Origin of the sequence: Merdimmobilis hominis (genome assembly GCF_016901855.1) — a bacterium.
GTDB lineage: Bacteria > Bacillota > Clostridia > Oscillospirales > Ruminococcaceae > Paludihabitans.
This window is the reverse complement of sequence record NZ_JACJKY010000008.1, coordinates 1-115343: the sequence shown is the minus strand read 5'-3', so window position 1 is coordinate 115343 and position 115343 is coordinate 1. Positions and strand designations below refer to the sequence as shown.

The 115343-nt window shown below is 46.0% G+C and carries 108 protein-coding genes, 1 tRNA gene, 3 pseudogenes and 1 other annotated feature (1 of these 113 running past the window's edge); of the genes and pseudogenes, 85 read left to right on the top strand and 27 right to left on the bottom strand.

The annotated features are described in order from the left end of the window. The 48 genes from H6A12_RS06835 to H6A12_RS06605 all read left to right on the top strand — a co-directional run. On the top strand, positions 1–386 hold the 3' portion of the coding sequence (locus H6A12_RS06835; protein ID WP_204446224.1) for an EscD/YscD/HrpQ family type III secretion system periplasmic domain-containing protein. It extends 109 nt beyond the left edge of the window; the window shows 386 of its 495 coding nt (coding positions 110–495); its start codon lies off the left edge, out of view; it ends in the stop codon at positions 384–386. 11 nt (positions 387–397) lie between these two features. Next, the gene (locus tag H6A12_RS06830; RefSeq protein ID WP_204446221.1) at positions 398–724 is read left to right on the top strand and encodes a DUF3848 domain-containing protein; all 327 of its coding nucleotides are present in this window, start codon (positions 398–400) and stop codon (positions 722–724) included. Position 725: 1 nt separating this feature from the next. Beyond that, on the top strand, positions 726–1664 hold the full coding sequence (locus H6A12_RS06825) for a DUF3991 domain-containing protein (protein ID WP_204446219.1): 939 nt from the start codon (positions 726–728) through the stop codon (positions 1662–1664). Next, positions 1664–2698, top strand: a complete 1035-nt coding sequence (locus H6A12_RS06820) for a DUF3846 domain-containing protein (RefSeq protein ID WP_243415342.1) — start codon at positions 1664–1666, stop codon at positions 2696–2698. Before H6A12_RS06825 ends, H6A12_RS06820 begins: the two co-directional genes overlap by 1 nt. A 121-nt stretch (positions 2699–2819) precedes the next feature. Further along, the gene (locus tag H6A12_RS06815) at positions 2820–3131 is read left to right on the top strand and encodes a plasmid mobilization protein (RefSeq protein WP_204446217.1); all 312 of its coding nucleotides are present in this window, start codon (positions 2820–2822) and stop codon (positions 3129–3131) included. Beyond that, positions 3131–3610: a relaxase/mobilization nuclease domain-containing protein gene (locus H6A12_RS06810; RefSeq protein WP_204446214.1), complete on the top strand. Its 480-nt coding sequence runs from the start codon at positions 3131–3133 to the stop codon at positions 3608–3610. The genes H6A12_RS06815 and H6A12_RS06810 overlap by 1 nt, the downstream gene beginning before the upstream one ends. Before the next feature lie 502 nt (positions 3611–4112). Next, complete coding sequence (gene ltrA / locus H6A12_RS06805; RefSeq protein WP_204446212.1) at positions 4113–5930, top strand: group II intron reverse transcriptase/maturase; 1818 nt, start codon at positions 4113–4115, stop codon at positions 5928–5930. Between the two features lie 405 nt (positions 5931–6335). Continuing rightward, a complete protein-coding gene (locus tag H6A12_RS06800) occupies positions 6336–7031 on the top strand; it encodes a hypothetical protein (protein WP_243415340.1) in 696 nt (231 codons plus the stop codon). Next, a complete protein-coding gene (locus H6A12_RS06795) occupies positions 6973–7770 on the top strand; it encodes a PcfB family protein (RefSeq protein ID WP_204446191.1) in 798 nt (265 codons plus the stop codon). The genes H6A12_RS06800 and H6A12_RS06795 overlap by 59 nt, the downstream gene beginning before the upstream one ends. Further along, complete coding sequence (locus tag H6A12_RS06790) at positions 7770–7961, top strand: hypothetical protein (RefSeq protein WP_204446189.1); 192 nt, start codon at positions 7770–7772, stop codon at positions 7959–7961. The genes H6A12_RS06795 and H6A12_RS06790 overlap by 1 nt, the downstream gene beginning before the upstream one ends. Then, the gene (locus tag H6A12_RS06785; protein WP_204446187.1) at positions 7948–9783 is read left to right on the top strand and encodes a VirD4-like conjugal transfer protein, CD1115 family; all 1836 of its coding nucleotides are present in this window, start codon (positions 7948–7950) and stop codon (positions 9781–9783) included. Before H6A12_RS06790 ends, H6A12_RS06785 begins: the two co-directional genes overlap by 14 nt. Further along, positions 9758–10102 (top strand): glutamyl-tRNA amidotransferase, encoded by a 345-nt coding sequence (locus H6A12_RS06780; RefSeq protein WP_204446185.1) that lies wholly within the window; start codon positions 9758–9760, stop codon positions 10100–10102. Before H6A12_RS06785 ends, H6A12_RS06780 begins: the two co-directional genes overlap by 26 nt. Before the next feature lie 62 nt (positions 10103–10164). Beyond that, on the top strand, positions 10165–11001 hold the full coding sequence (locus H6A12_RS06775) for a hypothetical protein (protein ID WP_204446183.1): 837 nt from the start codon (positions 10165–10167) through the stop codon (positions 10999–11001). Between the two features lie 8 nt (positions 11002–11009). Continuing rightward, entirely contained in the window at positions 11010–11210 is a 201-nt protein-coding gene (locus H6A12_RS06770) for a hypothetical protein (RefSeq protein ID WP_204446181.1), read from the top strand. Next, positions 11179–11556 carry a PrgI family protein gene (locus H6A12_RS06765; RefSeq protein WP_204446179.1) on the top strand — a complete coding sequence of 126 codons (378 nt, stop codon included), beginning with the start codon at positions 11179–11181 and terminating at the stop codon, positions 11554–11556. Before H6A12_RS06770 ends, H6A12_RS06765 begins: the two co-directional genes overlap by 32 nt. Continuing rightward, complete coding sequence (locus tag H6A12_RS06760) at positions 11540–13882, top strand: VirB4-like conjugal transfer ATPase, CD1110 family (RefSeq protein WP_204446176.1); 2343 nt, start codon at positions 11540–11542, stop codon at positions 13880–13882. The genes H6A12_RS06765 and H6A12_RS06760 overlap by 17 nt, the downstream gene beginning before the upstream one ends. A 23-nt stretch (positions 13883–13905) precedes the next feature. After that, the gene (gene srtB, locus H6A12_RS06755) at positions 13906–14700 is read left to right on the top strand and encodes a class B sortase (protein ID WP_204446174.1); all 795 of its coding nucleotides are present in this window, start codon (positions 13906–13908) and stop codon (positions 14698–14700) included. A 21-nt stretch (positions 14701–14721) separates the two neighbouring features. After that, positions 14722–16479 (top strand): CHAP domain-containing protein, encoded by a 1758-nt coding sequence (locus H6A12_RS06750; RefSeq protein ID WP_204446172.1) that lies wholly within the window; start codon positions 14722–14724, stop codon positions 16477–16479. A 222-nt stretch (positions 16480–16701) separates the two neighbouring features. Next, on the top strand, positions 16702–17640 hold the full coding sequence (locus H6A12_RS06745) for a 3'-5' exonuclease (RefSeq protein WP_204446170.1): 939 nt from the start codon (positions 16702–16704) through the stop codon (positions 17638–17640). A gap of 14 nt (positions 17641–17654) precedes the next feature. Further along, a complete protein-coding gene (locus H6A12_RS13600) occupies positions 17655–17777 on the top strand; it encodes a hypothetical protein (RefSeq protein ID WP_275955293.1) in 123 nt (40 codons plus the stop codon). A gap of 113 nt (positions 17778–17890) precedes the next feature. Further along, entirely contained in the window at positions 17891–18706 is an 816-nt protein-coding gene (locus tag H6A12_RS06740) for an SWIM zinc finger family protein (RefSeq protein ID WP_204446168.1), read from the top strand. Between the two features lie 13 nt (positions 18707–18719). After that, a complete protein-coding gene (locus tag H6A12_RS06735) occupies positions 18720–19358 on the top strand; it encodes a CpXC domain-containing protein (protein ID WP_204446166.1) in 639 nt (212 codons plus the stop codon). 209 nt (positions 19359–19567) lie between these two features. Beyond that, positions 19568–19774, top strand: a complete 207-nt coding sequence (locus H6A12_RS06730) for a helix-turn-helix domain-containing protein (RefSeq protein WP_204446164.1) — start codon at positions 19568–19570, stop codon at positions 19772–19774. 20 nt (positions 19775–19794) lie between these two features. Continuing rightward, complete coding sequence (locus tag H6A12_RS06725; RefSeq protein ID WP_204446162.1) at positions 19795–22230, top strand: N-6 DNA methylase; 2436 nt, start codon at positions 19795–19797, stop codon at positions 22228–22230. After that, positions 22223–23707 carry a type I restriction-modification system subunit M gene (locus tag H6A12_RS06720; RefSeq protein ID WP_204446160.1) on the top strand — a complete coding sequence of 495 codons (1485 nt, stop codon included), beginning with the start codon at positions 22223–22225 and terminating at the stop codon, positions 23705–23707. The genes H6A12_RS06725 and H6A12_RS06720 overlap by 8 nt, the downstream gene beginning before the upstream one ends. 1 nt (position 23708) lies before the next feature. Continuing rightward, positions 23709–24836 carry a restriction endonuclease subunit S gene (locus H6A12_RS06715; RefSeq protein WP_204446158.1) on the top strand — a complete coding sequence of 376 codons (1128 nt, stop codon included), beginning with the start codon at positions 23709–23711 and terminating at the stop codon, positions 24834–24836. 43 nt (positions 24837–24879) lie between these two features. Then, positions 24880–25851 (top strand): site-specific tyrosine recombinase/integron integrase, encoded by a 972-nt coding sequence (gene xerA, locus H6A12_RS06710; protein ID WP_204446156.1) that lies wholly within the window; start codon positions 24880–24882, stop codon positions 25849–25851. Between the two features lie 62 nt (positions 25852–25913). After that, entirely contained in the window at positions 25914–26444 is a 531-nt protein-coding gene (locus H6A12_RS06705; RefSeq protein WP_204446154.1) for a hypothetical protein, read from the top strand. 24 nt (positions 26445–26468) lie between these two features. Next, positions 26469–27542, top strand: coding sequence for a restriction endonuclease subunit S (locus H6A12_RS06700; protein ID WP_204446152.1), 1074 nt, complete (start codon positions 26469–26471; stop codon positions 27540–27542). Next, positions 27515–30433 (top strand): type I restriction endonuclease subunit R, encoded by a 2919-nt coding sequence (locus tag H6A12_RS06695; protein ID WP_243415338.1) that lies wholly within the window; start codon positions 27515–27517, stop codon positions 30431–30433. Before H6A12_RS06700 ends, H6A12_RS06695 begins: the two co-directional genes overlap by 28 nt. 29 nt (positions 30434–30462) lie before the next feature. After that, a complete protein-coding gene (locus tag H6A12_RS06690) occupies positions 30463–31443 on the top strand; it encodes a helix-turn-helix transcriptional regulator (RefSeq protein WP_204446147.1) in 981 nt (326 codons plus the stop codon). 12 nt (positions 31444–31455) lie between these two features. After that, positions 31456–32583 carry an SseB family protein gene (locus H6A12_RS06685; protein ID WP_204446144.1) on the top strand — a complete coding sequence of 376 codons (1128 nt, stop codon included), beginning with the start codon at positions 31456–31458 and terminating at the stop codon, positions 32581–32583. 25 nt (positions 32584–32608) lie between these two features. Beyond that, positions 32609–32785: a hypothetical protein gene (locus tag H6A12_RS06680; RefSeq protein ID WP_204446142.1), complete on the top strand. Its 177-nt coding sequence runs from the start codon at positions 32609–32611 to the stop codon at positions 32783–32785. Between the two features lie 28 nt (positions 32786–32813). After that, the gene (locus H6A12_RS06675; protein ID WP_204446140.1) at positions 32814–34016 is read left to right on the top strand and encodes a DUF6361 family protein; all 1203 of its coding nucleotides are present in this window, start codon (positions 32814–32816) and stop codon (positions 34014–34016) included. After that, positions 34009–35844, top strand: coding sequence for a phospholipase D family protein (locus tag H6A12_RS06670; protein WP_204446137.1), 1836 nt, complete (start codon positions 34009–34011; stop codon positions 35842–35844). Before H6A12_RS06675 ends, H6A12_RS06670 begins: the two co-directional genes overlap by 8 nt. Positions 35845–35855: 11 nt before the next feature. Next, positions 35856–39110, top strand: a complete 3255-nt coding sequence (locus H6A12_RS06665; protein ID WP_204446135.1) for a C-terminal helicase domain-containing protein — start codon at positions 35856–35858, stop codon at positions 39108–39110. Between the two features lie 24 nt (positions 39111–39134). Continuing rightward, the gene (locus H6A12_RS06660) at positions 39135–39707 is read left to right on the top strand and encodes a hypothetical protein (protein WP_204446132.1); all 573 of its coding nucleotides are present in this window, start codon (positions 39135–39137) and stop codon (positions 39705–39707) included. A 2-nt stretch (positions 39708–39709) separates the two neighbouring features. Continuing rightward, entirely contained in the window at positions 39710–41212 is a 1503-nt protein-coding gene (locus H6A12_RS06655) for a DUF2779 domain-containing protein (RefSeq protein WP_207753195.1), read from the top strand. Between the two features lie 34 nt (positions 41213–41246). Next, positions 41247–42182, top strand: coding sequence for a hypothetical protein (locus H6A12_RS06650; protein WP_204446129.1), 936 nt, complete (start codon positions 41247–41249; stop codon positions 42180–42182). A 38-nt stretch (positions 42183–42220) separates the two neighbouring features. Beyond that, positions 42221–44329, top strand: a complete 2109-nt coding sequence (locus H6A12_RS06645; RefSeq protein WP_204446127.1) for a hypothetical protein — start codon at positions 42221–42223, stop codon at positions 44327–44329. Between the two features lie 78 nt (positions 44330–44407). After that, complete coding sequence (locus H6A12_RS06640) at positions 44408–45646, top strand: WYL domain-containing protein (RefSeq protein WP_204446125.1); 1239 nt, start codon at positions 44408–44410, stop codon at positions 45644–45646. Then, positions 45643–46551: a WYL domain-containing protein gene (locus H6A12_RS06635; protein ID WP_204446123.1), complete on the top strand. Its 909-nt coding sequence runs from the start codon at positions 45643–45645 to the stop codon at positions 46549–46551. The genes H6A12_RS06640 and H6A12_RS06635 overlap by 4 nt, the downstream gene beginning before the upstream one ends. Positions 46552–47151: 600 nt before the next feature. After that, entirely contained in the window at positions 47152–48360 is a 1209-nt protein-coding gene (locus H6A12_RS06630; protein ID WP_204446121.1) for an RtcB family protein, read from the top strand. Positions 48361–48396: 36 nt separating this feature from the next. Further along, a complete protein-coding gene (locus H6A12_RS06625; protein ID WP_204446119.1) occupies positions 48397–49866 on the top strand; it encodes a DUF2828 family protein in 1470 nt (489 codons plus the stop codon). 223 nt (positions 49867–50089) lie between these two features. Next, complete coding sequence (locus H6A12_RS06620) at positions 50090–50620, top strand: LexA family protein (protein ID WP_430623630.1); 531 nt, start codon at positions 50090–50092, stop codon at positions 50618–50620. Between the two features lie 628 nt (positions 50621–51248). Further along, complete coding sequence (locus H6A12_RS06615) at positions 51249–51773, top strand: hypothetical protein (protein ID WP_204446114.1); 525 nt, start codon at positions 51249–51251, stop codon at positions 51771–51773. 74 nt (positions 51774–51847) lie between these two features. Continuing rightward, positions 51848–52384, top strand: a complete 537-nt coding sequence (locus tag H6A12_RS06610) for a type II toxin-antitoxin system PemK/MazF family toxin (RefSeq protein WP_204446112.1) — start codon at positions 51848–51850, stop codon at positions 52382–52384. A gap of 724 nt (positions 52385–53108) precedes the next feature. Then, a complete protein-coding gene (locus tag H6A12_RS06605; RefSeq protein WP_204446109.1) occupies positions 53109–53288 on the top strand; it encodes a hypothetical protein in 180 nt (59 codons plus the stop codon). A gap of 55 nt (positions 53289–53343) precedes the next feature. Here the strand turns inward: H6A12_RS06605 and H6A12_RS06600 are convergent, their stop codons facing one another. Together H6A12_RS06600 and H6A12_RS06595 are read right to left on the bottom strand one after the other, a co-directional pair. Then, positions 53344–53817 carry a DUF3021 domain-containing protein gene (locus H6A12_RS06600; RefSeq protein WP_204446107.1) on the bottom strand — a complete coding sequence of 158 codons (474 nt, stop codon included), beginning with the start codon at positions 53815–53817 and terminating at the stop codon, positions 53344–53346. Positions 53818–53827: 10 nt separating this feature from the next. Beyond that, on the bottom strand, positions 53828–54268 hold the full coding sequence (locus tag H6A12_RS06595) for a LytTR family DNA-binding domain-containing protein (protein ID WP_204446105.1): 441 nt from the start codon (positions 54266–54268) through the stop codon (positions 53828–53830). 636 nt (positions 54269–54904) lie between these two features. Here H6A12_RS06595 and H6A12_RS06590 point away from each other — a divergent pair. The 6 genes and pseudogenes from H6A12_RS06590 to H6A12_RS06565 all read left to right on the top strand — a co-directional run bounded on the left by H6A12_RS06590 (position 54905) and on the right by H6A12_RS06565 (position 60460). Next, on the top strand, positions 54905–55735 hold the full coding sequence (locus tag H6A12_RS06590; protein WP_204446102.1) for a ParA family protein: 831 nt from the start codon (positions 54905–54907) through the stop codon (positions 55733–55735). Then, complete coding sequence (locus H6A12_RS06585) at positions 55686–56639, top strand: ParB/RepB/Spo0J family partition protein (protein ID WP_015517958.1); 954 nt, start codon at positions 55686–55688, stop codon at positions 56637–56639. The genes H6A12_RS06590 and H6A12_RS06585 overlap by 50 nt, the downstream gene beginning before the upstream one ends. Positions 56640–56702: 63 nt before the next feature. Then, positions 56703–56933, top strand: a pseudogene (locus H6A12_RS13785) (tyrosine-type recombinase/integrase); the annotation flags it as partial. A gap of 4 nt (positions 56934–56937) precedes the next feature. Beyond that, positions 56938–57267: a plasmid mobilization protein gene (locus H6A12_RS06575; RefSeq protein ID WP_204446099.1), complete on the top strand. Its 330-nt coding sequence runs from the start codon at positions 56938–56940 to the stop codon at positions 57265–57267. Positions 57268–57788: 521 nt separating this feature from the next. Beyond that, positions 57789–59471 (top strand): putative bifunctional diguanylate cyclase/phosphodiesterase, encoded by a 1683-nt coding sequence (locus H6A12_RS06570; RefSeq protein WP_204446097.1) that lies wholly within the window; start codon positions 57789–57791, stop codon positions 59469–59471. A 176-nt stretch (positions 59472–59647) separates the two neighbouring features. Further along, on the top strand, positions 59648–60460 hold the full coding sequence (locus tag H6A12_RS06565) for a hypothetical protein (protein WP_204446095.1): 813 nt from the start codon (positions 59648–59650) through the stop codon (positions 60458–60460). A gap of 48 nt (positions 60461–60508) precedes the next feature. Here the strand turns inward: H6A12_RS06565 and gltA are convergent, their stop codons facing one another. The 3 genes from gltA to H6A12_RS06550 form a co-directional block, all read right to left on the bottom strand. Then, positions 60509–61900 carry an NADPH-dependent glutamate synthase gene (gene gltA / locus H6A12_RS06560; RefSeq protein ID WP_204446092.1) on the bottom strand — a complete coding sequence of 464 codons (1392 nt, stop codon included), beginning with the start codon at positions 61898–61900 and terminating at the stop codon, positions 60509–60511. Positions 61901–61902: 2 nt separating this feature from the next. Further along, entirely contained in the window at positions 61903–62742 is an 840-nt protein-coding gene (locus H6A12_RS06555) for a sulfide/dihydroorotate dehydrogenase-like FAD/NAD-binding protein (RefSeq protein ID WP_204446090.1), read from the bottom strand. A gap of 145 nt (positions 62743–62887) precedes the next feature. Further along, on the bottom strand, positions 62888–64078 hold the full coding sequence (locus H6A12_RS06550) for an iron-containing alcohol dehydrogenase (RefSeq protein ID WP_204446088.1): 1191 nt from the start codon (positions 64076–64078) through the stop codon (positions 62888–62890). Between the two features lie 158 nt (positions 64079–64236). On the opposite strand from H6A12_RS06550, the gene H6A12_RS06545 reads away from it, so the two are divergent. From H6A12_RS06545 to H6A12_RS06520, 6 genes are all read left to right on the top strand, one after another. Continuing rightward, positions 64237–65166: a LysR family transcriptional regulator gene (locus H6A12_RS06545; RefSeq protein ID WP_204446085.1), complete on the top strand. Its 930-nt coding sequence runs from the start codon at positions 64237–64239 to the stop codon at positions 65164–65166. A gap of 18 nt (positions 65167–65184) precedes the next feature. Beyond that, positions 65185–65961: a pyrroline-5-carboxylate reductase gene (proC, locus tag H6A12_RS06540; RefSeq protein ID WP_204446083.1), complete on the top strand. Its 777-nt coding sequence runs from the start codon at positions 65185–65187 to the stop codon at positions 65959–65961. A gap of 225 nt (positions 65962–66186) precedes the next feature. Continuing rightward, the gene (gene rplM, locus H6A12_RS06535; RefSeq protein WP_207753194.1) at positions 66187–66612 is read left to right on the top strand and encodes a 50S ribosomal protein L13; all 426 of its coding nucleotides are present in this window, start codon (positions 66187–66189) and stop codon (positions 66610–66612) included. Between the two features lie 38 nt (positions 66613–66650). Further along, complete coding sequence (gene rpsI, locus H6A12_RS06530; protein WP_204446081.1) at positions 66651–67049, top strand: 30S ribosomal protein S9; 399 nt, start codon at positions 66651–66653, stop codon at positions 67047–67049. Between the two features lie 87 nt (positions 67050–67136). Then, a complete protein-coding gene (locus H6A12_RS06525) occupies positions 67137–67991 on the top strand; it encodes a DUF368 domain-containing protein (RefSeq protein ID WP_204446079.1) in 855 nt (284 codons plus the stop codon). A gap of 18 nt (positions 67992–68009) precedes the next feature. After that, positions 68010–68777, top strand: a complete 768-nt coding sequence (locus H6A12_RS06520) for a hypothetical protein (RefSeq protein WP_204446077.1) — start codon at positions 68010–68012, stop codon at positions 68775–68777. Positions 68778–68808: 31 nt separating this feature from the next. Here H6A12_RS06520 and spoVAE read toward each other — a convergent pair whose 3' ends face one another. From spoVAE to spoVAC, 3 genes are read right to left on the bottom strand one after another with little or no spacing between them, the layout of a single operon-like run. Further along, positions 68809–69177, bottom strand: a complete 369-nt coding sequence (spoVAE, locus tag H6A12_RS06515) for a stage V sporulation protein AE (RefSeq protein WP_207753193.1) — start codon at positions 69175–69177, stop codon at positions 68809–68811. Then, positions 69165–70196, bottom strand: a complete 1032-nt coding sequence (gene spoVAD, locus H6A12_RS06510; protein ID WP_204446074.1) for a stage V sporulation protein AD — start codon at positions 70194–70196, stop codon at positions 69165–69167. The genes spoVAE and spoVAD overlap by 13 nt, the downstream gene beginning before the upstream one ends. Before the next feature lie 18 nt (positions 70197–70214). Further along, the gene (gene spoVAC / locus H6A12_RS06505) at positions 70215–70661 is read right to left on the bottom strand and encodes a stage V sporulation protein AC (protein WP_204446072.1); all 447 of its coding nucleotides are present in this window, start codon (positions 70659–70661) and stop codon (positions 70215–70217) included. Between the two features lie 120 nt (positions 70662–70781). On the opposite strand from spoVAC, the gene H6A12_RS06500 reads away from it, so the two are divergent. Beyond that, the gene (locus H6A12_RS06500) at positions 70782–71483 is read left to right on the top strand and encodes a hypothetical protein (protein WP_204446070.1); all 702 of its coding nucleotides are present in this window, start codon (positions 70782–70784) and stop codon (positions 71481–71483) included. Positions 71484–71540: 57 nt separating this feature from the next. Beyond that, on the top strand, positions 71541–72266 hold the full coding sequence (ymfI, locus tag H6A12_RS06495; protein ID WP_204446067.1) for an elongation factor P 5-aminopentanone reductase: 726 nt from the start codon (positions 71541–71543) through the stop codon (positions 72264–72266). A gap of 38 nt (positions 72267–72304) precedes the next feature. On the opposite strand, the gene H6A12_RS06490 is transcribed toward ymfI, so the two are convergent. The 4 genes and pseudogenes from H6A12_RS06490 to pflA all read right to left on the bottom strand — a co-directional run bounded on the left by H6A12_RS06490 (position 72305) and on the right by pflA (position 74242). After that, positions 72305–72760: a GNAT family N-acetyltransferase gene (locus H6A12_RS06490; protein WP_204446065.1), complete on the bottom strand. Its 456-nt coding sequence runs from the start codon at positions 72758–72760 to the stop codon at positions 72305–72307. Between the two features lie 67 nt (positions 72761–72827). Further along, positions 72828–72924 (bottom strand): annotated as a pseudogene (locus H6A12_RS13780) (D-alanyl-D-alanine carboxypeptidase family protein); the annotation flags it as partial. Then, positions 72898–73221: pseudogene (locus H6A12_RS13775) on the bottom strand (M15 family metallopeptidase); the annotation flags it as partial. The pseudogenes H6A12_RS13780 and H6A12_RS13775, both read right to left, overlap by 27 nt. A gap of 295 nt (positions 73222–73516) precedes the next feature. Next, positions 73517–74242, bottom strand: a complete 726-nt coding sequence (gene pflA / locus H6A12_RS06480; protein ID WP_204446059.1) for a pyruvate formate-lyase-activating protein — start codon at positions 74240–74242, stop codon at positions 73517–73519. A 244-nt stretch (positions 74243–74486) separates the two neighbouring features. On the opposite strand from pflA, the gene H6A12_RS06475 reads away from it, so the two are divergent. Continuing rightward, positions 74487–76208: a LysM peptidoglycan-binding domain-containing M23 family metallopeptidase gene (locus tag H6A12_RS06475; protein ID WP_204446057.1), complete on the top strand. Its 1722-nt coding sequence runs from the start codon at positions 74487–74489 to the stop codon at positions 76206–76208. A gap of 74 nt (positions 76209–76282) precedes the next feature. Here the strand turns inward: H6A12_RS06475 and H6A12_RS06470 are convergent, their stop codons facing one another. After that, complete coding sequence (locus H6A12_RS06470) at positions 76283–77140, bottom strand: LCP family protein (RefSeq protein WP_204446055.1); 858 nt, start codon at positions 77138–77140, stop codon at positions 76283–76285. Between the two features lie 136 nt (positions 77141–77276). Between H6A12_RS06470 and H6A12_RS06465 the strand changes: the two genes are divergently transcribed. Beyond that, positions 77277–77939: an HAD hydrolase-like protein gene (locus tag H6A12_RS06465; protein ID WP_204446052.1), complete on the top strand. Its 663-nt coding sequence runs from the start codon at positions 77277–77279 to the stop codon at positions 77937–77939. 87 nt (positions 77940–78026) lie between these two features. Here the strand turns inward: H6A12_RS06465 and H6A12_RS06460 are convergent, their stop codons facing one another. From H6A12_RS06460 to H6A12_RS06445, 4 genes are all read right to left on the bottom strand, one after another. After that, complete coding sequence (locus H6A12_RS06460; RefSeq protein ID WP_204446050.1) at positions 78027–78833, bottom strand: tRNA 2-thiocytidine biosynthesis TtcA family protein; 807 nt, start codon at positions 78831–78833, stop codon at positions 78027–78029. Further along, entirely contained in the window at positions 78782–79282 is a 501-nt protein-coding gene (locus H6A12_RS06455) for a VanZ family protein (protein WP_204446048.1), read from the bottom strand. The genes H6A12_RS06460 and H6A12_RS06455 overlap by 52 nt, the downstream gene beginning before the upstream one ends. Positions 79283–79284: 2 nt before the next feature. Continuing rightward, a complete protein-coding gene (locus H6A12_RS06450; RefSeq protein ID WP_204446046.1) occupies positions 79285–80139 on the bottom strand; it encodes an AraC family transcriptional regulator in 855 nt (284 codons plus the stop codon). Between the two features lie 133 nt (positions 80140–80272). Further along, positions 80273–81814: a Na+/H+ antiporter NhaC family protein gene (locus tag H6A12_RS06445; RefSeq protein ID WP_204446044.1), complete on the bottom strand. Its 1542-nt coding sequence runs from the start codon at positions 81812–81814 to the stop codon at positions 80273–80275. Between the two features lie 203 nt (positions 81815–82017). On the opposite strand from H6A12_RS06445, the gene H6A12_RS06440 reads away from it, so the two are divergent. Continuing rightward, entirely contained in the window at positions 82018–83013 is a 996-nt protein-coding gene (locus H6A12_RS06440; RefSeq protein ID WP_204446042.1) for an ROK family protein, read from the top strand. An 80-nt stretch (positions 83014–83093) separates the two neighbouring features. On the opposite strand, the gene H6A12_RS06435 is transcribed toward H6A12_RS06440, so the two are convergent. The 5 genes from H6A12_RS06435 to H6A12_RS06415 all read right to left on the bottom strand — a co-directional run bounded on the left by H6A12_RS06435 (position 83094) and on the right by H6A12_RS06415 (position 91020). Then, complete coding sequence (locus H6A12_RS06435; protein ID WP_204446040.1) at positions 83094–84608, bottom strand: recombinase family protein; 1515 nt, start codon at positions 84606–84608, stop codon at positions 83094–83096. Positions 84609–84628: 20 nt separating this feature from the next. Beyond that, positions 84629–85216, bottom strand: a complete 588-nt coding sequence (locus H6A12_RS06430) for a recombinase family protein (protein WP_204446038.1) — start codon at positions 85214–85216, stop codon at positions 84629–84631. A gap of 209 nt (positions 85217–85425) precedes the next feature. Further along, the gene (locus H6A12_RS06425; protein WP_204446036.1) at positions 85426–86793 is read right to left on the bottom strand and encodes a cohesin domain-containing protein; all 1368 of its coding nucleotides are present in this window, start codon (positions 86791–86793) and stop codon (positions 85426–85428) included. Positions 86794–86878: 85 nt separating this feature from the next. Continuing rightward, a complete protein-coding gene (locus tag H6A12_RS06420) occupies positions 86879–90067 on the bottom strand; it encodes a leucine-rich repeat protein (RefSeq protein ID WP_204446034.1) in 3189 nt (1062 codons plus the stop codon). Positions 90068–90165: 98 nt separating this feature from the next. Next, positions 90166–91020: a hypothetical protein gene (locus H6A12_RS06415; RefSeq protein WP_204446032.1), complete on the bottom strand. Its 855-nt coding sequence runs from the start codon at positions 91018–91020 to the stop codon at positions 90166–90168. Between the two features lie 131 nt (positions 91021–91151). Between H6A12_RS06415 and H6A12_RS06410 the strand changes: the two genes are divergently transcribed. Both H6A12_RS06410 and H6A12_RS06405 read left to right on the top strand, forming a co-directional pair. Continuing rightward, complete coding sequence (locus H6A12_RS06410; protein ID WP_204446030.1) at positions 91152–91493, top strand: helix-turn-helix domain-containing protein; 342 nt, start codon at positions 91152–91154, stop codon at positions 91491–91493. A 269-nt stretch (positions 91494–91762) separates the two neighbouring features. Beyond that, positions 91763–91975: a hypothetical protein gene (locus tag H6A12_RS06405; RefSeq protein WP_003532585.1), complete on the top strand. Its 213-nt coding sequence runs from the start codon at positions 91763–91765 to the stop codon at positions 91973–91975. A 188-nt stretch (positions 91976–92163) separates the two neighbouring features. On the opposite strand, the gene H6A12_RS06400 is transcribed toward H6A12_RS06405, so the two are convergent. Together H6A12_RS06400 and H6A12_RS06395 are read right to left on the bottom strand one after the other, a co-directional pair. Next, positions 92164–94311: a VapE domain-containing protein gene (locus H6A12_RS06400; protein WP_204446029.1), complete on the bottom strand. Its 2148-nt coding sequence runs from the start codon at positions 94309–94311 to the stop codon at positions 92164–92166. Between the two features lie 24 nt (positions 94312–94335). Then, positions 94336–94479, bottom strand: coding sequence for a hypothetical protein (locus H6A12_RS06395; RefSeq protein ID WP_204446028.1), 144 nt, complete (start codon positions 94477–94479; stop codon positions 94336–94338). 210 nt (positions 94480–94689) lie between these two features. Between H6A12_RS06395 and H6A12_RS06390 the strand changes: the two genes are divergently transcribed. After that, entirely contained in the window at positions 94690–95442 is a 753-nt protein-coding gene (locus H6A12_RS06390) for a helix-turn-helix domain-containing protein (protein ID WP_204446027.1), read from the top strand. A 117-nt stretch (positions 95443–95559) separates the two neighbouring features. Here H6A12_RS06390 and H6A12_RS06385 read toward each other — a convergent pair. Further along, a tRNA-Lys gene (locus H6A12_RS06385) sits at positions 95560–95635 on the bottom strand. A gap of 248 nt (positions 95636–95883) precedes the next feature. Here H6A12_RS06385 and lepA point away from each other — a divergent pair. The 8 genes from lepA to ftsH all read left to right on the top strand — a co-directional run bounded on the left by lepA (position 95884) and on the right by ftsH (position 107793). Then, positions 95884–97692: a translation elongation factor 4 gene (lepA, locus tag H6A12_RS06380; protein WP_204446025.1), complete on the top strand. Its 1809-nt coding sequence runs from the start codon at positions 95884–95886 to the stop codon at positions 97690–97692. Positions 97693–98088: 396 nt separating this feature from the next. Then, positions 98089–100035, top strand: a complete 1947-nt coding sequence (locus H6A12_RS06375) for a ribonuclease J (protein WP_243415337.1) — start codon at positions 98089–98091, stop codon at positions 100033–100035. Between the two features lie 24 nt (positions 100036–100059). Beyond that, positions 100060–102054, top strand: coding sequence for a DHH family phosphoesterase (locus H6A12_RS06370; protein ID WP_204446023.1), 1995 nt, complete (start codon positions 100060–100062; stop codon positions 102052–102054). After that, positions 102055–102504 (top strand): 50S ribosomal protein L9, encoded by a 450-nt coding sequence (rplI, locus tag H6A12_RS06365; RefSeq protein ID WP_204446020.1) that lies wholly within the window; start codon positions 102055–102057, stop codon positions 102502–102504. Positions 102505–102579: 75 nt separating this feature from the next. After that, the gene (dnaB, locus tag H6A12_RS06360; RefSeq protein ID WP_204446018.1) at positions 102580–103947 is read left to right on the top strand and encodes a replicative DNA helicase; all 1368 of its coding nucleotides are present in this window, start codon (positions 102580–102582) and stop codon (positions 103945–103947) included. Next, positions 103931–105274: a tRNA lysidine(34) synthetase TilS gene (gene tilS / locus H6A12_RS06355; RefSeq protein ID WP_204446016.1), complete on the top strand. Its 1344-nt coding sequence runs from the start codon at positions 103931–103933 to the stop codon at positions 105272–105274. Before dnaB ends, tilS begins: the two co-directional genes overlap by 17 nt. 3 nt (positions 105275–105277) lie before the next feature. Then, positions 105278–105817: a hypoxanthine phosphoribosyltransferase gene (hpt, locus tag H6A12_RS06350; RefSeq protein WP_204446012.1), complete on the top strand. Its 540-nt coding sequence runs from the start codon at positions 105278–105280 to the stop codon at positions 105815–105817. A gap of 23 nt (positions 105818–105840) precedes the next feature. Further along, the gene (ftsH, locus tag H6A12_RS06345) at positions 105841–107793 is read left to right on the top strand and encodes an ATP-dependent zinc metalloprotease FtsH (protein WP_275955292.1); all 1953 of its coding nucleotides are present in this window, start codon (positions 105841–105843) and stop codon (positions 107791–107793) included. Positions 107794–108115: 322 nt separating this feature from the next. Here ftsH and rny read toward each other — a convergent pair whose 3' ends face one another. Next, positions 108116–109681, bottom strand: coding sequence for a ribonuclease Y (gene rny / locus H6A12_RS06340; RefSeq protein WP_204446010.1), 1566 nt, complete (start codon positions 109679–109681; stop codon positions 108116–108118). 401 nt (positions 109682–110082) lie between these two features. Here rny and rpmG point away from each other — a divergent pair, with 401 nt between their 5' ends. The 7 genes from rpmG to rplL all read left to right on the top strand — a co-directional run bounded on the left by rpmG (position 110083) and on the right by rplL (position 113502). Then, on the top strand, positions 110083–110232 hold the full coding sequence (gene rpmG / locus H6A12_RS06335) for a 50S ribosomal protein L33 (protein ID WP_204446008.1): 150 nt from the start codon (positions 110083–110085) through the stop codon (positions 110230–110232). Positions 110233–110250: 18 nt separating this feature from the next. Beyond that, complete coding sequence (gene secE / locus H6A12_RS06330) at positions 110251–110502, top strand: preprotein translocase subunit SecE (RefSeq protein ID WP_204446005.1); 252 nt, start codon at positions 110251–110253, stop codon at positions 110500–110502. Between the two features lie 25 nt (positions 110503–110527). Further along, positions 110528–111049, top strand: a complete 522-nt coding sequence (gene nusG, locus H6A12_RS06325) for a transcription termination/antitermination protein NusG (protein ID WP_204446003.1) — start codon at positions 110528–110530, stop codon at positions 111047–111049. Positions 111050–111185: 136 nt separating this feature from the next. Continuing rightward, entirely contained in the window at positions 111186–111611 is a 426-nt protein-coding gene (rplK, locus tag H6A12_RS06320) for a 50S ribosomal protein L11 (RefSeq protein ID WP_204446001.1), read from the top strand. 59 nt (positions 111612–111670) lie between these two features. Then, a complete protein-coding gene (gene rplA, locus H6A12_RS06315; RefSeq protein WP_204445998.1) occupies positions 111671–112366 on the top strand; it encodes a 50S ribosomal protein L1 in 696 nt (231 codons plus the stop codon). A 32-nt stretch (positions 112367–112398) separates the two neighbouring features. Next, positions 112399–112553 (top strand) — a sequence feature (ribosomal protein L10 leader region). 40 nt (positions 112554–112593) lie between these two features. After that, a complete protein-coding gene (rplJ, locus tag H6A12_RS06310; RefSeq protein WP_204445996.1) occupies positions 112594–113097 on the top strand; it encodes a 50S ribosomal protein L10 in 504 nt (167 codons plus the stop codon). 30 nt (positions 113098–113127) lie between these two features. Continuing rightward, positions 113128–113502 (top strand): 50S ribosomal protein L7/L12, encoded by a 375-nt coding sequence (gene rplL / locus H6A12_RS06305; RefSeq protein WP_204445994.1) that lies wholly within the window; start codon positions 113128–113130, stop codon positions 113500–113502. Positions 113503–113623: 121 nt separating this feature from the next. Here rplL and H6A12_RS06300 read toward each other — a convergent pair whose 3' ends face one another. Further along, complete coding sequence (locus tag H6A12_RS06300; RefSeq protein ID WP_204445991.1) at positions 113624–113872, bottom strand: AbrB/MazE/SpoVT family DNA-binding domain-containing protein; 249 nt, start codon at positions 113870–113872, stop codon at positions 113624–113626. Between the two features lie 203 nt (positions 113873–114075). On the opposite strand from H6A12_RS06300, the gene H6A12_RS06295 reads away from it, so the two are divergent. Both H6A12_RS06295 and H6A12_RS06290 read left to right on the top strand, forming a co-directional pair. Next, positions 114076–114678 carry a nucleoside recognition domain-containing protein gene (locus H6A12_RS06295; protein ID WP_204445989.1) on the top strand — a complete coding sequence of 201 codons (603 nt, stop codon included), beginning with the start codon at positions 114076–114078 and terminating at the stop codon, positions 114676–114678. Continuing rightward, the gene (locus H6A12_RS06290; RefSeq protein WP_204445987.1) at positions 114675–115187 is read left to right on the top strand and encodes a spore maturation protein; all 513 of its coding nucleotides are present in this window, start codon (positions 114675–114677) and stop codon (positions 115185–115187) included. Before H6A12_RS06295 ends, H6A12_RS06290 begins: the two co-directional genes overlap by 4 nt. Positions 115188–115343 lie beyond the last annotated feature (156 nt).

Sequence of the window (115343 nt, the reverse complement as noted above, 5' to 3'; positions counted from 1 at the left end):
GTATTTGTCTGGCTGTCTCCAACTATATTTATCTGCTGATTACAAAGGATGTTGTTTCCTCAGATAGCAACCTTGCTATGATTGTGGTCTCCGTTGCCAGTGGTGTTGGATGCTGCTTGGCAGTGGCAGTGAGCAACAAATTCTCCAAGGAAAGAACTTATGTCAATGTAATCATGTCGGATAACCGAGAGGCTATGCAGGAGTTCAGAGACTTCCTGGCAGAGCGCCACATTACCAATGTGACCACTGACAGTTATACGCTGGATTGGGAAACGAAAACAATCACCATAACTGCCTACGCTGAAACCAAAGAACAGCACCGGCTTATCGGACAGTATATCGAAGAGAGTCCGCTGAAGTTCAAACGGGTTATTCAGAAGGCATAGAAAGGAGTCCTATGACTGCAGAAGAAATCTATTCCCAACTGTATGAGAGAATGTTGGCTGAGCAGGAAAAATACCGAGAATGGCTGTTGACGCAGTCTCCCGAAGAGGTTCTGAACCATTGCTATGAGTACGCTATGCGTGAAGATATTCTCATGGTATTTGAGAGCTCAGAAATCGATGAAAAACATGCCAGGGTGCTTCTTGAGAAAGGCGTAACGCTGGCAGACATTTATGACGACTTCATTGATCTTGAGACGGATCATATGCAGGATATCCGAGATACAATCGGAGATCGCGCCGACAAGATCATTCGTGAAGCCGAGAAAGGAGGCAGATAAAATGCCTTATATTAACGCAGAAGATATCTTGGCCGCAAGGCAGATCGACCTTCTGTCTTATTTGCAAACCCATGAACCCGGTGAGCTCGTAAAGCTTCCCGGCAATAACTACTGTACCCGTGAACATGACAGTCTGAAAATCAGCAACGGTAAATGGCACTGGTTCTCCCGTGGTATCGGCGGCAGAACGGCGCTGGACTACCTCGTGAAGGTCAAAGAAATGTCTTTCCCTGACGCGGTAAGACTTCTGACCGGAGCACCGATTCAGACCTATGTGCCGCCCAAGGAGCATAGCGCTCCGAAGGAAAGGAATCTGCTTCTCCCCGAAGTAGATACCAACTGTGACGAGGTTAAGAAGTATCTTCAGGGGCGCGGGATTCACCCCATTATCATTGACTACTGTATCGAGAACAAGCTTCTTTTTCAGACGGTCAATTACAAAAATGCCTTGTTTGTCGGGTACGACAATACCGGAAAGCCGAGGTACGGCGCTCTGAGAAGCACCTTCAGCTCTTACAAATCCGAGGCCACCGGCAGCGACAAACGCTATTCCTTTTCGATTGCAGCTAACCCAACGGCGGATACCGTGCATGTTTTTGAGTCAGCAATCGATTTGTTAAGCTTTGCAACGCTGCAGCTTTACGAAGGTGGCGATTGGAAGAGCATGTCGATGCTCTCCCTCGCAGGAGTCTTTGCTCCTAAAAGACAGGGTGTTGTCCCAGTGGCGCTGAGCAGGTTCCTTAGTGAGAATCCGCAGATTAAAACACTGCGTCTTCACCTGGACAACGATGAAGTTGGCCGCGCCGCTGCAGCCGGAATCGTAGAAGGTCTCAAAGATTACACCGTAATTGATGAGCCGCCCGACAGCGGCAAGGATGTAAATGAACAGCTACAACTCAAGGTTGGGCTGATGAAACGAAAGGAGGACCGTGACCGATAATGGAAGTCAAGCTATACCAAATTGATTTGGATCGTGACGCTGAAGGACGCGCCTTCATGTCTCAAGAAGCTCTTGCCCGAATGGGCGCAGATCCTACGGTGATCGACAGTTCCATCTATGACTGCGTCTTTGATGGCGAGATAGACGGCGATAGTTTGGAAGACGCTTTTGCTGCTTTCAACTTCGACCATCCTGATGGTTTCCGTGGACGCTCTATGTCGGTATCTGATGTGCTCGTCACAGAACTTGAAGACGGCAAGGTTGCCGCATATTTCTGCGACAGTGTTGGCTTCGCCAATGTTGAGTTTGATATGGATGCCGCAAAAGAACTCCGTAAGGAAATAACCGTTGTGGTGTTGGAGCCGGGAAAGATGGCTCGAACGGCGACTATTGATTCTTCCCTTGAAGGAATGCAAAAGATTGTAGGAGGTCTCATTGAGCCGTTCTATCCCTTCGAAGAGCAGGTATGTATCATCTGCAATGAAGAAGGCAAGATGAATGGGATGCCTCTGAATCGCGCGATATACGCTGAGCCAGAAGAAGTTGAAATGTCTTATACGGAGATGCGCAACCTTTTTCATCGCGCAGAAGACGAAGGAAAGCACATCACCGGTTATGTCGTTTTCAGCCAGGAGAGCTTCACCGAACCTTATTCAGAACTCTCCCGAACTTACGCTATTTCCAGTGACAACAAAGCGTTCCAGTCCCGCATGGGAGGCTATTCCATCTATGGCTACTGCATGGATGGTTCTGATCCTTGCGTTCGACTTGAGCAGTATATGGCCGTTGAGCACGGCGGTAAAGACGGCTGGAAGATCGAACGCTGTTATATGAAATCGGATACCCGGCAGATGATTGACATCATTGCCGGTCCTTGTTTTATCTGTGACTGCAGTGGCGAAGACTTCGGAAGTCTTACCGATGAACAGATCCAGAGGTATATGGAACAGTTCAAATATCCCGAACACTTTTTCAAAGTGGGCGATGAAATCAAGGCTGTGCCTTACCCTCCGGAGAAAAATCAGGAGCGATAAGTCGCGGGGCTACCTCAAGGAAAATGCCAACGGCATTTTCTTAGCAAGCATCGTGCTTTGGGCACATTTACGCTTGTTGGGGTAGCCCCAAACCCTTATACCAGCTGAAAGGAGGCATACTGTGAAGCGTAACCGCGAGGTAAGAGTCCGCCTGTCAGAAGACGAGCTTGCGGTTCTGAACCGAGACACAGAAAAGTCCGGATGGTCGAGAGAAAAGTATATGCGAGCTCTTATCGCGCACAGCCCAATAAAATCGAAGCCATCAATGGACCTTGTTTCTGTGCTCAGAAACCTACAGCAAATCAACAATAATATGAACCAGATTGCGATGAAGGCGAACACGCTTAACTTCGTGGACACTGCAGCTTACTGGGAAAATGTTGACGGGCTGAAGAAAACCATTCAAGAACTTTTGGAGGTGATGTACGGTTAATGGCAGTCACATCTCTGTGGCGCGTCAAGGGATATATCGGCAAGGTCCTCCTCTATGCCGAGAACCCGGACAAGACCACCAACCCAGAGACGATCCCTGTTGCTGAAGAACTCAACCGGGATACTCTGGAAGATGTTATCTCATATGCAGGTCGTGAGGAGGCGACCAACCAAAGACAGCATGTTTGGGGCGTCAACTGCACAGCAGAAAATGCCCGAAGAGAAATGATAGCCGTGAAGAAGCAGTTTGGGAAGGAAGACGGAACGATTGCTTATCACGGCTATCAGTCTTTTAAGGAAGGCGAAGTCACGCCGGAGCTGGCACACCGAATTGGAATAGAGCTTGCAACTCAGTTATGGGGAGACCGTTATCAGGTGCTTGTGGCAACTCACCTGGATAAGGATTCACACATTCACAACCACTTTGTTAGTGCGCCCATAAGGAGCAGAGTAAATCCGCTTAGCAAGCGGCTGGCGTGAGGTTTCATGCCTGTGGTCAACGGCTAACCTGGATGGGGAAACCCAAAGGGGACAATAGCACGACCGTGAAGCTGCGAGTTGGCAAGTTGTCATGCCACGACTGAGCAGCAAGACCAAAGTTCATATGAGGATAAAGCCTACACTGGTTGAACGGCAGTCCGAGGGACATTTGTGGTGGTCGCAGCGGAAGACAGCTATATCCGCTGCGCTGTACATCTCCGTCAGAAAAGATGACTGGCTGGAGCGAAACCAATGTGCAGCCCATATGTATCAGCATAAAAGGACGAAAACCGTATCCGACAATGAACACTGCTTTTTACTCTGTTACTAAATGGGGATTGCCTAAGTTGGAATGCTCACAAGAGCTATGGGCGTAGGCCCTGAATATCCAATATGGCAACGGAGCCGTCGTAGTAGTCCGAGCGTGTTAATGGCACGTACATGGCGAAGGGCGGCAGTTCATTCAATTCAATACAAAAGAAAGGAAGGTGCGTGAGGCACTATGAGAGATCCAGAAAATGTATTGAACAGTCTGCAAGAGCATTCAGCTCAATCCGGCTATGTCTATGACAGGCTGTACCGAAACCTGTTCAACCGGGACTTTTTCCTACAGGCATATCAGAATATCTATGCCAGTCAGGGTAACATGACCGCAGGCACAGACGGAAAAACCATCGACGCAATGAGCCTTGAAAGAATCGATAGGCTTATTGCAGCCCTGAGAGACGAATCCTACCAGCCCATACCGTCCAGACGGACATATATCCCTAAAAAGAACGGAAAACTCCGTCCTCTGGGTATACCGTCCATTGACGACAAGTTGGTGCAGGAAGTTGTCCGTATGTTGCTGGAATCTATCTACGAAAACAGCTTCGAGGACACATCCCATGGATTCCGGCCTGACAGAAGTTGTCACACAGCTTTGAGGATGATTCAAAATCGCTTCACCAGATGTAAGTGGTTTGTTGAGGGAGATATTAAAGGCTTCTTCGACAATATCGACCATAATGTCATGATTGGCATTCTTCGCAAGAGAATTAAGGATGAGCGTTTTCTGCGCCTCATCCGTAAATTTCTCAACGCAGGATATATGGAAGATAACCAACTGCATCAGAGTTACAGCGGCACTCCGCAGGGCGGCATTATCAGCCCCATTCTTGCCAATATCTACCTCGACCAGTTCGACAAGTATATGGCTGAATACAAGAAACGGTTTGACCGTGGGGACAAGCGGGCTGTGAACGTGGAATACCGCAAACTGAGCGATAAGAGAATCCGACTCAAGAGAAAGCTGGCAAAGACGCAGTCCGAGGAAGAAAAGCAATCCCTTTTGGAAAGCATCCGGGAACTGGATAAGGTACACAAATCCATTCCTTGTAAAAATCCAATGGACGCAAATTTCCGCAGACTGCAATATGTCCGCTACGCTGACGACTTCCTTATCGGTATCATCGGAGCCAAAGAGGATGCACAGGCTGTTAAACAGGAAATCGGCGCATATATTGCCGAACAGTTGAAATTGGAACTGTCGGACGAAAAGACGCTGGTAACCAAGGCAACAGACCGGGCAAAATTTTTAGGATTTGAAATCAGGGTCACACCGCAGAGTAATCACACCAAGAAAACAAAAAGCGGTTCTACAGCCAGAAATTACAGCGGCCATGTAATGCTGGAAGTCCCAACTTCCGCCATTCAGAAAAAGCTGCTGGAACTGGAAGCCATGAGAATCGATGTTCGCAATGGAACAGAGATTTGGCAACCCACGCACCGTGGAAAACTTGTAGGGCGAACAGACCTGAGTATTCTTGACCAGTACAACGGCGAGATACGAGGATTCTGTAATTATTATGCGATTGCAAATAATCGCTCTAAGCTCCACAAGTTCCGCTATATCATGGAGTACAGTTTTTATAAAACTCTGGCATGTAAATACCGTACAACAAAACGCAGAATCGTTGCTCAATATCGTATCGGCAAAGACATCGGTGTAAGATTCATGGACAAACATGGCAATGAGCGTATTCGCCTACTGTGGAAAGGCAGTCTCGCCAGAGACCCCTACCCACTGGGAAAAGAAGCGGACACTATCCATAAGCCGAAAGGTATCCTGAAAAAGCCCAGTCTTGGCGCTCGATTGAAAGCAAATCGGTGTGAATGGTGCGGAAAAGATACTTCAGTGTTGGTGATGCACCAAGTAAGAACGCTGAAAGAGCTGGATGAAAGTCAACCGTGGGCAGCTTTTATGAAGAAGATTAACCGAAAAACATTGGTGGTCTGCGAAAGCTGTCACACGAAAATTCACAGTGCAGACTGTGAATGAATAGAGAGCCGGATACAGCGAGAGTTGTAAGTCCGGTTCGGGGGCGAGTGCTCGGAAACCTACCGCAGCAATACGGCAAGGCGCTGGGTACTTAGCCTACTTAACACGGTTTCCTTCGTGGATGGGATTAAGTTCTACCGTTCCAACAGTGACTATCAACAGATGCGCGATTTATCGGATAGGCTCTGCAGAGAGCATGGTCTTTCCGTAGTGCGCCACCCGGAGGGAAAGCGCAAGAACTACAGTGAATGGTCTGCAGAACAAAACGGCAAGCCAACGCATAGTGGCTTGATCCGTGCTGATATCGACCGCGCTATTGCAGTGTCCGTTACGGAACGAGACTTCTATGATCTTATGGAATCCTGGGGATACGAGTTCAAGTTCTATGGGAAGAACGGTCAGCCATTGGAGCGACCGTCACTGCGGCCTAAAGGCGCTGACAGGTTCCGTCGATTTGACCGCCTTGGAGACGACTACTCCGTAGATGAGATTTGTAATCGAATTTTGGAGAATTATGTCGAAAAGGAACCCTTCCCCGAAGAGGAAGAGCACCGATATCATCGGTACCGCAGCGAGAATCCTCCACGCACTAAAGCAAAAGGCATTGCCGCACTGTATTACTATTACTGCTATGAGTTGCACATTATTGTGCGCTTCCCGGCATCGGTTAAGAAGGTGTCTGCCGCAGTACGAGAGGATCTTCGAAAGCTGGACCGCTTGGATGAGCAGACAAGGTTCCTTGCCGCAAACGGCATTGAGAATCATGAGGATCTCGACCGATATCGCAGTAATGCTACCGATGAACTTGCGGCGCTGACAAGCGAAAGAGATGCCCTGAGAAACAAGCTGAAACGAGTGATTCGTACCGGTGATGAGGCCGCTATTCTGGAAGTGAAGAAACAGATTGCAGCCGTTTCGGATCGTATGAAGAAACTCAAAACCACATTCAAAATATGTGACAGCGTGGAAGAACGAGCGCTCCGTATCCAGGAGCAGCTTGAAACGCTGTACAACGAACAGCCTGAGAGAAAGGAGAATTCTGATGAACTATTCAGGAGACGCGGCGGAACAAGTCGTAAGGATGTCCCTAAACGGCGTTGAAGTCGCTGCTAAAATCAGCGGTAAGGCAGCTGAGCGATTGGCTGTCCTACTTTATGCAGTCCTCCGAGATCAGAAGAAGACACGCGGCAAGACGCGACTCACCAATATGCTGAGAAGCGGCAAGGAGCTGAAGGTCTTCGCTGTTAAGGATTCCGAGCTGCAAAAATTCTGTGAGGAAGCAAAGAAATACGGTGTTCTGTATTGCGTTCTTAAAGACCGCAATGCGCAGGATGGACTCACGGACATTATGGTCCGCGCTGAAGACGCCAGTAAAATCAACCGTATCTTCGAACGCTTTAACCTTGCTACCATCGATATGGGTTCTGTTAAAACAGAAATTGAGAGAGGCCGCGCTGCAGAGCAGACTGGCGGCGATATCCCGGTGCCCGAACGCACAGGTCCCGTTGAAGATAAGGTAGACGCCTTCCTTAGCGGTGTGGTTCATGAGCAGCCGAACCCCACTGCAGAAAGGGGTCAAAACGAAAACCCCACCACGGGCCGGACGACGAAGTCCCGTCGGTCCGAGCCTTCATCCGTGCGCAGAGACGCACCCGGCGAGGGCGCCCCTGAGCGCACACCTCAGAGAGTCCGACCTTCTGTAAGGCGTGAACTTGAAGAGATCCGTGCTGAACAGAGGAGAAAACCGGATACCGGCAGAGGCGACCGTCCCCGTACCGGTGAGACGCGCCACAAAGCGCCTCAGCCTCCGAAACGAAAACCTGCTAAGGAGGTGCGCTGATGAGTGGAGAAAAGGTTGTCGTGACGCTGGACGACTTTGAACAGCGTCTTATGGTCAGCGGACTTGCTGACTTTCGCAATGACCTGATAAGAGACGCTAAGCCCACAGAAGATGTGGATGAGCTTATTTTGAAGGTTATTGACGCCCCGACTAAAAAGGAAAAACGAAAGGCCGACCGTGAGGCAAGATAAGTTTTCCAAACAGAATATCATTCTGTATGTCTGCGGCGCGGTACTTGTTGCCTGGCTTGCCCTTCTGATTGCTCCCTGTATGAGCGATGGCATTATGGGCTTAATCAATAATTTCGGGACTGTGATGAACAATCCGTTCCGAATCCAGCTATGTGAGGACAGCTTAAAAACTGTCCTCATTTTAGTTGGTGCCTACGGACTTGCCATCGGAATATATCTCTCCACGGCGCGTAATTACCGAAGGCGCGAGGAGCACGGTTCGGCAAAATGGGGCATGCCGACCCTGGTCAACAAGAAGTACGCAGATAAAAACCCCACGCAGAACAAACTGCTCACACAGAATGTAGCCATTGGTTTGGACGGAAGAAAACACCGCAGAAATCTTAATATCCTAACCTGCGGCGGATCTGGTTCCGGCAAAACCCGCTTTTTCGCGAAGCCCAACATCATGAACGCTAACACATCGTTTGTGTGCCTCGATCCGAAAGGCGAACTTCTGCGTGATACGGGCAACCTGCTGAAGGCAAAAGGCTACGACATCCGTGTGGTGGACCTTATCAATATGTCCAAGAGCCACTGCTACAACCCGTTTGTATATCTGCGTGACGACAATGATATTCAGCGACTCGTTACAAACCTCTTTAAGAATACAACGCCGAAGGGCTCACAAAGCCAGGACCCATTTTGGGATCAAGCGGCCACGATGCTTCTCTTAGCGTTGGTTTTTTACCTGCACTATGAAGCTCCTCCGGAGGAACAGAACTTCCCGATGGTCATGGAGATGATTCGCGCCGGTGAGGTTAAGGAGGATAACGAGAATTATCGTTCCACCCTTGATATCCTGTTTGAACGGCTGGAGTCCCGCAATCCGGAACACATTGCTTTGAAGTATTACCGAAGCTACCATTCCGGTTCCGGCAAGACTCTGAAGTCGATTCAGATCACCCTGATTTCCCGCCTTGAGAAATTCAATCTGGAATCTCTGGCAAGCATTACACAGACTGATGAATTGGAGCTGAGTCAGTTGGGAGAGCGCAAGATGGCGATCTTTGCGGTTATTCCCGACAACGACAGCTCCTTTAACTTTATCGTCGGTATGCTTTATACGCAGATGTTTCAGCAGCTTTATTATCAGGCGGATATCGTACACGACGGAAGACTTCCGGTGCATGTGCATTTCGTGATGGATGAATTTGCGAATGTCGCCTTGCCCGATGAGTTCGATAAGCTGCTTGCTACAATGCGAAGCCGTGAAATTTCCGTCTCCATTATCATCCAGAACTTAGCCCAGTTGAAAGCACTGTTCGAAAAACAGTGGGAGTCCATCATTGGTAACTGTGATGAGTTCCTCTACCTCGGCGGCAATGAGCAATCGACTCACGAATATGTGTCCAAGCTTCTCGGTAAAGAGACCATTGACACAAACACCTATGGCCGTTCACGAGGTATGCATGGCAACTACTCAACCAACTGGCAGATCAGTGGGCGTGAGCTTCTGGATTCTGCTGAGGTGCGTATGTTGGATAACCAGTACGCCCTTTTATTCATTCGTGGTGAACGCCCGATTGAGGACTTTAAGTATGACATCTTGAAGCATCCCAATGTGAAGCTGACTACGGATGGCGGAGCCGCGCCGTATCGACACGGTGAGGATCTGATAAGTATAGCTTCGCTGTCTCTGGATGATGACCTGCTGAAGAAGGCTACAGCGGAGCCCGTCGATGAAGATGAGTACCTCTTCTTGTGCGAGGAGGAACTCGAAGAACTTATTAAACACAAATTGGAGGTAATGCGCAATGAGCGAAAACAAGAAGAACAATAAGCTGCCTATGCCCGGCAAGGTTAAAAAGGGCTTCCGTTTCTATGTGGTAACAATCCTGGCACTGACTCTGGTTATGGGTATGAGTATGACGGCCTTTGCTGCCGGTGACGACCCTCTTACTGTGGTCAACAACCTCAGTGATTTCATCTTCGGTCTGATCCGTGCGGTTGGTCTCATTCTCCTGGGCTGGGGTATCGTCCAGGTGGGTCTCTCCCTTCAGAGCCACGATCCTTCCCAGCGTTCTAACGGTTTCCTGACTCTTGCAGGTGGTATTGTTATCACCTTCGCAAAGGAAATCCTGACTCTTATCACCGGCTAAGTTATTCGTAAACATTCAGGGCGGGTCCAGCTAAATGGGCCCGCCCGAAAGGAGGTGCATGAATGTCGGATAACTGGGTTGTGCAAAACTTAGAGAACGCACTGGAAGTTTGGAACGAAAAGCTGGCCGAGATATGGTCCCTGATTACGCAGTCGCCCGAGACTTTTAAGGGCGGTGCGATCTGGTCAGTTATAACGGATATTCACGGAGCACTACAGGCTATCGGTTATGCACTGTTGGTGCTCTTTTTTGTTATCGGTGTCATGAAAACCTGCGGTTCCTTCGCAGAAGTGAAAAAGCCGGAGCATGCGTTGAAGTTATTTATTCGCTTCATCTTGGCTAAGAGTGTTATCACTTATGGCCTTGAACTCATGCTGGCATTCCTTAGCATCATACAAGGTGTTATCAGCACCATTATGAATGCTGCGGGATTTGGCTCATCTGCAACGACGGTACTACCTACGGAAATCGTGACAGCAATCGAGGATTGCGGATTCTTTGAATCGATCCCTCTATGGGCAGTAACGCTGATCGGCGGTCTGTTCGTGTGGATCTTGTCATTCATTATGATCCTGAGCGTGTACGGGCGTTTCTTTAAGCTCTATATGTACACGGCAATCTCTCCGATTCCTCTTTCCTGCTTTGCAGGTGAGCCTACACAAAATGTCGGCAAAAGCTTCCTGAAAAGCTATGCCGGTGTTTGTTTGGAAGGAGCTATTATTGTCCTCGCATGTATCATCTTTTCTGTCTTTGCCTCTTCGCCACCCGATGTGGATACCACAGCAGCAGCGGCGTCGATGGTGTGGAGCTATATTGGTGAGCTGATTTTCAATATGCTGATCCTGGTAGGATCTGTGAAGATGGCTGACCGTATTGTCAGAGAAATGATGGGTCTGTGAGGTGTGTAATGGCAAAGAGAATCTTAAATCGCTGGAAGGGCTATAGCGTAGCCGACTGCGATTGCAAATACTGTTTATATTACGGCGGCAAGCGTCATGGCGAAGTGAAATGCCTTGCAGACGAATGCGTTTGCAAGGAAGAGCTAAAGGCTGCAGCCCGTCGGGAAAGGATGAACAATGGAAGTAAAGATAAATCGAGAAATCCGTAACTATACGGAATCTATGTTTTTTGGACTGTCGCTGAGACAGTTCATTTTTTCTGTCCTGGCAATGGGCGTTGCGGTGCTTTTGTACTTTCTCCTGAAGCCCTATGTCGGAACAGAGACCGTGAGCTGGATGTGCATCCTCGGCGCGGCTCCGTTTGCCGCAATGGGCTTCATCACTTATCACGGTATGACCGCAGAGCAGTTTGTTTGGGCGTGGCTCAGATCTGAACTCATTGAGCCTCGTTTCCTGCGCTCAGAACCGGTCAACAACATCTACTACGAAGCTGTAAAGGGCGTCGTGGAATCTCATGAAAAGGAGGCGTACAAAGCCCATGTTGAAAACGATTAAAACAATCCTGACTCAGGACAAGGAACGCTACACCGTTCCTCGCAGAGTTCAGGACATTATCCCTATTACCTGTATCTGGCCTGACGGCATTTTCAAGGTCGGCGGCAAATTTGCAAAGTCCTTCAAATTCACGGATATCAACTATATGGTTGCCTCCCGTGAAGATAAGGAAAACATGTTCCTGACCTATTCTGAATTGCTCAACAGTCTGGATAGCGGCGCTACCACAAAGATCACTATTTACAATCACCGTATGAATGAGGCTGATTTCGAAGATACCAGCCTGATGCCTATGCAAGGTGATTGGCGCGACGAGTACCGCGAGGAGTATAACCGTATGCTCCTGGACAAGGCGGTAAATGCGGAAGGTGTTATGCAGGAAAAGTTCATTACCATTTCCATTGCCAAAAAGACGGTGGAAGAAGCAAGAGCTTACTTCACCCGTATTGCGGCGGATCTCCAGGCGCACTTTGCTGCACTGGGGTCGAAATGTGTCGAACTTTCTGCAACGGAGAGACTTCGTGTGCTCCATGATTTCTACCGCGCCGGTGAGGAGAATTTCTTCACCTTCAATGCAAAGGACATGATGAAGAAAGGTCACGACTTCCGTGACTATATCTGTCCTGACAGCGTTGAGAAGTATGCTGATTATCTCAAGATCGGTGAGCGATTTGCTCGTGTAATCTACCTCAAGGACTATGCTTCCTATATCAAGGACAGCATGGTGTCTGAGCTTACTGAGCTGAACAGAAACATGATGCTCTCTATCGACATCATTCCGATTCCTACGGATGAGGCTGTTCGTGAGGTAGAAAACCGCTTGCTTGGTGTTGAAACCAATATCACCAACTGGCAGCGTCGTCAGAACAGCAACAATAACTTCTCTGCGGTAGTTCCGTATGATATGGAGCAGCAGAGAAAGGAATCCAAGGAGTTCCTGGATGACCTGACTACCCGTGACCAGCGCATGATGTTTGCGGTCATTACGATGGTCCACACGGCAGATACCAAGGAGCAGCTGGACAGTGATACTGAAGCAATTCTGGCGACGGCGCGTAAGCATATGTGTCAGATGGCAACGCTGAAGTATCAGCAGTTTGATGGTCTTAATACCGTGCTCCCGGTGGGCGTTCGTAAGATCAATGCTTTCCGAACCCTCACCACTGAGAGTCTTGCGGTATTTATGCCGTTCAAGGTCCAGGAGATCATGGATAAGGGCGGTGTCTACTACGGCCAGAACGCCATCTCCAACAATCTGATCCTCTGCAACAAGGCAAATCTGCTCAACCAGTCTGCCTGGCTGCTTGGTGTTCCCGGTTCCGGTAAGTCCTTCTGCGCGAAGGGTATCATGGTGCCTACCATTCTCAACAGTGACGATGAGATCCTGATCTGTGACCCTGAAGGCGAATATGCACCTATGGTGGAAGCTCTTATGGGCGACGAGTGCGCCGTCATTCGAGTTGCTGCTGGTGGTAAGGACCGCTTGAACGCTATGTATATGGTTGATGGCTACGGCGAGAATGACCCCATTATCGTCAAATCTCAGTTCATCATGTCTTTGATTGAACAGATCGACAGTAAGGGCGTTGGTCCTCAGCAGAAATCTATCATTGACCGTTGTACGAGAGCCGTCTACCGCGAAGCTGAACAAAGCGGTATCGTGCCTACGCTCAGCACTTTGAGAGACAAGCTCATGCAGCAGCCTGAGCCCGAAGCGAAGCAGATCGCGCTGTCTATGGAACTCTTCACTACCGGTTCTTTGGATATCTTCGGACAGCACAGCACCGTGGATCTTGATAAGAGAGTAATCGTCTTTGATATTCATGGGCTTGGCGCGCAGCTGAAGCCTACCGGACTCCTGGTTATCACGGATACCATTTTGAACCGTGTTACCCTTAACTGGAAACGCGGTAAGAGAACGCATGTCTTTATTGACGAGTTCCATGTGGTATTCGAGAACGAGTTCTCCGCGTCCTTCTTTAACTCTGCATGGCGTCAGTTCCGTAAGCGTAATGCTTATCCTACTGCAATCACGCAGAATGTGGAATACCTGCTTGACTCTGTTCAGGCCAGCACCATGCTCTCTAACTCTGAGTTTGTTGTTATGTTGAACCAGGCTGCTTCTGACCGTGAGAAGCTTGCCAAGCTCCTGAACATTTCCAATGAGCAGCTCAGTTATATTACCAACGCCGATGCAGGTTGCGGTTTGATTAAGTACGGTTCTGCTTTGGTTCCGTTCGTCAATCGCTTCCCGAAGGACACCAAGCTCTATAGCTTGATGACCACCCGTCCCGGTGAGGGTAAGTTCTCCGGACAGGCCACATAAGGCCTGTCCTACAGGAGGACGCTATGACAAGAAAAATCATTGGTGTAATTATCATGGTCGCGCTCCTTGTGTTCGGATGCTTTGCCGGAACTATGTTCTACAGGCAGTACGCTGACGCAAAGAGCAGCGCTTCAACATTTGAGGAGCTGCAGGAGCAGATCAAAAACACGGAAGAACTTCCGAGTTCTGAAACGGAAGGAACATCTGCTACGGGTGAAACTGAGAGTACACCGGCTGAAACGGAAACGACAGTTTTCGACAAATATCGACCACTGCAGGAGCAGAACGGCGATATGGTCGGATGGATCTTTATCGAAGGAACCGAAGTCAATTACCCGGTTATGCAGACTCCGGATAATCCCGATTATTATCTCAAGCATAGCTTCGATAAAACATGGAGCGATTACGGTGTGCCTTATGTGGATGAGTCCTGCACAGTCGGCGCCAGCAACAACCTGGTAATCTACGGGCACAACATGAAAAACGGATCTATGTTCAGCGGCCTTGTGCAGTATAAGAGCAAGGAGTTCTTTGAGAGCCACCCGGTTATCTGCTTCGATACCGTTGATGAACCTGGGCAGTATCAGGTGATTGCGGCATTCCGCTACAACACCAATAACGAGACTTTCAAATACAACAAGCATTCGGATATGGACGAGTTTGAGTTTGCAGAGTATGTGGAAAATTGCAAATTGCGCAGTCTTTATGACACCGGCATTACTGCCGAATACGGCGATATGCTGATTACGCTGTCTACCTGTGAGTACACCTACACCAACGGAAGGTTTGTTGTAGTCGCAAAGAAAATTGTCGAATAATGTCGAGAAAGGAGGTGCTTTATGCCTGACATTAAAACTCGTGAGATCGTGAAGGATGTCAAGGTCATAGACAAAGCTGCAGTTGCCGGAGAGCGAATGCGCAGTGCGTTTGTCAGGACCAAAGACCAGGCCGAGAATCTGATGGATGACGGTCAGGCATCACCGAGCGAATATGCTGAGGATAAGATTCGATACGCGGTAGAAGACACAACTCGTGAAGTTGGGCACGAAGCGAAAAATGCCGCAAAGAAAACTGTCGAAAAAGGTCGAGAAGCTCACCGACGCTATAAGGAAACTAAGCGTACTGCAGATCAGGCTAAGGACGGAGTCAAACAGACTTCTGATACTATCAAGCAAGCAGAGCGCGGTTCCACTCGCGTGAGAAAAGCGCAGAGCAGAACCATCAAATCTACCAATCGTTCCGCTAAGACGATTAAGCAGACGGCTAAATCTACCGGACAGGCCACAGCAAAGACTGCCAAAGGTACGATTAAGACAGCGGAGAAAGGCGTCAAGACGGCCCAGCAGACATCTAAGGCGGCGATTAAAACTGCGGAGGCCACGGCTAAGGCTTCAAAAGCAGCGGCTCAGGCAACAGCTAAAGCGGCCAAAGCGGCGGCGCATGCTGCCAAGGTTGCCGCAAAAGCCATTGTTGCGGCGGCAAAGGTCGCAGCCAAGGCGATTGCAGCTGCGGCGAAAGCAATTGCAGCGGCAATTAAAGCACTGGTGGCAGCTATTGCTGCAGGTGGATGGGTTGCCGTCGTTATTATTGTGGTTATCTGTCTGATTGCGGCTATTGTCGCGTGCTTTGGTATCTTCTTCTCAAGTGAGGATACCGGCAGTGAGAGAACAATGCAGATGGTCGTTCAGGAAATCAACCAGGAATACCAAACCGAACTGGATAACATCAAATCCTCTGTGACCTACGACACATTGGAGATGTCCGGTTCTATGGCGGTGTGGCCTGAAGTTCTTTCAGTCTATTCTGTTAAGGTCACTTCAGATCCCGATAACCCGCAGGAGGTTGCTACGATTACAGACGAGAAGGAGCAGATCCTACGAGATATCTTTTGGGAAATGAACACGATAACGCATTCGACCACCACTGAGGAAGTTACGGTTATCATAGAAACAGATGATGGTAACGGTAATATTCTGGAGGAGGAAGTCACTGAAACCAGGACCACACTACACATCACTGTAACGCATAAATCTGCAGATGATATGGCTTCACAGTACAACTTCAATGACGATCAGAACGAGCACTTAGATGCCTTGCTGGAAGAAGGAACAGCGAGTATGTGGGCGGCGGTTCTGTATGGCGTTTACGGTGAAGACGATCAGATTGTAGCTGTTGCGCTATCGCAGATAGGTAATGTCGGTGGTATGCCGTACTGGAGTTGGTATGGTTTCGGTTCCCGTGTTGAGTGGTGCGCTTGCTTCGTAAGCTGGTGTGCTAACGAATGCGGTTATATCGACATCGGTGTAATTCCGAAATTTGCGGGGTGTGTCAATGGTGTACAGTGGTTCAAGGATCGTGGCCAGTGGGCTGACGGAAGCTTTGAACCGGCTCCTGGTATGATTATCTTCTTTGACTGGGATTCACCTGACGGGGCCTCCGGTCCGCAGGACGGACTTTCTGACCATGTTGGTATTGTTCAGAAGGTTGAAGACGGTCGTGTTTATACCGTTGAGGGCAACTCTGGTGATAGTTGCCGTCAAAAGAGTTATCCTCTTGGTTACTACGAAATCCTGGGATATGGTATCCCGGCATATTAAACGCAAGCACCTCACACTGGGCTTCACTGCCTGGTGTGGGGTGCTTTTTGTCGTTTAGGTGATGAATAGAAGCATCACCTATTGGTCGAGAAGCAAAAATCATGTCGAAAACTCACGATTTGGTGCTATAATATACTTGTAGAGTCCGTTTTATGGGACATATGATAATGTAAGGGCAGAAAAGAAAAAGAGGTGCTAAAAACACCGAAAAAGGAGTAGCGTATGAATTACATAGTATTGGATATGGAATGGAATCAGCCCTTTAATATGAAAAGTATGGTCAAAAAGCCATTGATGCTTCACGGTGAAATCGTGCAGATTGGTGCGGTGAAGCTGGATGAGAATTATCACATTTTGGATACATTCAAAATCATGGTTTCTCCTAAATATTATACCAAGATGCACAAGAAGGTATCTAAGCTAACAAAGATTACTACTGAGGAACTCCAATACGGCTTTCCGTTTCCGGTAGCATTTAAGCATTTCAAAAAATGGTGCGGCGAGGAATTTGCATTCCTCACTTGGGGCCCGGATGACATTGATATTCTTCGCGATAATATGGTTCTGCATAATTTGAACACGGAATGGATTCCGAGTACATACAACATTCAGGTTATCTTTGATGACCAAATTGCCAAAGAAAAGAGACAGGTTTCTCTTTCTTATGCAATGGAGAGAATTGGCGAACCGGCGCTGGAAGCTCACGATGCTTTGAATGATGCAAGAAATACGGTATGTATCTGCTTGCATTTAGATATGGTGAAAGGCTTGGCGGAATATGCTACTCTGCAGAAGCAGATGAAATGTTACGGAAGCCATGCAAAAGAAAGAAGTCAGTCTACAAGAACATATTCGACACGAGAAGCTGCGCTCAATGATCCTGAACTTATCAACTTCTTTTGTCCTACCTGTGGATCCAATGTTGAGTGCGTGGATTTTGTTCGTCAGAATTCTGACAAGTTCATTTGTATTGGAAAATGCGAAAACGGTGATGAGCTGTTTGTACGCTTTAAGTTTACTAAGTGGCCGGATGGAAAGTTTAGCGTTGCGAGAATCCTCTACGAAATGGACGAGGATAACAAAGGCTACTATTTAAGCAAAAAACAACAGGCTGAAGAAGCAGAAGCAGCATACCTGCAAAGCTTAGCTATCGCTGGATGATTGGAGGAGTTATCGTGAAATATTTAAGCATTGCCCTTGATGTTATTTCTATCTTTTTGAATATCGCTATCATCATTTGTTTGGTATCCTCATTTAAGAAGAAAAGCGAGGAAACGGAAAATGTCGAAAATGGCTAAGGAGTTTGTCAACAGACTAAAATTGTGGCTGTCACAAGGTAAGAACTGCCGCCATTGCTGTGTCTGTTGTGAGTATTACAATATGTGTAAAGAAGAAGGATAAGGTGATTAGTATGGCATTTAAGATTGGTTTTGCAGCAGAGCATCCTGCAGAAAAGCAGAACGAAGCCGCATATATTACTCAAAAGGTTCAAACAGTTCCGCGCAAATCTGTTGTTCAGGTCAGGTTCCCTGGACGCGGAATGGCGTTGGCGTATTATAACGACATGTTTGATTTGAAGTGTGGGGATATGGTTTATGTGGACGGCAAGCTGGAAGGCATGCTTGGTCGCGTAACTGAAGTCAATTATAATTTCAAAATCAAGATTTCTGACTACAAGCGTGTTATCGCGGTGGTAGACACTACCGTTCATGGTCAGTTTTTTATGGCTGGTAGCCACTTTGTAACATTTGATCGTGAAGCACTGCCTAATAGCAAGGTGGTAAGATGGTTCAAAGCACCGGCAAAGGAAGATGATGAATTCGTCAGCGGCAGCGACGATACCACATTCCGTCTGGATGACCTCAAGGGTATGAATGTCAGCGCAGCGATCGCAGAGCGTGGTCACGAATACTACCTTGAGAACAAGGTTAGATATATTAGCATCGACGGCTCTAAGGGATATGCTATCGTGGAAGGTAGCGAAAGCTATGAGGTTGAATTCGAATATCGCAATGGCGAGATTGGACAGCTAATCTGCTCTTGCTTCTGCAGTTATAACTGCAAGCATGAGTTTGCCGCGATGCTTCAGCTGAAGGAAACGCTTGAACTTATCGAGAAAAATTACGCTTACGAATATGAGCGTACTGGTTACTTCGCAGCAATAAACAAAGGAACGCTGTTCGCCTTCGCCATCGACGGCAAAGACACTGGCAACTTCATACTGTAAGGAGGAATTAACAATGTCAATGGAACGCAAAGAAACAGTTACATGCCCCGAATGCGGACAAGAACAGGACTTCATCGTCTGGCATTCCCTTAATGGTGATTTAGATCCAGAAGCAAAGCAACAGCTGTTGGCCGGAACACTGTTCCACTTCGAATGCAATAACTGCGGTCATAGAAGTAATGTGAACTACGGTATGCTTTATCATGATATGACAAACCAAGTGATGGTTTATTATGTGGATGAGGATTCCGTAGAAGAAACATTGGCAACTATGAACGACGCAGAAAACAAGATCGGTATTCCAATGCCTGAATACCGCAAACGCATCGTCACTGATCAGAATGCACTGCGCGAGAAGGCCATCATCTTCGACCAAAAACTTGATGACCGTGTAATCGAGATTATTAAGCTGATTTATTACTCTAACGCCAGCAAGCAGGTACCGGACGCAAACATCAATGCCGTGTACTTCTTGGTAGCAGACGGTAAATACATTCTGCAGTTCATCGGAGATAAACCATTGAGCGCAGAAGTGCCTGTAGAGATGTATGAGGAAATCAAGCGAGACTTCGCAGAACAGTTGGCTGCCGTAGGCGACAAAGATGCGCTGGTCGATCTCCACTGGGCATCGGATTTTTTGAAGCGTGAATGATTTTGAAATGACATCTCAAATTTGGGTTGACCAATCCAAGTGTGGGGTGCTTTTTTGCTTTAGGTGATGAACAAAATCGACACCATTTTGGATTATTCGTGGGAATTCACCGAAACCCGTTGAAAAATGCGAGAAAAAGTGTTATACTGTATTATGACTTTTTGTATCTTCACGAAGATGCACACAGAATCATAATTAGGAGGTATGACATGACTGTTAGATACGATAAACTTTGGGCAGTAATGAAGGATAACAAAATGAAAAAAAGCGACCTTGCCAAGGCCGCAGAACTGTCGCAATACACAATGACTAAACTCAATCAGGATAGAGTCGTTTCGATGGAAGTCATGCTCCGGCTCTGCAAGATTTTTCACTGTGATATCGGTGATTTAATGGAAGTAATCGAAAACGACTAAATACGAGAGGAAGAACAGATATGTTAGGTGCAATAATTGGTGATATCGTCGGCTCTCGTTTTGAGTGGGATAATATCAAAACAAAAGAGTTTGACTTTCTTACATACAAGTGTTCCGTAACTGACGATAGCATTATGTCTTTGGCAGTTGCCAAGGCAATCGTTCAGTGTAATGGAGATTATTCCGCGCTGAGTAAAAACTCTGTGAAATACATGCAGAAGATCGGAAGACCCTATCCGTTCTGCGGATATGGCGGAATGTTTCGTCAGTGGATGTATTCTGATGATCCCAAGCCTTACGGCAGTTACGGCAACGGTGCAGCTATGCGTGTTAGCGCATGTGGTTTTGCGGCAACTTCTATGGACGAGGCTATTGAGCTGAGCAGAAAAGTAACCGAAGTAACGCATAATCATCCTGAAGGAATCAAAGGTGCTGAAGCAACCGCAGTCGCTATTTATATGGCAAGAACCGGAAGTAGCATATTAGAGATCAGAGATTACATTAACAACAACTACTATCCTATGAATTTCACTCTGGATGGTATTCGAGATAGCTATTCCTTTAATGAAACTTGTCAGGATACGGTGCCTCAAGCAATAATGGCCTTCTTGGAGTCTGAAAACTTTGAAGATGCCATTCGTAATGCTATTTCCATCGGAGGAGATAGCGATACCCTGGCTGCTATTACTGGCGGCATTGCTGAGGCATATTATGGAATCCCGGCTGAAATAAGAAAACACGCTTTGACTTTCTTGGATGAGCTGCAGCTCAGTGTCCTAAATGAGTTTGAAGCTAAGTTTGGTTTCACCTCTAACAAGAAAACCGAAAACGGTAGCCGTGTTGTGAAATATGTTCCTATAAGCGTTAATGAGACACGCAGAGTAGAAACAACTGTTTCGGAGCGTGAACAAAGCATGTTGGATGCTGTCAACAGCGCTGATAGTGCAGATACTTCAGATGTGGAATGGAAGAAAACGACCAGCACAATGCTATTCAATCACCTGTTTGAGGCTTGCAATATTCTTAGAGGTCCTATCAACCAGGATGAGTTTAAGACATATGTAATTCCTCTTCTTTTCTTTAAGAGAGTATCAGATACATATGATGAAGAAACGCAAATTGCATATGAAGAATACGGCGAGGATGTTGCCGATTTCGACGAGGACGAGATTCATAAGTTTATTATTCCCGAAGGATGTCATTGGGTGGATGTAAGAACCCAAAGTGAGAATGTCGGTGCTGCTATTGTAAATGCGATGATTGGCATTGAACGAGCCAATCCCGACACCCTCAGCGGACTATTCTCCAGTTTCGATGATGCCAACTGGACAGATAAAAACAAGCTGTCTGATGAACGCCTGAAAGATTTGATCGAGCATATGTCCAGATTAAAGGTGGGCAACAAGAATTATTCTGCAGATGTTATGGGCGATGCGTATGAGTTCTTGCTGAAGAAATTCGCTGACCTTTCAAAAAAGAATGCCGGTGAGTTCTATACTCCGAGATCCGTTGTAAAACTCCTTGTAAAGATACTGGCACCTAAAGCAGGTGAAACCGTGTACGATCCTGCTTGCGGTACGGGCGGTATGTTAATCGAGGCTATTCGTCAGATGAACGACGAAAAAGCGGCTTACGGCAGAATCTATGGTCAAGAAAAGAACCTGGCTACTTCTGCTATTGCGCGAATGAACCTGTACCTCCATGGCGCACTTGATTTCAAAGTGACGCAAGGCGATACTTTGCGTTCTCCGAACTATATCTACCGTGGCGAACTGAAAACTTTTGATTGCTGTATTGCTAATCCTCCGTTTGGCCTGTCCAAATGGGGCGCTGACCAGTTCTTAACAGATGTGTATGGCAGAAACATTTGGGGTTGCCCAACTGATTCTAATGCTGACTTTGCCTGGCTGCAGCATCTTGTAAAGTCGATGGATCCTAAGACTGGTAGATGTACCGTTATCCTTCCTCAAGGCGTTTTGTTCCATGGAGGCAAGGAAGGCGAAATCCGTCAGAAACTTATTGAGTCTGACAAACTGGAAGCCGTTATCACTTTTGTTGGAGGCTTGTTCTATGGTGCTGGCGTATCTGCTTGTACGCTTGTTCTCAACAATAACAAACCTGCCGAGCGTAAAGGCAAGGTAATCTTAATTGATGGGTCTACCCTGTATACCGCCCAGCGAGCTCAGAATATTATGACAGATGAGAATGTAGAAGCAGCGTATAAGCTCTATGCAGATTATCAGGATGTCATTGATCTGGCCAAGGTGGTCACTATTGAGGAAATTGCCGCCAAGGATTTCACTCTGTCGGTTAATTCCTATATTGAAAAAACGCAACAAGAAGTTGTTGATCCTGCAGTTGTGCGTCAAAGATATTTTGATGCTGTTGAGGAAGTGAGAGCTGCAGAAGACAGCTTGCTTGAATTACTTCGGAAGGAGGGCTTGCTGAATGAGTAATCGTATTACACTTGATGAACTGAAGTCTTATCTTTGGAATTCGGCAGTTCTGCTCCGCACCAGCATCGACGCCGGTGCATATAAACAATACATTTTCCCGCTGCTCTTCTTTAAGAGAATCTGTGATGTGTACGACGAAGAAACTCAGAAGGCCGTCGAAGAGTATGGCGACGATATCGTTGACTTTGATGAAGAAGATATCCATACCTTTGTTGTTCCTGAAGGTTATCATTGGAAAGATGTGCGACAGGTTTCTGAAAATGTTGGCGCAGCTATTGTCAATGCCTTCCACGCAATTGAGAAAGCGAACATCGATCAGCTCCATGGTGTATTTGGGGATGGCGCTTGGACAAACAAAAATCGTTTGCCCGACTCTTTGTTAAAGGATTTGATTGAACATTTTAGCAGCAGAACTCTTTCTATCGAAAACTGCCCGGAAGATGAACTTGGACAGGGGTATGAATATCTTATCAAAAAGTTTGCTGATGATAGCGGACATACTGCGCAGGAGTTCTATACCAACAGAACAGTTGTCCATTTGATGACCGAGATCCTGAAGCCCCAGTCTGGCGAGTCTATTTATGACCCGACTTGTGGTAGTGCTGGTATGCTGATCTCTTGTATTGCTTATTTGAAGAAGCAAGGCAAGGAATGGAGAAATGTTAAAGTATACGGTCAGGAAATCAATCAGCTGACATCAGCTATTGGTAGAATGAACCTGTTCCTTCACGGTGTTCAGGATTTCCATATTGTAAACGATGATACGCTGAAGGCTCCTGCGTTTATTAAAGGTGGTGAGCTCCAGAAGTTCGATTTGGTACTTGCTAATCCTCCGTACTCAATTAAGCAGTGGGATCGGGCTGCCTTCGAATCTGATAAATATGGAAGAAACTTCCTTGGTACTCCGCCGCAAGGCCGTGCAGACTATGCTTTCTTCCAGCATATTCTCGCAAGCATGAATCCTGGATCCGGTAGATGTGCAATCCTCTTCCCTCATGGCATTTTGTTCCGTAACGAAGAAAAGGAAATGAGAAAGAAACTTGTTCAGAGCGACATGGTGGATTGTGTTATTGGCCTTGGTCCGAACCTGTTCTTTAACGCTCCGATGGAAGCATGTATTGTTATTTGCCGCACATACAAAGAACCTGAAAAACGCGGCAAGGTCCTCTTCATCAATGCAGTCAAAGAAGTAACTCGCAAGAATGCACAAAGCTATTTGGAAGACGCTCACATTGCACATATGGCGTCTGCTTACGAAAACTATGCTGATGAGGAAGGATATGCAAAAGTCGTCACAATAGACGAGATTGCAGAAAAGGATCATTCACTGAATATTGCACTTTATGTACGAAGCGGAATCGAAGTAGATCCTGTATTGTCTGTCGAAGAATGCGTCGATGACTGGGTATCACAAAGCCTTACAGCCAGAGAACAGACGGACGCCCTTATCGCATTACTGACAAAGGAGGGAGAATAAAATGGCACGAGTAAAACTTGGTGATGTCGCTCGTGAATATAAAGCGACAATAAAAGATACGGCTGATCTCCCTATCGTAGGTCTTGAACACCTGACACCGGGAGAGATTACTCTGGATCGATGGGATGTTGGAACAGAAAACACCTTTACCAAAGGCTTCAAAAAGGGACACATGCTATTTGGCCGCCGGAGAGCCTATTTGAAAAAGGCAGCATTGGCTCCTTTTGATGGAGTTTGCTCCGGAGATATTACCGTCATTGAAGCAATCCCTGGCAAGATCAATCCGGAACTGTTGCCGTTTATCATTCAAAACGACCTTCTGTTTGATTATGCAGTAGGAAATTCTGCCGGTTCTCTTTCTCCCCGTGTTAAATGGGAAAGTTTGAAAGGATATGAATTCGAACTCCCTGAATTGGCGGAGCAAGATGGTTTGGTTGAGCTCCTGAAGGCAGCTCACCGCACAAAAAAGGCTTATCAAAAGCAGATAACTGCAACTGATGAGCTGGTGAAATCGCAATTTATCGAGATGTTTGGTGCAGATGAATTTCCGGTGTGTACCTTGTCCGAAGAGTGTGATTTGATTACGAAAGGAACGACTCCAACAACAATAGGATTTAACTTCACCGACGATGGAGTCAATTTCGTAAAGATAGAAAACATCGATGAACACGGAAACTTTAATCGAGAAGGCATGATGTTTATTAGCGAAACTTGCCACGAAGCGATGAAACGTTCCCAACTTAAAGAAGACGACATTTTGTTTTCTATTGCTGGCGCAATTGGTAGGTGCGCAGTGGTTTCAAGCGATATATTACCTGCTAATATCAATCAAGCATTAGCAATAATTCGACTTAAAAAAGGTTCTGTGTTAGACCGAAAATTCGTTATGGCTGCTCTTAAATCTGATTATGTTATAGATCAGTATATGGAGTTAAAGCGTGGAGTGGCTCAGTTAAATCTTTCATTGAAAAACATTGGAGATTTCAGAGTCCCGGTCCCACCAATAGATGCACAGAGAAGATATGTTGCATTTGTCGAACAAAGCGATAAATCAAAATTTGAACTCCAAGAAGCTATTGTTCGCATAGACAACTTCATAAAGTCCCTAATTCAACAGGACGACAACTAAAAATATCATGGTGTAGGATGTTGGTAAGAAGGAGAAAACCAATATGACACACCAAATGATAGAAAAAATCGAGCAAAGAATGCTCTCGTACCTTGATAACGAGCAAAGAGAACGCCTTCATAACACGCTGATGCAGTGCATGCTTGAAGAATCGACTCAGGAACATGAGAATGACACTCAGAGTTTCCTGAAGATCTTCCTTGCAGCTAAGCGTGTTGAAGGCTGCTCTGAAAAAACGATCCGATATTACGATTCGACTATTCGCAATGTGCTAACGGCGATTGGAAAAGAGGTAAAACATGTAACGACCGACGATCTGCGCGTCTATCTTGATGAATATCAAAAGCGTAGTGAAGCAAGTAAGGTTACAATCGACAATATTCGACGCATTCTCTCAAGCTTTTTTGCTTGGCTGGAGGATGAAGATTACATCGTCAAGAGCCCTGTTCGACGAATTCACAAGGTTAAGACCTGTAAAACGGTAAAGGAGACTTATTCGGATGAGGCTTTGGAATTGATGAGAGATCATAGTGAGTGCGTGAGAGATCTTGCTATTATTGATATGCTGGCATCGACCGGCATTCGCGTTGGAGAACTTGTCAAACTGAACCGAAATGATGTGGACTTTGAGAATCGAGAATGTATTGTACTTGGCAAAGGCAATAAGCAGCGTCGAGTATATTTTGATGCGAGAACCAAGATCCATTTGCAAAATTACCTGAAGAGTCGCACAGACGATAATGATGCGCTGTTTGTATCGCTCCAGAAGCCGTTTAATCGTTTGTTGATTAGTGGCGTAGAAATTCGCTTGCGTGAACTGGGTAAGAAGCTGGAGCTAAACAAGGTCCATCCTCATAAGTTTAGACGAACCTTAGCAACGATGGCTATCGATAAAGGCATGCCTATTGAACAGGTACAGCAGTTACTTGGACATCAAAGCGTGGATACAACCCTCCAATATGCAATGGTAAATCAGAACAATGTTAAGTTGTCTCACCATAGGTTCATCGGATAAACGAGTCGCAATTTATCGAGATGTTTGGTGACTTCAAAACTAATCCCAAGAATCTTCCAATTGTGCCGATTTCTTCATTATTTGAAGTGGGATCCAGCAAGCGCGTTTTTCAAAAAGATTGGTTGAGTGAAGGAATTCCATTCTACCGAGCTCGCGAAATAGTAAAGCTTGCAGAGCAAGGATATGTTGATAATGAACTATTCATTTCACAGGCAATGTACGATGAGTATTCTCAGAAGTACGGAACTCCAGTCCCCGGTGATATTATGGTCACAGGCGTTGGAACCCTTGGTATATGCTATTTAGTGCGCGAAGGAGATCGTTTTTATTACAAAGACGGCAATACCCTATGCTTCCATAATAGAGGTGAGATCAATTCACGCTTTGTCTTGGAGTGTTATAAAATGCCGTTTATTCGTGAGCAAATCGATGCAAAGGCCGGCGGCACAACAGTCGGAACCTACACCATTGACACTGCAAATAAGACTCTCATTTTTAACCCACCAAGGGCGCAACAGGATGAGTTTGTTGCATTTGTCGAACAGAGCGATAAATCAAAATTTGTCGTTTCAAATCGCAATTTATCGGGCTGAGAAGACGAATTGGAGGTGCTGTTTATGCCTAAGTATCGTTTTACTGAAATAGCTATTAACAGCACTGAAAAAAAGAAGCCGACAGAGGCAGATAAAGAGACTTATATTGGCCTGGAACATTTAGACTCCGGTACACTGACAGTTTCTCGTTGGGGCTCTGAGGTCGCTCCTATTGGTGAGAAGCTTCTCATGAAAAAAGGAGATGTCCTTTTTGGCAAGAGAAGAGCTTATCAGAAAAAAGTTGGCATCGCTCCCTTCGACGGAATCTTCTCTGCGCACGGAATGGTGCTGCGGCCAAGAGAGGAAGTAATCACTAAGGAATACTTCCCGCTGTTTATTAGTTCGGACTACTTTTTGAATGAAGCAATTAGAATCTCTGTTGGATCTCTGTCTCCTACAGTCAATTGGAAAGATCTAAAAGATTTGACTTTTAACATCCCGACAATCGAGGAGCAACGCAGGATCACACCGCTTGTTTGGGCAGCGATAAAGGCCAAAAATGCCTATAAATCCTTGATTCAGCGTACTGACGACTTGGTGAAATCGCAATTTATCGAGATGTTTGGCGATCCAAATTCCTCACGAGACACAGTACCGTTTGAAGTAGCCTTTACGATTAGAGATGACTTGAGAAAACCAATCAACGATGCAGTCCGCGCCGAAATGCACGATGGTGCAACCTATCCTTATTACGGCGCAAACGGTCAGGTGGATACAATAAATCAATACTTGATGGATTGCACGGCATTGTGTTTAGCAGAAGACTGTGGAGCTTATGGCCCTGGAGAGCCAAGTTCTTATATTGTTCAGGGAAAATGTTGGGTAAATAATCATGCTCATGTAATAATTCCTAATGACAATTGTGATCTCCACTATGCAAACGCATTCTTTAGAATTTTGGATATGAGACCATATGTGTCTGGTTCAACACGGTTGAAACTAACTCAAGGAAAGATGAAAGAAATCCCTGTTGTGCTACCGTCGTTGGACGAACAAAAGCAATTTGCAAGGTTTATTGAACAGAGCGATAAATCAAAATTAACAAGTAAATATAATCAGGAGGTATGTATATGTTTACAGAAGCCGATTTTGAAATAATGGTATATCAAACGATTGCCAAGAATGGATGGAAGTATATCCCGGCGGAACAGCTGCCGAGACAGCATTCCGATGTCATGGTCGAATCTATGGTAAAGGACGCACTTATCCGTCTTAACCCGGTGATCGCAGAAGACCCGTCCAGAGCAGATGAGGTTATTTATAAGCTGCGCACTCTTATTCTGTCCGCCCAGGCTAATAACCTGATTGCGGCCAATGAAGAGTTCAAGAAGCTGGTGTTTGAAAACAACTCTTTCCCGTTTGGAGAAAACGGTAGAAGTGTTTCCATCGACTTCTTTGGCTCTCTTACGCCTGAAAGATTGGCGTTAAACGAATATGTTGTTACAAACCAGTGGGTTTACCCTAAAGCCGAAGGTGGTAAGCGACTGGATATTGTGCTGCTTATAAATGGCTTCCCTATTGCTATTGGTGAGCTGAAAACACCGGTGCGTGAAGCTATTTCTTGGATGGATGGTGCTGGCGATATCCTTGCTTATGAAAAGAGCATTCCTCAGATGTTCGTAACGAATGTTTTCAATTTCGCTTCTGAAGGCAAATGCTTTAGATATAGCTCTGTAAACGCGCCTCTTACCGTTTGGGGTCCTTGGCATACTGAAGAACACAAGTCCGAAGGCACAATGGCTCAGGTTCAGGAGTCTATCACAGACATGATGAAACCGGAGATTATTATGGATATCTTCCGCTTCTTCACTTTGTTTGCTACGGACAAAAAGCATAGAAAGTATAAGATTATTTGCCGTTATCAGCAGTTTGAAGGTGCTAACGCAATTGTGCAGCGTGTGTTGGAAGGTAAAAACAAACAAGGCTTGATCTGGCACTTCCAGGGCTCCGGTAAATCACTGCTGATGGTATTTGCTGCGCAAAAACTGAGAATGATGCCGGAACTAAAGGCTCCTACGGTAGTTATCGTTGATGATCGTATCGACCTTGAAACGCAGATTACTGCAACATTTAACGCTTCGGATATTCCTAACCTGGCCAAGGCTGGTTCTAAAGAAGAACTCATTGAGTTCTTTAAGGCGGATATGCGTAAGATCCTCATTACTACCATTTTCAAATTTGGTGAGGTTGAGGGTGTTCTGAATTCTCGCGATAACATTATCCTTATGGTGGACGAAGCACACCGTACTCAGGAAGGTGATCTTGGCGAGAAGATGCGTAAAGCTCTGCCAAATGCGTTTTTCTTTGGTTTGACCGGTACGCCTATCAACAAGCTTGATAAGAATACCTTCCGTACATTCGGCTCTCTGTCTGATGCGTCTGGATATATGAGCAGATATTCCTTCGCTGATTCAATCCGCGATGGAGCAACTTTGCCTTTGAACTTCGAACCGGTTCCGGTTGACCTGCATGTCAATCAGGATGTAGTTGACGAGGCCTTTGATCGAATGGCTCGTGAAGCTGGGCTGACAAGAGAAGAAAGATCCGATGTGGCTCGTCGCGTTCGTATGGAGGCTATTATGAAGTCTCCGGAGCGTATTGCTAAAGTCTGCGCTCATATTGCAAATCATTTCCTCACAAAGATTGATCCGAATGGATTCAAGGGTCAGGTTGTTTGCTACGATAGAGAGTGCTGCTTGCTTTATAAGAGAGAGCTGGATAAGTATCTTGGCGAATATGCAACGACTATCGTTATGGATACAAACAATGATAAAGAAGACCGCTACAGAGAGTGGAGACGCGACCGTGACGAAGAAGCAAAAGTGCTTGATAACTTCCGCGATCCTCGTCATCCGCTGAAGCTGGTTATTGTTACTTCTAAGCTGTTGACTGGTTTTGACGCACCTATTCTCCAGGTAATGTATTTGGATAAGCCTATGAAGGATCACACTCTTCTGCAGGCTATCTGTCGTACTAACCGTGTTTATGGTCACGACAAGAACAACGGTCTTATCGTTGACTATATTGGTATCTTCGATGATGTTGCAAGAGCTTTGGACTTTGACGAGAAGAGTATTCAGAAGGTTATCTCTAATATCGAGGAAGTCAAGAGAAAGTTCCCGGCACTGATGAATAAGTGCTTAGAATACTTCATTGGCGTTGACCGTACTGTCGAAGGCTGGGAAGGCCTTATGGCGGCACAACAATGCTTGCCGACAAATAAAGAAAAGGACGAATTCGGTGCACATTATCGTGTTGTAAACCGAGCATTTAATGCGCTGTCGCCGGATCCGTTCCTGGATGAATACCGTTATGACTACCGTTGGTTGTCTAAGGTGTATGAGTCCATTCGTCCTGTAGACAACAGAGGTCAGTTGATTTGGGCGTCTGTCGGCGCAAAGACGATGGAACTCGTTCACGAAAATATTACGGTAGAAGATGTTCACGAAGCTTCTGATCGCGATATTCTGGAACTGGATGCCGATTTGATTGATGATTTCATCCAGGGACGCGAAGGAGCACAGAAGAAAGCCAAGAAGATTGAAATTGATCTCGTTGCTCGTATTCTTACACACACCGACGATCCCCGTTTCATCAAGCTTGGTGAGCGTCTGGAAGAACTGCGTGAGAAACACGAACAAGGCCTTATTACCAGCATAGAGTTCCTGAAGCATTTGCTTGAATTGGCTCATGATGCTGTAAAGGCTGAAAAAGAAGTTGTTCCTGTAGCTGAAGTTGACAGAGGCAAAGCTGCTCTTACTGAGCTGTTCAATGGCGTCAAAAACTCCAACACTCCGATTATCGTTGAACGCATTGTAAAAGATATTGATGACATTGTACGCATTGTTCGTTTTGATGGTTGGCAAGATACCGTTGCTGGCCGCAAAGAAGTCAAAAAGGCTCTGCGAAGTGTTGTCTCTGTCAAGTATAAGATTAAAGACCGTGAAGTCTTTGATAAAGCATACCAGTATGTAGAACAGTATTATTGATGTTAACTATGGCGAAATGAGGTGAGACAATGGACAACGACGCAAAATTAAGACCGTTGTATCTTGCTAAAATTTTATATGAACAGACAGATGAGGATCACTTTCTTACTACTGCCCAGCTGATACAAATTTTAGAGGAGCAGTATGGAATTAAATCTCATCGTCAAACGATAAAAGCAGAAATTGAGCTGTTGCGTCTGTTTGGCTTGGAGATCGAAGAAGTTAAATCTACTCAGAACAGATATAATCTTTTTGGTAGACGCTTCGATGCTCCGGAGCTGAAACTTCTAATTGATGCAGTGGAATCATCAAAGTTTATCACAGCGAGTAAAAGCAAGGAGCTGGTTGAGAAGATCAGCTCCCTTGCCAGCAACCATGTTGCATCATCTCTGAAACGAAATGTCAGTTGTGAAGGACGAATTAAACCCGGTAATGAAAGAATTTACCTTATTATCGATGCGATTAACGAAGCGATAAATACGAACAAGCAAATCTCCTTCCAGTATTTCCAGTACAATGTTCGGAAAGAAAAGAAGATTAAGAGAAACGGCGAGCCGTATGTTATTACTCCGTTGCACCTCGTTTGGAATGGTGATTGCTATTACATGGTGGGTGTCTATGAGTATAAGCAACGCTTGGGTAGCTTCCGCGTGGATCGCATTGCAAAGTGTCCGGTTATTCTCAAAGAAGAAGGAACTCCTGCGCCGGAAGGATTTGACATCGATAAGTATATCAATACCACTTTCCATATGTTCAACAGCGAACATGAAGAAGTGGAACTTATTTGTGACAATGAGGTTATGGATTCAATCATTGACCGTTTTGGCGAGGATGTAACCACTTATGCCAATGATATGACTTCTTTTAGAGCAGTGGTCAACATTGCGGTGAGCCATGTCTTTTATAGTTGGGTGTTCGGTTTTGGCGGAAAGGTGAAAATCAAAGGACCTGAAAATGTAAAAGAAAAGTATTCCGAGATGCTCAGAGCTGCTGTTACAGGTCTGGAGTAAAGGAGGAGAATTATGAAATATCAAGAGACAGGGTTTAGAGCCCTATATAAGAATTTCGCAGCATTTCCACTGAATGATAAATTTAGAAAAGCTATGGAAGGCTATCCCAATGTGGACGATGCAACTTGCATGCTTGTATATGGATATATCGATCACGAAGCGGGATTAACGCTTGAGGTACTTGCTGCAGGTGTTGAGTGTGAGGAAAGATTCAAATTCTTTGATCCGTCTGAGGATACACGATTCTTTATTCGTGTAGGTGCTGTAGAGGATGAAGAGTTTGCTTTATTCGATGACAGTGATAATAGTCTTAGCAATCGATATTCCAAGAAACTTGAAATGCTCGATACATACAATGTAGACGAGGAAATTGAAAAGACGCGAGAAATGGGATTTTTGGATGATTGCCGTCATCCTCACTACCCCGACGATGTTCAGGTTTATCTTATGAGAGACGGACTAAATCCCGAACTCTGCTGGTCTCGTATTATTGGCCTTGGTGAGCATTGGATCATGGGTGTTTTGCTCAACGAACCGAATCAGAATTTTGATTACCATCAAGGAGAGAAAATAGCTTTCTTCGTTGAGAAAACTGAAGACGAGAAAATCATTTGCTATTCTGACATGAATCCAAGCCAGCTTTTGAAACCGGAAGACTTGGAAGACGGTTCTATGCTGAGAGAAGCTATTGCTGCCTTTAATGCAGAACGAACGGAACAAGGTCTGATTCAAATTATGGAGATCCTGCGCGACAGCTTTGTGTGGGTTCCTTGCAATGCAGTTCTTAGTGAGCTGGATCAGAAAGCCTTCGCTGATTTGATTGATAAAGCGGACGGAAATTTGGATTCTTTGGTTGGCATTGAATTGTCAAACCAGGATAACATCCGAATGATTCCTGACATTCTGCAAAATGGCGACCAGTTCTTCTTCCCGGCCTTTATTACCACTGAGGATATGGGCGAATATGGCCAACACTTTTCTAAAGTACAAAAACATTTTCTCGAAGTAATCGCACTCGCCAGAAATAACGAAAAGAATGTTAGCGGCATTGTAATCAATGCTTTTACAGAGCCTTGGGTGCTTGATAGAGAAATATTTGATTTAGTTGAGAAGATGAAATCCAGACTGGTTCAGGAATAAGCGCTCTGTTAAAGGAAATCTAAAGATGAACGAGATAACTGTGTGGGAGAACTTATCTCCTGAAGAAAAGAAACGAGAGTTGTTCTTGCGGCAGAAGCGAACATTGGATATGTTTTTAGAGCGACATGCAATATCACAAGCGCAATACGATAAAAGTCTTGGCGATTTGCGTGAAAAAATGGGCATGCAAGATGTCGAATAAGGGAAATTAAGCAATAAGGAGTATCATTATGCAATTAGGATGGGTGGACTTTTCGAAGGAAGATAGAGAGAAAGTTCTCGATGTAATGAACCTACTGCAGGAACAAGGCGCAGTGGACGAAATTGGCATCGGGCTGATTCGTGACGCTTTTGCAAATATGTTTTTCCCAGGAACCTCTACCGTTCAGACTATTGCTAAGTATTTCCTTATTGTTCCCTATGTCCTGAAGGAAGCTACTGAGGGACAGTATGGTAATGATATGAGCAGAATTCTTCGCCGAATAGATCAGGAAGAAAAAGACTGCGGTATTCGGTTGATGCAAAACTGTCCTACAGAAGAAGGTATCATTGGGCGTCGCGTGTTGCCGAAAGGCTGGGTGGCGAGAAAACCTTCGAACATTTACTGGAACGGCATTCGTACATATGGCATTTGCACTCAGGATCTTACGATTCCGGAATTGTTGAAGGCGTCTATCGTATTGCAAGCACAAAAGAAAACCTCTGCACTTGGTAACAAAGGCGACGACACAACGGATTCGGAGCGTGATGATGCTGACGCAGGACGCGATGTAGCAACGCAGTTGTTCTCTGTACCGGACGATTATTATACTGACTGGAGAGAAAATTTGTCGATCTATTTGACGGCCTCTGAGGCTGCCTTTCTAAGAAAGATGATTGAGACGAGTGTTGCGGACTCCTTGTTGGGATATCTTTTGAAAAACAACATTGATGTAACGAAGTACGATTCGTTTGAGGCTGTTTATGAAGACTTGAAGGAAGAAACACCTGCAGAGCTCAGCAAAAAAATGAAGATTGCCTGTGACTTCAATAGACTTGTATATGTTGCTCGTGTTCGCTATAACCATATTCTGTCTAACGGCCAGAACGATGATGCTGTAGCAGAATGGGAGTTCATCGAAGAAAATATGGCCTATATGATATCGGTCGATATAGATGAAGTCTTGCGCGTTTTGAACATTACTAACTTCCGCTTGCGCCGGTTTTTAACTACATTCAAAAATGCTTTGCTGGCCGGCGACTTAGAAGCAGCAGATAAGGCTTTGGTGGACCGTGAAGTGGAGATCAAGACGCGCAGCAGAGCAAAACTTTGCAGACGCGACGATTATGCAAACGACACCTGGATTGGTGGGCGTTATCTTGATTATAGACTATTTAGCGCTAAACGCATTATTACTGACATTTATCATGGAGAGGAGGGCTCTCATGTTTAAGACAAACGATACGAGAAGTCGTGTGAATTACGGCAATATCCTCCTCCCTCCAGAAGGATATACGCTGAACTTTGCAGTTGGTACAACATATTCCTTGGATCTTGAAGCACTTACTACAGTGTGTCTTTCACTTGGACTTGCTGAGGACACGGATAGTGCCTTGCTTCAAAATCCCGTAAGCATGTTAAACGCACTTCAGAAAGTATCTGAAAAGGTGCTGATTTTCTGTGAGGCTGGGCAAATAAAGATGCCCGGTGCTCCAAATGCACTAAGTTTGATGCTGGAAAAAATGATTGTGCCTATTGCCTTACCTAAAGCCAGAGGTATAAACCATTATCCGGCATTTCATTCGAAGACCTGGATTCTTCAGTATGTGAATGCTGAGGGTGAATATTGCTACCGTTTTGCTGTGTTAAGTCGCAACTTAACTTTTGACCGCAGCTGGGATGTGAGCTTTTCAATGGATAGCTCTAAGACGGCCAAAACTGCGAAGAAAACACAACCTATTATTGAACACTTGGAATTCTTGCGCAATCAGGTTAAGCCTACCATACAGAATGCCAGAGCAAAACGAAGTGCTCTACGCAGACTGTGTGAGTCTTTGGATGGAGTTTCTTTCTCAACTGATAGCAAAGAATTTGGTGATGATTTTGAAATTATGCCGCTGGGGATCGGCTCTGGCGCTTACGATATGAATAAAGATCCTTTGCTTTGCCAGAAGCAGTGGATAGCAGATTATAGTTTTCATGAGTTGGTGGTCTTTTCACCATTTGTGTCTGGAAGCCTTATTGAATATTGGAACAAACCTGAGCATTCGTTGACCGGCACAACACGAACCCTGATTACTCGTAAATCTGAATTGTCAAAGTTTACTGCAGAGCAGTGCAGCCGTTTTCAGGTGTACACACTGAAAGACGACATTGTAGATGGCGAAGAGGCCGTGTCAGATGAAGCTGTTGAAAAACAAAAGCAAGACATTCACGCAAAAATCTTTCTTCGCAAAAAGTACAGTGATGTTGATCTTTATTTGGGATCAATGAATGCTACTTATTCCGCAGTAAATAAAAATGTGGAGATGATGATCCGTCTCCGCACAAAGAATAGATATTATAACAGCGATATGTTCCTGCAGGATTTGTTCTGCGGCAAGGCAGATAATCCTCAGAACCCGTTCGAGCTTTCTTCTCCGAAAGAAGCATTGCCAGATCCGGCACAAGAAACAACTAATCATTTGGAGCAAGTCGTTAAGGCGATCTGTCGTTTGCCGATGAAAGCCGTCGTGACTGAGCGTGATGGTAAGTATGATGTTTCTTTGGAGATCGGTGGACATATTCCAGACGAAGCCATCACTATTACGCCGTTTAGACGCAATGTTCCTATGCGAATTGAAAACACTATGGTTTTCCCGCAGTTGGATATTCTGCAAGTATCAGAGTTCTATATGGTGCGGGTGGAATCTGAGGATATGGCGGTAGAACGCATTGTGATGGTTCCGACCACAGGCATCCCGGAAGAACGAGAAAACGCCGTTGTAAATAGCGTGGTCAAAGATAAGAGAACCTTTGTTGAGTATGTCGCATTTGTTCTTGGAGACAGTTATTTGCTTTCCTTGATGGAAGAAAGAACCCTGGCTGGAGCAGGAAGCTGGAACAGTGGCCACGAAAGCTTGCCAGCATTGTATGAGAAAATGCTGAAGACAGCGCTGGAGGAACCGGAGAAAATCGGAGAACTTGGATATCTCCTTCAGATGATTACAAAAGAAGATATTGTTCCTGATGAATTCCGTGATTTATACGCTACATTCAAAAAGACGCTAAGACTGAAATAAGGAGGTCCGAAATGGCAAAGTTCAATATAGATACAGTTGAAGCCATGACCATGCACGGTCTGAAGGACTTCCAACGAAAAACCGTTGAACGCATTGATTATCTGTTCCGTAATGGTCAAAACCGTGTGCTGATTGCGGACGAAGTCGGCATGGGTAAAACCTTGATTGCAAGAGGCGCAATCGTTAAGACTGCCCGTGTAAGATTAGAAGAAGGCGATGACCTGTTAAAGGTTGTGTATATTTGTTCCAATACCAGTATCGCTAATCAGAATATTCAAAAGCTGAAGGTTTCCACGACAGCAAGAATTGAGGGTGTTTCCGATACTCGTTTGTCGATGCTTCACCTTAAAATTGCCGAGCAGGAATCTGACGAATCATTGCGCGATGGTTTTATTCAGCTCATTCCGCTAACTCCAGGCACCTCCTTCCAGATGACTAATGGCGGCGGTACTGTCAGTGAGAGAGCACTGATGTATGCAATCCTAACTCGCATTCCTGAAATAGCAGAATACAAAGATGAGCTTGAGCAGCTGCTTATTTATTTTGCTGAGGGAGCCTGGACGGGCTGGGCTAAAGACTGGTATGAGGGTAAAGTTGCCGCTTGTTCCAACAAAACACACGGCACATATCCCGCATCGGTTATAGAGAAAATATATGAATATGATCGTGAACGGCCAATCTTAGAGATTTTAGTGGAGCATTTATCAAAGCGTTCCTCTGGAACCTCACCGTATAGAGACGGCGTAATTCTGAACAATTTGCGTGTAATGTTTGCCAGGATCAGTACCGGCATGTTGAATCCTGATCTCGTTATTATGGATGAGTTCCAGAGATTCAAATTTCTGCTGAACTCTAACCAAGAATCTGAAACTGGTATTCTGGCACAGAAGTTTTTAGGTGGTGGCGAAACAAGAATTCTTTTGCTTTCAGCAACTCCGTATAAACTGTATTCAACACTGGAAGAAATCGACGAAGCTCAAGTGGATGAACACTATGCAGAGTTTTTACAGGTTATGGATTTCTTGTTTGCGGGGCATACTGGTGAGTTCCATCGGGTTTGGTCCGACTATTCTATTGCATTACATGAAATGAGCGTCGGTAACACCGCGATTATTAAGGTAAAGAACACAGCTGAAGAAGCAATGTATTCCGGCGTTTGTCGTACAGAGAGAATATCTGTTATGGATTCTGGCGACTACACGGATGACAGCAGTGTAAAACACCCATTGGTTGTAACCGAGATGGATATTGCATCCTATCTTGCTGCCGGCAATCTGCTCAAAGAGATTGATGCCGGATATTCTTTGCCGCTTGATTATGTGAAAAGCTGTCCGTATCTTATGTCCTTTATGCGTAGCTACAAAATCAAGCAGAATATTGAAAAGTATTTCAAAGCGCATCCAGATGAAATTGATGTAGCCAGAAATGATTTGCTTTGGGTGAATCCAAATCGTGTAAACGATTATCAGAAATTACCGGCGACAAATGCCCGGTTAGAGAGCTTGAAGGAAGTTGCTTTTGAAGGTGGATCCGAGTTATATCTTTGGGTTCCACCAAGTAAGCCGTATTACGCGCTGCAAGGTGCGTATAGAAATAGCGAGAATTTTTCAAAGATTCTCGTATTCTCTGCATGGGAAATGGTTCCGAGAATGATCGGTTCCATGATCTCCTACGAAGCAGAACGCAGAACTGTTGGTCGTTTAGGAAAACAGGCTAAAAATGTAGATCGAAAGAATCTGCGTTACAACGCTAAATATCGTTATCCTTATCACCGCTTACAGTTTACTCTGTCCAGCGGAGAGCCTCAGCGCATGAGTTTGTTTGCATTGCTTTATCCTTCTGCTACTCTTGCTGCTTTGTATAGCCCTGTGGCAACGATGAACGCGCAGCTTACATTGGCAGACATAGAGCGACAGATTAAAGCGGAGCTTCGTAATAAGGTTGATGAATTGAAGAGGTTCCAAAAAACTACTACTGGCCCTGAAGACGCTAAGTGGTACTATCTTGCACCGATGCTTATGGACGGTAGCACATATGTTACCTCCTGGTTCACGGCGCTTGAGGAATCTATGAATGATACAGATGGTGATGTAGAAGACGCCATTAGTAGTGACAGGGGCAACAAAGCGTTCCTTGCGCACATGGAGAGACTCAAGTATTTTGTTGGTTTGGGCGAAGATCTCGAACTTGGCAAAATGCCTGACGATTTGATTTCCACTTTGACAGATATGGTGCTGGGATCTCCCGCTGTATGTATTTACCGTGCTAATGGCGGCAATGTAGCCTATGCCACTTCTTTGGCTAAAGTATTCGTTAATTACTTTAACACTACTGAAGCGACGGCTATTGTGGAACTGGCTGCTGACCAGTACCATGCAAAGAAAGCGGACGATAATACTCATTGGCAGGATGTATTGCTGTACTGCAAAGATGGTTGCTTCCAGGCTATGTTTGATGAATATATGCACTTGATTCGTGAAGGCGTAAGCTTTTCGGATGAAGCGACTCGTGCAGGTAAAGTGCAGAACATTATGCTGAACGATCTGCGCATACATACGGCATCTTATGAGGTTGATACTTTCAGTTCATTCCGTAGCCGAGTTAATGGAGAGCGCAAGCGCAATCTTATGCGTGCTCATTATGCGGTCGGCTTCATTACAGATGGTGACAATGCGAAAAAAGCAGATCGGAAGAATAGCATTCGCGGTGCCTTTAACAGTCCGCTGAGGCCGTTTGTTTTGGCATCTACCTCTATCGGCCAGGAAGGATTGGACTTCCACAATTATTGTCGGAAAATTATGCACTGGAACCTTCCGAGCAACCCGATTGATCTGGAACAAAGAGAAGGTCGAATTAACCGCTTTAAGTGCTTAGCAATTCGACAGAATGTTGCCCGTAAATACGGCAATATAGACTTTGAGTCGGATATATGGGCGGAAATGTTTGACGCAGCACATGCTGAAAAGAAGCCTGGCCAGTCGGATCTCGTTCCCTTCTGGTGTTTCGGTGAAAACCAAGAAGTAAAGATTGAGCGTATTGTCCCGATGTATCCAATGAGCAAAGACGGTATTTCATATGAGAGACTAATCAAAATTCTATCGCTGTATCGTTTAACCTTGGGACAAGCTCGTCAAGAAGAATTGCTGGAATATATTTTCCGTGAATATGAGGATCCGGCAGAGCTGAAAAAACTATTTATTGATCTTAGTCCGTTTTCAAAAAGCACTGTGACGGACGGAGAAAATTCGTGTGTAAGTGAAGAATGACAATCGGCTTAGGAGGTGATTTCATTGCCATACATACCAAAAGAACACGAAAAATATAATCTATTACCCCTCTGCAGGAAGGATGGCGGTGAAGTCTTTGATTATCCTTCAAAACTGATATATGAAGCAGAACAGCTGCTTGGTTCTTCGGTTGGTTTGTTTCCGTATAACTTCGATAGCTACGAAGATTATTTTGCCTCTGTTGATGGTCTGATTAGAGACAATTCAGAAAATCCTGAAATCGTTTCTAAACTATCCGAGGTTCGCGAAATGGTTTGGAAAATGAACCAAAAAGAAGAATGGTCAATACTAAGGTATATTGGACCATCTGATGATGGGCCTTGCGGATTAACTAATGGTAAGCTTTATTATTGGCCTACGAGAAAAGAGAATCCCGTTTACTGTGGAGTTGTTGACGACGAAGAGTTCACTGCGTATCTATATCCTACAGAAAAATCGTTGTGGGAGATTGTTGAAGACCCTACAGGGATGGCCTACCAAACAATCTATAATCGTGGCAAGGGTTATCTTTCTCAAGCAGAGCACGATGACTTTATGGAACAAATCAGAAAACAATTTGGAAACACGGAGGAATAATAATGGCACTGTACCTTTCAAAATCAAAATACTGTTCGGCTGTACAGTGTCCTAAAATGCTGTGGCTGAAAAAGAATAAGCCTGAAGAGTTCGATGATTCTGTGATGAATGAGGCGATTTTGGAAACCGGTAATGAGGTTGGAGATTTAGCTATGGGCCTCTTTGGCGACTTTGTTGAGGTGCCTTTTGGCGATTTGGGTGAAATGCTCAGAATAACCAAGGAACTCATAACTGCTGGTGAGAAAATCATCGCTGAAGCCTCATTCTCCTATAATGGACTGTTCTGCAGTGTAGATATTTTGAAGAATCAAGGCGACAACCAAGTGGAAATTTACGAAGTCAAAAGTTCGACTTCAGTAAAAGATATCTACTATGATGACGCAGCATATCAGTGCTATGTTCTCACTAAGCTCGGATATAAAGTTAATCGTGTATGTATTGTACATATTGACAATCATTACGAACGATTTGGTGAACTGGATATTCACAAGCTGTTCCATACTGAAGATATTTCTTCTGATGTGTTTGCGCTGCAGCCTGATGTGGAACAAAACCTAAAGAATCTTGAGAAGTATATGCAGCAAAAGCAAGAACCGTGTGACGGGATAGGTACACATTGCTTTTCTCCGTATGAGTGTGGCTTTTTCGGTTATTGTACGAGAGAACTGCCCAAGCCCAATATTTTTGATGTGGCTGGAGCAAGACTATCAACGAAGTTCAAATGCTACGAAAAAGGATTGATCTCGTTTGAGGATTTGAATACATGCGATGCGCTGTCTGCTGGACAGTATAAGCAAATAGAGCATGAACTGTATAACTATCCTCCATATATAGATCAGGTTGCTATAAGAAAGTTTTTGGAGACACTTTCTTATCCTATTTATTTTTTGGACTTTGAATCATTCCAACCGGCTGTTCCTTTGTACGATCATTCTAAACCATTTGAACAGATTGTTTTCCAATACTCTTTACACTATATTGAACATGAAGGTGGAGAATTAAAACACACGGAGCATTTGGCATATCCCGGTGTAGATCCACGCAGAGCTTTGGCTGAACAACTGTGTCGGGACATCCCATTAGATGTATGCACAACCGCGTATAATATGGGATTTGAAAAAGGGCGTATCAAGGGCTTGGCAGAGTTGTATCCGGATCTGGCTGAGCATTTGATGAATATCCACGATAACATTCAGGACTTGATGATTCCGTTCCAAAAGAAATACTACTATAGCAAGGCGATGCAAGGGTCTTATTCTATCAAGTATGTATTACCGGCGTTGTTTCCGGATGATCCTTCTTTGGATTATCATAACTTGGAAGGTGTGCATAACGGAGGCGAGGCTTCTGCAACATTTAAGAAAATGGCAACAATGACTCCAGAGGAACTTGAGGAATACAGAAAGTATCTATTGAAGTATTGTGGGCTTGACACTTTTGCGATGGTTAAGGTATGGGAAAAACTCAACGAGGTTTCTGGATATAACCTCAAGAAAACATGGTGAATTGTAAGCCAAGACGAAACTGGAGACGCATTGTATGATTGAACAAATAAAATCGCTATCTTATGAAGATATCAAAAGTAAATATGGTGCATATTTGGAGTCGTTAGATATATCAAAAAACACACGGTATACGGCGTGCACAGATGCCTTTTATCTTTGGCGTAAACGCGGGAAAGAGGCGTTTTGGGAAGTGGTATTATCAGATGATTTTGAGGCTGTATGCAAAAAAGAACTGACTGCAATCTTGACTTCTGAGACTGCTGCTGCCAGTTCAGTGAGTTCATATGTATCGCATTTGCGGAGATTTAGGAAATTTATCTATGAGGGATCTCCGAACGATACCACTATCAAGCCGAGCCAAGTAAAGTCATCCGTAAAAAGGAAAAGTGCAAAGCAAATACCGGTACCATGTGAGAATGAAGTCAGGCGCTATCTTGCAAGATGGGACACCTTGGAAAATTATCGCTTGCAAGAGGATGCCTTGAATAAATTGTTTTTTGAACTGTGCCCTGAAAACAATGATATCGTAAGTGTTTTGTTGAAGTGTTCAACGCTCAACGATTTTTATAGCACAAATATTTTTTCAATATATCCCGTTGCTAAGCATATTTTGTCCTTGGATATTGACGAGCGCTTAAAGGCGGGAGATGTTACATTGGTCCGAGATATACAGTTCATTGAGATATCCGGGAAACAACGAAATTTTTATTCCTTTGCCACAAAGTATTGTAGCCACCACAATCCAGTTGATTATCCCATTTACGATTCATATGTAGATGCGGTTTTGAGATATTTTCAAAAAACAGATGGGTTTATGGAATTCTCACAAACTGATTTGAAGGATTATGCCGGTTTCAAAAGTATTTTGGAGGGCTTTCAAAAGCAATACAAATTGGAGCCGTTTTCGCTAAAGCAAATTGACCAATATATATGGCAATTGGGAAAGGAGTTCTTTCCTAAGAAGTATTAAGCAAGACAGCATTGCAACGGCGAAGAGGAGATTATCCTATGGAGAAAAAAGATTTTACAAATTTCTTTGATAAGGCAAAGAAAGCAACAGTGGATGCGGCGCAAGCTATTGCTGATACTGCTGTTTCGGTGGCTGGTAAAACTCAAGCGGCAGTGCTTGAGACAACAACGAAAATCAAAGACGATATACAAGAAAAGAAGGACGCCGAAGCTCAAGTTCGAAAGGCAGAACTTGAAGTGATCCTTGACGAATTACAAGGTACATATGCCCCGACGATGCTAAGCACACTTTGCGAGTCACCCATTGCATTGACAAAGGTAAATATTCAGCGTATGCGTGAACTTTTCCCAATTCCAGTTGAGCAGCGCATAATTTGGGCTGATGCAGAGTTTGACCTTCGCCCAAGCGGCATCGTTTGCACAGATGTGGGTGTGTTTATCAAAACTAATGTAGGCGTGTGGGAAAAGAAGCCTAAAAAGAAAGAAACATCGGAGCAAAACAAATCGGTTCTTTTCTATTATAGATGGGAAGATTTCGATCCCGCATGGTTCATTAGCAACAATCCAAAAGAAAACCGTGTGCTTATGGTGGAAAAGCAATGTACGGAACACTTTATTGCAGGTTGTCGTGCACTTGCGACGCAAGCTGCAGAGCGTGAGTTGGAATTGAGTGAGTCTGTGTTTTCGATGAGTGATGGTGAAATCGAAACAATTTTGGCTAAAACTGTTCCAACTGGTGTGGCAGCTTTGCAATCTGCGCAGTCTGCAGTTTTTGTAGAGCAGAAAGCAAGTATCAATACTCCGGCTGGGCATGGTGAAATGGCTGAAGAGGCAATCACTTTAGCTGATCGCTTTTTGGGCCTTGATGCAACCGTCGTAGGCCGCGATAATGCAAAAGATGGTGCTGACCGCGTAGTCAACGAAATCTTTATTCAAACGAAATATTATAATTCGGCGCGAGGATCTTTAGAAGCATGTTTCCGTCCCGAAGACGGTATGTACCGCTATATGAAGGATGGACAACCAATGCAGCTTGAGGTGCCGAAGGATCAGTATGAACGAGTTCTTCAAGGCTTCGAACGAAAAATAGAGCAAGGTAAAGTTCCTGGTGTAACGGATCCGAAGGAAGCAAGAAAAATTGTTCGAAAAGGTCGGTTGACTTATAATCAGGCAGTAAATCTCACTAAGCCGGGAACAATAGAATCTCTAACATATGATGCAATGACTGGTGCAGTCATGTGCTCGTGTGCTTTTGGCATAACCTTTGTAGCGACAGTTTTTCTCACATGGCGTAAGACTGGAGATATCAAGCAAGCTGTAAAAGCAGGTATGTCTGCAGGTATTCAAGTGTTTGGCATATCCTTTGTACAACACATGGTTGTATCCCAAATCGCCAGAACTGGTCTTGCGAATGCACTACTTGCTCCGAGTCAGTATGTTGTAGGTAAGCTTGGATACCAGGCTTCCGCAACGATTGTAAATGGTATTAGAGCTTTGTCTGGAAAAGGTGCGATATATGGAGCTGCGGCATCAAAACACCTTGCCAAGATTTTAAGAAGTAATGTAATTACATCTGCTCTGACATTTGCTGTGTTCTCCATTCCTGAGACATATAATCTTGCATCCAAAAAGATTTCGGCTGCACAATATACAAAGAACATGACAGTTTTACTTGGGTCTATTGCTGGTGGTGCAGGTGGAGCTGTTGTGGCAGGAATTGCGGCGGCAAAGATTGCAGGAGCCGCAGGAACGGCTGTTGCGCCTGGCGTCGGTACTGCTGTTGGTATCGCTGGCGGCTTTGTGGGCGGCGTAGTTGGAGCAAAAGCGGTAGATGTCGTTGGTGACATTCTCCACGAAGACGATGTCGAGATTCTTGGTCGTTTATTCAATGCCGTTGTTTCCTGCATGATAGGAGAATATCTTCTTGACGCAGAAGAAATGGACAAGTTGATGGGGGCCCTGGATAAGGTTCCTCAAAAAGATTTCAAGTCTGTATTTGGCAATATCATTAAAGCGGAAGAGCAGGAAAATGTTATTCGTGACTTCCTTCGCTCGCGCTTCGAAGAGATAACTTCTGCGAGAGAAGTATTTGCATTGCCTTCTGGAGAGACAATTTTGGAATCCCTTATGGAAGAGTGCGTGGAATAACAATACTTCGCAATCTTTTTTCCGTGAATCAGAATGAAGAAAAATATATAATTGATTATCATGAAAGGAGTGTGTCATATGGCTTATAACGAACTCATTAAAAACTTTGAAAAAGTCAGAGCTTATATGCGTGAGTTTTATGTGTATGGCTTTAAGAGCAGAACAGAATATGACGCTAAAAGTGCACGCTCCTATGATGACGAGCGCCGTAGGCTTGAAAGCTGGTTAGGAGATTACATGCGGTTTACTCAAACACCGGAAGGAAAAAATGTTTTCTTATCGGTTGATAGTCGAGTAACCCGAAAAAATCCTTTTTATAAGGCTTGGAAGGCAAAAAGCTTCACGGACGGAGATATTACGCTGCATTTTGCAATTTTTGATATTCTTCATGATCCTGAAATAAAGAAAACACTCACGGAGTTAATTGAGGAGATCGACGAGCTTCTATCCTCCTCCGTAACTTTTGATGAGTCAACACTGAGAAAAAAACTCAAGGAATACGCTGAAGAAGGCATTATTCAAATTGAAAAGGAAGGCCGAAAGGTCCTGTACAGCAGAACTCCGGATACGGACATTACTGCATTGAATGATGTGATTGACTTTTTCAGCGAGGTGGCTCCATGTGGCGTCGTCGGCTCGTTCTTGCAGGACAAGCAACAAGAACATCCTGAACTGTTCTCCTTTAAGCACCACTACATAACTCAGGCAATGGATAGCGATGTAATGGCTACACTGTTTGAGGCAATTCGTGGTCATCGATACATCACCATTGATAATTTGGGTAAACATTCAAATGAGGTTAGAACTGTTCGGTTAGTTCCACTCAAGATCTACATAAGTGCTCAAAATGGAAGGCAGAATCTTCTGGCGTTTCACGAAAAGGCTAATCGACTGAATTCCTATCGTGTGGACTATATGTCAAACATCAGAATTGAAGATGAGATTTGTGAAAAGTTTGATGCACTGCGTGACGCGCTTGGCAAGGTTGAAGCACATATGTGGGGCGTAAACTGCAAATGGAATATCAAGCATGTAGAGCATGTCGAGTTTGAGATAAAGATCGAAGACGATGAGCAGTTCATTGTTCACCGGCTGGAGAGAGAAAAACGCTGCGGTCGAGTTGAAAAAATTGATGAGAACCATTACCGGTATATTGCAGAGGTGTTCGATACGACGGAGATGCTTCCTTGGATACGGACATTCATCTCCCGCATTACGAGAATGAACTTCTCAAATCGAACTGCTGAAAATAAATTCAAAGCTGATATTCAGGAAATGTACCGGATGTATGGAATTGACGGAGGTGACGCACAATGATATTCAGTGAGTTATACTCTGTCTACTACAATACGGTCGCAAAAATTATTGAGGTAGCATTCAATCCAGAGGCAACCGAGAAGGATTTGCAGCGTTGCGTTATGGAAGAGGCGTTCTCTGAGAGCGTTCTGACCATTCTTCCGGCGCTGAAATCTGGAAAGTGGCCGTTGCTTAATGAGGACCTTTCCCCGGCCCTGTTGCACAAGCCCACAATGCCCCTGACAAATCTGGAAAAGAGATGGTTGAAGGCAATATCAGAAGATCCCCGTGTTAAACTGTTTGGCGTTGATTTTCCTGATCTTGACGATGTTGAGCCACTCTTCACAAGGGATGACTATAAAATCTACGACCAATACAGTGATGGAGATCCTTTTGAAGACGAGAAATACATAAAGCATTTCAGACTGATGTTTTCCGCTATACGGAATAATCGACCTGTTCGAATTACAATGGTGAATCGTCACGGGAAGGAAGTGTGGGTCCGTTTTTATCCAAAGGGATTTGAGTATTCGGTAAAGGACGACAAGATCCGCATATTGGCGACCGGGTGTAAGTTTAAGCAATTTAATCTTGGAAGAGTTGTAAACTGCGACTTCTATAATGGGTATGGCCCGTGGCGCGAGAAACCGCAGGTAGAGCGCCGGAAGGATCTCACCTTGCTGATAACGGATCAGCGCAATGCTCTGGAAAGAGCCATGTTGCATTTTGCCCATTTTGAGAAGCAAGCAGAACGCACAGGCGATGACAAGTACATCCTTCGCCTAAAATATTACGAAAACGACGAGACCGAGATTGTAATTCGTGTGTTGTCATTTGGTCCGTATATCAAGGTTTTGGAGCCACAAAGCTTCGTAAATTTGATAAAAGAACGGTTAATTTCTCAAAAAAGCTGTGAACTCAAGTGAGTTCGCAGCTTTTTTTCCGTGAAAATACAGTTCGCTGTTCGTATAATATAATCGTAAGGTGCAAACAGCAATGTCTTTAGGAAAAAAGAATTGTACTTTTTGATCCACCGGGCTCATACCCCGTGTTAAGTGCACCTTGTAAGGAAAGATGCATACAGCAACCAAAAGTCGATTATGACGCGCTTCTCTACGAGTTTGCGCGATGGTTTGCCGAAAGGCTGCATCTTGAAAAGGCACCAACAGCAACGACGAATAGCTAAGTGGTTATAGCAGGTGGCTAAAAATCACCGTTCGCGGGTCCGAATCCCACTTCAAATGGTGCCTTGAATTTGTTAAAGACGCGAACAGCGATTACATATCTTATATTACTGAAACATTGGCCAGATAACTGGCGCTTGCTTTCGGGGCAAGAGTCGGTGGGGTGAAAGTCCTCACATGTATCAAAAGAGTGCGTCTTGTATAAAGGCATCTACAGCAATGAAGTGGTACGATCTGACGGAGCTGGCACCTGTCGAGAGCAGGAACGTTAAGCACTGACTTACGATTTTACGGGTTCAAGTCCCGGTGATGCCTTGTTACTAAAAAGAAAGGAGTAGCACAATGATTGAAATCAAAGGAAAGGTAAATACAGCTATCTGTTATGCAACAGTCGTAGAGGACGAAGCTATCGAACAGATCCGCAGAATGTGTGACCATGAGTTTACAGCTGGATCTCAAATACGGATTATGCCCGATGTACATGCTGGCAAGGGATGCACTATCGGCACCACAATGACGATCACCGATAAAGTGGTACCGAATATTGTCGGCGTCGATATTGGCTGCGGAATGTACACGGTGGAACTGGGTAAAGTAGAAATTGATTTCGAGAAGGTAGACGCTGCTGCTCATTATATTCCCAGCGGAAGGAATGTTTGGAAAGGGCGCATGGAGCGTTTTGATCTGACCGGCCTTCACTGTTATAGAAATCTGAAGCAAGCAAAGCGCTTGGAGAGAAGCTTGGGTACACTGGGCGGAGGAAACCATTTTATCGAAATTGATGTTGCTTCGGACGGCACAAAGTATTTGGTTATCCATTCTGGTAGCCGCAACCTGGGAAAGCAGGTAGCAGAGCTCTATCAGTCCTTAGCAATCGACTTAAATGCCGGTAAGGCAGATTACTTTGAGCGCCGAGATGAGTTAATCCGTACATATAAGGAGCAAGGCCGTAGAGCTGAGATCCAGGCTGCATTGAAGGCAATGGAGAAAGAATGGGCCGCTAAAGAGCCGACAATCCCCGCAGACCTTTGCTATCTGTACGGCACCTATTTAGAGGACTACCTTCACGATGTAGAAATTTGTCAGCAATTTGCAAGGCGTAGCCGTGAAAAAATGGCGGAAATCATTTTGGAGAAGACCGGGATGACCGCGCTTTCTTCTTTTCACACCATCCACAACTACATTGATACGAAGGAAATGATTCTTCGCAAGGGTTCTATTGCGGCCCATGACGGAGAGCTTGTCTTGATTCCTATTAACATGCGAGACGGTAGTGTGTTGGCTCATGGTAAAGGAAATCCGGAATGGAATCTCTCTGCACCGCATGGTGCCGGTCGCCTTATGTCTCGTACAAAGGCAAGAGAAACGCTGGATTTAGAGGCATATAAAAAGACGATGGAAGGTATCTACACGACATCGGTAAATGAGTCTACTATCGACGAAGCGCCGATGGCCTACAAGTCGCTGGAAGACATTATCGATGTTATCAGAGAGTCCGTCGATGTTATTGAAATACTAAAACCTATTTATAATTTCAAGGCGTCTGAGTGATAATCGCTCCTGCGCCGTCTGATTGGAGGAATTGAAATGTTAAACCATTTGAAAAATGAGGCTAATATCGCCTACACAGAAAACGGCGCAGTTACCAACGCAAGCACAATGTCTGACTGTCTGGATTTGTTCGCAACAATCGGTGCAATTCGAGCAACTGACGACCAGGAAATCATCAGACGCTTTGTCCGCGCATATGCGGAGGATGCGGATATTGCCATGAAGATTTTGTTCTTCGGACGCGATGTTCGCGGTGGCCTTGGTGAGCGTCGCGTATTCCGCGTTATCATCAACTGGCTGGCTGAGAACAGGGTTGAGTCTCTGCGTAAGAACATCGAGCTGATCCCTGAGTTCGGGCGCTATGACGATTTGGTGTCTTTGCTCGGAACGGCATGTGAAAAGGATGCTTTGCGTACTATTCGAAAGCAACTGGAGTCCGACCTTGCGTCTGACTCAGAGGTCTCCTTGCTGGCCAAATGGCTTCCGTCTGTAAATGCATCAAACGGAGAGACAGTCCGCAAAGCAAAGCGTATCGCTCGTTATCTCGGAATGTCTGATGCAGAATATCGCAAAACCCTTGTAGAGCTGAGAAAGAAGATCCGTATCATAGAGAATAATCTCCGCGAGAAGGACTATTCTTTCGACTACTCTAAGCAGCCTTCCAAGGCCATGTTCAAATACCGGAAAGCCTTCCTGCGTAATGACGGTGAGCGCTATAATGCGTTTTTGGAGGCTGTGAGCAGTGGCGAAAAGCAGCTGCATGCAGATAACCTTGCTCCTTATGAGATCGTCAGATCTGCGCTGAATGCAAACCGGTGGGGCTTTAATGCCCATTTGAGTGCTGGAGAGAAGGCCGCCCTCAATGCGTCCTGGGAGTCACTTCCTAACTTCTGTGATGGTAGAAATGCTTTGGCAGTAGTTGACACATCTGGCTCTATGTACTGCTATGACAACGCGCTTCCGGCGGCTGTAGCGCTGTCTTTGGGATTGTATTTCGGGGAGCGTAATGCTGGTGTCTTCCGTAACCATTTTATCGAGTTTTCTTCCCGGCCTCAGCTTATCGAGATCAAAGGCAAGACCTTTGCCGAGAGGCTGGAGTATCTGTGCACCTTCAACGAGGTAGCGGATACCAATGTGGAAGCAGTCTTCAATCTGATTTTGGATGTGGCTGTGCGCAACAATGTTCCCCAGGAAGAGCTTCCTGCGACTTTGTATTTAATTTCGGATATGGAGTTCAACGCCTGTGTTCGAAATGCATCATTGTCAAATTTTGCCAACGCAAAGCGCAGATTTGCAGAGCATGGATACAAATTACCTCAGATTGTCTTTTGGAATGTTGCAAGCCGGAACAGCAATCAGCCTGTGACCAAAAACGAACAAGGTGTCGCTTTGGTTTCTGGATGTACCCCTCGTTTGTTCTCTATGGTTGCAAGTGGAGAGTTGTCTCCTTATACTCTTATGATGGAAGTCCTAAATTCTGAGCGATATTCAAAAATCTCAGCATAAACCCAATATCATTCGGAGGTGATGCCTATGGGCGTCACCTCTTTTGTCATTTTTGTGAACCCTATTGTTATTTTCGAAAATCTGGGTATAATTAAGTTATCGAGAACGAAGCGTTCCTGATAGAAAGTGAGAGATGATTATGAGATCTAAGAATCCGGAATTGATGAAAGAGATTTGTACCTATGTGAGCGACTACTATCGCATCAAGAGGTCCTCTCCCTCTGTGAGCGAAATTGCTAAAGGAGTCGGCATTGCGAAAACAACGGCCTATCGCTACCTGGTTGAGATGAATGAGCAAGGTATGATTTCTTACGACGGACACACTATTGAGACGCCCCAAATCGATAAGTGTGTTACCGGCTACTTCTCTGCTCCTATAGTAGGATCTATCCATTGTGGTGATCCTGAGACAGAAGAAGAGCATGTCGAGGAATATGTCACACTTCCGGAGTCCATCTTTGGTAAAGGCGAGTTCTATATTCTCCGCGCTTCAGGAGATTCTATGGTAGACGCTGGTATTGAAGATAAAGACCTGGTAGTCATCAAGAAACAGTCAACCGCTTCTGTTGGCGATATCGTTGTTGCGCTGGACGAGGATAACCAAAACACTTTGAAGACTTTTGATGGAATTGACGATGAGTCCGGTTATGCGATCCTCAAATATGAGAACCGCCGTAAATATCGGAACAAGGTAATTCGTGTTCGAGAACTGATCGTACAGGGCGTAGCGAAGCATGTGATAAAGGCACTTTAACAGCTGCATCACATGCGCGGAGAGATAAGACGCACACTATGCAGTAAAGGGGTACAGTACGAAATGACAAAGCATGAAGAATGGGTACCATTCTCATGGCATTGTCCAAATTGTGGAGCTTTGGTCACGGGCTATAAAAATGCACAAGGAACCATAAAGCTTGAATGTGAGCGATGCCGTGTGGTAATGGTTAGAAGTTTTAAGGGTCGCAGACATGACTCTATTGATTTATATGCTCCTACTGGAGCCGAAAGATTATAAGCAACAGAAAATTGAATAAACGGCAAAACGACGGAATGGTTGGGATGAAATAGGCCGCGTAATTCCATCTCCAGGTCACTTGCTTTGAAACACTTCGGTTGTGTTAATCCAGACTTGCGTTAAGCAGACATGAGAGGCCACCGACAAGATAGATTGAGTTTATAGGCTCAGTCTGTCTTGCCGGTGGCTTTTTGTTTTCGGCAAATACAGACCGTCGTGATAAGAGGCTTCCGGCTGAGAAATCAGAAAGGAAGCCTTTTATTATGCGCAAAAGATGGTGGGAAGCCTACCTGGCTAAGTATCCGTAATCTCCGAATTTTTGACTTTCACCCAAATTCAAAAATTCAAATTCAAGGAGATTACGATAATGACAAATCATGAGAATAGAGTGTCTGCTTTTAGAACTGACTGCAGACTTGTAAATATGAAACAGGAATATCCGGGATATACCGGAAAGGCAAAATGGATGCTGGTCTCCTCTCTTCCGGAGTCCGAAGTAATGGAACGATATGCGGATGAACTTAAACCATACATGCCTTTTATCTATGTGACACGAGAAGTGTTTGCACCAATTGCAGAATCGCATCATAACGACCGCAAGCACGAAATCCGCGACGCTAAATTGCGCGATGCGTTTCCTTATGAAGATGGTATGTTTGAAACCTTTCATGAGGAACTTGTTTGTGATCCGTTTTCTGAGCCGGATTGGTCTCTGCTTTATGACGCTATTGACCAGTTGACTGCAGTTCAAAAAGAACGAATTCACAAGAGATTCTTCCTTCAGCTGAATATGGTTGAGATCGCAGCTGAAGAAGGCACCACAAAACAAGCAGTAGAAAAATCCATCAAACTTGCTTTGGCTGCAATTAAAAAATTTATGAACCAGGGTTGACTTTTACCCCTCTGAAATTCGGAATATGTGAAGGGACTTAAATCTCTTCAAAAAAAGATTGCGAGGTTTACATTATGAAAAAGAATTCAGTTAAGAGATTTGAGATCTATTTGTATGATTTCGGTGAGACCACCGGTTCGATTCAGTCAGGGAAAAGGCCTGTGTTGGTTATCCAGGATGATCGCTTCAATGCGCACAGCCCGACTACAATGGTGGCTACGATCACATCGGCCATTAAAAAACAGTATCTCCCTTCTCATGTGGTTTTGGGAGAACAGTTTGGATTAACTAAACCGTCCATGGTCATGATCGAGCAGTCCAGGACGGTCAATCAGGAAGACTTGGGTGCATATATAGGCACAATCACTGAAGATTCACTCAAACGCACATTGGCAAAAGCGATTAAGAAGACCTTTGGCTTATGGAATTATGAGCCAAAAGATACTTCGAGTGTGCGCTGCCTATGTCCTCAATGCATGGAAGCATACAAGTCTTCCGGAAAATATATTGTCCGCCGCTTAGATCCTTTCCAGCGCGAAAAAGACAAGTGTGATCGCTGCGAAAGACCAGGATGGGATTATGTCATAGCTGAGAGGAAAAAGAACAGGTAATCATCTCAAAGGGTGTTGTCCTTCGTGGACAGCACCCTTTTGTTCTGTAACTAATAATTAAACCGTGAGAAAAAGAATGTGCAAATTTCTTGAAAATTAGGGATTTGCACATTTGTCGTCTTGATCTGTTTATAGTATAATGAAGTCGTTCTCAAGGGAAGAAAACGCTTCCGCTTGACAAGACCCTAAATTTGAATACAATAATATGTAACCCCCAAGCCACTGTGTCTGGGATGTGTGGGACGGGTATCATTATTCAGGGTAGAATAGTGCACGAAAGTATTTTCCGTAAAAAAGCACTGTCCGGTACTGAAATGATACCAAAACAGTACAACACACCTTTGAGACATAGGAAATTGGTGGGATTACCCATGGAAAACAGGCCTTTATTGGGAATATACCTTACTTCAGGGACTATATTAAATCCTGATTTGCCGAGTGGGAGTGATCGGAACGGGTTATGAGGTGCCGAAAAACCCAGTGTTTATGCGGGTTTGCGGACATTACCCAAATGGTTAAATTGTTTTTGCAACATTTTTGCAACACCTTGAAAGCAAAAAGTATTTTGCAACAGATGAAATAATGATAAGTGGCTTTGAAGTAAAGCCATAAATACGATCAGGACTTCAACCATAAAAAGTTGGAGTCCTTTTTTATTGTGAGAGGCATAATTGAAATTTTAGTTTCTTTTTTGTATAGTGATGGTAGTCAGGAGGTGTGGCAGATGAAACAAAAAGACTACCATATTTATTTAGATGAACAAGAACGCTGGCAGATTATACAATCTCTTATTGACCTTAAAAACGCTCTTATAGCACAAGGCAGATATACAGACGCAGTAGATGATGTTCTCTGTAAATTCTTCAAAGCAAAGCAGAAGAAGATCAAGGTACAATACCTATAACAAGAGCCTCCCTATCGTAGTGTATGGAGGCTCTTGTTTTGAAATTATGATAGATTTAGTTGTTAGAATCTGTGTTTCTTGTTTCAGATAGCTTCTCATTCATTCTTTTTATATTCTTTTTTCCAATAATGAATTGGACAATCCAAATTACAGCAAAAATCAGAATGAATATACCAAAGTAACTAAGAAATCCGGTAACGCTGTGTTCCATCCAGTACATAAAATAGGCAATAGGCAGCATTATTACAGAGATAATCAGAAAATAAATTCCGGTTTGTTTTACAATACTCCAATCCTCTATTTCCCAAATTACAGAACTGACACTAAATCCTGAACCTAACAGTCCACAGAGAACAGTCTGAATAATGACGGCATTTATTTCATTCCCCATTGCTGTTATGAGATCAGGTACACAAGGAGAGTAATATCCGTTAGCCCATCCGAGAGATATAAGAATCATAATTAAGTTTCCGATGGAAATACCAATAGGGAAACCTATTAAAGCACGATAGAATATTTTCTTTTTCATTTTCGTCACCTCATATTCCTAATATTTTTTTGATTTTAGCAACATATCGTCGGGATACATAGGTTGTTGTTCCATTTGAAAGTTTCACGCAAATAGTTCCGGTAAAGCTCAAATCGAAATTATCAACTCTTTTCAGATTAATAATCTCCGAGTTGGAAATACGGACGAATTGATGAGAGTTCAAGCGTTCCTCTATCTCGTACAGCCTAATGCGTAGAGTGTATTCTCCGTTGTCAGTGACAGCAAAAACTTTTCCTGAACTTGCATAGACTCTGATTAAATCTGATTGCTCCAATACTTCAATTTTTTCGTTTTTTATGCCGGTTATTATCTGAGGAACATCTTCCGACAACTTCTTTATGATAGAATTAACTTCTTCAGTCATTGAAGCCGTCAATATAATCACTTTAGGTTCTTTGCAGGAGTCCTCAATCTTAATTTCTATTTGCATTATGCCACCTCCTCTGTGTGATTTCATTATAAGGAAAAAGGAGATCACTTTCAATAAATTAGAAATAGTCGGTCTGTTTGGTAATATAGATGGTTATTTTAGCCGCTTGTTTCTCTACGGAGAAGCAGGCGGCTTTTTTGCGTTTTAGGGCAATTTTCAAGGGCAAAAAATTTTTTTCAAATTTTTTTGAGATTTAGGGGGTGCATTTGACCTCTCCCAGTGGGAATAAGTGAAGGGGTTGTTTCCCGCAGGGGATTTCCCCCTTCAAAGTACCTTGAAAATTGAATAGACAGGCGCTAAGGACATTAGTTCTGATGAATAGCCCGAAGGTGGGTACGCCGTGACTTTTCCTATTGATATACGGAGAACGAGCGAGAATCCCCGACCTGAAATTCAGCTTGCTACTGAAACGGCAATGACAGTCAGAATGATAATGATACTTCTCTACGGAGCTGGCGGAGTACCCGGCAGAGGTGAGATTCCTATGATACGGTTTCGCAAACTGTAACCTTAGTGCTTCCCGTACAAAGCAAATCGCTTTCCGCAGGGGGTGTTGAGAACAAATACTGCGGTCTTTACATAGCCGCCTCTTATTGAGGCAGGCTGTGAAATCTATGAAAGGAGGTAAAGCCGGAGATGTCAAACTGCAAGACGATTGCAGTATGCAATCAAAAAGGCGGTGTGGGCAAGACCACGACTACGGTTAATTTAGGCGTCGGACTTGCTATGCAAGGAAAAAAAGTGCTTCTGATTGACGCTGATCCACAGGGCGATTTAACGACCTGCCTCGGCTGGAGGGATAGCGACAGTCTTTCCGTAACGCTGACAGAGAAGTTACAAGCGATCATATCGGAGCAGGAGCAAAATCCCTTTGACGGTATCCTGCAACATAAAGAGAAAGTAGACCTTGTACCGTCCAATCTCAGTCTATCGTCATTGGAAATGACGCTTGTAACAGCGATGAGCCGAGAGAGCGTCCTGAAGAATTACCTGAGCCTTGTAAAAGACAAGTACGATTATGTCCTTATCGACTGTATGCCGAGCTTGGGTATGATTACCTTTAACGCTCTTACGGCGGCTGACAGCGTGATTATCCCCGTTCAGGCGCAGTATCTTCCCGCTAAGGGAATGACGCAGCTTTTGGGGACGATTGCGAAAGTAAGGAAACACACAAACGCCGATTTGAAAATCGACGGTATTCTTCTGACGCTTGTGGACGGAAGGACAAATCTTGCGAAAAGCACAGTGGAAGCACTCAGGGAAAATTTCGGCAGCCATATCAGGATATATAGATCAATGATTCCGGCAGCCGTAAAAGCCGCAGAGGTATCTTCTAAAGGCACAAGTATCTACGCCTATGAGCCGAACAGTCCGGTGTCTAAGGCTTACGCCGGTTTCACAAAGGAGGTGTTAGCCGATGGCAGGCAGAAAGAGCGACTTCACGCTGCCCACGAACACGCTCGATGAGCTGTTTTCCTCTCAGGAGGAAAGGGACGAAGCGAAGCTGTCTAAAATCAGGGATATTCCGCTTGAGGAAATCGACGATTTCCCCGACCACCCGTTTAAGGTGCGGGAAGATGAGGATATGTTTCAGCTTGTGGAAAGTATCAAAGAGCGTGGCGTGATTACTCCCGCTACCGTAAGGCAGAAGGAGGACGGCAGATACGAGCTTATTTCAGGACACAGGCGAAAAAGGGCTTGCGAGCTTGCCGGATTTGAAACGCTCAGATGTGAGGTGGTAGACCTCGACCGTGATGAAGCGACGATTTTAATGGTCGAAAGCAACTTCCAACGGTCGCAGATACTTCCCTCGGAAAAAGCCCACGCATATAAAATGCGGCTGGACGCTATGAAAAGACAGGCAGGCAGACCGAGAAAAGAAAATTCATCCCCAGTGGGGATTGATTTACGAGGTAAGCAATCGCTTGATTTAATGAGCGAGGAATGTGGCGATAGTCGAAATCAAATACACAGATATATCCGTCTTACAAACCTTGTTCCTGAATTGCTCGAATTTGTAGACGAGGGCAGGATTAAAATGCGCCCCGCCGTTGAACTGTCCTATCTGAACGAGGACTGCCAGAGGGATTTGGTGGACGAAATCGACTTGAACGATTGTACCCCATCCCACGATCAGGCAATCCGTATGCGGAAATTTTTCGAGGAAGGCAAGCTGACAACAGAAGCGATTTCTGCGATTATGAGCGAGGAAAAGCCGAATCAGCGTGAGAAGATTGTTTTGCGTGGGGACAGGGTGCGAAGCCTGATCCCGAAAAATATCCCCATCAACCAAACGGAGGAGTATGTCTGCAAGGCGCTGGAGCATTACAACAAGTTTTTGCGTAACCGTGCCGAGCGTGACAGCAGGTAAGGCGGAGTGTGTTTTTCTTCTTCCCCTTCCTCACACTCCAACCCCTAAACTAAATCAAAACTTACAAATCGTTTTCACAAGTTATCTGAAGAAGCAGGATTGAGGCGTATTACCGTACACGGGTTGCGACATTCTCATGTATCCCTTCTTATAAGCAAGAAATATGATATTTTTGAGGTGTCAAAACGGATAGGACACAAATCCATTAAAACGACGCAGGATATTTATGGACATCTGTTTGATGAAGTTCAAAAGACGATTGCAAATGATCTTGACAGTCTTAGGAGGAGGTAAAAATATGTCAGCTAAAAACTGTGATACCCATAATAGGTTTCGAGATAAAACAATAGCCTTTCGTGTTTCTTCAGAAGAGGACAAACAGATCAACACTGTTGTAGAGCTTTCAGGAATGACAAAGCAGGATTACATTACATCCAAGTTGCTTGACCGAACTATTTATGTGAAAGGCAACTGCAAAGTCCATAGAGCTGTTTATGATAAGCTCAATGAAGTATTGGCTGAATTGCAGCGAATTGAAAACGGAGGAACGGTAGATGATGAGCTGATGGCGAATGTAAAATTGATTGCAGAAATCATTGATAACCTATATATCAAGAGCGCTATCTAACAATGAAGTCCGGTTGACGAAACCGGGCTTTTTGTTTATAATGAATTAACGATTTCTACATACCCAACCTCAAAACCGTGTGGTATCATTTCTTTGCAGTAATTGCAACACTTTTTGCAACACGAGGGACGATAAATAAAATACGACATAGAAAAATGCCCTCAAAAACGCCTGAAATGATAGGAAAACGCACTGAAAATAGGGTGTGGGAGAATATTGTAAAAGAATGGGAATGATTTCTCACCGTTAAAAAAGCCCGTAGTTATGCGGTTTTAGCTGTTTGAATGTCCTTTGTGGCAACAAAATGGCAACATTATTTGGATTATTGCAAAAGTAAAGAGCTATCTGATTTCAAGTTGAAGTCAGATAGCTCTTTTGTTTAGGTCTAACAGTGGATTTCGGTTTGTATCACACCATTTATTGGAAAATGAAGTTGCACAACCTTATTAAATAACATCTATATCATATTGAGATTTCATAAAACCAATCATTCGTTTTTTATTGTAGACGGTAATTTTGTCATGAGTGGGCATGGGTATGTTCACTTGCTCAATAAAGACGGCGACGTTTTAGTCCGTTCGAAGAATACGATTGTAAAAGAAGAGCCCTTGACGGTTTTTGACGTACCGTATTTAGATGATAATACCAGAAAACAGGTCGAAAAAGCGATTGCCAGCCAAGAGCCGGTTTACGGCAGTTTTTTCTATGAAGGAGAACAGTGCCATTTTTATATTTATCCGACCAAAATCAATGGTTGGAATTTGTTTTGTGCCGACAGGATGTGGGGATCTGCGGCATCATTTGGCCGGATCATCATTATGGTTGGATGTGTGTTCTTTGCGCTTTTGATTATTATGCTGGCACTTATGGTTTACGGCTATTATCGATTTCGTAAAAATGCAGACTTGCTGCTCCATTTTGCATATTTTGATACGGTTACAGGCGCTAAAAACACAAGGAGATTCGACCGTGACTTTCAAGCGTTTACGAAAAAGCATAAGGCATACAGTGTTGTCGCATTGAATATCCACAATTTCAAAGGAATCAATGATCTGTTTGGAAAATATTATGGCGATAAGGTGCTGTGCTATCTCAAAAAAGCAATTGAAAATCATTTGAATGATGAAGAGTTATTCTGTCGTGATTCCAGTGATCTGTTTTATTTATTGCTTGGAGAGGATGACCAAACGATTATCAAAGAACGCTTGGAAGCAATCATCGGGCAGGTCAAACAGGAGTCTTCTCATGCGGAATACAGCTATGAAATCTCACTGTACGCTGGGGTGGCCGTGGAAGGTGACCGCGAACAGGCGCTGGTGGCGTTGCAGGGAATTCGTCAAAAGCATCATATCGATGTCGCATTTTATGATGAAAAGCTGCATGAAAAGATTCGGGAAAAAGGAAAAATTGAAACGCACATGCAGCCGGCGCTCCAAAGCCATGAGTTCAAGCTGTTTTTGCAGCCGAAAAATGACTTGAAAAACGATAAAATCATTGGTGCAGAAGCACTGGTGCGTTGGCAGAAGCCGGATGGATCGTACCGATATCCCAATGAATTCATACCGCTGTTTGAGGAGAACGGTTTTTGTGTGAATCTGGATATGTATATGCTGGAGCGGGTGTGCGAACAAATCCGCGCATGGATTGACAGTGGAATTGAGCCGATTCCGATTTCTGTCAATCAGTCAAAGCTGCTGTTTGCAAACGGCAATTATCCGGAAGTATTGACACAACTCGTGAATCGTTATCAGATTTCCCCTTCACTGATTACACTTGAAATTCTCGAAAGAACTGCGGTAGGTGATTTTGAGCAGATCAGAAGCCAGATTGATGTTTTGCGCAGTAAGGGATTCAAAGTATCTATGGATGATTTCGGAAGCGGATATTCTTCACTGAATATGTTATATCATCTCAATATTGATGAGCTGAAACTTGATCGCGGATTTGTGCAGAAGACGTCGTATGGTGATAACGGACGCCGTCTGATCATATTGGAACAAATTATTTCGTTTGCGAAAAAGCTTGGCATTTCGACGGTCGCAGAGGGAATTGAAACACAGACGGATAAGGATACGATGATGAAGCTGTCATGTGATTACGGTCAAGGATATTTTTATGGGCATCCGATCAGTGCAGAGGAATTCAGCGAACGGTATATGGCTGTCCGTGCGAAGAAAAAATGCGGATCATCTGATGAAAAGTAGAACATGTCAATCAAAAATGCACCTGTTGATAGAATGAATTTGTTGAAACATTCCGCTATCCGTGTTATACTAACATTGAAGATAGGCGGCAAGGGGTGGTTTGGATGAAGGGAAAATGGATGATATGTTTGGCGATATTGTGCATGTGCATATTTGCATTGCCGGTGTCAGCAGATATGGGACCGAAACCATCTGTAACGCTTCGTTTTGAAGGCATCGACACACCTTGTTATGCAACATTGTTGTCAAAAGAATCATCGACAGGGCCGTATTCGGTTTGCGATCCTTCGAAAGAAAATGCCATGTATCAGCCAACAGATCCTGACTATGAGATTTATCAGGCGTTTGTTTCGTATCAAGATGCAGACGGATACTACTTTTTGCAGTATCTGGGCGCTTGTTCGGATGAAACACCGTTTGTCTGGGGATATTATCCGCCGCAGACGTTTAAGGTGCTGTTATATTTTCCGGGGAGTGATCAGTTTGCGGTGAGCAGCCTGACCTATGAATGTGATGCATTCCACAGTTACTATACGGTGCATGTGGAAAATGAAACGATCGCGCAGGTTGTTTCGGAACAGGCTGTCACGACACAGCGCATTTACCGGACGATCAAGGAGGTCGGTGCACTTGTGGTGCGTATGGCGCTGACGATCGCGATTGAGATTGGGATAGCGTTTGTGTTCGGCTATCGAAAAAAACAGCAAATTCTGCTGATCGGCGGTGTCAATATTGTCACACAGCTTTTGTTGAACGCACTGCTTTTGCTTGTCAATCATACAGCCGGCGGTGCATGGGCAATGGTGCTGTATCTGCCGGTGGAATGTTTGATTTTCCTGATTGAAGCGGCAGTCTATGTGTTTGCGATCGATCATCTGGTGAAACAGGAGCGGGAGACGCATCGAGCGATCTGGTTTGCGATTTGTGCAAATGCGGCATCGTTTATGATTGGATTCGGCGTGTCATACGTCATTCCGTGGATTGGATAATAAAAAACTGCGGCGCTTTATGCGCCGCAGTTTTTGTTTGCAAATTTATTATTTATTCGATAAATACTCGTCGATGGCTTTTGCCGCTTTTTTGCCGGCACCCATCGCCAAAATGACAGTTGCCGCACCGGTGACTGCATCGCCGCCGGCATAAATGCCTTCGCGGGAAGTCAGACCTGTTTCTTCCTCGGCAACAATACAGCCGCGGCGGTTCGTTTCGAGACCTTTGGTGGTCGAACGAATCAGCGGGTTCGGCGATGTGCCGATTGCCATGATGACACAGTCTGCGTCCATGACAAAGTCACTGCCTTCGATGACAACCGGGCTGCGGCGGCCGGAAGCGTCCGGTTCGCCAAGCTCCATTTTCACACAGCGCATGCCGCAGACAGCTTTATTTTCGTCACCGATGATTTCAACCGGGTTGGTGAGCATATCAAAGATGACGCCCTCTTCCATCGCGTGTTCGATTTCCTCGCGGCGGGCAGGCATTTCTTCGAGCGAACGGCGGTAGACAATATGTACTTCCTCCGCGCCCAGACGCATTGCACAGCGTGCAGCGTCCATTGCAACGTTGCCGCCGCCCACAACTGCAACCTTTTTCGCGTGCTGAATCGGGGTGTCAGCACCTTCGCGGTATGCTTTCATCAGGTTTGTACGGGTCAAGAACTCGTTTGCGGAATAAACGCCGTTTAAGTTCTCGCCCGGGATATTCATAAAGCGCGGAAGTCCGGCGCCGGAGCCGATGAATGCAGCTTCAAAGCCGTAGTCGTCGAACAGCTCGTCAATGGAAAGTACCTTGCCGATGACCATGTTGGTCTGTACGTGTACGCCGAGTGCTTTTAAATTGTCGATTTCTTTTTGCACAATCGCTTTCGGCAGACGGAACTCCGGAATGCCGTATACCAGCACGCCGCCGGCTGTGTGAAGTGCTTCAAATACCGTCACATCATAGCCTGCTTTCTGCAGATCGCCTGCGCAGGTGAGACCGGCAGGACCTGCACCGATGACAGCGACTTTTTTGCCGTTAGAGACCGGTTTTTTGACGGCTTCAGTGCTGTGTGCCATGTGCCAGTCTGCGACAAAACGCTCAAGTCGGCCGATTGCAACCGGCTCGCCTTTGATACCGCGGACGCATTTCGATTCACACTGGGTTTCCTGCGGGCACACACGTCCGCAGACAGCCGGAAGCGAGCTCGATTTCGACAAAATTTCATAAGCAGCAGCGAAATCGCGTTCTTTCACCTTTTCGATGAATGCAGGAATGTCGATGCAAACCGGACATCCCGATACACACGGTTTGTGTTTGCAGTTTAAGCAGCGGTTTGCTTCGTCAACCGCCTGTTCTTCTGTATAGCCGAGTGCGACCTCGTCAAAGTTGCGGCTGCGCACTTTCGGGTCCTGTACCGGCATTTCATTTTTGGTAAGCGACATATTCGGCATGATCAGTTGACCCCCTTAAACAGGTTGCAAGTTTCCTCGCGTTTTTTTGCTTCAAACGGGCGGTACATTGCACCGCGCTGCATTGCCTCGTCAAAATCAACGAGATGGCCGTCAAAATCCGGACCGTCGACGCAGGCGAATTTTGTCTCGCCGCCGACAGTCAAGCGGCAGCCGCCGCACATGCCGGTGCCGTCGATCATGATCGGGTTCATGCTGACGACGGTTTTGATGCCGTATTCTTTGGTGAGTTTGCAGACGAATTTCATCATAATCAGCGGACCGATTGCAATGACTTCGTCATACTGCTCGCCGCTCTCGATGAGTGCTTTGAGCGCATCGGTAACAAGACCTTTGTCGCCATAAGAACCGTCGTCTGTCACAATCACATAGCGGTCGCTTACTGCGCGGAAATCGTCTTCCAGGATAACAAGATCTTTGTTTCTGAATCCGACGACCGAGTGCACCTCAGCGCCCAGCTCGTGAAGCTTTTTCGCAACCGGGTAAGCGATTGCACAGCCAACGCCGCCGCCGATCACTGCCACTTTTTTGAGTCCCTCAACATGGGAAGCGGTGCCCAAAGGACCTGCAAAGTCGCACAGGCAGTCGCCTTCGTTTAAATGGTTCAGTTTTTCGGTGGTAGCACCGACAATCTGAAAAATGATTGTAACCGTTCCGACTTCGCGGTCATAGTCGGCAACGGTCAGCGGAATGCGTTCGCCGTCTTCGTCGACGCGGAGAATGACAAACTGACCGGGCTGTGCTTTTTTCGCAATCAGCGGTGCATCAATGACCATGCGGGTGACCGTCGGATTGAGTGATTCTTTTTTCACAATCGTATACATGATGTTTCACCGTATTTCTTTCATAAAATTCAAGATAAAATGAATAATAAGGGACAGTATACACCGTCCCTTATTATATTATGCCGCGCAAAGACGGGTTTGTAAAGCATTTTTTGCAAAAACAAACGCAAAGTCCTGCATATTTTTAAAAATCGACCGGCAGATTGTAGTAGCACGCGGACAAAAGACGCTCCATGTCCTCCTGTGACGGAATCCGCGGATTGGAACCGGTGCAGGCGTCGCTGATTGCCAGTGCGGCAACGTCGTGAAGTTTTGCTTTGAATTCCTCTTCGGGTACCATGCCGTTTTCATAATCTTTGATGCACGACGGAATGTTCAGCCGGCGGTTATAGTCTTCGATCAGTTCGCACAATCCCTCGACCTGCTCCAAAACGGTCGGACGTTCCAAGCCGAGTGCCGCTGCGATATCTGCATAGCGTGCAGCTGCTTCTTCGTTTTTGGCGTTGTAGCGGATGACCTTCGGCAGATACATTGCGTTTGCACAGCCGTGAACGATGTGACCGTTTTCGTAAGCCGCACCTGTTTTGTGTGCCATGGAATGGACGATGCCGAGCAGTGCGTTCGAAAATGCCATGCCAGCCAGGCACTGTGCATAGTGCATTGTTTCGCGTGCATCGTGGTCACCTTCGTACGAATCGGCAAGCGAAGCGACGATCATCTGGATTGCTTTGAGTGCAAGCGGATCGGTGAACGGCGAATGTGCAGTCGAGACATATGCTTCGATTGCGTGAGTGAGTGCGTCCATGCCGGTGTGTGCCGTCAGCTTTTTGGGCATTGTTTCAGCGAGATCCGGGTCAACGATTGCGATATCCGGTGTGATGTTGAAGTCAGCCAGCGGATATTTGATGCCTTTTTGGTAATCGGTGATAACGGAGAATGCGGTTACCTCGGTTGCGGTGCCCGATGTCGACGGAATGGCTAAGAATTTTGCTTTTTGACGCAGTGTCGGGAAAGCAAACGGTGTGATGAGATCTTCGAATTTGGTGTCCGGATATTCGTAAAATGCCCACATTGCCTTTGCAGCATCAATCGGAGAACCGCCGCCGATTGCGACAATCCAGTCCGGCTCAAATTCCTGCATGACAGCCGCGCCGCGCAGAACGGTTTCAACCGACGGATCGGGTTCTACACCTTCAAACAGCTTGGTTTCAATGCCTGCTTCTTTTAAGTTGTCAAGCACACGATCCAAAAAGCCGAACCGTTTCATTGAACCGCCGCCAACCACAACGACCGCGCGTTTGCCGGGCAGTGTTTTTAATGTGTCGAGTGTTCCCCGGCCAAAGTAAATGTCACGAGGGAGAGTAAAACGAGCCATAAGAAATCCTCCTTTATGGGCAGAAACTTTAAATAAGTAACAAGTGAAATTGTGAATCTTTTCACACTTTTATTTTATCATTGTTTTTAAAAAGCGGGTAATGTATAATTGTGATATCTGATATCAATGAAAAGAATAACACGGAAGGAGGAGGCTTTTTGAATTTTCAGCAGCTTCGCTATGTGGTGGAAATCGAGCGAACCGGTTCGATTTCCAAAGCGGCAAAAAATCTGTTTATGGGACAGCCGAACTTGAGCAAGGCGGTCAAAGATCTTGAAAACGAGATTCGTATCACCATTTTCAAACGAACAGCGCACGGGGTGGAGCCGACGCCGATGGGGGAACAGTTTCTCTCCTATGCGCGCACGATTCTTTCCCAGATGGACGAGCTCGAATCGCTTTATAAATCGGACGGACAGGAGTCACTGCAAATGACGGTGAGCGTTCCGCGTGCAAGCTATATCGCATCGGCGTTTACGTCCTTTTTGGATCGGGTGCCGTCGGATACTGCGCTCGAAGTCCATTTTAAGGAAACGAATGCGATGACCGCCATCAGCGATGTGGCGGGCGGAGAGTCTGCATTTGGCATCATCCGGGTACAGAATGCGCACGAGGAATATTTCTCTTCCTATTTAAAAAGCCTCAAACTGGAGTTTTCCACACTGTGGGAATTTCGGATGTGCCTTTTGATGGCGAACAACCATCCGCTTGCACACGCGTCTGTGATTCCGTATCACGCGCTCGACGGCTATCCCGAAATTGTGCACGGTGATATTCAGGTGCCGACGATTTCGTTTTCGCAGATCAACCGTGACGCCGTATTAAAAGGAAAGAAAAAGCGGATTTACGTGTATGACCGTGGAAGTCAGCTGTCCCTTTTGCAGAATTTGTCGGGCAGTTATATGTGGGTGTCACCCGTACCGTTTGACTTTTTAAGCGAGCACGGACTCGTGATGAAAGAGTGTCCCATGGCGGACAAGATGAATAAGGATTTCGTAATCCACCGGCCGCGTCATTTGTTTACCGGCGCCGAACAGGAGTTTCTGGATACCGTGCGCCGGCTGACAGCGCAGATGGTGGAAGCATAGAGAGGAGTATTTGGCAGGATGAAGATCGGATTTATTGGATTTGGCAATATGGCACAGGCGATTGTGCAGGGACTGATTGCGGCGAAGGCTGTTTCGCCGGACGAAATCTTTGCGTGTGCCGCACATTATGAAAAACTCAAAACAAATGCCGCGTCGTTCGGCGTTCACGCCGAAGAATCGGCAAAGGCAGTGGCAGAGCAGGCGGATATGGTGGTCATTGCAGTAAAACCGTATCAGATTGAAGCAGTGGTCGAACCGATCAAAGAACTGCTTCTTACAAAAATCGTCGTGTCGATTGCGGCAGGACGTCCGTTTTCGTGGTATGAGCAGGTGCTTTTGCCCGGCACACACCACATCAGCACGATTCCGAATACGCCGGTGTCCGTTTGTAAGGGCATCTTTGTGTGTGAGCAGACGCATTCACTCACCGAGGACGAGTGGAACACATTCTGCAATCTGTTTTCTCAGATTGCACTGATTGAGCCGGTCGATTCCGATCATCTTTCGATTGCGGGAACGTTAAGCGGCTGTGCACCCGCATATACGGCAATGTATATCGAAGCGCTTGCCGATGCGGCAGTCAAACACGGCGTTGCCCGTCAGACGGCATACCGCCTTGCCGCACAGATGGTCGTCGGTACCGGTAGCTTACAGCTTTCCACCGGTGCGCATCCGGGTGCAATGAAGGATGCTGTCTGCTCGCCGGGCGGAACAACGATCAAAGGCGTTGCCGCGCTTGAGGAAAACGGCTTCCGCAATGCCGTCATTAAAGCGATTGATGCCGCAGAAAGCTGAACGGCTTTCGGTGGAATATACGAGAAAAAGCCCGCCAACCCGGGCTTTTTTTCTCAAAACAGAAAATGAAACAAAGAATGAGAAACAGAGCGTTTTGGAGCATTTTAAAGAGAAATCGAGAGAATGAGGTGTGTAAATTAAAAAAACGGACTTTTTGTTCTTGACAAGGAGGGCTGATGCCGATATAATAGGGAGCATGCTGAATAAATATTGGAGGTTCCTATTATGTCTACTACAATGGCAAAAGCACAGACAAGCCGGAAATGGTATGTCCTCGATGCAACCGATGTGCCGCTGGGCCGTCTTGCTGTGAAAGCCGCTGTTTTGCTGCGCGGCAAACATAAACCGGATTTCACACCGAACGTTGACTGCGGCGATCACGTTATCGTTGTCAACGCTGCTAAAGCAGTGCTCACCGGCAACAAACTTCGCAACAAAAAATATTATCATCACACCGGCTGGATCGGCAACATGAAAGTCGTCTCCGCTTCCGACATGATGAAAAACAATCCGGAAAAAGCAATGACTCTGGCAATCAAAGGCATGCTGCCGGATACCGTTTTGGGCAGAACACAGCTGCGCCGCCTGCGTGTATACGCTGGTGCTGATCACAGCCACGCTGCACAGAAACCGGAAGTTTCCCCGTTTTAATTTTTGAACTTTTAAAATAACATTAGGAGGCAATTTAGATGTACGAATCTCGTCCATATTTCTATGGCACCGGAAGAAGAAAAAGCTCTGTTGCAAGAGTTCGCGTATATGCCGGCGAAGGCAAAATCACCATCAACGGCAGAGACATTGACGATTACTTCGGCCTTGAGACACTCAAACTCATTGTAAATCAGCCGCTCGAGCTGACCGAAACCGTCGGCAAATTTGACATCGTCTGCACCGTTGCAGGCGGCGGCGTAACCGGCCAGGCTGGCGCAATCCGTCACGGCCTGTCCCGCGCACTGCTGCAGTACAGCGAGGAACTGCGCCCGCTGCTTAAAAAAGCTGGCTTCCTCACTCGTGACCCGAGAATGAAAGAGCGTAAAAAGTACGGTCTCAAAGCTGCACGCCGCGCTCCGCAGTTCTCCAAACGTTAATCGAATTTTATCGTTTTTCAAAAAAGATTCAACCACTTGCGGTTTGAATCTTTTTTGTTTATTAGTGTGAAAATAAAGGAGATCAATATGGAATCAAAGCATCCGACAAACAAAGCGGCGTTTTGGCTGCTGCGAATCGTGCAGGGCGCGCTCATCGGCGTCGGTGCGGTACTGCCGGGCATTTCGGGCGGTATTCTCTGCGTTGTATTCGGTATTTACAAACCGGTGATGGAACTTTTGTCGAATCCAATCCGCCGGTTCCGTACGCATGTGCCGCCGCTTTTGCCTGTGCTGATTGGCGTGGCAGTCGGATTTTTAGGCATTGCAAAACTGCTTGCGTTTTTCTTAGAAACGTATCCGGAAGCATCGGTCTGCGCGTTTGCAGGCATGATCATCGGGATGCTTCCCGATTTGTTTAAAGAAGCCGGTCAAAAAGGACGTTCGAAAGGATCGTGGATTTCGCTTTGCATTGCAGGCGCTTTTCTGCTTGCGTTGCTGATCGGTCTGCGTGCATTCGAAGTAGAAATTGCACCGAATGTCGGCTGGTATCTGTTCTGCGGTTTTTGCCTGGCGCTGAGCATCATCGTACCGGGTATGAGTTTTTCGACACTGCTCATGCCGATGGGACTGTATACGCCGTTTGTCGCAGCGCTTGGCGGCTTTGACTTCGGTGTGATTGCCGTTGCGGGTGTAGGCGCGCTTATTACGATTGCACTTCTCTCAAAAGCAGTCAACCATCTATTTGACCGATACTATTCATTTGCATTTCATGCGATTATTGGCATTGTCATTGCATCGACGCTTATGATTCTGCCGTATCAGAGCTTTGTTTCCTCACCAGTGACGTGTGTGATAAACATTGTCTGCCTTGTCTGCGGCGTGTTGTTTGCATGGGCACTCGGCCGATTTAACAGCCGTTTTTCAAAAGAAGAGGAAGCATAACTGAAAAGGAGCGTATCTATGAAACTCACATTCAAAACGCCCGGCGCCGCATACAGTATTGAAAGTATGGCGCAGTTTTTGGCGGAGCCGGGGCAGGCAAACTGGGCAGAAATGTTTTTGGTGTTTTATCCGCAGCTTGACCGGGAAAAGCTGTTTTTCGGAACGAAAGCGGAGCGGCAGCGTCATCTGACTGAGGTGATGACAGTGGAATACACATCGCAGGAACCGGAAATTACGCAAAAACAGGTGCTTTATCAGGCGCATTGGGATGCACATGAAGTGGAGATTCAAACCGCATTTTCAGAGATTTTTTCGCTTGACTTGACCGGACGGTTTGACGATATGACGGCGAATATCACACTCAATCCGATTTGTCCGCGGTATCTTTCGGCGCATTCGTTTGACGTGTTTTTCAAAAACAGTCCGTCCGGTGCGCTTGGCATGGCATTGCATGAGATCACGCATTTTCTCTGGTTTGATGTCTGGGCAGAGGTGTTCGACGAGGATTCACCCGAGCAGTATGAAACGCCGCATCTTCCGTGGATTTTCAGCGAGATGGTGGTTGATCCGATTTTAAAAGGGGACAAGCGGTTGTACGCGCTCGACCCGTATTCACAAAATGAGGGCAGCGCGTATGAATGCTTTTATACGATGCAGATTGCGGGGGTGCCGATTTTGCAGACACTTGGTGAATGGTATCAAAGCATGCCGATCCGCGAATTTATGAAAACGGGATTTTCCTTTTGCCAGGCGCATGAAGCGGAAATCCGCGCACAGATGATATAAAAAAGACCTCGTCGGCTGACGAGGTCTTTTTTTATGATTTATCATGCGAATGAAAGATAAGAGCTACCAAAACAGCAAGCAGCATCGCCGCCGTAATACCGCCGCTTGATGCACACAGCCCGCCGGTCAGCGCGCCAATGAGCCCTTCGCTGTCGACGGCTTCTCTCACACCGTTTGCGAGCGAATAGCCAAACCCGGTCAGCGGAACGGTCGCGCCCGCACCGGCAAATTTGACAAGCGGCTCATACAGTCCGATGCCGCCTAAAATTACACCGGATACGACAAATGACACAAGAATCCGTGCCGGTGTGAGCTTTGTGTAGTCGATCAAAATTTGTCCGATGGCACACAGCAGCCCGCCGACCACAAACGCTTTGATGCAGTCTATCAGCAGTTCCATGGAATATCCTCCTTTGAAGCAGTCAGCAAAACGGCATGCGAAATGCCGGGGATCGATTCGCCCTGCTGAATGCTTGTCGTTGACATGAGCGCACCTGTTGCCGCAAACAGCACACGGTGAAGCCGGCGGCTTTTTAGCCCGCTTAAAATATACGAGCACAGCACGGACGCACTGCATCCGCAGCCGGAACCGCCTGCATGCACATCCTGACTTTCGCGGTTGAAAATCATCTTGCCGCAGTCGTTGTGAACCGGTTCGATCTGGAATTGTTCCATTCGCAAAAGCTCGCACAGCAGCGACGAGCCGATAAACCCGAGATCCCCCGTTAAAATCAAATCATAATCATCGGGTGCGGTTTTTGTTGCAGACAAAAACCGCTTGATTGTGTCGGCGGCGGCAGGCGCCATGGCAGCGCCCATGTTGTTGACGTCGGTAATCCCGAGATCCCGGATGCGTCCGGCTGTGACTGCCGCTACATAAGGACCGTTACCTTCCGCACAAACGAGCGCGGCGCCTGCACCGGTCACCGTCCATTGTGCGGTTGGCGTACGTACACCGCCGTATTCCAGCGGAAAGCGGAATTGACGTTCCGCCGAGCAGAAGTGGGAGGATGTGACGGCGAGGGCACGCGAAACCGCACCTGATGCCGTCATCAATGAGGCGAGTACGAGTGATTCAGCCATCGTGGAGCATGCGCCGTACAGTCCGAACAGCGGAATTCCCAAATCGCGCAGTCCGTACGTCGAACCGATGCACTGGTTTAAAAGATCGCCCGCAAACAACAGCGAAACATCCTCCGGTGCGCAGTTTGCCTTTTTGAGCGTGCGGGTAACTGCTTCGGTTTGCAGTCGGCTTTCCGCCTGTTCCCAGGTGTTTTGGCCTAATTTTGTATCGGTGAAAATATGGTCAAAATAACTGCTAAGCGGACCTTCGCCCTCTTTTTTTCCCACAACTGCCGAAAACGCGTTGATCGATGGCGGCGAATCAAACACAAATACGCCGCGTTCTAATTGCTTCATGTTCTGTTTGCTCCTTTGTTAAAATGCTGCGGTGAACAGCCAGTAAATCACGCCGTAGATGACGGATGCAATCGTTCCGTATGCGATGACAGGACCGGCGATGATGAAGATTTTTGCGCCGACGCCTAAAATAAAGCCCTCGGATTTAAACTCAAGTGCAGGGGAAACGACGGCGTTTGCAAAGCCGGTGATGGGCACAAGCGTACCGGCGCCGGCGTGTTTTGCAATATTGTCATAGATGCCGAGTCCCGTGAGCAGTGCGGACAGTGCAATGAGTGATGCGGCGACGAGCGTGGCGGTATGCGTTTGGCTGATATCGAGCGATAAAAATAAACTGCGCAGCAGCTGTCCGACTGTACAGATCGCACCGCCGATCAAAAACGATTGTATAATCGTTTTCTTTGATTTCGATTTTGGGCTTGCCCGTTTTACGAGTGTGTCATATTGCGTGGGAGAAAGATTCATACCGGCACTCCTTTTTGTTTTATTGGTAGTATCGGCAAAATCTTTGCGCCTATGCACGGCATGAAGCGAACGTTTGACGCATATAAGTAAAACAGCTTATCTTCGGAAAGGGGAACGGATATGAAACGAATCGGGATGCTTGTCGCCATGCTGCTCTGTGTGACAGTGCTGTTTGGCGGATGCGGCGGTGCAGATGCCGCGCTGTATGAGGAGGTGAAAACGGTGCTTTCGGGCGTGCAGTCGCTGACAGGCGGCGAATGTGCACTTTCGGTGTCGTATCAGGAACCGCAGGGCAGCGGTGCATATACGGGAACATTTGTGTTTTTGCGGCGGGAATCGGGCGCACTTTCTTACTGTCAGACACAGCTCGATCAAAATGACCAAGTGGTGTTCTGCGAGTTTTCGGACGGCGAAAAGGCAGAACAGTGGATGATCGGTCAGGGATGGCGTGCGGTTTCGCATGAACCGTATACGGATACGATGCTTCATCCGTATTTGCAGATGCTGTCTGCGCAGTATGAGCGCGCAGAGATCCGCGAGATTCAAAAACAGGTGGATGCAAGCGGTATTTGCTATACCCTGTATATGGATGCAGGAAAAGTGACGAAAAAACAGTATGCAAACGATACTGCCGCAGTTTCAGTCAAAGAACAGACGATTACACTGCAAGTCAATACAGACGGGCAGCTTACATCGTATGAGGAGAACACAACGCTCACCGAATCGCAGATCGATTCTTCCTACAGCGTGCATGTAAATCTTGCAAAGCACAACGGTGTCACGGAAGTCAAAAAGCCGCAGCTGCGTGAGACGTTTTACTGATTTGACGAACCGGATGATGCCGTGATACAATGGGGAAAAACGAAACGAGGCGGCAATGTGGCACAAAAAACAGTTTTGATTATCGGCGGGTCGCGCGGTATCGGTGCGGCGGCATCATCCCTCTTTTATGAAAACGGGTATCAGGTGGGGATTACATACAACAAGTCGAAAGAGGCGGCACAGGCGCTGTGTACGGCGCATCCCGGCATGGAAGCGTTTTTCTGCGATGTGGAGTCGGAGACTTCCGTGCAGGAAGCGGTTGCGCAGATGACGGCGACGTTTGGGAAAATTGATGTGCTCATCAATAATGCCGGCATCGCACTCATGAAACTGTTTACCGACACGACATCGGCAGAATGGGAGCGGATGTTCCGCGTCAATGTGACCGGTGCCTATTATGCATGCAAAGCGGTATTGCCGCAGATGATCCGCCGCCAAAGCGGCCGGATCATCAACGTATCCTCGATGTGGGGACAGACGGGAGCGTCGTGCGAAGTGGCATATTCCGCATCAAAGGCCGCGGTGATCGGATTCACCAAAGCACTTGCCAAAGAGGTAGGACTTTCAGGCATCACGGTCAACTGTGTGGCACCCGGCGTCATCGATACCGATATGAACGCCGCACTCACAGAGGAAGATCGTGCCGCACTGTGCAAAGAAACGCCGCTTGCGCGAATCGGTTCGGCAAGAGAGGCAGCAGGTGCTATGCTGTTTTTGGCAGGCGAGCACGCAAGCTTTATCACCGGTCAGGTGATTGCGCCAAACGGCGGTATTGTCATTTAAAATGAAAAAAGAACGCTTCAGCTGAAGCGTTCTTTTTATTATGTCCGGATTTGCTTTTCCATGCGGTAGTGAGGAAGTCCCACTTCCATAAACGGTTCGCCCACCGCTTGATAGCCGAGCATCTGATAAAAATGGACGGCAGTCATACGGGAGTCGAGCACAAGCTGCGAAAACGCAAGCGACCGCGCTTCTTCCTCCGCATAGAGCATCATCTGATGACCGATGCCTTTGCCGCGTTCGTCCGGCGCGATCACAACCTGACGCATCCGTGCGCGCGTATCGGTTTCGGGTGTGATGATGCAGCAGCCGATCAGCTTGTTTTGGCGATAAACGCCGATGTGGTGGTCGAATACCTCCCGGGAAAGATCCTCGTCGAACAGACAAAGTCCGATCGGCACGCGCATGTATGCATTCCGAAAGGAAAGCATTTCCCGGTATTCCGCGCTGTCATACCGGATGGGTTTAAACAGAATGTCATTCATTGGTGTACTCATCGTCCCGCCTCTTGCAGTAAAGTGATATATTCTTCGAAACAAAGACCGTGTTCTTTCATATATGCCGCATGTTCCGTTCCGACATAGCGGTAATGCCACGGCTCATAGTTAATCTGTGTGATGTCGGTTTTGTCTTCCGGATAGCGCAGAACAAAGCCGTATTCCGTGCAGTGCTTTATAAGCCATGCATAGCCGTCGGTCTGTGCAAACCGGTCATCCAGCGTGTAAACATCGCGCTGGTATTCCTCTGTTAAAATATCGAGTGCCAAGCCGCTGTGGTGTTCGCTGTGGCCCGGTTCCGTGTAGTATTCGCGCGTTTTTGCTTCAGCTTCTTCGCGGGTCATGCCCTGCTGCATATATTTGTTGATGTTGCTTTCGTAATATGTTTTTTGCAGGGAAACGGGACGATATCCCGAGCGCAGGAACAGATGAATGCCGTCTTTTTCGGCGTCGGCAACCATCTGGCTGTATTGCGCGGCGATACGTTCGTCAATTTTCTGACCGTCAAACGAAGCAAACGACAACGGAAGATCTTCGTCAATTTTGTTCTGCGGTTCGGGATTTAACAAAATCAGATTCCAGTCGGACAAGCTGCCCGCCGGGAGCGTATCCTGCTCCTGTTCAGGCGAGGATTCTGTGACAGCAGAGCTGTCTGCCGAAACGGAAGATTCCGGGTTTGAAACGGCGGGAACTTCCGTGCAGCCTGCAAGCAGGACAGCACACAGTGCGAGTGCTGCAGCGGTGAATCGAAAGCATTTAAAGCGGCAGTCCATAAGAGCGCAAAACCTCCTTTGCATGTGAAACGTCCTCTGCGGACGGCGGTGATACTTCTTTTAGTGTGTAAGGGCGGTCGATTGTTTCCCATTTGTATTCGCCCATTTTGTGGAACGGATTGATTTCCACACGCTCGATGCAGGAAAACGATGCGAGCGTTTCTCCCATTTTATGAAGCTTTTCGTCCGATAATGTGTAGCCCGGAAGAAGGACGTGCCGAATCCAGACCGGTTTCTTCGTTTCTTCGCAGTAGGAGAGCAGTGCAAGCGCGTTTTCGTTTGTCTGACCGGTGAGCGTTTTGCAGTCTTCTGCGTCAATATCTTTGATATCGAGCAGAATCAGATCTGCGGCATCGATCGTATCACGGCAGGTCGAAAGCGGTACAGCACCCGAGGTGTCGATGGCGGTGTGGAGCCCTTCCTGCTTGCATCGCAGGAGAATTTCCCTGCAAAATGCGGGCTGCATCAGCGGTTCTCCGCCGGAAATGGTGACGCCGCCGTTTTTGATGAAATTTTTATATTCACAGATGGTCGAAACGACCGCCTCAGCAGAGGTGAGCGTACCGTCTGTTTTGATCCAGGTGTCAGGATTGTGACAGTATAAGCAGCGGAGCGGACAGCCCGAAACAAATACCACAAACCGAACACCCGGCCCGTCCACTGCGCCGAAGCTCTCGTAAGAATGGATATATCCCTGTATTTCTGCCATAGAAAAGACCTCATTTCATTGTTCTGCTTCATTATAATACACAAACGGTGCAAAAAACAACTTTTTTCATCGAAACACGGAAAACAACGGCGTATTCATAAAAAAGAAACAAAATGAAGCAGAAAAACAGGCCGTTGGGGGTTGCAAAACAACGAGAATATGATATAATGGTTACAAACAGGTTACAAAATGTAATAATTCGATTGAGAATCCGACATAAATATAAGCAGGAGCATTTGTTGTTATGAAGAATGGAGATAGAGAACCACTGACAGAGTATATTGACATGCTGGTGACATATTTTTTAAACGGAATGATGGCAGTCGGTACGTTTTTGGTGTCGTTTTTTGCACTGATGAAACGTGCGGCAGCAGTGGTGTATCGAAAAGTGCTGCGTACACCGGTGCTTGAGATCAAACATTTATTCTTAAAGATTCGCAAGCGCGAATCCATGCTGTATCAGAAATGGCTCAAAACCATTTACGGTGTGCGCCGGTTCGGCCGTTCGATGGTGAATGTGGTTCGTACAGGTTATCGCGCACATCCGCAAAAACCGGTTGTTTACCGCATCGGATCAGCCGTTTCCGCGTTTTGTCATGCGGCACGCCGCCATGTAAATCTCGTATTCAAAGCGCTCAACTACATTGTGCCGGCAGCGGCAGCAGCGGTGTTTGTATTTGTTGTACATTACGCGTTTTCGCTTAATTTTGCGATCGGTGTTCAGTATAACGGGGAGCATCTTGGATATATTCAGGATGAATCGGTGTTTCAGGAAACAGAAGCAAAAATTCAGTCCCGCCTGATTTACCAGTCCGAGGATCAGGAGCTTTCGTATGATCCGACGTTTACGCTGGCGATTGTTCCGACCGGCTCGCTCATGACGAGCGCGGAACTGACAGACACCATCATCAGTGCATCCGGTACGGATGTGGTGGAAGCAACAGGACTCATCATCGACGGCACGTTCGTCGGTGCGGTGAAAGATATTTCCGGCGTCAAAGAACATCTTGACAGCAAGCTTGCAGCGGCAAAGCAGTCGGAAAATGACCGTGTTGAATTTACAAAAACGGTTGAGATGGAAGAAGGGCTTTATTTTAAAAGCAATGTCGTTGCCGAATCCGACTTGATCGCACTGCTTGATTCGAATACAAAGGTTGACCGCTATTATACGGTGCAGGAAGGCGACGCGCCGCTTTCGATTGCGGAGAAAAACGATGTCACGCTCGACGAACTGGTGGCACTCAATCCGGATATTCTCACAAACTGCCCGATCGGCAGAAGTGTGCTTGTCAATAAATCGGAAAGTTATCTCCCGGTCAAACGAATTGTAACCGTTTCCTATGAGGAATCAATTCCGTATTCGACCGAGTATGTGGAAACCTCTTCGCTGTATAAAGGACAAAAACAGACAAAAACATCCGGCAAAAACGGAAGCCAGACGATTACAGCCGATATTTCCTATGTTGACGGCGTGGAAGTCGGACGTGAAATTCTTTCGACCGTTGTGACAGCACAGCCGGTCAATGAAGTGATTCTGAAAGGAACTGCATCGCTGCCGAGTATTTCGGGCGGCGGCGGAAACCCGTCGAAATACGGTCTAATCTGGCCGACCTCCGGCCCGGGACGGTATGTTTCATCACCGTACGGCGGTTCGAGAAACCACAAAGCAATTGACATCTGCTATTGGGGCGGTGCATACGGCAAAACGATTGTTGCCGCACATTCGGGTGTCGTGACATATGCAGGCTGGAAACCTTCCTATGGATACGTTGTATTCATTCAAAGCGGATCGGTGACGACAGTATATGGTCACTGTTCGAAGCTGGCAGTGTCCACAGGACAAACCGTGTCGCAGGGACAGTATATCGCGAATATTGGAAACACCGGCTATTCCTTTGGTGCGCATGTTCACTTTGAGGTACGCATCAACGGCACACATGTAAACCCTGCACTGTATTTGCCGTAACAACAGAACAATTCATTTTGCCTTTCATTATAATCGAGAGCGCCCGCTGCACGGCACGGGCGCTTTTCTTTTTCTTATGAAGCAGGCGATAAGACCGCTTTTGCAGCGGAAAGTGCCGATTCATCCGGATAAACTGCCATGATTTCCGGATGGTGTGTGCCGTCAACGGCAATCGGTTCATTGACAGTGAATGTACCGCCGGTGAAATACGACTGACGCAAAAGCAAATCATAACGGGTAAGTGTCGTTTCGCATTCTGAGAAAATGAGCGAAGAAAACGATTCATACGAATGCTTTACTGCCTGGATGCAGGTGGGAAGAATGCGGCTTGTCCATTCTGTCTGTGCTTTTAAGTCGGGAAGCGCGTCGCTGCCGGTTTGAAAGAGAAGCGCCGAAAGCTTGCGGCCGGAAAGCTGCTGTTCGCCGGGATAAAATTGTTCTTCTCCAATCGTAAAGGCGGAGGAAATTGTGCATGAAATGCCGCCGCCCGCATCGAGCAGAGCAGAAAATCCTTCCTGATCGGTGCGCAGATAGCGGTCGGGTTCATGACCGGTCAGCTCGGCGATCGCGCGCCGCAGACCGAGAATGCCGCCGTACAAATAATGACCGGCAAGTGTATCGGTGCGGTCAAGCGAGGTGCACAGAAGATATGGGGAGAACAGCACCGTATCAAACTGCTTTTTTGCAGGTGCATAGGAAAACAGCGCCAAAAAAGCAGGCGGATCGGAAACGGTGGGAGAAGCGATCATCAAGAGTGAGAGTGATTCTTCTTCTGTGGCGGTAAGCGGCTGTGCGGCGGGCTGTTCATCTTCCTGCTCCCGTGTGAGCGGCAGCCAGACTGCCAGCAGAAGCACAAGGACAGTGCCGAGTGTGACAAGTGTGACACACAGAGAAATCAAAAACAGCTGTGTGCTGCGTTTTGGTTGATGCATAGCGCGAGGCTCCTTGTTTGTTGTTTTTTCATTATAGTATCGGCGGGATTGGCGGTTTCATTCATTTGTTTGTTCATTTGCGTGATTGTGTGGTATAATAATGCTTAGAAACATGAATGAATAAAGGAGAACCCGAATGGATACAAACAAGAAGGCTGTCTTATTTGATTTAGACGGAACACTCATCGATTCAAAACCCGGCATTTTTAATGCGATTGACTATACGATGGAACAATTACATCTGCCGATGCTTTCCGAGGAAACAAAAGACCGTTTTATCGGTCCGTCCATCGGTACGTCATTTCGCGACGTGTGCGGCTTTGATGAGGAAACGGTGCAGACGGCGATTACACTGTTCCGCACTTACTATAAAGCGCAGGGAATGTTTGAATGTGCGCTGTATCCGCAGCTTGATGCGCTGATCCGGCTGCTTCGCAGTCAGGGGAAAATGATTGCACTGGCAACGAAAAAACCGGAAGTGTTTGCGATTGAGATTTTGAAAAAGCTTGGTGTTTTTGATCTGTTCGACGTCGTGTGCGGCGCTGATTATGCGGACACCTCGGCACATAAAACGTATATCATCGAACGTGCAGTGGAAGCATGCGGCTGTCCGAAGGAAGCGTGTGTGCTATTGGGCGATACACGGTTTGACTGCATCGGTGCAGGTGAGGCCGGCATCGAATGCATTGGCGTGGCCTATGGATACGGTACTGTGGAAGAGCTGCAGGAACATGGCGCTGTTTCGATTGCCGCGGATGCGAGCGAATTGGCACAGATCCTCTGCGGCGTGTTATTATAATAATACGATTTGTAATATTTATTTTATATAATACAAATAGCAGTGTGCATAAATACGCACACTGCTATTTTTTATGATGTGATTTGATTAAAACAGTTTTGCACCGGTGTTTGGATCGGTCGGATAGGAGGCGGAACGCGGTTTTCCGTCGGTGGACGGATGTGCTGGTGCCTGGTCGGGATATCCCCAGCCATCCACACCGCTGCGCCGCAGTGCACCGAACATGCGGTATGTGAATCCGCGGTCGGTACGTTCCCGTTCGCGCAGAAATTCTTTCATATCCTGGCGGGAGGTAACACCGTCTGCCGGACATACGCTTTTGACAACCGGAAGCTCGGCACGCTTGACTGCCGCCGCAACATCTTTTTCCGGTGCAAAGACGAGCGGACGGATCATCGTGAGATCTTTGCGTGAAAGATAGGTCACCGGTGCAAAACAGCCGATGCGGCCTTCGTTGAACAAGTTCATCATGAATGTTTCCACCACATCGTTATAGTGGTGACCGAGTGCTAATTTGTTGCAGCCGAATTCTTTTGCGGCATCGTGCAGTGCACCGCGGCGCAGTCTTGCGCACAGCGCGCACGGATGCTTTTCTTTGCGCAGATCAAACACGATTTCGCCGATTTGCGTGCGCAGAATATGATATTCGATGTCGAGCTTTTTACAAAGTTCTTCAATCGGGGAATAGTCGGTTTGCTGTCCGCCGAATCCGGGATCTAATGTGATGGCAACGATGGTATAGTCGATGCCGATGAACCGTCTGAGCATCGAAAGTCCGGTTAAGAGTGCGACGGAGTCTTTTCCGCCGGAAACACCGACAGCAACCCGGTCGCCGTTTTCGATCATTTTAAATTCTGTGATGGCTTTTCGCATATAGCCGATGACACGCTGCATGAATTTTGATTCCTTTCTTTTTTCTTTGTGATAAAACGAATGAGAAGCCGGCAGAGGAAAAAGGCGGCAAGCACACCGGCCATGTCAATGAGAACATCCTGCACACAGCCGGCTCTCCCCGGGACAAATGTTTGAATCCATTCGTCGCAGACTGCCCACGCAGTGCCGATAAACAGGACACTCAGATCAAACGGGCGCAGCAGCAGGCGGTATTGGTGTGCCGATACGCACAGAAGTGCGGAGAAGATAAAATATTCCGACACATGTGCCGCTTTTCGCACAAGGACGGAGAGAATATCATGAGAAATGGGGAGAAACCGCTGCAAAAACGAAACAATCCCGTCACTTAACTGACCGGAATCGGTTCCGGTTTTTGATGACTGCCAGAAAATGAACAGCCCCCACAGCAATGCAGCCAGCGGAATGAGTACGCGTTTTCTGTTTCGCATCGTCAGTTTCCCCGCTTTTTCGAAAATTTTTTGCGGTATTGTTTCGGCGTACAGCCCTCGTACCGCTTGAACAAAATCGCATAGTAGGAAGCGGACGAAAAGTGGTAATCGAACGCAATGTCGGCAAACGGCTTCTGCGTTTTGACAAGCGCTGTTTTGGAATGTTCAATTTTTGCGCGCAGGATGTATTCTTTGGGAGAAAAGCCGATTTGACGCTCAAACTCTTCGGAAAACGATGCGACGGAGCGGTGACTTTGATCGCAGAGTCGTTCGATATCAATCGCTTCGTGCAGATGCGTCATGATATACTGCTTCGCACGGTCGATGTCGGGCGAGAGAATCTGTGCCGCCTTGGGCGCTTCAAACAGTGACAGCAGTGCATAGACAAACAGCGCCTGCCCTTTGATGTAGGAAACGGTGTCGCCGCGCAGCAGCAGCTTAAAGCTCTCCTGGAACGACGAAAATACCGCCGGAGAAATGCAGAACAGTCTTGTCTGGCAGGAAGAAAGCTTAAACTGAATAAAATCGTTTGTTTGCTGCGGCAAATCGAGGAGATTTCCTTCTGCATTCAGCTGAAACCACAGCAGTTCTCCGCTTGTTTTGGTGGGACGATCGGCAAAGTGCGATTCATTCGGACGCACAAAAAACGCGTTGTTTTCATAAATGGTATAGTCCACGCCGTCGGCATGAAAACAGCGCACACCGCCTGACAGCAGTACGATCTCATATTTATCCTTGTGGCTGTGCGGAATCAGCGGAAGTGCCGCGTCTGTGCCGCTGCTCCGGCCAAATGCTGGAACGCCCTGCATGTGATGTTCCTGCTGTGTGAGCACCGTGCGGAATGATTGTGGTTTCATGGGATCAAAACCTCCTGCCAAAACAAAGATGTGCGTATTCCATTATCATATCGTTTTTTTGAAAAAAACGCAACGGGTTATACGCAAAAACAAAAAATCCCGCACATGATGTGCGGGATTTTTGATGCGGTGATTATTTTTTGTCAGGATTCATTCGCTTGCCGAATACAAAATAGCCGAGCACAACGAGCGCCGCCGAAACAATGAGCGGAATCCACGGAGAAGAAAGGAATCCCATGCACAGATAACCGATACAGCACGCGCCTGCAACCAGTGTTGCATACGGCATCTGGGAGGCGACGTGATTTAAGTGCGGACAGCCTGCACCTGTGGACGAAAGAATCGTCGTGTCGGAAATCGGGGAGATGTGGTCGCCGTAGACAGCGCCGGCCAGAATTGCACCGAAAATCGGAATCAGCAGGTGACTGGTCGAATCGGTGACGCAGATTGCAGAGCCGATCGGAATGAGCAGTGCCATGGTACCCCACGAGGTACCGGTTGCGAATCCCAAAAAGCCTGCGACAACAAACAGAATGACAGGGAGGATAAAGACCGGGAACTGGTTGTCGTTGACGACATGTCCGACAAATCCGCCGGTGTTGAGATGATCGATGTCACAAATGCCGCCGATGGTCCATGCGAGAATCAGAATGATGTACGCCGGAACCATGGATTTAACACCGGAGGTGATGGCGCCCATGAATTGACGGAACGAAAGCACGCGGCGCGGCAGGTAAAACAGCATCGTAAATACAAGGGTCAGCAGTCCGCCGAGAACGAGCGAAAGCGATGCGTCTGTGTTGCCGATGGCTTCAAACGGAGAAATGCCCTGGCCGCTGAATGCGCCGCCGGTATACAGCATAGCAATAATTGTGAACACGATGAGCGCCAGAATCGGCAGAACAAGATCGATGACCTTTCCGTTTTTGCGCACTTCCATCTGACCGAGATTTTCGGCATCTGCATCCGCGTCGTTTGTACCGAGATCATTTTCGAGCATTGCGGCATGCTCGAATTTTGCCATGGAGCCGAATTCCCGTTTGCCGATACAGACGAGCACGATCATCAGGATGGTGCACAGTGCGTACAGGTTATAAGGAATTGTCTGAATAAATGCAGTCATGCCGTTTTCCACACCGGAGTTCTGCATGTAGGTTGCAACAGAAGCACCCCAGCTTGAAATCGGTGCGATGATGCAGATTGGTGCGGCTGTTGCATCGAGCAGGTAGGAAAGCTTCGCGCGGGAAATACGGAATTTGTCGGTGACCGGCCGCATGACCGTGCCGACAGTCAGACAGTTAAAGTAGTCATCGATAAAAATCAGACAGCCGAGCGCACTTGTTGCAAGCGATGCACCGGTGCGCGATTTGATTTTAGTGGATGCCCATTTACCGTATGCGTTCGAGCCGCCCGCCATGGTGACGATGACGACAATCGCGCCCAAAAGACCAAGGAAAATCAGAATATTTGCATTGTCGCCCATTTTGGTGCCCATGACCTCAAATGTGGTGGTGAGCATGTTGACCGGATTAAAATGAGAGAAAATCAGCGCACCGGTGAAAATACCGATGAGCAAAGAAGAAATGACTTCTTTTGTGGTGAGTGCAAGGATAATTGCAATCACAGGAGGCAGAATGGAGAGCCATCCTGCATTTGGTGCAAGCAATGCTTCCATGAAAAGAAACCAACCTTTCTGTCCAGTAAAATATGACGTATATATGAACATATTATAACAAATTGCCATGAAAAATCAATGAAAAACGACAATTTGAATGAGATCTGAACAGGAATTCAGTGTGAGGATGTATATAATTCATTTTCTGTCCATAAAAAGCACGGTGAAATCCGCTATACTAAATAAAGAAGGAAGGTGCGCAGATGAATACCCCTATCAATCATCGATTGGATACCAAAACAAAAAGCCGAGTCGACATTTTAAACTGCATTCGGCATTATAAAGCATGCTCGCGGGTGGATATTGCGTCTTGCTTGGGATTGGCAAAATCGCTTGTGACTGTTTTGACGAATGAGATGATTAAAGAGGGGATTCTTTCGGAATGCGGAGAAAGTATTATCCAGACACAAAAGCGCGGCAGACGGAAAGTGCTTTTGAAAATTGATGAAAACTATCGCTTGGTATTTGGCGCAGTGATCGAAAAAGATGGGATCACCGTCGGGCTCACCAATTTAAACGGAGATTCGCTGGAAAAACGCCGGATGCCGCTTGGAAATACATATCGTGAAACGCTGTCGCAGATTGTATCGGCGGTTGAACAGATCTGCAGAGAAAACTACATTGTATTAAAGCGTGTGCTTGGCATTGGCGTGTGTTTAAGCGACAATGCGGTGGACTTGATTGAGGGAGCGGGGAGCGCCGAACGGCTGACGCGGTTAAAGCGTGATTTGTCGCATGCACTGACGATTCCGATTATCACTTCGCGTACGGTTTCCGGCATGCTGATTGCGCAGCGGCTGTTCGGCGGAAGCAGTGTACGGCATGCGGTGCTGGTGCGCTGCTGCGGTCAGACGGTGGATGTTGGCATTTTGGCGAGCGGCCGACCGTACAGCGGCAGCCGTGGATTGATTGCTGCATATGCCGATCAAAATGAGCCGGCGATTGATCCGGTGCATAAAACAGCACAGACCGCGGCAATGTGTGCAAATGTGCTGGACCCGGAGAAGATGCTGTTCGGCGGAACGCTTATTTCTTCGGCGGAAACGTTTGACGCGGTGGTTGATGAAATGCAGCAGTTGTTGGGAAGAAAGCTTCTCTGCGAGCGGGCGTTTGCAACAGAGGAACGGATTTATCTTGCCGGATGTGCGATTGCGGTGGAACGGTGTTTTTATTTGGACAGCACATGGAATGTGGCATAATAAAAGAAACCGGGCGGAAATTTTCCGCCCGGTTTTTCATATTGAAGAAAGAAAAAACAAAAAACGCTGTAAGCGTTTGCTTACAGCGTTTTATCTTGGTGAACCGCATTGTTTAATACACAAAGATTTTTCCCCGATAAGCCATTTTCAATTTTTGAAAGTAAAACATCGGTGATTGTAGTTTCTTCATCACCTGTATTAAAAGTTATAGTGATTCTATCATCGTACAGAAAGATTTTGTTGACAAACAGCCGAATTAACGACTTTCGATAGGTCTTATCACGGATATCACCATTTGTTAATTTTGTAAGATGAGCGATAACCTGTTGTTCTGTCATAACGTAATGTCTTGCTTTTTCAACTTCAAGCTGTTTTTCCAGCTCTTTTATATCAGCCCCTATTTTCCCTAAGTCCTCAAATATCATTTCCCGAATCGTATCATCTTTACAGGCACGAAGAGAGGCCATTTGATTTGATTTTTCTTCCTGTGCTTTTTGAATCAGACTTTCCAGACGTTTCATTTCGGAACGGTCGTCCATGCTTAAAGCAATTTTAACCACTTCTTTTGCAATCTTGCGGATATTCTGCGGTGTAAGAAGTTTCCGGCATTCATTTACTACAATATCTTCAATATAGTCTTTATGCACCATCTTCTTGTTACAGGTTTTGCCTTTCCCGGAATTTTTGCATTTATAATAGTTGAATATCACACCTTTTTTACTGATTTGATTACTGCTGTGTCCTGTCATTTTTTCTTTACAGTAACCGCAAAATAATTTTCCCGAAAGGATATATTCCGCTTTTGCTCTTGCACGCGCAGGAGCTTTTTTATTTGCTATCATTTTTTCCTGTACTTTATCAAAAAGGTCTTTATTAATTATCTGCGGCATTCCGCCCGGAATTTCATGACCGTTATATATATAAATCCCTAAGTATTTTCTATTTTTCAACATGGTATGTAAAGAATTTTTATTGAAAGATGTCCCCTGTGCCGTTGTTATATGTCTTTCATTCAAACTGTCACAAATTTTCTTCATACTCCAATCATCAGCATACTTTGCGAAAATTTCCCGAACTATGGGGGCACGTTCTTCATCAAGTACATAACGTTTATTTTCAATGCGATAGCCTAATGGAGTAGTCCCACCATTTGAAAGTCCTTTTTCTGCATTGATATTCATTCCACGGGTTACTTTCTGTGAAAGCTCTACGGAATAATATTCAGCCATACCTTCCAGCATGGCCTCAACCAAAATACCGCTTGCATCATCGGTTATGGTTTCTCTCGCACTAATAACAGTAACGCCATTCTTTTTCAGAATATGTTTATAGTGTGCACTGTCATATCTATTTCGAGCAAAGCGGTCTAACTGGTAAACAATAATTCCTTGAAAAAATTTTTTGCTACTGTCACGAATCATGCGCTGGAATTGTGGCCTGTCATCTGTTTTTGCACTGATCGCTCTGTCTATGTATTCCCCAATAATGTTATAGCCCTCTTTTTCGGCATAGTCACAGCATACTTTTAATTGGCCTTCAATGGATTCTTCTCGCTGTTTACTGTCTGAGTAACGAGCATAAATTACAACGTTCATTTTCGCACCTTCCTAATACTTTAACCCTCAACAATCCGAAGGTATTTATAAATCGTCGGATAAGACAGGGAACAGAGCCTTGAAAACTCTTTTTTGTTGATTTCGCCCTTTTGGTATTTCGGATAATGCCGATAGAAAATAGCGGGAATATCGTCGGCTGTGACCGCAGGCCGCCCAATCGCTTTCCCTTTGGATTTGGCATTCTCCATACCGCTTTTTACTCGCTGGCTTATCATATTCCGTTCCAGTTCGGCAAAGACACCCATCATTTTCAGCATTCCCTCAGTCATAGGGTCAAGCTCTTTCCGGCAATCCACCACAAAAGAGCCTAAAACAAGCTTTATTTTCCGGTTCTTTGCCAACTCTATGATATCACAAAGCTGTTTGGTACTGCGGGTAATTCGGCTGACTTCTGTTGCTAAAATGGTGTCGCCGGGTTTTACAATATCAAGAAGCTTTTGTAATTCTGCCCGATTGGTCTTTGTCCCGCTCTCATATTCCCGATAGATGGTTTTATCTTTTGCACCCTGTTGTTTCAGTTCCCGAATCTGCCGGTCAATATCTTGCATAGATTCATTTGTTGAACATCTCGCATACCCGTAAATCATATAGAAATGCCTCTTTTCGTTTTTCTATAATAACATTATAAGATATAAACGAAAGGAGGTAAATAGTTTCTTTAATATTTTTACCTGATTTTTCAGGGGATTTTGGTTATTTAACAGGACTGCAAAACTATAAAGAAAATGAACTCTTTGATTTTATAGAAAAAGGGCAGAACTATCAAAGTCCTGCCCTATGGGGTGTTATCCTGATGTTATTTTGAGCGAACACGCTTTTTGTTGACCACTAAAAGAACCGTCAAGGCTCCAGCGGCAACAAAGAACACGATCAAAACTTCAACGGGGAAGCTGTCGCCCGTTTGGGGTACATCGCTTTCGGAAGAATCCGAGGGACTAGATGGTTCCGTCGGATCTGTTGCTGTTGTTCCTGCCGGAATCACTGTAACGTCCTTCACAGCGTCGCAGTTTTTGCAGTGGATTGACTTGCTCCCATCTTCGGTTGCAGTCGGTTCTTTGTCAATGGTGAACTCGGTTTCCCAGCTATGGCCAGTTGCGTCTATATCCCGGGTTTCAACTTCCTTGCAAACAGAACATGCACGCTGTTCACTGCCTTTTTCCGTGCAGGTAGGCGCTGTGATGGTTTCCCATTCGCCAAACTGATGTGCCGCAGGAATAGATTCGTTTTCTTCTTCATTGCAGACAGAGCAGACACGGTGACGGCTTCCATCTTCGGTACAGGTAGCTTCCTTATCCACAATCCATTCTCCGTATTTGTGGCCTTTCGGGATTACCTGACTGTCTTTTACAGCGTCACATCTGGAACAGTGGATAGACTGACTGCCATCTTCTGTGCAGGTGGCTTCTTTATCAATCGTATAGTCGGATTCCCAGCTATGACCCAAGGGGTCAATATCACGGGTTTCTGTATACTGGCAGACAGAGCAGGTGCGCTTTTCGCTTCCTTTATTGGTACAGTCGGGAGAGGTCACGGTTTCCCATTTCCCAAAGCTGTGCCCTAAAGCATCGGTGTCCCGTCTGTTCAAAACTGTGCCGCATTTGGTACATTTCTGTACTTCGGTTCCCGTCTCTGTGCAACTGGCCGGATTTTCTTCTTCCCAAGCGCCAGCTACATGGTTGCAGTTTACCGTAACAGAACCATTTTCTACTGCAAAGGCAACATTTGTCATATCAATGTTATATACCTCGTCCGGGTCATAGGTTAGTGTAATCGCTGATTTTCCCGAATCTGCATTTTCTTTGACGGTGAAAGTCAAAGTTACAAGTACACCGTTTGCGGTGGAATCGGCCAATGTATTCCATAGAATTTTGCACGGATTATTCGCTACATTTACAGGAACCATGCCCTCTAGCACGGTGCCATTCTCTACTGACTTTAATTCCAGAGCAGTTCCATCATAGCTCACGGTTACACCCGCAGAACAGATTCCCGGATTATTTTTTACGTTGATGTTGACTGTTACCTCGTCTCCCGCATAGCCGCTTACTTCCTCAACGATAAACGCAGGTTCATCGTTGCCTACCGCAGATACAAGGGCAGGAGTAGAAAGAAAAGCGACTGCACAGAGACAAATGGAAGTTATCATTGCAATAAACTTCTTCATGTTTTTTACCTCCGTTTCGATTTTTTGACTGACAGGCTTCCATGCGCCTGACAATTCCGTCTGTTTCGATTGGTTTAATTTTGCTTTATGATTGGCCGAGTTTCACCTCCCAGCCAGCCAAATATTTTTGTAGATGGGTTACATCTTTCAGGTTAATTTTACCATCTGCATTGACGTCACAATATTCCGTTGCAACTTCCACGTCCCAGCCTGCCAGATATTTTTGCAACTGTGTTACATCTTTCAGGTTGATTGTTCCGTTATTGTCAATATCTCCGCAGGAATAACCGGGGATAGGCTCCGGTTCTTTCTGCCACACTGCGACTAATATTAAATCCTGATCAGCGGAATAAATATCTCCCGGCTGGTATTTCACCGAACCGCCTACGCTTGTTGACCAGCCACAGAAAATATATCCGTCTTTTACCGGAATGTCTTTACTCAAAGTCAGGGAAGAAGCCTTTTCCTTTGTTTGAGACGCGGGCGCTCCTGTTCCACCATTGGGGTCATAAGATACGCCGAAAGAATCCTGTGTGCAGATACCATCGCCGCCGCACTGAGTACAACGCACTTTTTTGTAACCTACGCCAAGGCATGTGCTACATGTTTTTGTGCTTGTGCTATATATTTTTCCAAGGCCATTGCAAGTTGAACAGGTCACATTTTTTTCTTTTTCTACCTCAACGGTCACTGTTCCCAACCCATTACAACCGCGGCATGGTACCCAACCTTGTAATGAATCACTCCATGTTACCAGTTCGCCATGGCAGATGGGGCAGGTATGTTCTTCTTTGACCGTATACGTTTGTTTCACAGTCCCTTTTCCACTGCATCTGGTACATGTTCTTGATGTCTTGACTGTAGTATATCCATCGCCATCACATTCTTGGCACGATACTCTTTTCTGACCAGTACCGTCACAGGCCGAACATTTTGGAGTCCATTTCCAGACAGCATATAGGGTTAAATCTGCATCTTCTGTATATGTATCTCCGGGCTGGTATTCCACAGTTGTATCGTTTGGCTCTGTAGACCAGCCTTCAAAACGGTATCCCGTGCGCACAGGGGTATAGGAAGAAAATGTCAATACTTTCTCAGACAATTTACGTTGTGTTGCTGGCAGTTGCACTTCTCCGGCAGATATATAATACACATGATATACAGGTTTAATGGTTACAAGGCATGTGGCTACATAATCTTCTTCTGTGTAGCCACTTATTACCGCTGTGATTAGTGTTTTCCCTTCTGAAAGAGCGGTCATATTACCGGAAGAACTTATACTGGCTACATCTGGATTGGAAGAATACCAACAAACATCTACTGCCGAATCACTTACAATAGTAAGCTGATATTCGTCTCCGACATGGAATGTGTTTGTTGACAAATAAATGTATGGAAAAAGTTCATATGTAATGTGGTGTTGCAAAGCATAGGTGTGTGCCGCAGAGTTGTTTGTACAGAGAATGGTCATCTCTGAGGGGAATGCATCATTTCCTATACTCGTTACACTATTTGGTATTTTGATACTAGTCAAGCCTGTACAGTTCTGAAATGCATAATCGCCTATACTCGTCACACTGTCTGGTATTTCAATGTTAGTCAAGCTTGTACAGTTCCGAAATGCAGAATCATATATACTCGTCACGCCGTTTGGTATTTTGATACTAGTCAAGCCTGTACAGTTCTCAAATACAGAATCCCATATAATCGTCTCGCCGTCTGGTATTTCAATGTTAGTCAAGCTTGTACAGTTCCGAAATGCAGAATCACATATACCCCTTACACTGTCTGGTATTTCAATACTGGTTAAGCCTGTACACCCTTTAAATGCGGAATTTCCTATCACTTCCACGCTGTCCGGTATCTCAATGCTGGTTAAGCCTGTACAGTTCTGAAATGTAGAATCCCATATACTCGTCATACTGTTTGATATTTTTATCTTAGTCAAACCCGTACAGCCCTCAAATGCAAAACTTTTTATCACTTCCACGCTGTCCGGTATCTCAATGCTGGTTAAGCCTGTACAGTCCTGAAACACATAGTGTCCCATACTTGTTACACTATCTGGTATTTCAATATCGGTTAAGTCTTTACACCCTTTAAATGTGTAATTTCCTATAAATGTCACACTATCTGATAATTCTATATTAGCCAATGTACAATTCTCAAATGCAGAATCTCCTATACTCGTCACGCTGTCTGGTATTTTGATACTAGTCAGGCCTGTGCAGTTCTCAAATGCAGAGCTTCCTATACTTGTCACGCCGTCTGACATTTCTATATTAGTCAAACCTGTACAACCCTCAAATGCACTACTTCCTATCCGTGTCACACTGTTTGGTATTTCAATGCTGGTCAAGCCTGTGCAATTCTCAAATGCACCATCTCCTATACTCGTTACGCCGCCTGATATTTTTACACTAATTAATCCACTATAGCTTGCAAACGTATAGTCCCCTATTTTTTTGACGACATCTGGTATAACTAAATCATGAACGGCTTCACCATTCACATACAGCGTTCCATTGTTGCAAAGTGGATTAGCTGAGCTACCTTGAAAATTAATATTGCACCATGCTGTTATATCGGATTCATAATACACTTTTTTAAGTTTTTCACAATCACCAAATGTTCCACTCCATATACTCGTCACACTAGATGGTATTGTAACGCTGGTTAAGCCACTACAGCCATAAAAAACATTATTCCCCAGCCATGTCACGCTGTCCGGTATCTCAACGCTAGTCAAACCCGTACAACCACGAAATGCATGACTGCCTATAGATGTCACGCTGTTTGGTATCTCAACATTAGTCAGATTACTACAACCGTAAAATGTATAAAAGCCTATCATCGTCACGCTATCGGGGATCTTAACGCTGGTCAAACCGCTACAGCCATAAAACATATAATCGTTTATCCGCCCTGTCACGCTATCTGGTATTTCAACGTCGGTTAAATTTGTACAACTCTCGAATGCCGCCCCTTCAATATTCGTTACGCTATCCGGTATTTTTATGCTAATCAAGCCGCTACAACTACGAAATGCATAAGCACCTATTTCTGTCACCGGATATCCACCCAAGGTATCCGGCAGTACAACATCTCCAGTAATGCTATCGTCACAATCTGTAATCGTTGCTTCGCCGTTCTCCACAGTATAAGTATAATAACCTTCAGTGTATTCATTGGTAGCCCCAGCCGCAAAAACTGAAACTGGGAAAACAGATAAAAACAAAGCAACACTCAGCAGGATAGAAATCATCTTTTTCATACTATCGATTCTCCCTTCTTTTTTCGTGTGCTCCATCAATGCCATTTTAAAGAACAACACATTTGATATTTGCACAATAGTTGGCTGTCGTTTTTCATTCAAGACAGGTCATAAATCCCACCGGAAAAGCGGCAACTCCCATCGTTGTTGTGCTCCGCTTCAATCTCAAAGGCAAGGCAGTGGTTGTCCTTTGGATTCCATTTTACGCTGTTTTCCCGATAGGGGTAGATAAACCTGCACGCTCCCAAAATATCGTTGTCCGTGCTAAGAAGCTGTTGTTTTGGAACTCCAAGACGGGAAGCAATCAGGCTGGATTCTTTTTGCAGACATTGATCTGCGCTGTGAAAAGCACAAATCACTCCGTCAAGCATAGGCTTTACAACTGAGGTAAGATTCACAGTTTTTGTTTTCGGAACAGACAGCTTGATTTTTACCCCAAAGCTACTGCCCTGTAGTTTATGATAAGAATGGACTTTTTCGGGATTCTCCCTGAGTGCCCGCCAATAAACAACAGCTTTATTGCTACTCAAAGAAACCGGAACCGATAGGGATTCCCATTCTGCCGCTAAAGTGTGCTTTCCCCAAAAATCCGTCTGGTTTTCTGAATCACAGATTTTATAGACATACCTATGGGGGAATTCCGCTCCTTCATCAGTTGTTTCCTGATTAGAACAGTTTTTCGCAAAGATTCGATTGGTGGCAAACGGACGAAAAGGCGCAGAGCCAATATTGTAAAACAGAACGTTTTCCAAATCAAAAGAACCAGTCCCCGTCCCATAGTAGCAAGCCATCAGATATTGACCTTCTGTGAAAGGAGTTAATTGCGACAGGACACACCGCAAAGCATTACGGAATTCTTTTCGCCAGTCTTGCGGCTGGTAGGGAATCCGCTCTTTTGAAAACGCCTGAATCATGCCATCATCAGAGATGATTTTGCAGTTTTCAGAACACATGATTTTTCCTTCTTTTCTAATCTGATATTCATACTCATTATAAAACTCTTATCGCGTTCTGTCAACTCTAATAGTAGATTATTTCCTACTATTTCACTTCCTTCTTTTAAAATTGAAAAAGGGGTGATAAAATGAGTTTTGGAGAAAATTTGCGTGTTTTGCTTGAAGAAAGGGAAATGACCCAAAAGGAACTCGCTATACAGTTAAATATTGCTCCATCAACTATGGGGAGTTATGTTCAAAATACACGAGAACCGGATTTTGCTACTTTAAAACTGCTTGCTAACTATTTTGATGTATCAACCGATTATCTTCTGGATAATTTCACTGGAAAAATTTCCAGCCATCAAGAGGCAGAATTACTGCGCATTTTTCGTTCTCTTTCCGATGAACAAAAAGCCATTTGCCTTGAACAGTGTCGGGTATTCGTCCGCATGAACCATCATCAAGAAAAAGAAGCAAAATCATCATAATGGATTTTAGAAAATCGGATTGACGAATGATACCATTGCCTATGATAAATAGGCAATGGTATTTTTTGTCGGAAACCTTAATTTTAAACAAGAGGAAAATTGTTCCGCTTTTTGTTTTACAAAGGTATTTTGAAACCGTCAAACTGCCTTTTAAAACGGGGAGACATCTAACCTGGGTGTGTGAACAACGGTTTTCTGCTAAATTTATCGGATAGTATGAAACCGGCCTTAAAAACGAAATTTACACGAATTAGAAAGGTAGTATATTTATGATAAGAAGAAAAGTATACAGCCCAGTTTATGCGAATGAAGAAGTCATTTATAGGATCCCCGTGACTTGGCAGATGAGGGCGATTATTCCTGTGTCCGCTAGTTCTCTGAAAGAAGCGTTTCAACTGGTGAACACGCTGGAGTACGACTTACCCGAAGGGGAGTACGTTGAAGATACCTATGAGATAGATTATGACCGTTTGGAAGAATAACGGGGGAAACATCATAATATGAAAAAAGCCATTGAACCCGAAAAACGGAATCAATGGCTTTTTTGTGTAGATATTTTTTCAAAAAGTGTAGGAAGTGCAGGGTAGGGGCAAAAAATCATAGAACTTTATAAAAAGCACTCATTTTTTTATCTTTTGATATTTTTTCCTACCCTACCCTCACTTTCATATCAAAAGATTACATCTTCATCAGTAAAATCCCTGAAATCCTCACTTGTAAATGGTGCAAAAGAATAGCTATCAGAATCATCATCTATAGAGACTGACAAAGGCGGACAGTTTATATATCTTTTGCCATTGCTACTGCTACGTTTGAATACTTGGCCTGTCCGTTTTTCCAAACGTGGGATAAGCTGCCTGCCGATGCTTTCACTCCGGATATTTAACCCTTTATATCTTTTATTCAGAATATCAGCTATTTCAGCCGCAGTTCTTCTACCCCATCTTGACAGGTCGGCTGTGGTATCAAAAAGAGAAATAAACTCATCTTCTCCATAAACATCTGTTTCAAAATTAGCATTGAGACAATTTACTCTATCCTGTTCTTCTGGGGTAAGCAGATGTCCTTTTGGATTTTTTTTGTACTCTTGATAAATTTGTCTCCAAAACTGCAAGTACCATTCAGATGAATAACTGAAGATTGCATTTGTGTCCATTTTTTCAATGGGGATTGTCCAGAACCTTCTGTTCCCTGTAACATCTCTTAGATATTCTTTAGGATTGACAGTCCCGCAAAACGATGTCCGACGTGGACGGATTGTTTCATGGCGGGCGTAGGGTTCACGGTAACGGTCAGTTTGCTCAGTCAAAAATGCTTTCAATGCTGATTGTTCCTTCTTTGTCGTGCTGTCAATTTCTCCCAATTCACATATCCACACCTTTGTTGCAGACATGGTACTATCTTTATTGGACATATCTAAAGTAGCGCCCCCTTTGAAAAATTTATCAAAAACAGCAAGATGGCGGAACAATTCTGTTTTGCCGATACCTTGCTCCCCTTGTAGCACTAATACCCCTTGTGCGGAAACTGGATGATCTTGTGTGTTATAGAGCACAGCAATCGTTTGCAAGGCCCACTTTTTTACAAGAGTTTTGTGGAATTCATCAGACAGACCCATGATACGGTACAATTCAGCTAAACGGTCATTCCCATCCCATAACTGGGCATTTATACACTCCAATACAGGGTGATACCGATTTTCATTTGCAATAACAGATAGATGGTTGTAAATATGTTTTTCATTTACATATCTATAGCCCATCATAATTGCTGAATCATATATTAGTGTTACCAATAGAGACAAAGCGTCTTCACCACTATATTCAGGCGGTAATCCGTCAATCTCTATGCGGCAGTTCATATCATTGATTCTAATGTGGATTCCAAAAGCCTGTAAAAAGAGTCTTGTAACTTCAATACACCACCTTTTGTCTCTTCCCACTCTGATTTTTAAATTCTGCCAAATATACATATCTGCTATCGGAAGGGGGGATTTATTTTGTGATACACTAAAATTATACTGCGCCGGCGAAACATAGTCTGGTGACAACAAGACCGTTCCACGGTAAAATTTCAATGCACTTTTCCAAATGCCAGACAGCTCTTTTTCATCAAGAGGCGGTGAGCATTTTTGAGATTCTTTTGTGAACATGAGATAAGCAGGATTTTCACCATAGCGGACGAGCGCACGAACAGCGAACTGATATAATGTAGCGTTCCGTCTACCCTCTGGAATTATATTGCTCTCTCCTTTTGCAGAAACATCTTTGACAGAGGGTTTAACAGTTTCCATAAAATCAGATAAAAGCACATTGCCATCAAAAAATTCAATCTGGGGATTTTCAACCCCAATAAAAAAGCGGGCTGAATCCTTTGCATTATCATCAAAAGCTGGAAAATAAGAACAGACTTTTTGCTTGAGTTGAGCGTACTCCTGACTGTTGTTAATTACCGAATGGGCAAAGTAAACATGGAACTTTGGTCTTGGTGCTTTATCCTTCTTTTGTTTCATGTGATTTCGAGAATAGCACACATAAAAAGGCACATTCGGAAATGCTTTTCTTACATCATCAGGAGTTGTCCACAGTTCGGAGTTATCACTTTCAGTATTATCCACATCAAACATGCTACAGTTTGACTGAATAAAGTTTGCAATTTTTCTATGACCATCTTGATACAAAGCACAAACATGATCGTAAGCAACTACACCCTTTAAATCATCAACTGTATGTACTTCTTTGCAAAGCGGATATTTTGTATTTTTGAGTTCACTGCGAAAATGGTTATAGTAAAGAGTAAATAATACTTGACCTGCCATAAATAGTCCCTCCATAATTTGAGATTACGCACATTGACAGTCGGTACCATCTGCTTCTTGTGTTTCATCAATGTTTTCTTCCATAGCTTTGATATCACGGACGATGGCATCAAAACAGTCATAGGCAAATTGCCTTGCCTGCTCTTTGCTGATTAAAAAATCATACATTAACGCCATCCCCCTTTCTCTCAAAACTATCTTGACATTTTGTAAACTAAAGATTATAATATCTTCGCGAAGATTTCTTTTTGTTTACACGCTTATTATAGCAGATTTTTTTGAGGTGGCTTAGTTGTTGTCTAAAGTGAAAATTCTTCTTTACTTTTCATAAAAATTAAATTTTAGTTTACTCAAATAGACAAAAGGAGGATTGGAATAATGAAAAAACCCGACTATGATAATTTTTTATATGACTTTTCAGAACGTTTTTATCAGTTAAGACATGAACCCAGCCAGATGAAAGAAAACGGAACCAAAAAATCTTTTAAAGAAATTTCAGATGAAATCAAACAGCGGACAGAAAACAAAGTCCGCATTTCACATACGCAGCTTTCAAAATACTATAAAATGAGTCTGGATTCCGAAGATGAAGAAAGGGAGCCTTTAACGCCTAACGTTGCAAGCGTAATTGCCTTAGCTGATTATTACGGGGTGTCCCTTGAGTACTTATTGGGACTATCGGACAGTAAAAGTTCCGATGATAAATTTCAGGTAGGAAGCGAAGCCTTCGGTTTATCTGATACGACTATGCAAATACTGGAACAATTCAAAAATCAGCCGCATATCTTTAATGCCCCGCCGGAAGAAAATAATTTTTTAAAATTTAGCGGCATGGATTTTATCAACTTTATATTTGATAACCTTTTGCCTGATTTTCAATATTTATGCAATAAATATCTTTATGCACTTCAAGAGCTGGAAACTTTAAAAAAAGCGAATGAGGGCGCTAAAATTGACTATTCAAATATAAAGGTCAGCCTAAAAAATATGGACAGCATTCAACAAGAAGTAAAACGCCAAGAAGATTTTGTAAAATACCGAGCTTTTCAAATATCCGAACTGGTTGGCGATTTTTTAAAGGCTCTTGGCAAAGAGGTTTTGACAAAAGAAATAGAAACAGAGGCAGACTGAATAGACAGTCTGCCTCTGTTTCTATATTATCTGCCCGTATAGGGTTCTGTAAGATATCTCATAATAGCAAAGCCCCCGAGAAAATAATATTCTCGGGGGCTTTGTTTAATATTGGTGTGGTGATCCACCGGAGATTCGAACTCCGGACCCTTTGATTAAAAGTCAAATGCTCTGCCAGCTGAGCTAGTGGATCATGCGTTTATGTGAACTCGAGATTCGGAATTTACTCTGTTTTGTTTGCCCCGTCTCTCGAGTGCTTGTTTATTATAGCAGATGTAAATCAGGATGTCAACACCTTTTTTCGGTTTTTTTTATTTTTTTTTGCGGAATGTTTTAATTGCGGGAAAAACGCCTGTATGATATAATAATAAAGATCATGAAAACCCGCGTCATAAGGGAGTTTTCCCGCGTTGGCGCAAATTATACAAAGAGGTGAGATGTTTGTCGGACAGACAAAATAAAATCCGCAATTTCAGTATTATCGCGCATATCGACCACGGAAAGAGTACGCTTGCAGACCGTATGCTCGAGCTTACCAGTGCGGTCGAAAACCGTGAGATGGAAGAACAGCTTTTGGATAATATGGATATCGAACGCGAGCGCGGCATTACAATCAAAGCCCGCGCCGTTACGATTGAGTATAAAGCACAGGACGGTGAAACGTATCAGCTCAACCTGATCGACACGCCCGGCCATGTCGACTTTAACTATGAAGTATCCCGTTCGCTCGCAGCATGTGAAGGCGCCATTCTGGTGGTCGATGCATCGCAGGGTGTCGAGGCACAGACGCTTGCCAATACGTATCTTGCAATCGATCATGATTTAGAGGTTGTGCCGGTTGTCAATAAAATTGACCTGCCGGCGGCTGATCCGGACACTGTCTGCCATGAAATCGAGGATGTTATCGGCATTCCTGCAATGGATGCACCGCGTATCTCCGCAAAAACCGGCGTGAACATCGCTTCGGTGCTCGAAGCAGTTGTGCGGGACGTGCCGCCGCCGTCGGGTGACGAGGATGCACCGTTCAAAGCGCTCATCTTCGATTCCTATTACGACAGCTATAAAGGCGTTATCGTCTATATCCGCGTGATGGACGGCGAGCTTCATGTGGGCGACACCATCCGGATGATGGCATCGGGCGGTGAATATACCGTTACAGAGCTTGGTTATATGGGTGCAAAAACATCCATTCCGCGCGAGGGACTGTATGCAGGTGAAGTTGGCTATATTGCGGCAAGTATTAAGGATATCGGCGATACGCGTGTGGGCGATACGGTAACGCGTGCCGACCGTCCGGCGGCAGAACCGCTCCCGGGCTATAAAAAAGTCAATCCGATGGTGTTTTCCGGTATTTATCCGGCGGACGGTGCAAAATATCAGGACTTGCGCGATGCACTGACGAAACTTCAGTTAAATGATGCGTCGCTCACATTTGAGCCGGAAACGTCGATTGCACTTGGATTTGGTTTCCGCTGCGGATTTTTGGGCCTTTTACATATGGAAATCATCCAGGAGCGATTAGAGCGTGAATTTAATCTGGATCTCATCACGACTGCACCGTCGGTTGTGTACCGGCTGACGCTGACAAACGGCGAGGTGCAGATGATCGACAACCCGACCAACTATCCGGATGCCGCACTGATCGCGCAGGCAGAGGAGCCGTTTGTCAAAGCGAATATTTTGACGCCGAACGAATTTGTCGGCAACATCATGGAGCTTTGTCAGAACCGCCGCGGTATCTTTAAGGATATGAAATATCTCGACGTCACCCGCGTCGAAATGCACTATGAACTGCCGCTCAACGAGATTGTGTACGACTTTTTTGACGCACTCAAATCGAGAACACGCGGTTATGCGTCGTTTGATTATGAGTTGTCCGGCTTTGTGCAGTCGAAGCTTGTCAAACTCGATATCCTGTTAAACGGCGAGATCGTCGACGCGCTGTCGTTTATCGTTCATGCGGACAAGGCGTATGAGCGCGGCAGACGCATTGCAGAGAAATTAAAGGACAACATTCCGCGCCAGCTGTTCGAAGTGCCGATTCAGGCGGCAATCGGCGGAAAGATCATCGCGCGCGAAACCGTCAAGGCAATGCGCAAGGACGTGCTTGCAAAATGTTACGGCGGCGATATTACCCGAAAGAAAAAACTGCTTGAAAAGCAGAAAGAGGGCAAAAAGCGGATGCGTTCGCTCGGCAGTGTCGAAGTGCCGCAGGAGGCATTCATGGCAGTGCTTAAACTCGACGAATAAAAAGAAAGACAAAACGGAAGCGTGGTTTGCAGATGCAGACGATGCTTCCGTTTTTTTATCGATGGGATTCACAGAAAATAAGGTGTATGACGTGCAAAAAGATGACATAAAATAGAAAAACACAGCGCGCCTAATGCAGCTGACTTGACAGTTTTTATGATTCGTTATACAATAATATCTACAGTAGATGTACGGAGAAACTGTAAAAAAAGAAACAGCTGCCGATGCAAAGAGATCGGATGAAAAAGAAAAACGGCAGGCAGCCACAGAACAACATGATTTTGTTCCCGTTTCTTTTGATTTCACACAACAAAAACGAATACATATCCCGGATACCGACTTTGATTTTTGAATATATAAGGTCGGCTTTGGTAGTTGTACCTTTTTATCCGGACGATGAACAAAACCGAAGTGAGGGAACTGACATTGCGCAAGAATTACGCATCATTAAATGAAAACGACGGGATGGCACCGTCTGAGCAAAAGCAAACGAAAAAGCGTTCGCCCCGTGTACCAAACGGAAAGCGCACATACAAACCGCTGAATCCGGAGGCGCTTTTGGCAGATTTGCAGCGGGAACAGGCGGGCGAACCGCAGAGAAAAACACAAACCGCGAATAAAAAGCAGAACAGACCGTCTGCACCGCGGAAAAATACACGCCGCACACCGCAAAGACAGGCAAAAAAACCGCCGATCAATATCATTCCATTGGGCGGACTCAATGAGATCGGCAAAAATATGACGCTGTATGAATGCTGCGGCGATATGTTTATCATCGACTGCGGACTGGCATTCCCGGACGCGGATATGCTGGGCGTTGATCTGGTGATTCCGGATTTTTCATATGTTGAACAGAATATCGATAAAATCCGCGGCATTGTGATTACCCACGGTCATGAGGATCATATCGGTGCGATTCCGTATCTGCTTAAACGTGTTTCGCTTCCGATTTATGCGTCACCGCTTGCAATCGGACTGATTAAAGGCAAGCTCAAAGAGCACGGTCTTTTGAATCAGGCGAAGCTGTTTGTCGTCAACCCGCGTGATACCATCCAGATGGGATGCATGAAGGTTGAGTTTATCCATATGAATCACTCGATTCCGGACGCAATGGGCATTGTCGTCCATTCGCCGGCAGGCATCGTGGTGCATACGGGCGACTTTAAGATCGACTATACCCCGATCGAGGGCGGCGTGACCGACCTTGCACGTTTGGCTGAGCTTGGCGAAAAAGGCGTGCTGTGTCTGTTGTCTGATTCGACGAACGCAGAACGTCCCGGATCTACACCGAGTGAACGGAAAGTCGGCCGTTCATTTGAAGGATTGTTTACCAATGCAGAAGGACGCCGCATCATCATCGCGTCGTTCTCTTCGAATATTCACCGCATTCAGCAGATTATCACGGTGGCGGAAAAATTCGGCCGCAAAGTGGCAGTTTCCGGCAGAAGTATGGAAAACGTCGTGTCGGTTGCGGTGGAGCTTGGCTATTTAAGCGTTCCGGAAGGACTGCTCGTTGACATCGACACGATTTCCCGCTATCCGCAGGAAAAGGTGGTCGTGATTACAACAGGAAGCCAGGGCGAGCCGATGAGTGCGCTGTCCCGTATGGCAACAGGCGATCACCGCAAGGTGAATGTCACCGCACAGGATTTCATCATCATCTCTGCAACGCCGATTCCCGGCAACGAAAAGCACGTCACCCGTGTGGTCAATGATTTGTTAAAGCTCGGCGCAGAGGTTGTGTATGAAGCGATGTACGAAGTGCACGTTTCGGGACACGCCTGCCAGGATGAATTAGCACTCGTCATGACGATGACCAGACCGAAATTTTTCATGCCGATTCACGGTGAATTCAAGCATTTGAAAGCGAGCGCAAAGCTTGCAAAAACGATGGGCATTGAGCCGTCGCACGTCATGATCAGCGACATCGGTCAGGTGATTACGGTGTCGGAGGACGGTATCAGCCAAACAGGCACCGTGCCGTCGGGACGTGTGCTCGTGGATGGACTGGGTGTGGGCGACGTCGGCGCAATCGTTCTGCGCGACCGCCAGCATCTCGCAAAAGACGGCTTGATTATTGTGGTCATCACAATGGAGAGTTTGACCGGTACCCTGCTTGCAGGACCGGATATTGTATCGCGCGGATTTGTGTATGTGCGCGAAGCGGAGGAGCTCATGACCGAAGCGAAACAGGTGGTCAAGAATATTTTGGATCAGTGCCTGGATTCGGGAATCCGCGATTGGAGCACCATTAAAATGAACGTCCGTGACGGACTTTCGAATTATATCTATAAAAAGACAAAACGCGGCCCGATGATTCTGCCGATCATCACAGAGGTGTAATAGGTGCCGCAAGGGGGCTTTTTTATGAAGCAAAAACGATTTTGGCTCATAAGACCATTATATGCACTGCTGATACTGATGACACTCGTGCTGTGGGGTCTGTTGTTTTTGGCGGACTGGCGGCTGTTTTTGATCACAGCGCCGTTTGTTATCGTCGTGGATACGATTGCGGCGATCAAAATCTTCCGGATTCAGCAGGATCTTCGCAAGTCGATGTCCTCGATCGGCAAAATGCTGTCTGATTCACAGGAAGCAGGACTGCTGTATTTCCCCATGCCCGTGCTTTTTTCAACAGAGGCGGGGGAGATTGTTTGGTATAACGAGATGTTTCGTTCGGTGGTGCTCCATGACGGTGATGATATTTTCGGTTATGGATTAAGCTACCTGTTTCCGGATTCGCCTGAGGATATTGCGGAAAACGGACCGCGCATGATTGGATGTCAAGGTGGATTTTATCAGACATTCTGCATGAAAACGGCCGGCCCCCAGTCGTTTTATGCAATGTATTTTGTGGATGTGACGAGGCTTGAGAACAAGCGGCGCGAAGAGGAGAAAAAGCGTCCTGTCATTTTGTCCATGCTGATTGATAACTACGAAGAAACCATTAACCGCGAACCGGAAAACAACAAATTGAAGCTTCTAAACGACGTACGCAATATCATTCAGGAATTTGCCGATGAAACCAGCGGATTTATCCGCCGGATTGACCATGACCGTTATGTCATGGTGGTTGAGAGCCAGGATCTTGACAAAATGCGGCGCAATCGCTTCCAAATTCTCGACAAAGTGCGTATGGTGGAAACAGAGAACCGCACACCGGTTACTTTGTCAATCGGTGTTTCGCGTGTGACGGATAATATGAAGCGCGCGGAGAATGAAGCACGGCAGGCGCTCGAAATGGCGCTCGGACGCGGCGGTGACCAGGTTGCCATCAAAACGGACGGCGGATATGAGTTCTTCGGCGGTTTTTCAAAAGGCGTCGAAAAACAGACGAAGGTTAAAACGCGTATCGTGGCATCCGCACTTGCAGAGCTCATTAAAGCCAGCAGCAATGTGCTGGTGATGGGACACAAATTCGCCGATCTGGACGCACTCGGTTCTGCAATCGGCATGGCGAAAGCAGCGCGCTGTCTTGGAAAGAATTCTTCGATTGTGCTCGATTCAAGACGCAATCTTGCGGATGTGCTCGTGCAGCGGCTGGTCGAGTATAAGGAACAGGATTTGATTTGTCTGCCGGATGTGGCACGCGATCTTGTCAATGAGAAAACGCTGCTCATCATCGTCGATACGCATACGCAGGATCTGATTGAAAGTCCAGCGATTTATCAGGCGTGCAAGCAGGTGGTTGTCATTGACCATCACCGGAAAATGGTCAACCATATTCAAAATGCAGTGATCTTTTATCACGAGCCGTTTGCATCGAGTGCGTCTGAAATGGTGACAGAGCTGATTCAGTATTTAGGCGATGCATGCAGACTTGGCCGTATGGAAGCAGAAGCGCTTTTGGCAGGCATCATGCTCGATACAAAGAATTTCGTCGTCAAAACGGGCGTGCGCACGTTTGAAGCAGCGGCATATTTAAGACGGCTCGGCGCCGATACCGTTTCGGTCAATCAGCTGTTTGCTTCGACGATTGAGTCGTATCGCCGGCGCACACAGATCGTGTCGAACGCGGAGATTGTCAAAGGCTGCGGCTGTGCGATTTCGGTGTGCGATTTTGCAGCGGATGATATGCGCGTGATCGCACCGCAGGCGGCAGATGAACTTTTGAATATCAACGGAGTGAAAGCTTCGTTTGTATTATATCAGGAAAACGGAAATGTCAATATTTCCGCACGCTCCATGGGTGCATTTAACGTGCAGGTCATCATGGAACAGCTTGGCGGCGGCGGACATCATACAATGGCCGGCGCGCAGATCAAAGATACCGAATGTCATTTGGTACGCACAAAGCTGGCGGCAATTATTGAAGAATACGTTGCCGAACAAGAGAAAAAGGAAAGAAAGGCGGAAGCATAAATGCAGGTTATTTTAAAACAGGATGTCAAAGGAACCGGAAAAGCAGGCGAGCTTGTGAAGGTATCCGACGGATATGCAAAAAACTTTTTATTAAAACGCGGACTGGCTGTAGAGGCAAGCGCTGCGGCGATGAACGAGAAAAAAACAAAAGATGAGGCAGCAGCACATCACGCACAGGTTGCACTCGATGAGGCAAAAGCAGCGGCAGCACAGATCGACGGCAAAACGATCACCGTATTTGCAAAAGCAGGAACCGGCGGCCGGCTGTTCGGCGCTGTGACAGCAAAAGAAATTGCGGATGCGGCAAACGAGCAGTTCCGTTTGAATCTCAACAAAAAGAAGATTTCGGTGAAATCGGATATCAAGACGTTTGGTGAGTACACCTGCGAAGTCAAACTTCATACAGGTGTGACCGCGACACTGAATGTGAGTGTCAAAGAAGCACAATAACAACCGAAAGAGAGCCTGTCCCGGCGGATAGGCTTATTTTTCGTTTTTGGGGTGTTCAAAAAAGGAGGCGTTTGCATGGAGCAGCAAAACACCATCACGGCCGAAACGCTTGAAAATCTGCCGTACAGCCTGGAGGCGGAGCAGTCCGTACTCGGTGCGCTTTTGCTTGAACCGGATCGGATTGCAGTGGTGCTTGAGCAGGTTTCGCGTCCGGAGATGTTTTACAGAAGACAGCATCAGGAGCTGTTTTCGATTCTCATTGGCATGTTTAACCTAAGCCGCACGATCGACTTTATTACAGTACTTGATGAGGTTGTGCGCGGCGAGGTGTTCGACAGCGCGGAAAATGCGAAGCTTTATCTGGTACAGCTGATGGAGATTGTGCCGACAACGGCGAATCTGTCGGAATACTGCCGGATTGTGAAAGAAAAATATTATCTGCGGTCGCTGATTACGGCGTGCGGTGACATTGTGGCACGTGCGCGCGACGGTGAATATGCGGCGGAGCAGGTGCTTGAATATGCGGAACAGCGCGTTTATGATATCCGTCAGGGCAGAGATGACACCGCGCTTGCGAAGATGGATTCCGTTATTATCGAGACGTATGACCGGCTTTTGAAAATGACCGGCGAGGATAAAGAGCAATACTTGGGTCTGCGCAGCGGATTTTCGCAGCTTGATAAGATGCTCGGCGGCTTAAACCGTTCCGACCTGATTTTGCTGGCGGCACGTCCGGGCATGGGTAAATCAAGTTTTGCGATGAACGTCGCACTCAATGTGGCAAGACGATATCCGCAGAAGGAAGTCGTGATGTTTTCGCTTGAGATGTCGAACGAACAGCTCGTTTCGCGTGCAATGTCGTCCGAGGCACGGATCGAAAGCCATAAGCTTCGTGTGGGACAATTAACCGCCGACGAATGGGTTCAGCTTGCAAGCTGTGCCGATGTGTTAAGCCGGATGAATTTCTATTTCAGCGATGCGGCAGGCGTCACAGTCAATGATATCAAAGCGCGGCTGATGCGGCTTAAGAACTTAGGACTCGTCGTTATCGACTATTTGCAGCTTATGTCGACCGGTAAGCGGTCGGAAAACCGTGTACAGGAAATTTCCCAGCTCACGCGAGGGTTAAAGATTATGGCGAAAGAGCTGGACGTGCCGATTCTGCTGCTTTCTCAGCTTTCCCGTGCGGCAGAACAGCGTCAGGGACACAAACCGATGCTCTCCGACCTGCGTGACTCCGGCTCGATCGAGCAGGACGCCGATATTGTTCTGTTTTTGTACCGCGAGGATTATTACGAGGAAGACACAGAAGACCGCAACGACGCACAATGCATCGTTGCGAAAAACCGTCATGGCTCTACCGGTGATGTGGATCTGCGCTGGATCGGTCAGTACACCCGGTTTGAAGATGTGGAGAAATACCGCGATGAACCACCCATGTGAGCAGGCAGTCAGACAAAGCGGTGCAAAGCCGTGTGACGGTGTTGTCGTGGGCGTTTCGGGCGGTGCAGATTCGAGCGCGCTGCTGCATGCGCTCGTTCGGTGCGGCTATCGGGTCACAGTGTGCCATGTAAATCATTGTTTGCGCGGCGAAGAATCCGACGCGGATGCACGGTTTGTAAAAGAGCGGTGCAAAGCGTACGACGTGCCGTATTTTGAACGATGTGCGGACGTCTTTAAGCTTGCAAAAAAGCAAAAATGCACCGTCGAGGAAGCAGGCCGGCTTGTGCGGTATTTGTTTTTTGAAGAAATCCGGCAGAAAACGGGTGCCAAGTTCATCATGACGGCGCATACCAAAAACGATCAGGTCGAAACGGTGCTGTACCGGATGGCGCGCGGCACCGGACTGCACGGCTTGTGCGGGATTCCGAAAAAACGGGGCGTGATTCTGCGGCCGTTTCTATCGGTGACGCGCGAGGAGATTGAAGCGTATTGCCGGGATGAACAGATTGAATACCGGACCGATTCGACGAACGAAATGACCGTTTATGCGCGAAACCGCGTGCGGCATACGGTGATTCCGGCACTTTGTGCAGTGCATCCCGGCGCAGTGCAGGCGATTGCGCGGATGACACAGTCGTTATCGATTGATGACGATTATTTCAGCTTTCAGACAGCAAAGCGGCTTGCTGCCATGCGCATGGCAAACGGGAAATATGACTGCCGCAGTCTTGCGCACGAGCATCCGGCAATCGTACGGCGTACAGCGCTTGCGATTTTAAACGAAACAGGTGCTGGCGAGAGTGAGATTCTCTGTGAACGGCTTTGCGCACTGTTTTCGATGGCATCCGGAAGCTTGACCGCGCAAAACGGCGTTTGCTTTTTTATCCGGCGCGGTGTGCTGACCGCCGGTGAATGCACGCCTGCTTCGCCTTATGCGGTTAGAATGTCACCGGGGATGACAGCCAATACACCGTATGGCGCGGTGCGGTGTGAGAAAATGACGCGCGCAGACGCAGATGTATACCAAAAAGTTTATAAAAATTTATTATATCTTGCACTTGACTATGATACAATAAAGGGACAGATCACACTGCGAAGCCGCATAGACGGCGACCGGTTTTGCTCTGCGAAAACAGGTGTGACCAGAAAGATTAAAAAGCTGTTTTCGGAATCGGGATTTACACCGTTTGAAAAATCGGCAGTACCGATTGTCTGCGACGAAACCGGCGTGATCGGTGTGGTTGGCTTTGGTGCCAAAAAAGGAATGGAAGTAAGCGGCGACACAACAAATGTCCTGCTTTTTATCATTGACAAAACGGAGGAATAACAGGTGGAAAACGATATCTTAAACGTACTCATTTCAGAAGAAGAGCTTGCAAAAAAAGTACAGGAAATCGGCGCACAGATCAGCAAAGATTATGAGGGCAAAAATCTGATGATGGTCAGCGTGCTCAAAGGCTCTGTTGTGTTTATGGCAGACTTGATGCGTGCAGTGACCGTTCCGGCGGAGATTGACTTCATGAGCGTTTCGAGCTATGGCTCGGGTGCGAAAACAAGCGGCGTTGTCAAAATCATCAAAGACTTGGACATCGAGCTTGCCGGCCGCGATCTTTTGATCGTTGAGGACATTTTGGACTCGGGCTTAACCCTTTCGTATATCAAAAAAATCCTGCTGGAGCGCGGACCGCGTTCGATCAAAATCTGCACACTGCTCGATAAGCCGGAGCGCCGCAAAGCGGATATTTTTGCAGATTACAGCGGCTTTGAAGTGCCGGACGAATTTGTGGTGGGTTATGGCCTCGATTTCGCTGAGAAATACAGAAATCTTCCGTATATCGGTGTATTAAAACCGTCGGTATACGAAAAATAACAAACACAAGGGAGTGGATTTGATTGCAGAATAAAAGAAAGACCATCTTTATCTATCTTGGTCTGATTGTTGCGTTGATGCTCGGCGTCTATATGATGTCGTCGATGGTCAAACCGACCGGCGGCGACACATATCAATATTCTGATGTCGTCTATATGTTTAAAGACGGACTGGTTGAGGAATATTCGCTTGATTTGGGCAGCGGACAGATTGAAATGAAAATCGATATGGACAATCCGAAAGCCGAATCGATCAAAGCAACCGCCACAGATAAAGACGGAAACAAGTATGTCAAAACACAGGTGGCATACGTTGCGAAGTTTTTAGAGGACATTGATCCGTACGTTGAGCAGTACAACATCGACAATGCCGGCGAGGAAATGAAATATCAGTATATCGCGCCGACCGATACGTCGTGGATTTTCCCGCTGATCTCGATTTTGATCACGGTGGGACTGCTGGTGTTCTTGTTCTTCATGTTCTCGCGTCAGGCAGGCGGCGGAAAAATCAATCAGTTCAGCAAAGCCGGCGCAAAAACACTGCAGTCAGGCAAAAAGACAACATTTGCCGAGGTTGCAGGTGCCGACGAGGAAAAAGAAGAATTAAACGAGATTGTACAGTTCTTAAAACATCCGGATCGTTTTAACAGTCTGGGTGCGCGTATTCCGAAAGGCGTGCTGCTTGTAGGCCCTCCGGGTACCGGTAAAACGCTGCTTGCAAGAGCCGTTGCAGGCGAGGCAGGCGTACCGTTTTATTCGATTTCCGGTTCGGACTTTGTGGAAATGTTCGTCGGCGTCGGCGCATCGCGTGTGCGTGACTTGTTCTCGACCGCGAAGAAAAACGCACCGGCAATCGTATTCATCGATGAGATCGACGCGGTCGGCCGTCAGCGCGGCACAGGACTTGGCGGCGGTCACGATGAACGCGAACAGACATTGAACCAGCTGCTCGTTGAAATGGACGGCTTTGGTGAAAATGAAGGCGTCATCATTATTGCGGCAACCAACCGCCGCGATGTACTCGATCCGGCATTGCTGCGTCCGGGCCGTTTTGACCGTCAGGTTGTTGTCGGCTATCCGGATGTCAAAGGCCGTGAGGAAATTCTCAAAGTGCATGCGCGCAACAAACCGCTCGGCTTTGATGTGGACTTAAACAAAATCGCACGCACCACCGCGGGCTTTACCGGTGCGGATCTTGAAAACCTGCTGAATGAGGCGGCGTTGCTTGCGGCAAAGAATAAACGCATGGCAATTACCGAGGAAGATATCGAAGCGGCTACCATCAAAGTGGTGGCTGGACCGGAGAAACGGTCGCACAAAATCAACGACCACGATAAAAAAATCACAGCATATCACGAGGCCGGTCACGCTGTCGTCACCTACTACTGCGAAACACAGGATAAGGTGCACGAGGTGTCGATCATTCCGCGCGGTATGGCAGCCGGCTATACCATGAGCCTTCCGGCAGATGATCAGATGCATATGTCACGCCGCAAAATGGTGGAAAACCTCGTCACATTGCTGGGCGGCCGTGCAGCAGAGGAAACAGCGCTTGATGATATCTGCACCGGCGCGTCGAACGATATTGAACGTGCAACACGCATTGCGCGCGAAATGGTGACACGTTACGGCTTCAGTGAAAAACTCGGCCCGATCGTCTACGGCGAGCCGGAGGGTGAAGTTTTCCTTGGCAGAGATTTCGGTCATCAGCGCAATTATTCCGAAGAAGTTGCACAGCAGATTGACGAAGAAATCCGCAAGTTGATTGACGATGCATACGATCAGGCAAAATCGCTGCTTGCAGCGCACAGAGATCAGCTTGACCGTGTTGCCGTTTATCTGATTGAAAACGAAAAGATCAACGGTGATACATTCGAAAAACTGATGCGCGGCGAATTGGATGCGCAGGCTGCACCTGCAGAGGAACCGCAGGATGGTTCTGCTGATTCCGACGCTGAGCAGGCGATCGAAGAATAATCCGCTGAATAAGAATAAAAATACCGGGGTTTTTACCCCGGTATTTTATTTTACCTAAAAGGGAATGAGTTTTATCAAAACGCTTGACATATCGGTGAAAATATGATAAATTATACATATTGAATCTGTTTGAAAAGAAAAGATTCCAAAAGCGTATATTTAAATATCGGAAATTCATATGCTGGGTTGGGTATTCTTTTAAGGGGAGAGAAGCAGAAGGCCTTTCATATGATAAAACACGGTTTGAGATTTCCTCAAACCGTGTTTTTGTTTTAGTGGCATAACAAAACCCGGTCGAACGTGTTCCGACCGGGTTATTTTCTTATTTTGCGTATTCGATTGCACGGCTTTCGCGGATCAGGTGAACTTTGATCTGACCCGGATAATCGAGTTCGTTTTCGATGCGGGATGCGATCTCACGTGCAACGACGATCATGCGCTCGTCTTTGATATCCTCCGGACGAACCATAATGCGGATTTCTCGGCCTGCCTGGATTGCAAATGATTTTTCAACACCGTCATACGAACATGCGATCTCTTCAAGCTTCTGCAGTCGTTTGATGTAGTTTTCAAGGTTTTCGCGGCGTGCAGCAGGACGTGCAGCGGAAATTGCATCTGCAGCCTGTACCAGCGCGTCAATCACGGTCTTGATTTCGACATCGCCGTGGTGCGCCTGGATTGCGTGAATGACCTGTGCGTTCTCTTTGAACTTGCGGCAGACTTCCACGCCGATCTCAACGTGCGAGCCTTCGATTTCGTGGTTTAACGCCTTGCCGATATCGTGCAGAAGACCTGCGCGGCGTGCGAGATTTGCGTCAACACCCAGCTCGCTTGCCATGATGCCTGCAAGATACGACACTTCAATGGAGTGGTTCAAAACGTTCTGACCATAACTTGTGCGGTAGCGCAGACGGCCGAGCAGTTTGACGATTTCGTTGTGGATGCCGTGGACATTTGTTTCCATGACAGCACGCTCGCCCTCCGTTTTGATGCGCTGATCGACTTCGCGTTTTGCTTTTTCGACCATCTCTTCAATGCGGGTCGGATGAATGCGTCCGTCCTGAATCAGGCGCTCCAGCGCGATTTTTGCAATTTCTCGGCGAACCGGATCGAAGCAGGACAGTGTGATTGCTTCAGGTGTGTCGTCAATAATCAGATCGACGCCGGTCAGCGTTTCGATTGCGCGGATGTTGCGGCCCTCACGGCCAATAATGCGGCCTTTCATTTCGTCGTTCGGCAGTGTTACAACAGAAACGGTTGCCTCGGACACCTGATCGGCAGCGCAGCGGCTGATGGCAAGTGAAATATATTCACGCGCCTTTTCTTCACATTCTTCTTTTAATTGTTGCTCATAATTTGAAATACGGACGGCTTTTTCGTGCGTAAGCTCGTCCTGTAAGCTTTCTAATAACTGTTCTTTTGCCTGTTCGGCGGTCAATCCGGAGATGCGCTCCAAATTGTCAATCTGGCTGTTTTTAATGCGCTCAGCCTCCTGCAGTTTTTCATCTGCACTGCGCAGTTTCTTTTGCAAAAGCTCGTCTTTTGCTTCGAGTGCGTCCATCTTTTTGTCGAGTGTTTCCTCTTTCTGCACCAGGCGGCGTTCCTGGCGGGAAACCTCGTTTCTCCGCTCTTTGATTTCACGGTCTGCATCGGTCCGCAGTTTGTGAATCTCATCTTTTGCCTCGATGATGGTTTCTTTCTTTTTTGTGTCAGCGGCGTGATAAGCGTCTTCTACAATTTTTTTCGCCTGTTCCTCTGCGCTGCCGATCTCAGCTTCAGCGATTTTTTTTCTATAACGAATGCCCAGCTTAAAAGCAATCAGTCCAAAAATAACACCGGATGCAAGAAACGAGATGACGCAGTATAAAATCGTCATCAATGGATCCATGAAAAAATAAAACCTCCTTTTTCATAATAAATAATGATACTGTTGTTTGTTTTTTTAAAAAAGAACATAGAAAGATATTTCAGTACTTTGAAAGTTATCAGTTCGCTACATTTAAATATTTTAACGGATTTTGTTCATTAAGTCAAGAGAAAACGGCCTCAGACGGTGTGTTTTTGTGTATGATTTTGACGATTTGCTGACATATGGTGTTTTGCGGATGGACGGTGCCGCGCAAAGCGTCAAACCGCCGTTTTTTGCGCAAAAAACGTTGACAAAACACGGGGGGTTGTGCTACAATAAACATACCTCGAATGGGGTTTATTTTTTTGTGCCCGTTTTTCGGGAGCTGCCCCTCAAGAGGGAGGCAAAAATTATTCCGTAGTAAGCAGGAGGTGCCGATAATGAGAGTTAAAATTACATTAGCTTGCACAGAGTGCAAACAGCGTAATTACGACACAGTCAAAAACAAGAAAAACGATCCTGACAGACTGGAAATGACAAAATACTGCCGTTTCTGCAGGAAACACACCACTCACAAAGAGACGAAGTAACGGAAGGTGGAAAGTATCATGTCGAACGAAAAAACCACCCAGACAAAACCGGAAAAAGCAAAATCGGACAAGGCAAAAAAACCTTCCTTTTTTTCAAAGGTTGGTCGTTACTTCAGAGATCTTAAAAGCGAATTCAAAAAGATCGTTTGGCCGAGCAAAAAGCAGATTATCAACAACACGGTTGTCGTTTTGATCTGCATGGCAATCACAGGCGTTGCAATCTGGATTTTGGACTGGGCATTTATCAATTTGTTTGCCCTGATCTATTAAAACCCATTTCGGAAGGACGGATATCATGTCTGAAACCGCAAAGTGGTATGTCATTCACACCTATTCCGGATATGAGAACAAGGTGGCGAATAACATTGAAACCGCCGTTGAAAATCAAAACCTTAGGGATTTGATCGAGGAAGTCTGCGTACCGACAGAAAAGGTATTGGAGCTTCGTGATGACGGCAAAGAACGGGAAGTGGAACGGAAGATTTTTCCGGGCTATGTTCTTGTCAAAATGATCTTAACCGATGATTCCTGGTATGTCATCCGCAACATCCGCGGTGTGACAGGATTTGTCGGTCCTGGTTCCAAACCGGTTCCGCTTTCCGAGAAGGAAGTTGCGGCGCTCGGTGTGGAGAAGATTCACGTGGAAGTCAACTACAAAGAAGGCGACAGCGTCCGCGTTGTATCCGGACCGCTTGAAGGCTTCAGCGGTGTGGTTGATGCAGTGGACATCGAACGTAATATTGTGACCATCACAGTATCGATGTTCGGACGCGACAATCAGGTGGAGCTTGCGCTCAATCAGGTTGCCGCTGTGTAGCAAAGGCAGAGTTTCTGTCTGCACGGGTTTTCGTGCAAGCGTGCCCTGTTTTTTAAAGGAATGGTAACGGGACAGGGACGTTCGTGGGAGGAACCGTTTGGTTCCGCCGTTTACCACAATTTTTGGAGGTGCAATTATGGCGCAGAAAGTTACAGGTTATATTAAACTTCAAATTCCGGCTGGCAAAGCAACTCCGGCACCGCCTGTAGGTCCGGCTTTGGGTCAGCACGGCGTCAACATCATGGCGTTTACAAAGGATTTTAACGAGCGTACAAAGAACGACATCGGTCTTCTCATTCCGGTGGTCATCACAGTATATGCTGACCGTTCTTTCACCTTTGTGACCAAAACTCCGCCGGCAGCAGTTTTGATCAAAAAAGCTTGCGGCATTGAAAGCGGTTCGGGCGTGCCGAACAAAACAAAGGTTGCAAAAATCACCAGAGAGCAGGTTAAACAGATCGCAGAGCAGAAAATGCCTGATTTGAACGCTGGCAGCATTGAAGCCGCTATGAGCATGGTGGCTGGCACAGCACGTTCCATGGGCGTTGAAGTTGTCGACTAAACGACCCCTGGTGGGAGGAACATTCCGCTATCGACCACGTTAAGGGAGGAAAATTGATAATGAAACACGGTAAAAAATATATCGAAAGTGCGAAACTGATCGACCGCTCCAAAGCATACGACACAATGGAAGCATTGGAACTGGCAGTTTCCACAGCAAAAGCAAAATTTGATGAAACAGTGGAGCTCCACGTCAGACTGGGCGTTGACTCCCGTCACGCTGACCAGCAGGTCCGCGGCGCTGTCGTTCTTCCGAACGGCACCGGTAAAACCGTTCGCGTTTTGGCACTGTGCAAAGGCGACAACGTTGAAGCTGCAAAAGCAGCTGGCGCTGAGTACGCAGGCAGCGACGAGTTCGTTCAGAAAATTCAGGGCGAAGGCTGGATGGATTTCGACGTCGTCATCGCAACCCCGGATATGATGGGTGTTGTTGGCCGTCTTGGTAAAATCCTCGGCCCGCGCGGCTTGATGCCGTCCCCGAAAGCCGGCACAGTTACTCCGGATGTTGCAAGAGCAGTCACCGAAGCAAAAGCTGGTAAAATCGAGTACCGTCTCGACAAAACAAACATCATTCACTGCCCGATCGGCAAAGTTTCGTTTGGCGCTGAGAAACTGAGCGAAAACATGGAAACACTGATGGGTGCAATTGTTAAAGCAAAACCGGCTGCAGCAAAAGGCCAGTATTTAAAATCCTGCGCTGTGACCACAACCATGGGTCCGAGCGTAAAACTGAACACCGCAAAATATGGTGTTTAATGCTTGACAAACGCGTAAACTTGTTGTAATATAATAGATGCTGTTTATTCTTTAAGACAGCAGGTGTGCGTTGCACATAATGGGTCACCCCGCCTGCCGAGGGAATGCGTCAGATTTTTTAGCTATCGCAAGATCAATGATGATGCCCTTTCCCTGTCTTTTGGGAGAGGGCTTTGTTTTTAGGAATAGCAGCATTTCATAGTATTCCGATGAAATGAGGTGAATCCATGCCAAGTGCAGAATTACTCAAACAGAAAGAGCAATATGTCAAAGAACTGACTGAGAAACTCAAAGGCTCTGCAGCAGGCGTTTTGGTGGATTACAAAGGCATCACTGTTGCTGATGACACCAAACTGCGTAAAGAGTTCAGAGAAGCAGGCGTTCAGTACACTGTTGTGAAAAACACAATGCTGCGTTTTGCTGCAAAAGAAGCAGGTCTTGAAGACTTGATTCCGGTTCTCGAAGGCACAACCGCTCTCGCACTGTGCGAAGAGGATCCGGTTGCTCCGGCAAAAATCGCTGCAAAATATGCTGATTCCATCAAAAACTGCTTCACAATCAAAGGCGGTTTCATGGACGGCGAAGTGCTCGACGCTGCAAAAGTTGTTGCAGTCGGCAAACTTCCGTCGAAAGATCAGCTCATGGCACAGCTCGTCAGCGTACTCACCGGCAATATCCGTGGTATGGCTGTTGCGCTTAATGCAATCGCGGAGCAGAAAGAATCCGCATAATTGACAAAAATTAAATGGAGGTAAATTATCATGGCTTCTGAGAAAATCACAAAATTTATTGAAGACATCAAAGCACTGACCGTTCTCGAACTGAACGAGCTCGTAAAAGCAATCGAAGAGGAGTTTGGCGTTTCCGCAGCAGCTCCGGTTATGGTTGCAGGCGCTGCAGCAGCAGCTCCGGCTGAAGAAGAGAAAACCGAATTTGACGTTATCCTGGCTGACGCTGGCGCAAGCAAAATGGGCGTTATCAAACTGGTGAAAGACATCACTGGTCTGGGCCTGAAAGACGCAAAAGCTCTGGTTGACGAAGCTCCGAAACCGATCAAAGAGGGCGTTTCCAAAGCTGACGCTGAGGACATCAAAAAGAAACTCGAAGAAGCAGGCGCAAAAGTCGAAATCAAATAAGAGATTTCTTTTATCAAAAAAGCACACGGTTTTGCCGTGTGCTTTTTTATTGTTTAAAAAACGGCAAAAGAACAAGCACACAGTGTCTTCTGTGTGCTTGTTTCTTTTTTGCGAAACAGGATTATTCCGCGTTCTTTTTGAGCTCCGCGAGGCAGGAACGGCAAATGTTTTTGCCTTTGTAGTTTACTACGTCGCCTGCGTCGTTGCAGAAAATGCAAGCCGGCTCATATTTTTTGAGCAGGATGTAATTGTTGTCAACAAAGATCTCGACCGGATCTTCTCTGTTGAGGTCAAATGTACGTCTCAGCTCGATCGGCAGAACGACTCTGCCCAGATTGTCAATTCTTCTGACGATGCCTGTTGATTTCATACCCAAAACCCTTTCCTTGAACCAAAAATCGACAATATTGTCGTTTGTTCAGTTATATTTTACTGCGATCCGCAAAGTGTGTCAATACGGTTTTGAAAAAAATTTCAAAAAATTCATAAATCGTTGCATAATTCAGACAATTGTTCTGGCAGTCGTGCATATATTTTTTTGGCAAATCAATATCCGGAAAGCAGGCGTTTGAGATGAAGTGGATTCTTGTCATTTTGGCGGCAGCGGGCCTTTTATTCGGTGCTGTCAACGGTACAATGGATGCGGTGGCACAGTCCGTTTTGTCGGAAAGCAGCAAAACCATTTCGCTTGTGCTCACACTGGCAGGCGGAATGTGCCTTTGGAGCGGCCTTTTGCAGATTGCCAAAGACAGCGGACTGACGGATCTGATTGCAAGACTGCTGCATCCCATGATTTCGCTTGTGTTCCGTGGTGTTGCACTGACGGCACGCGCGCGTGAATTGATCTGCATCAATATGACAGCCAATCTGCTGGGACTTGGAAATGCGGCGACACCTGCGGGCGTGGCGGCAATGAAGGAGCTTGCAGACAGGAATCATCCGGAATGTGCATCGGACGGTATGATTTTGCTGACTGTACTGAATACAGCGTCCATTCAGCTGATTCCAACGACTGTCGCGATGCTGCGGCTGCGTCATGGCGCACAGAATCCGTTTGATATTTTGCCGGCTGTTTTGATTGTGTCCTTTTCGTCAGCTGCTATCGTTGTCTGTTTGGTGCGGCTTTGCAATCGGATACGCACAAAAATTCGTGAGAGAAAGGAGCGCGCTGCATGACCGCATGGGTTGTTCCGGTGATTGTGTGTATCATTTTGATTGCCGGATTTTATAAACGCATTGATCTCATGGCATCATTTGTGGAAGGCGCAAAAGACGGTCTTTTGACCGCCAAAAACATTCTTCCGCCGCTTGTTTTGCTCATGACAGTGATCGGGATGCTGCGTGCGTCAGGCGGGCTTGCACAGATCACCGCTTGGATTTCACCCGTGCTGACTGCGGTCGGAATCCCGCCGGAAACCGCGCCGCTCGCACTGATCCGGCCGCTATCGGGAAGCGGTGCGCTGGCGGTGCTTGAGGATACACTTTCGCAGGTGGGTGCAGACAGTCTTGCAGGACGAACAGCATCCGTGATGATGGGTGCAACGGAAACGACGTTTTATACGGTTGCCGTCTATTTTGGTGCAGCGAAGGTGAGACAGACAGCACATGCGATTCCGTGTGCACTGATCGGTGATTTGATCGGTGCGTGTATGAGCGCATGGATCACAGCCATGCTTTTTGCGTAAAGGAGTTGATGAAACAGCAATTCTGTACTATAATTTGGACAGGAAATTGACACGCCCCCTGTCAAGTAGACATTTTTTGTGGACACCTGTTATGCAGCATAAGCATAACGGACTTCCATCGGGGTTTGTCCTGTCTTGAGCTGTATTCGCTCATTG

Bases quoted from the DNA above. Each gene is read 5' to 3' on its own strand.
- H6A12_RS06460 (WP_204446050.1), bottom strand. From the start codon at position 78,833: ATGCAGCGTGTCATCGGCTATATGCGAAAAGCCATCACAGAATTTAAA.
- srtB (WP_204446174.1), top strand. From the start codon at position 13,906: ATGACAAGAAAAATCATTGGTGTAATTATCATGGTCGCGCTCCTTGTG.
- H6A12_RS06500 (WP_204446070.1), top strand. From the start codon at position 70,782: ATGAAACGAATCGGGATGCTTGTCGCCATGCTGCTCTGTGTGACAGTG.
- spoVAE (WP_207753193.1), bottom strand. From the start codon at position 69,177: ATGGAACTGCTGATAGACTGCATCAAAGCGTTTGTGGTCGGCGGGCTG.
- rplL (WP_204445994.1), top strand. From the start codon at position 113,128: ATGGCTTCTGAGAAAATCACAAAATTTATTGAAGACATCAAAGCACTG.
- H6A12_RS06770 (WP_204446181.1), top strand. From the start codon at position 11,010: ATGGCAAAGAGAATCTTAAATCGCTGGAAGGGCTATAGCGTAGCCGAC.
- tilS (WP_204446016.1), top strand. From the start codon at position 103,931: ATGAACCACCCATGTGAGCAGGCAGTCAGACAAAGCGGTGCAAAGCCG.
- H6A12_RS06720 (WP_204446160.1), top strand. From the start codon at position 22,223: ATGAGTAATCGTATTACACTTGATGAACTGAAGTCTTATCTTTGGAAT.
- H6A12_RS06605 (WP_204446109.1), top strand. From the start codon at position 53,109: ATGAAACAAAAAGACTACCATATTTATTTAGATGAACAAGAACGCTGG.
- H6A12_RS06590 (WP_204446102.1), top strand. From the start codon at position 54,905: ATGTCAAACTGCAAGACGATTGCAGTATGCAATCAAAAAGGCGGTGTG.
- H6A12_RS06570 (WP_204446097.1), top strand. From the start codon at position 57,789: ATGAGTGGGCATGGGTATGTTCACTTGCTCAATAAAGACGGCGACGTT.
- H6A12_RS06575 (WP_204446099.1), top strand. From the start codon at position 56,938: ATGTCAGCTAAAAACTGTGATACCCATAATAGGTTTCGAGATAAAACA.
- H6A12_RS06615 (WP_204446114.1), top strand. From the start codon at position 51,249: ATGACAAATCATGAGAATAGAGTGTCTGCTTTTAGAACTGACTGCAGA.
- rplJ (WP_204445996.1), top strand. From the start codon at position 112,594: ATGCCAAGTGCAGAATTACTCAAACAGAAAGAGCAATATGTCAAAGAA.
- H6A12_RS06395 (WP_204446028.1), bottom strand. From the start codon at position 94,479: ATGTATGATTTTTTAATCAGCAAAGAGCAGGCAAGGCAATTTGCCTAT.
- H6A12_RS06435 (WP_204446040.1), bottom strand. From the start codon at position 84,608: ATGAACGTTGTAATTTATGCTCGTTACTCAGACAGTAAACAGCGAGAA.
- H6A12_RS06680 (WP_204446142.1), top strand. From the start codon at position 32,609: ATGAACGAGATAACTGTGTGGGAGAACTTATCTCCTGAAGAAAAGAAA.
- H6A12_RS06795 (WP_204446191.1), top strand. From the start codon at position 6,973: ATGAACTATTCAGGAGACGCGGCGGAACAAGTCGTAAGGATGTCCCTA.
- H6A12_RS06655 (WP_207753195.1), top strand. From the start codon at position 39,710: ATGGCACTGTACCTTTCAAAATCAAAATACTGTTCGGCTGTACAGTGT.
- H6A12_RS06475 (WP_204446057.1), top strand. From the start codon at position 74,487: ATGAAGAATGGAGATAGAGAACCACTGACAGAGTATATTGACATGCTG.
- H6A12_RS06820 (WP_243415342.1), top strand. From the start codon at position 1,664: ATGGAAGTCAAGCTATACCAAATTGATTTGGATCGTGACGCTGAAGGA.
- H6A12_RS06585 (WP_015517958.1), top strand. From the start codon at position 55,686: ATGGCAGGCAGAAAGAGCGACTTCACGCTGCCCACGAACACGCTCGAT.
- H6A12_RS06450 (WP_204446046.1), bottom strand. From the start codon at position 80,139: ATGAAACCACAATCATTCCGCACGGTGCTCACACAGCAGGAACATCAC.
- H6A12_RS06370 (WP_204446023.1), top strand. From the start codon at position 100,060: ATGAAGCAAAAACGATTTTGGCTCATAAGACCATTATATGCACTGCTG.
- H6A12_RS06725 (WP_204446162.1), top strand. From the start codon at position 19,795: ATGTTAGGTGCAATAATTGGTGATATCGTCGGCTCTCGTTTTGAGTGG.
- H6A12_RS06405 (WP_003532585.1), top strand. From the start codon at position 91,763: ATGATAAGAAGAAAAGTATACAGCCCAGTTTATGCGAATGAAGAAGTC.
- rplA (WP_204445998.1), top strand. From the start codon at position 111,671: ATGAAACACGGTAAAAAATATATCGAAAGTGCGAAACTGATCGACCGC.
- H6A12_RS06650 (WP_204446129.1), top strand. From the start codon at position 41,247: ATGATTGAACAAATAAAATCGCTATCTTATGAAGATATCAAAAGTAAA.
- H6A12_RS06290 (WP_204445987.1), top strand. From the start codon at position 114,675: ATGACCGCATGGGTTGTTCCGGTGATTGTGTGTATCATTTTGATTGCC.
- H6A12_RS06740 (WP_204446168.1), top strand. From the start codon at position 17,891: ATGGCATTTAAGATTGGTTTTGCAGCAGAGCATCCTGCAGAAAAGCAG.
- H6A12_RS06595 (WP_204446105.1), bottom strand. From the start codon at position 54,268: ATGCAAATAGAAATTAAGATTGAGGACTCCTGCAAAGAACCTAAAGTG.
- H6A12_RS06440 (WP_204446042.1), top strand. From the start codon at position 82,018: ATGAATACCCCTATCAATCATCGATTGGATACCAAAACAAAAAGCCGA.
- H6A12_RS06640 (WP_204446125.1), top strand. From the start codon at position 44,408: ATGGCTTATAACGAACTCATTAAAAACTTTGAAAAAGTCAGAGCTTAT.
- H6A12_RS06780 (WP_204446185.1), top strand. From the start codon at position 9,758: ATGAGCGAAAACAAGAAGAACAATAAGCTGCCTATGCCCGGCAAGGTT.
- gltA (WP_204446092.1), bottom strand. From the start codon at position 61,900: ATGCCGAATATGTCGCTTACCAAAAATGAAATGCCGGTACAGGACCCG.
- H6A12_RS06410 (WP_204446030.1), top strand. From the start codon at position 91,152: ATGAGTTTTGGAGAAAATTTGCGTGTTTTGCTTGAAGAAAGGGAAATG.
- H6A12_RS06690 (WP_204446147.1), top strand. From the start codon at position 30,463: ATGGACAACGACGCAAAATTAAGACCGTTGTATCTTGCTAAAATTTTA.
- H6A12_RS06735 (WP_204446166.1), top strand. From the start codon at position 18,720: ATGTCAATGGAACGCAAAGAAACAGTTACATGCCCCGAATGCGGACAA.
- H6A12_RS06685 (WP_204446144.1), top strand. From the start codon at position 31,456: ATGAAATATCAAGAGACAGGGTTTAGAGCCCTATATAAGAATTTCGCA.
- H6A12_RS06415 (WP_204446032.1), bottom strand. From the start codon at position 91,020: ATGTGTTCTGAAAACTGCAAAATCATCTCTGATGATGGCATGATTCAG.
- H6A12_RS06675 (WP_204446140.1), top strand. From the start codon at position 32,814: ATGCAATTAGGATGGGTGGACTTTTCGAAGGAAGATAGAGAGAAAGTT.
- H6A12_RS06700 (WP_204446152.1), top strand. From the start codon at position 26,469: ATGCCTAAGTATCGTTTTACTGAAATAGCTATTAACAGCACTGAAAAA.
- H6A12_RS06400 (WP_204446029.1), bottom strand. From the start codon at position 94,311: ATGGCAGGTCAAGTATTATTTACTCTTTACTATAACCATTTTCGCAGT.
- H6A12_RS06425 (WP_204446036.1), bottom strand. From the start codon at position 86,793: ATGAAGAAGTTTATTGCAATGATAACTTCCATTTGTCTCTGTGCAGTC.
- H6A12_RS06825 (WP_204446219.1), top strand. From the start codon at position 726: ATGCCTTATATTAACGCAGAAGATATCTTGGCCGCAAGGCAGATCGAC.
- rpmG (WP_204446008.1), top strand. From the start codon at position 110,083: ATGAGAGTTAAAATTACATTAGCTTGCACAGAGTGCAAACAGCGTAAT.
- rpsI (WP_204446081.1), top strand. From the start codon at position 66,651: ATGTACGAATCTCGTCCATATTTCTATGGCACCGGAAGAAGAAAAAGC.
- H6A12_RS06430 (WP_204446038.1), bottom strand. From the start codon at position 85,216: ATGATTTACGGGTATGCGAGATGTTCAACAAATGAATCTATGCAAGAT.
- H6A12_RS06630 (WP_204446121.1), top strand. From the start codon at position 47,152: ATGATTGAAATCAAAGGAAAGGTAAATACAGCTATCTGTTATGCAACA.
- H6A12_RS06375 (WP_243415337.1), top strand. From the start codon at position 98,089: ATGAACAAAACCGAAGTGAGGGAACTGACATTGCGCAAGAATTACGCA.
- H6A12_RS06790 (WP_204446189.1), top strand. From the start codon at position 7,770: ATGAGTGGAGAAAAGGTTGTCGTGACGCTGGACGACTTTGAACAGCGT.
- xerA (WP_204446156.1), top strand. From the start codon at position 24,880: ATGACACACCAAATGATAGAAAAAATCGAGCAAAGAATGCTCTCGTAC.
- H6A12_RS06420 (WP_204446034.1), bottom strand. From the start codon at position 90,067: ATGAAAAAGATGATTTCTATCCTGCTGAGTGTTGCTTTGTTTTTATCT.
- H6A12_RS06525 (WP_204446079.1), top strand. From the start codon at position 67,137: ATGGAATCAAAGCATCCGACAAACAAAGCGGCGTTTTGGCTGCTGCGA.
- rplK (WP_204446001.1), top strand. From the start codon at position 111,186: ATGGCGCAGAAAGTTACAGGTTATATTAAACTTCAAATTCCGGCTGGC.
- H6A12_RS06695 (WP_243415338.1), top strand. From the start codon at position 27,515: ATGTTTACAGAAGCCGATTTTGAAATAATGGTATATCAAACGATTGCC.
- H6A12_RS06455 (WP_204446048.1), bottom strand. From the start codon at position 79,282: ATGCGAAACAGAAAACGCGTACTCATTCCGCTGGCTGCATTGCTGTGG.
- nusG (WP_204446003.1), top strand. From the start codon at position 110,528: ATGTCTGAAACCGCAAAGTGGTATGTCATTCACACCTATTCCGGATAT.
- H6A12_RS06555 (WP_204446090.1), bottom strand. From the start codon at position 62,742: ATGTATACGATTGTGAAAAAAGAATCACTCAATCCGACGGTCACCCGC.
- H6A12_RS06550 (WP_204446088.1), bottom strand. From the start codon at position 64,078: ATGGCTCGTTTTACTCTCCCTCGTGACATTTACTTTGGCCGGGGAACA.
- H6A12_RS06565 (WP_204446095.1), top strand. From the start codon at position 59,648: ATGGGACCGAAACCATCTGTAACGCTTCGTTTTGAAGGCATCGACACA.
- H6A12_RS06645 (WP_204446127.1), top strand. From the start codon at position 42,221: ATGGAGAAAAAAGATTTTACAAATTTCTTTGATAAGGCAAAGAAAGCA.
- H6A12_RS06625 (WP_204446119.1), top strand. From the start codon at position 48,397: ATGTTAAACCATTTGAAAAATGAGGCTAATATCGCCTACACAGAAAAC.
- H6A12_RS06810 (WP_204446214.1), top strand. From the start codon at position 3,131: ATGGCAGTCACATCTCTGTGGCGCGTCAAGGGATATATCGGCAAGGTC.
- H6A12_RS06670 (WP_204446137.1), top strand. From the start codon at position 34,009: ATGTTTAAGACAAACGATACGAGAAGTCGTGTGAATTACGGCAATATC.
- H6A12_RS06830 (WP_204446221.1), top strand. From the start codon at position 398: ATGACTGCAGAAGAAATCTATTCCCAACTGTATGAGAGAATGTTGGCT.
- H6A12_RS06750 (WP_204446172.1), top strand. From the start codon at position 14,722: ATGCCTGACATTAAAACTCGTGAGATCGTGAAGGATGTCAAGGTCATA.
- H6A12_RS06470 (WP_204446055.1), bottom strand. From the start codon at position 77,140: ATGCATCAACCAAAACGCAGCACACAGCTGTTTTTGATTTCTCTGTGT.
- H6A12_RS06600 (WP_204446107.1), bottom strand. From the start codon at position 53,817: ATGAAAAAGAAAATATTCTATCGTGCTTTAATAGGTTTCCCTATTGGT.
- H6A12_RS06300 (WP_204445991.1), bottom strand. From the start codon at position 113,872: ATGAAATCAACAGGCATCGTCAGAAGAATTGACAATCTGGGCAGAGTC.
- H6A12_RS06765 (WP_204446179.1), top strand. From the start codon at position 11,179: ATGGAAGTAAAGATAAATCGAGAAATCCGTAACTATACGGAATCTATG.
- rplI (WP_204446020.1), top strand. From the start codon at position 102,055: ATGCAGGTTATTTTAAAACAGGATGTCAAAGGAACCGGAAAAGCAGGC.
- pflA (WP_204446059.1), bottom strand. From the start codon at position 74,242: ATGGCAGAAATACAGGGATATATCCATTCTTACGAGAGCTTCGGCGCA.
- H6A12_RS06295 (WP_204445989.1), top strand. From the start codon at position 114,076: ATGAAGTGGATTCTTGTCATTTTGGCGGCAGCGGGCCTTTTATTCGGT.
- H6A12_RS06390 (WP_204446027.1), top strand. From the start codon at position 94,690: ATGAAAAAACCCGACTATGATAATTTTTTATATGACTTTTCAGAACGT.
- H6A12_RS06730 (WP_204446164.1), top strand. From the start codon at position 19,568: ATGACTGTTAGATACGATAAACTTTGGGCAGTAATGAAGGATAACAAA.
- H6A12_RS06665 (WP_204446135.1), top strand. From the start codon at position 35,856: ATGGCAAAGTTCAATATAGATACAGTTGAAGCCATGACCATGCACGGT.
- rny (WP_204446010.1), bottom strand. From the start codon at position 109,681: ATGGATCCATTGATGACGATTTTATACTGCGTCATCTCGTTTCTTGCA.
- H6A12_RS06445 (WP_204446044.1), bottom strand. From the start codon at position 81,814: ATGGAAGCATTGCTTGCACCAAATGCAGGATGGCTCTCCATTCTGCCT.
- H6A12_RS06610 (WP_204446112.1), top strand. From the start codon at position 51,848: ATGAAAAAGAATTCAGTTAAGAGATTTGAGATCTATTTGTATGATTTC.
- spoVAC (WP_204446072.1), bottom strand. From the start codon at position 70,661: ATGAATCTTTCTCCCACGCAATATGACACACTCGTAAAACGGGCAAGC.
- H6A12_RS06775 (WP_204446183.1), top strand. From the start codon at position 10,165: ATGTCGGATAACTGGGTTGTGCAAAACTTAGAGAACGCACTGGAAGTT.
- proC (WP_204446083.1), top strand. From the start codon at position 65,185: ATGAAGATCGGATTTATTGGATTTGGCAATATGGCACAGGCGATTGTG.
- secE (WP_204446005.1), top strand. From the start codon at position 110,251: ATGTCGAACGAAAAAACCACCCAGACAAAACCGGAAAAAGCAAAATCG.
- ltrA (WP_204446212.1), top strand. From the start codon at position 4,113: ATGAGAGATCCAGAAAATGTATTGAACAGTCTGCAAGAGCATTCAGCT.
- dnaB (WP_204446018.1), top strand. From the start codon at position 102,580: ATGGAGCAGCAAAACACCATCACGGCCGAAACGCTTGAAAATCTGCCG.
- H6A12_RS06760 (WP_204446176.1), top strand. From the start codon at position 11,540: ATGTTGAAAACGATTAAAACAATCCTGACTCAGGACAAGGAACGCTAC.
- H6A12_RS06745 (WP_204446170.1), top strand. From the start codon at position 16,702: ATGAATTACATAGTATTGGATATGGAATGGAATCAGCCCTTTAATATG.
- spoVAD (WP_204446074.1), bottom strand. From the start codon at position 70,196: ATGAAGCAATTAGAACGCGGCGTATTTGTGTTTGATTCGCCGCCATCG.
- H6A12_RS06465 (WP_204446052.1), top strand. From the start codon at position 77,277: ATGGATACAAACAAGAAGGCTGTCTTATTTGATTTAGACGGAACACTC.
- H6A12_RS06715 (WP_204446158.1), top strand. From the start codon at position 23,709: ATGGCACGAGTAAAACTTGGTGATGTCGCTCGTGAATATAAAGCGACA.
- H6A12_RS06490 (WP_204446065.1), bottom strand. From the start codon at position 72,760: ATGAGTACACCAATGAATGACATTCTGTTTAAACCCATCCGGTATGAC.
- H6A12_RS06635 (WP_204446123.1), top strand. From the start codon at position 45,643: ATGATATTCAGTGAGTTATACTCTGTCTACTACAATACGGTCGCAAAA.
- rplM (WP_207753194.1), top strand. From the start codon at position 66,187: ATGTCTACTACAATGGCAAAAGCACAGACAAGCCGGAAATGGTATGTC.
- H6A12_RS06520 (WP_204446077.1), top strand. From the start codon at position 68,010: ATGAAACTCACATTCAAAACGCCCGGCGCCGCATACAGTATTGAAAGT.